The sequence below is a fragment of the Serratia sp. CY29653 genome, assembly GCF_052169255.1.
Lineage (GTDB): Bacteria > Pseudomonadota > Gammaproteobacteria > Enterobacterales > Enterobacteriaceae > Serratia > Serratia sarumanii.
On sequence record NZ_JBJNLC010000003.1, the window covers coordinates 228951 to 342743 of the forward strand.

General features: G+C 61.3%; 98 protein-coding genes (2 of these 98 running past the window's edge). 40 read left to right on the forward strand and 58 right to left on the reverse strand.

The annotated features are described in order from the left end of the window. Positions 1-321, forward strand: partial view of a division/outer membrane stress-associated lipid-binding lipoprotein gene (dolP, locus tag ACJ8HN_RS17365; RefSeq protein WP_033636114.1) — the 3' portion only. It extends 255 nt beyond the left edge of the window; 321 of the gene's 576 nt are visible here — the last part of the coding sequence; its start codon lies beyond the left edge, outside the window; its stop codon occupies positions 319-321. Between the two features lie 39 nt (positions 322-360). Here dolP and mtgA read toward each other — a convergent pair whose 3' ends face one another. The 3 genes from mtgA to arcB form a co-directional block, all read right to left on the reverse strand. Then, entirely contained in the window at positions 361-1092 is a 732-nt protein-coding gene (mtgA, locus tag ACJ8HN_RS17370) for a monofunctional biosynthetic peptidoglycan transglycosylase (protein ID WP_060430954.1), read from the reverse strand. After that, positions 1089-1742 (reverse strand): isoprenoid biosynthesis glyoxalase ElbB, encoded by a 654-nt coding sequence (elbB, locus tag ACJ8HN_RS17375; protein ID WP_039569395.1) that lies wholly within the window; start codon positions 1740-1742, stop codon positions 1089-1091. The genes mtgA and elbB overlap by 4 nt, the downstream gene beginning before the upstream one ends. Positions 1743-1979: 237 nt before the next feature. Further along, positions 1980-4319 carry an aerobic respiration two-component sensor histidine kinase ArcB gene (arcB, locus tag ACJ8HN_RS17380; protein ID WP_033649005.1) on the reverse strand — a complete coding sequence of 780 codons (2340 nt, stop codon included), beginning with the start codon at positions 4317-4319 and terminating at the stop codon, positions 1980-1982. A 411-nt stretch (positions 4320-4730) separates the two neighbouring features. On the opposite strand from arcB, the gene ACJ8HN_RS17385 reads away from it, so the two are divergent. Then, positions 4731-5438 carry an acid phosphatase gene (locus ACJ8HN_RS17385; protein WP_442523748.1) on the forward strand — a complete coding sequence of 236 codons (708 nt, stop codon included), beginning with the start codon at positions 4731-4733 and terminating at the stop codon, positions 5436-5438. Here the strand turns inward: ACJ8HN_RS17385 and ACJ8HN_RS17390 are convergent. After that, complete coding sequence (locus ACJ8HN_RS17390; protein ID WP_442523749.1) at positions 5433-6365, reverse strand: TIGR01212 family radical SAM protein; 933 nt, start codon at positions 6363-6365, stop codon at positions 5433-5435. The two genes, ACJ8HN_RS17385 and ACJ8HN_RS17390, sit on opposite strands and share 6 nt — an antisense overlap. Before the next feature lie 691 nt (positions 6366-7056). Between ACJ8HN_RS17390 and gltB the strand changes: the two genes are divergently transcribed. The 3 genes from gltB to ACJ8HN_RS17405 all read left to right on the forward strand — a co-directional run bounded on the left by gltB (position 7057) and on the right by ACJ8HN_RS17405 (position 13595). Beyond that, entirely contained in the window at positions 7057-11517 is a 4461-nt protein-coding gene (gene gltB / locus ACJ8HN_RS17395; RefSeq protein WP_442523750.1) for a glutamate synthase large subunit, read from the forward strand. A 14-nt stretch (positions 11518-11531) separates the two neighbouring features. Next, positions 11532-12950, forward strand: coding sequence for a glutamate synthase small subunit (locus tag ACJ8HN_RS17400; RefSeq protein ID WP_033649001.1), 1419 nt, complete (start codon positions 11532-11534; stop codon positions 12948-12950). A gap of 165 nt (positions 12951-13115) precedes the next feature. Continuing rightward, complete coding sequence (locus ACJ8HN_RS17405) at positions 13116-13595, forward strand: hypothetical protein (protein ID WP_033649000.1); 480 nt, start codon at positions 13116-13118, stop codon at positions 13593-13595. Between the two features lie 63 nt (positions 13596-13658). Here the strand turns inward: ACJ8HN_RS17405 and sspB are convergent, their stop codons facing one another. The 5 genes from sspB to zapE form a co-directional block, all read right to left on the reverse strand. Continuing rightward, positions 13659-14159, reverse strand: coding sequence for a ClpXP protease specificity-enhancing factor (sspB, locus tag ACJ8HN_RS17410; RefSeq protein WP_004937084.1), 501 nt, complete (start codon positions 14157-14159; stop codon positions 13659-13661). 5 nt (positions 14160-14164) lie between these two features. Next, positions 14165-14806: a stringent starvation protein SspA gene (sspA, locus tag ACJ8HN_RS17415; RefSeq protein ID WP_025304366.1), complete on the reverse strand. Its 642-nt coding sequence runs from the start codon at positions 14804-14806 to the stop codon at positions 14165-14167. Between the two features lie 325 nt (positions 14807-15131). Further along, positions 15132-15524 carry a 30S ribosomal protein S9 gene (gene rpsI / locus ACJ8HN_RS17420; protein ID WP_004937080.1) on the reverse strand — a complete coding sequence of 131 codons (393 nt, stop codon included), beginning with the start codon at positions 15522-15524 and terminating at the stop codon, positions 15132-15134. A 15-nt stretch (positions 15525-15539) separates the two neighbouring features. Further along, on the reverse strand, positions 15540-15968 hold the full coding sequence (rplM, locus tag ACJ8HN_RS17425; RefSeq protein WP_004937079.1) for a 50S ribosomal protein L13: 429 nt from the start codon (positions 15966-15968) through the stop codon (positions 15540-15542). Positions 15969-16232: 264 nt separating this feature from the next. Further along, positions 16233-17360 (reverse strand): cell division protein ZapE, encoded by a 1128-nt coding sequence (zapE, locus tag ACJ8HN_RS17430; protein ID WP_442523751.1) that lies wholly within the window; start codon positions 17358-17360, stop codon positions 16233-16235. A gap of 231 nt (positions 17361-17591) precedes the next feature. Between zapE and zapG the strand changes: the two genes are divergently transcribed. The 3 genes from zapG to degS all read left to right on the forward strand — a co-directional run bounded on the left by zapG (position 17592) and on the right by degS (position 20691). Beyond that, a complete protein-coding gene (gene zapG, locus ACJ8HN_RS17435) occupies positions 17592-17993 on the forward strand; it encodes a Z-ring associated protein ZapG (protein WP_004937074.1) in 402 nt (133 codons plus the stop codon). A gap of 180 nt (positions 17994-18173) precedes the next feature. Further along, the gene (degQ, locus tag ACJ8HN_RS17440; RefSeq protein ID WP_033636125.1) at positions 18174-19544 is read left to right on the forward strand and encodes a serine endoprotease DegQ; all 1371 of its coding nucleotides are present in this window, start codon (positions 18174-18176) and stop codon (positions 19542-19544) included. A gap of 88 nt (positions 19545-19632) precedes the next feature. Then, positions 19633-20691, forward strand: coding sequence for an outer membrane-stress sensor serine endopeptidase DegS (gene degS / locus ACJ8HN_RS17445; RefSeq protein ID WP_033636127.1), 1059 nt, complete (start codon positions 19633-19635; stop codon positions 20689-20691). Positions 20692-20762: 71 nt separating this feature from the next. Here the strand turns inward: degS and murA are convergent, their stop codons facing one another. The 7 genes from murA to mlaF form a co-directional block, all read right to left on the reverse strand. Continuing rightward, a complete protein-coding gene (gene murA / locus ACJ8HN_RS17450) occupies positions 20763-22022 on the reverse strand; it encodes a UDP-N-acetylglucosamine 1-carboxyvinyltransferase (protein WP_004937068.1) in 1260 nt (419 codons plus the stop codon). Between the two features lie 55 nt (positions 22023-22077). Then, positions 22078-22332, reverse strand: coding sequence for a BolA family iron metabolism protein IbaG (gene ibaG / locus ACJ8HN_RS17455; RefSeq protein WP_004937066.1), 255 nt, complete (start codon positions 22330-22332; stop codon positions 22078-22080). A gap of 140 nt (positions 22333-22472) precedes the next feature. Next, the gene (gene mlaB / locus ACJ8HN_RS17460; RefSeq protein WP_016930202.1) at positions 22473-22775 is read right to left on the reverse strand and encodes a lipid asymmetry maintenance protein MlaB; all 303 of its coding nucleotides are present in this window, start codon (positions 22773-22775) and stop codon (positions 22473-22475) included. Continuing rightward, a complete protein-coding gene (gene mlaC / locus ACJ8HN_RS17465) occupies positions 22775-23404 on the reverse strand; it encodes a phospholipid-binding protein MlaC (protein ID WP_442523752.1) in 630 nt (209 codons plus the stop codon). The genes mlaB and mlaC overlap by 1 nt, the downstream gene beginning before the upstream one ends. 14 nt (positions 23405-23418) lie before the next feature. After that, entirely contained in the window at positions 23419-23967 is a 549-nt protein-coding gene (mlaD, locus tag ACJ8HN_RS17470) for an outer membrane lipid asymmetry maintenance protein MlaD (protein WP_033636129.1), read from the reverse strand. 4 nt (positions 23968-23971) lie between these two features. Continuing rightward, positions 23972-24754, reverse strand: a complete 783-nt coding sequence (gene mlaE, locus ACJ8HN_RS17475; protein WP_004937059.1) for a lipid asymmetry maintenance ABC transporter permease subunit MlaE — start codon at positions 24752-24754, stop codon at positions 23972-23974. 4 nt (positions 24755-24758) lie between these two features. Continuing rightward, positions 24759-25574, reverse strand: a complete 816-nt coding sequence (gene mlaF / locus ACJ8HN_RS17480; protein WP_028127533.1) for a phospholipid ABC transporter ATP-binding protein MlaF — start codon at positions 25572-25574, stop codon at positions 24759-24761. Positions 25575-25877: 303 nt separating this feature from the next. Here mlaF and ACJ8HN_RS17485 point away from each other — a divergent pair, with 303 nt between their 5' ends. The 11 genes from ACJ8HN_RS17485 (at position 25878) to npr (ending at position 33912) form a co-directional block, all read left to right on the forward strand. Beyond that, on the forward strand, positions 25878-26855 hold the full coding sequence (locus ACJ8HN_RS17485) for a calcium/sodium antiporter (protein ID WP_025160120.1): 978 nt from the start codon (positions 25878-25880) through the stop codon (positions 26853-26855). Positions 26856-26871: 16 nt separating this feature from the next. After that, on the forward strand, positions 26872-27858 hold the full coding sequence (gene kdsD / locus ACJ8HN_RS17490; RefSeq protein ID WP_033648998.1) for an arabinose-5-phosphate isomerase KdsD: 987 nt from the start codon (positions 26872-26874) through the stop codon (positions 27856-27858). 17 nt (positions 27859-27875) lie between these two features. Further along, positions 27876-28430 carry a 3-deoxy-manno-octulosonate-8-phosphatase KdsC gene (gene kdsC / locus ACJ8HN_RS17495; RefSeq protein ID WP_021505108.1) on the forward strand — a complete coding sequence of 185 codons (555 nt, stop codon included), beginning with the start codon at positions 27876-27878 and terminating at the stop codon, positions 28428-28430. Continuing rightward, positions 28427-29005 (forward strand): LPS export ABC transporter periplasmic protein LptC, encoded by a 579-nt coding sequence (gene lptC / locus ACJ8HN_RS17500; protein WP_033654803.1) that lies wholly within the window; start codon positions 28427-28429, stop codon positions 29003-29005. Before kdsC ends, lptC begins: the two co-directional genes overlap by 4 nt. Further along, positions 28974-29513: a lipopolysaccharide ABC transporter substrate-binding protein LptA gene (lptA, locus tag ACJ8HN_RS17505; RefSeq protein ID WP_004937045.1), complete on the forward strand. Its 540-nt coding sequence runs from the start codon at positions 28974-28976 to the stop codon at positions 29511-29513. The genes lptC and lptA overlap by 32 nt, the downstream gene beginning before the upstream one ends. A gap of 6 nt (positions 29514-29519) precedes the next feature. Beyond that, the gene (gene lptB / locus ACJ8HN_RS17510; protein WP_004937040.1) at positions 29520-30245 is read left to right on the forward strand and encodes an LPS export ABC transporter ATP-binding protein; all 726 of its coding nucleotides are present in this window, start codon (positions 29520-29522) and stop codon (positions 30243-30245) included. A gap of 52 nt (positions 30246-30297) precedes the next feature. Beyond that, a complete protein-coding gene (gene rpoN / locus ACJ8HN_RS17515) occupies positions 30298-31731 on the forward strand; it encodes an RNA polymerase factor sigma-54 (protein ID WP_033648997.1) in 1434 nt (477 codons plus the stop codon). Between the two features lie 23 nt (positions 31732-31754). Then, complete coding sequence (gene hpf, locus ACJ8HN_RS17520) at positions 31755-32042, forward strand: ribosome hibernation promoting factor (protein WP_004937038.1); 288 nt, start codon at positions 31755-31757, stop codon at positions 32040-32042. Between the two features lie 155 nt (positions 32043-32197). Further along, positions 32198-32659, forward strand: coding sequence for a PTS IIA-like nitrogen regulatory protein PtsN (gene ptsN / locus ACJ8HN_RS17525; protein ID WP_016930212.1), 462 nt, complete (start codon positions 32198-32200; stop codon positions 32657-32659). Positions 32660-32788: 129 nt separating this feature from the next. Beyond that, positions 32789-33643 (forward strand): RNase adapter RapZ, encoded by an 855-nt coding sequence (gene rapZ, locus ACJ8HN_RS17530; protein WP_015379177.1) that lies wholly within the window; start codon positions 32789-32791, stop codon positions 33641-33643. Then, positions 33640-33912, forward strand: a complete 273-nt coding sequence (gene npr / locus ACJ8HN_RS17535) for a PTS phosphocarrier protein NPr (RefSeq protein ID WP_033648996.1) — start codon at positions 33640-33642, stop codon at positions 33910-33912. Before rapZ ends, npr begins: the two co-directional genes overlap by 4 nt. A gap of 47 nt (positions 33913-33959) precedes the next feature. Here npr and ACJ8HN_RS17540 read toward each other — a convergent pair whose 3' ends face one another. The 10 genes from ACJ8HN_RS17540 to ACJ8HN_RS17585 form a co-directional block, all read right to left on the reverse strand. Next, the gene (locus ACJ8HN_RS17540; RefSeq protein WP_442523753.1) at positions 33960-35876 is read right to left on the reverse strand and encodes a BglG family transcription antiterminator; all 1917 of its coding nucleotides are present in this window, start codon (positions 35874-35876) and stop codon (positions 33960-33962) included. Positions 35877-35927: 51 nt separating this feature from the next. Next, positions 35928-37142: a lactonase family protein gene (locus ACJ8HN_RS17545; RefSeq protein WP_130042414.1), complete on the reverse strand. Its 1215-nt coding sequence runs from the start codon at positions 37140-37142 to the stop codon at positions 35928-35930. Between the two features lie 214 nt (positions 37143-37356). Beyond that, a complete protein-coding gene (gene dagF, locus ACJ8HN_RS17550; RefSeq protein WP_033648993.1) occupies positions 37357-38097 on the reverse strand; it encodes a 2-dehydro-3-deoxy-phosphogluconate aldolase in 741 nt (246 codons plus the stop codon). After that, entirely contained in the window at positions 38094-39212 is a 1119-nt protein-coding gene (locus tag ACJ8HN_RS17555) for a DgaE family pyridoxal phosphate-dependent ammonia lyase (protein ID WP_049212950.1), read from the reverse strand. Before ACJ8HN_RS17555 ends, dagF begins: the two co-directional genes overlap by 4 nt. Beyond that, positions 39196-40335 (reverse strand): amidohydrolase/deacetylase family metallohydrolase, encoded by a 1140-nt coding sequence (locus ACJ8HN_RS17560; protein WP_442523754.1) that lies wholly within the window; start codon positions 40333-40335, stop codon positions 39196-39198. The genes ACJ8HN_RS17555 and ACJ8HN_RS17560 overlap by 17 nt, the downstream gene beginning before the upstream one ends. A gap of 60 nt (positions 40336-40395) precedes the next feature. Continuing rightward, positions 40396-41046, reverse strand: a complete 651-nt coding sequence (locus ACJ8HN_RS17565) for a DUF4310 family protein (protein WP_442523785.1) — start codon at positions 41044-41046, stop codon at positions 40396-40398. An 11-nt stretch (positions 41047-41057) separates the two neighbouring features. Further along, entirely contained in the window at positions 41058-41834 is a 777-nt protein-coding gene (locus tag ACJ8HN_RS17570) for a DUF4311 domain-containing protein (RefSeq protein ID WP_004937006.1), read from the reverse strand. A gap of 30 nt (positions 41835-41864) precedes the next feature. Further along, entirely contained in the window at positions 41865-42161 is a 297-nt protein-coding gene (locus tag ACJ8HN_RS17575) for a DUF4312 family protein (RefSeq protein WP_442523755.1), read from the reverse strand. Next, the gene (locus ACJ8HN_RS17580; protein ID WP_033636151.1) at positions 42161-42526 is read right to left on the reverse strand and encodes a glycine-rich SFCGS family protein; all 366 of its coding nucleotides are present in this window, start codon (positions 42524-42526) and stop codon (positions 42161-42163) included. The genes ACJ8HN_RS17575 and ACJ8HN_RS17580 overlap by 1 nt, the downstream gene beginning before the upstream one ends. A 36-nt stretch (positions 42527-42562) precedes the next feature. Next, complete coding sequence (locus tag ACJ8HN_RS17585) at positions 42563-42889, reverse strand: glycine dehydrogenase (protein WP_089185451.1); 327 nt, start codon at positions 42887-42889, stop codon at positions 42563-42565. A 444-nt stretch (positions 42890-43333) separates the two neighbouring features. Between ACJ8HN_RS17585 and rnk the strand changes: the two genes are divergently transcribed. Then, positions 43334-43744 (forward strand): nucleoside diphosphate kinase regulator, encoded by a 411-nt coding sequence (gene rnk, locus ACJ8HN_RS17590; protein WP_442523756.1) that lies wholly within the window; start codon positions 43334-43336, stop codon positions 43742-43744. A 37-nt stretch (positions 43745-43781) separates the two neighbouring features. Here rnk and ACJ8HN_RS17595 read toward each other — a convergent pair whose 3' ends face one another. The 3 genes from ACJ8HN_RS17595 to ACJ8HN_RS17605 are packed head-to-tail and all read right to left on the reverse strand — an operon-like array spanning position 43782 to position 46895. Then, positions 43782-44570 carry a sulfite exporter TauE/SafE family protein gene (locus ACJ8HN_RS17595; RefSeq protein WP_442523757.1) on the reverse strand — a complete coding sequence of 263 codons (789 nt, stop codon included), beginning with the start codon at positions 44568-44570 and terminating at the stop codon, positions 43782-43784. Continuing rightward, positions 44563-45444, reverse strand: coding sequence for a formyltransferase family protein (locus ACJ8HN_RS17600; protein ID WP_442523758.1), 882 nt, complete (start codon positions 45442-45444; stop codon positions 44563-44565). The genes ACJ8HN_RS17595 and ACJ8HN_RS17600 overlap by 8 nt, the downstream gene beginning before the upstream one ends. Then, on the reverse strand, positions 45441-46895 hold the full coding sequence (locus ACJ8HN_RS17605; protein ID WP_442523759.1) for an FAD/NAD(P)-binding protein: 1455 nt from the start codon (positions 46893-46895) through the stop codon (positions 45441-45443). The genes ACJ8HN_RS17600 and ACJ8HN_RS17605 overlap by 4 nt, the downstream gene beginning before the upstream one ends. Before the next feature lie 283 nt (positions 46896-47178). Between ACJ8HN_RS17605 and ACJ8HN_RS17610 the strand changes: the two genes are divergently transcribed. Next, positions 47179-47961 carry an AraC family transcriptional regulator gene (locus ACJ8HN_RS17610; RefSeq protein WP_041036839.1) on the forward strand — a complete coding sequence of 261 codons (783 nt, stop codon included), beginning with the start codon at positions 47179-47181 and terminating at the stop codon, positions 47959-47961. Between the two features lie 4 nt (positions 47962-47965). On the opposite strand, the gene cybC is transcribed toward ACJ8HN_RS17610, so the two are convergent. The 4 genes from cybC to ACJ8HN_RS17630 all read right to left on the reverse strand — a co-directional run bounded on the left by cybC (position 47966) and on the right by ACJ8HN_RS17630 (position 50691). Then, entirely contained in the window at positions 47966-48352 is a 387-nt protein-coding gene (gene cybC / locus ACJ8HN_RS17615) for a cytochrome b562 (RefSeq protein WP_060440969.1), read from the reverse strand. A 138-nt stretch (positions 48353-48490) separates the two neighbouring features. Continuing rightward, positions 48491-49831 (reverse strand): metalloprotease PmbA, encoded by a 1341-nt coding sequence (gene pmbA, locus ACJ8HN_RS17620; RefSeq protein ID WP_442523760.1) that lies wholly within the window; start codon positions 49829-49831, stop codon positions 48491-48493. Between the two features lie 175 nt (positions 49832-50006). After that, positions 50007-50345 carry a helix-turn-helix domain-containing protein gene (locus ACJ8HN_RS17625; RefSeq protein ID WP_047570411.1) on the reverse strand — a complete coding sequence of 113 codons (339 nt, stop codon included), beginning with the start codon at positions 50343-50345 and terminating at the stop codon, positions 50007-50009. After that, a complete protein-coding gene (locus tag ACJ8HN_RS17630; protein WP_060422818.1) occupies positions 50329-50691 on the reverse strand; it encodes a type II toxin-antitoxin system RelE/ParE family toxin in 363 nt (120 codons plus the stop codon). Before ACJ8HN_RS17630 ends, ACJ8HN_RS17625 begins: the two co-directional genes overlap by 17 nt. Before the next feature lie 190 nt (positions 50692-50881). Between ACJ8HN_RS17630 and yjgA the strand changes: the two genes are divergently transcribed. Further along, positions 50882-51430: a ribosome biogenesis factor YjgA gene (yjgA, locus tag ACJ8HN_RS17635; protein WP_004936968.1), complete on the forward strand. Its 549-nt coding sequence runs from the start codon at positions 50882-50884 to the stop codon at positions 51428-51430. A 30-nt stretch (positions 51431-51460) separates the two neighbouring features. On the opposite strand, the gene ACJ8HN_RS17640 is transcribed toward yjgA, so the two are convergent. From ACJ8HN_RS17640 to aaeX, 5 genes are all read right to left on the reverse strand, one after another. Continuing rightward, positions 51461-51760, reverse strand: coding sequence for a barstar family protein (locus ACJ8HN_RS17640; protein ID WP_004936963.1), 300 nt, complete (start codon positions 51758-51760; stop codon positions 51461-51463). A 5-nt stretch (positions 51761-51765) separates the two neighbouring features. Continuing rightward, a complete protein-coding gene (locus ACJ8HN_RS17645) occupies positions 51766-52227 on the reverse strand; it encodes a ribonuclease (protein ID WP_442523761.1) in 462 nt (153 codons plus the stop codon). Positions 52228-52507: 280 nt separating this feature from the next. After that, positions 52508-54475 carry a p-hydroxybenzoic acid efflux pump subunit AaeB gene (aaeB, locus tag ACJ8HN_RS17650; RefSeq protein WP_103774251.1) on the reverse strand — a complete coding sequence of 656 codons (1968 nt, stop codon included), beginning with the start codon at positions 54473-54475 and terminating at the stop codon, positions 52508-52510. Beyond that, on the reverse strand, positions 54475-55410 hold the full coding sequence (gene aaeA / locus ACJ8HN_RS17655) for a p-hydroxybenzoic acid efflux pump subunit AaeA (RefSeq protein WP_049196169.1): 936 nt from the start codon (positions 55408-55410) through the stop codon (positions 54475-54477). Before aaeA ends, aaeB begins: the two co-directional genes overlap by 1 nt. Positions 55411-55417: 7 nt before the next feature. Next, a complete protein-coding gene (gene aaeX, locus ACJ8HN_RS17660; RefSeq protein WP_004936952.1) occupies positions 55418-55621 on the reverse strand; it encodes a p-hydroxybenzoic acid efflux pump operon protein AaeX in 204 nt (67 codons plus the stop codon). A 314-nt stretch (positions 55622-55935) separates the two neighbouring features. On the opposite strand from aaeX, the gene aaeR reads away from it, so the two are divergent. Then, positions 55936-56847 carry an HTH-type transcriptional activator AaeR gene (aaeR, locus tag ACJ8HN_RS17665; protein ID WP_033636163.1) on the forward strand — a complete coding sequence of 304 codons (912 nt, stop codon included), beginning with the start codon at positions 55936-55938 and terminating at the stop codon, positions 56845-56847. On the opposite strand, the gene ACJ8HN_RS17670 is transcribed toward aaeR, so the two are convergent. Both ACJ8HN_RS17670 and ACJ8HN_RS17675 read right to left on the reverse strand, forming a co-directional pair. Then, positions 56838-57182: a hypothetical protein gene (locus ACJ8HN_RS17670; protein WP_049234169.1), complete on the reverse strand. Its 345-nt coding sequence runs from the start codon at positions 57180-57182 to the stop codon at positions 56838-56840. The genes aaeR and ACJ8HN_RS17670 overlap by 10 nt on opposite strands. After that, positions 57179-57454, reverse strand: a complete 276-nt coding sequence (locus ACJ8HN_RS17675) for a zinc ribbon domain-containing protein (RefSeq protein WP_049234168.1) — start codon at positions 57452-57454, stop codon at positions 57179-57181. The genes ACJ8HN_RS17670 and ACJ8HN_RS17675 overlap by 4 nt, the downstream gene beginning before the upstream one ends. Positions 57455-57661: 207 nt before the next feature. On the opposite strand from ACJ8HN_RS17675, the gene uriH reads away from it, so the two are divergent. Beyond that, positions 57662-58603, forward strand: a complete 942-nt coding sequence (uriH, locus tag ACJ8HN_RS17680) for a uridine-preferring nucleoside hydrolase UriH (protein ID WP_033636166.1) — start codon at positions 57662-57664, stop codon at positions 58601-58603. A gap of 691 nt (positions 58604-59294) precedes the next feature. Beyond that, positions 59295-60977 (forward strand): Wzy polymerase domain-containing protein, encoded by a 1683-nt coding sequence (locus ACJ8HN_RS17685; protein WP_442523762.1) that lies wholly within the window; start codon positions 59295-59297, stop codon positions 60975-60977. Between the two features lie 45 nt (positions 60978-61022). Here the strand turns inward: ACJ8HN_RS17685 and ACJ8HN_RS17690 are convergent, their stop codons facing one another. The 10 genes from ACJ8HN_RS17690 to csrD all read right to left on the reverse strand — a co-directional run bounded on the left by ACJ8HN_RS17690 (position 61023) and on the right by csrD (position 75211). Beyond that, complete coding sequence (locus ACJ8HN_RS17690; protein WP_060429131.1) at positions 61023-61787, reverse strand: CDP-diacylglycerol diphosphatase; 765 nt, start codon at positions 61785-61787, stop codon at positions 61023-61025. A gap of 123 nt (positions 61788-61910) precedes the next feature. After that, complete coding sequence (tldD, locus tag ACJ8HN_RS17695; protein WP_442523763.1) at positions 61911-63356, reverse strand: metalloprotease TldD; 1446 nt, start codon at positions 63354-63356, stop codon at positions 61911-61913. A gap of 7 nt (positions 63357-63363) precedes the next feature. Further along, the gene (gene nit1, locus ACJ8HN_RS17700; protein WP_033636170.1) at positions 63364-64224 is read right to left on the reverse strand and encodes a deaminated glutathione amidase; all 861 of its coding nucleotides are present in this window, start codon (positions 64222-64224) and stop codon (positions 63364-63366) included. Continuing rightward, positions 64221-68024: an AsmA2 domain-containing protein YhdP gene (gene yhdP, locus ACJ8HN_RS17705; protein WP_442523764.1), complete on the reverse strand. Its 3804-nt coding sequence runs from the start codon at positions 68022-68024 to the stop codon at positions 64221-64223. The genes nit1 and yhdP overlap by 4 nt, the downstream gene beginning before the upstream one ends. Before the next feature lie 87 nt (positions 68025-68111). Further along, positions 68112-69581, reverse strand: a complete 1470-nt coding sequence (gene rng / locus ACJ8HN_RS17710; protein ID WP_016930237.1) for a ribonuclease G — start codon at positions 69579-69581, stop codon at positions 68112-68114. A gap of 38 nt (positions 69582-69619) precedes the next feature. Beyond that, positions 69620-70204: a Maf family protein gene (locus ACJ8HN_RS17715; RefSeq protein ID WP_060422806.1), complete on the reverse strand. Its 585-nt coding sequence runs from the start codon at positions 70202-70204 to the stop codon at positions 69620-69622. A 10-nt stretch (positions 70205-70214) separates the two neighbouring features. Further along, the gene (gene mreD, locus ACJ8HN_RS17720; RefSeq protein ID WP_004936918.1) at positions 70215-70703 is read right to left on the reverse strand and encodes a rod shape-determining protein MreD; all 489 of its coding nucleotides are present in this window, start codon (positions 70701-70703) and stop codon (positions 70215-70217) included. Next, positions 70700-71725, reverse strand: coding sequence for a rod shape-determining protein MreC (mreC, locus tag ACJ8HN_RS17725; protein WP_033636173.1), 1026 nt, complete (start codon positions 71723-71725; stop codon positions 70700-70702). The genes mreD and mreC overlap by 4 nt, the downstream gene beginning before the upstream one ends. A gap of 94 nt (positions 71726-71819) precedes the next feature. Beyond that, the gene (gene mreB, locus ACJ8HN_RS17730; RefSeq protein WP_003855260.1) at positions 71820-72863 is read right to left on the reverse strand and encodes a rod shape-determining protein MreB; all 1044 of its coding nucleotides are present in this window, start codon (positions 72861-72863) and stop codon (positions 71820-71822) included. Positions 72864-73276: 413 nt separating this feature from the next. Then, the gene (csrD, locus tag ACJ8HN_RS17735; protein ID WP_442523765.1) at positions 73277-75211 is read right to left on the reverse strand and encodes an RNase E specificity factor CsrD; all 1935 of its coding nucleotides are present in this window, start codon (positions 75209-75211) and stop codon (positions 73277-73279) included. A gap of 205 nt (positions 75212-75416) precedes the next feature. On the opposite strand from csrD, the gene acuI reads away from it, so the two are divergent. The 11 genes from acuI to fis all read left to right on the forward strand — a co-directional run bounded on the left by acuI (position 75417) and on the right by fis (position 85152). Continuing rightward, entirely contained in the window at positions 75417-76394 is a 978-nt protein-coding gene (acuI, locus tag ACJ8HN_RS17740) for an acrylyl-CoA reductase (NADPH) (protein ID WP_047570383.1), read from the forward strand. A 156-nt stretch (positions 76395-76550) separates the two neighbouring features. Beyond that, positions 76551-77552, forward strand: a complete 1002-nt coding sequence (gene msrP / locus ACJ8HN_RS17745) for a protein-methionine-sulfoxide reductase catalytic subunit MsrP (RefSeq protein WP_442523766.1) — start codon at positions 76551-76553, stop codon at positions 77550-77552. Then, the gene (gene msrQ, locus ACJ8HN_RS17750) at positions 77553-78152 is read left to right on the forward strand and encodes a protein-methionine-sulfoxide reductase heme-binding subunit MsrQ (protein ID WP_041036869.1); all 600 of its coding nucleotides are present in this window, start codon (positions 77553-77555) and stop codon (positions 78150-78152) included. Positions 78153-78439: 287 nt separating this feature from the next. After that, positions 78440-78892 (forward strand): type II 3-dehydroquinate dehydratase, encoded by a 453-nt coding sequence (gene aroQ, locus ACJ8HN_RS17755; protein ID WP_004936891.1) that lies wholly within the window; start codon positions 78440-78442, stop codon positions 78890-78892. Between the two features lie 32 nt (positions 78893-78924). Beyond that, positions 78925-79392: an acetyl-CoA carboxylase biotin carboxyl carrier protein gene (accB, locus tag ACJ8HN_RS17760; RefSeq protein ID WP_033636178.1), complete on the forward strand. Its 468-nt coding sequence runs from the start codon at positions 78925-78927 to the stop codon at positions 79390-79392. A gap of 12 nt (positions 79393-79404) precedes the next feature. Then, positions 79405-80754 (forward strand): acetyl-CoA carboxylase biotin carboxylase subunit, encoded by a 1350-nt coding sequence (gene accC, locus ACJ8HN_RS17765; RefSeq protein WP_004936886.1) that lies wholly within the window; start codon positions 79405-79407, stop codon positions 80752-80754. Positions 80755-80905: 151 nt separating this feature from the next. Next, positions 80906-81148: a YhdT family protein gene (locus ACJ8HN_RS17770; protein WP_033644445.1), complete on the forward strand. Its 243-nt coding sequence runs from the start codon at positions 80906-80908 to the stop codon at positions 81146-81148. Next, positions 81138-82583, forward strand: a complete 1446-nt coding sequence (gene panF, locus ACJ8HN_RS17775; RefSeq protein WP_033636180.1) for a sodium/pantothenate symporter — start codon at positions 81138-81140, stop codon at positions 82581-82583. The genes ACJ8HN_RS17770 and panF overlap by 11 nt, the downstream gene beginning before the upstream one ends. 11 nt (positions 82584-82594) lie before the next feature. After that, entirely contained in the window at positions 82595-83476 is an 882-nt protein-coding gene (prmA, locus tag ACJ8HN_RS17780; RefSeq protein WP_033636181.1) for a 50S ribosomal protein L11 methyltransferase, read from the forward strand. Between the two features lie 393 nt (positions 83477-83869). Then, complete coding sequence (dusB, locus tag ACJ8HN_RS17785) at positions 83870-84874, forward strand: tRNA dihydrouridine synthase DusB (protein WP_033639281.1); 1005 nt, start codon at positions 83870-83872, stop codon at positions 84872-84874. After that, positions 84856-85152: a DNA-binding transcriptional regulator Fis gene (gene fis / locus ACJ8HN_RS17790; RefSeq protein WP_000462905.1), complete on the forward strand. Its 297-nt coding sequence runs from the start codon at positions 84856-84858 to the stop codon at positions 85150-85152. The genes dusB and fis overlap by 19 nt, the downstream gene beginning before the upstream one ends. A gap of 128 nt (positions 85153-85280) precedes the next feature. Here the strand turns inward: fis and ACJ8HN_RS17795 are convergent, their stop codons facing one another. Then, the gene (locus ACJ8HN_RS17795; protein WP_004936850.1) at positions 85281-85622 is read right to left on the reverse strand and encodes a hypothetical protein; all 342 of its coding nucleotides are present in this window, start codon (positions 85620-85622) and stop codon (positions 85281-85283) included. A gap of 257 nt (positions 85623-85879) precedes the next feature. On the opposite strand from ACJ8HN_RS17795, the gene lpxO reads away from it, so the two are divergent. From lpxO to ACJ8HN_RS17810, 3 genes are all read left to right on the forward strand, one after another. Beyond that, positions 85880-86785: a lipid A hydroxylase LpxO gene (gene lpxO / locus ACJ8HN_RS17800; RefSeq protein ID WP_049212963.1), complete on the forward strand. Its 906-nt coding sequence runs from the start codon at positions 85880-85882 to the stop codon at positions 86783-86785. 297 nt (positions 86786-87082) lie between these two features. Then, the gene (gene lpxP / locus ACJ8HN_RS17805; RefSeq protein ID WP_033648968.1) at positions 87083-88003 is read left to right on the forward strand and encodes a kdo(2)-lipid IV(A) palmitoleoyltransferase; all 921 of its coding nucleotides are present in this window, start codon (positions 87083-87085) and stop codon (positions 88001-88003) included. Between the two features lie 115 nt (positions 88004-88118). Then, positions 88119-88817 (forward strand): CTP synthase C-terminal region-related (seleno)protein, encoded by a 699-nt coding sequence (locus tag ACJ8HN_RS17810; RefSeq protein ID WP_223182021.1) that lies wholly within the window; start codon positions 88119-88121, stop codon positions 88815-88817. 48 nt (positions 88818-88865) lie between these two features. Here ACJ8HN_RS17810 and ACJ8HN_RS17815 read toward each other — a convergent pair whose 3' ends face one another. From ACJ8HN_RS17815 to ACJ8HN_RS17825, 3 genes are all read right to left on the reverse strand, one after another. Beyond that, positions 88866-106718, reverse strand: coding sequence for an amino acid adenylation domain-containing protein (locus ACJ8HN_RS17815; protein ID WP_442523767.1), 17853 nt, complete (start codon positions 106716-106718; stop codon positions 88866-88868). 612 nt (positions 106719-107330) lie between these two features. Then, positions 107331-108020, reverse strand: coding sequence for an LrgB family protein (locus ACJ8HN_RS17820; RefSeq protein WP_033649720.1), 690 nt, complete (start codon positions 108018-108020; stop codon positions 107331-107333). After that, on the reverse strand, positions 108013-108435 hold the full coding sequence (locus tag ACJ8HN_RS17825) for a CidA/LrgA family protein (protein ID WP_004936830.1): 423 nt from the start codon (positions 108433-108435) through the stop codon (positions 108013-108015). The genes ACJ8HN_RS17820 and ACJ8HN_RS17825 overlap by 8 nt, the downstream gene beginning before the upstream one ends. 140 nt (positions 108436-108575) lie before the next feature. Between ACJ8HN_RS17825 and ACJ8HN_RS17830 the strand changes: the two genes are divergently transcribed. After that, on the forward strand, positions 108576-109463 hold the full coding sequence (locus ACJ8HN_RS17830) for a LysR family transcriptional regulator (RefSeq protein ID WP_025304429.1): 888 nt from the start codon (positions 108576-108578) through the stop codon (positions 109461-109463). A gap of 76 nt (positions 109464-109539) precedes the next feature. On the opposite strand, the gene ACJ8HN_RS17835 is transcribed toward ACJ8HN_RS17830, so the two are convergent. From ACJ8HN_RS17835 to ACJ8HN_RS17850, 4 genes are all read right to left on the reverse strand, one after another. Beyond that, positions 109540-111189 carry a Na+/H+ antiporter gene (locus tag ACJ8HN_RS17835; RefSeq protein WP_033636184.1) on the reverse strand — a complete coding sequence of 550 codons (1650 nt, stop codon included), beginning with the start codon at positions 111187-111189 and terminating at the stop codon, positions 109540-109542. 196 nt (positions 111190-111385) lie between these two features. Next, positions 111386-112747 (reverse strand): NCS2 family permease, encoded by a 1362-nt coding sequence (locus ACJ8HN_RS17840; RefSeq protein ID WP_033636185.1) that lies wholly within the window; start codon positions 112745-112747, stop codon positions 111386-111388. Positions 112748-113079: 332 nt separating this feature from the next. Next, complete coding sequence (locus ACJ8HN_RS17845) at positions 113080-113487, reverse strand: VOC family protein (protein WP_039569623.1); 408 nt, start codon at positions 113485-113487, stop codon at positions 113080-113082. A gap of 47 nt (positions 113488-113534) precedes the next feature. Beyond that, on the reverse strand, positions 113535-113793 hold the final stretch of the coding sequence (locus ACJ8HN_RS17850) for a glutathione S-transferase family protein (RefSeq protein ID WP_039569625.1). The gene runs 410 nt beyond the window's last position; only the last 259 of its 669 coding nucleotides appear in the window; its start codon lies beyond the right edge, outside the window; the stop codon is at positions 113535-113537.

Here is a 113793-nt window from a genome sequence, read left to right on the forward strand (position 1 = left end):
CCTAACGCCGATCTCACCGCGCGCGCCAAGCAGATCGCCATGGGCGTGGAAGGCACGAGCGAAGTGTATAACGAAATCCGTCAGGGCACGCCGGTCAGCCTGAGCACCGCGTCCTCCGACACCTGGATCACCACCAAAGTGCGTTCGCAGCTGTTGACCAGCGATACGGTGAAATCGTCCAACGTGAAGGTCACTACCGAAAACGGCGAAGTGTTCTTGCTGGGCCTGGTCACGCAGCAGGAAGGGCAGTCGGCGGCGCAGATCGCCAGCCAGGTCAGCGGCGTGAAGCACGTCACCACCGCCTTTACCTATGTGAAATAATCCGCTTGGCGGGAACGGCGCCCTGCCGTTCCCGCCCGTTTAATCCAGCGAGTTCTCGCGTAAAAACGCTTCCCCGCCCAGCTGCCGCATCTGGCGCATGATCCACTGTTGACGCTGCACCACATAGCCGGACGGCGCATCGGCCCTGAAACGATGCGGATTCGGCAATACCGCCGCCAGCAGCGCCGCCTCGGCCGCGCTCAGCCGTTTAGCCGGCTTATGGAAAAAGCGCTGTGAAGCCTCCTCCACGCCGAATACCCCGTCGCCGAACTCGACGATGTTCAGATACACCGTCAGAATGCGCCGTTTGGTCCACACCAGCTCGATGCCCGACGTCAATCCGGCCTCCAGCCCTTTGCGCAGCCAGCTGCGGCCATCCCACAGAAACAGGTTCTTGGCGGTTTGCTGCGACAGCGTGGAGGCGCCGCGGATGCGCGTCGGGCGCTTCTCGTTGTGGCTGAGCGCCTTTTCAATGGCCGCCACGTCGAAGCCCCAATGGTCTGGAAACTTCTGATCCTCCGCCGCCATCACCGCCAGCGCCATTTGCGGCGAGATGTCGTCCATCGACACCCAGTCCGAATGGGCGACGTAGCCGAAGTCGCCGCTCAGCCAGGCGCTGACTTGCCGCTCCGCCATCACGGCGGAAAACGGCACCGGCAGGAAGGCGAAGAGCACAATGCCCAACGCCCACAGGCCGAGGATCGCGATGACGCCGCGCTTCAGCCAATACCACGGGCGCAGCCGCCGCCATCCGCCGAGCGATTTTCTCATTCGGCCAGTTCCAGCACCCGCGCCACCAGCTTATCGATGCCGAGGGCCGCCTGCGCGATCGACGGCGCCAGCATATAGGCCGGCGTGGTCACGATCTTGTGATCGCTGTCCACCACGATGTCGTCCACCGGGCAAATCACCGGTTCGCCGCCCATGGCGTCAATCACTTCCCCCAGGTCCGGATCGTTGCCAATGGTCAGTCGCGCTTGTTGATCCAGCAGTTTCGGCAACAGCGCCGGCGCGATGCACATCAGGCCAATTGGTTTGTTGGCCTTATGCATCTCGCGCGTCAGGCGCGCCAAATCTTCATCGACCCAACATTCCGCGCCAGCTTCGGCGAAATTGCTGAGGTTCTTGGCGGCGCCAAAGCCGCCGGGCACGATCAGCGCATCCAGCTGCGCGGCCTCCGCCTGCGCCAGCGGCTGCACCGCGCCGCGGGCAATGCGCGCCGACTCAATCAGGACATTGCGCGTCTCCGCCATCTCATCACCCGATAAGTGATTAATAACATGGCGTTGTGGTTTATCAGGCGCAAAGCACACCGCCTGCGCGCCGGCACGATCCAACGCCAGCAGCGTCAGCACCGCTTCATGGATCTCCGTACCGTCATAAACGCCGCTGCCGCTGAGGACTACACCCACCTTTTTCATCACTCTTACTCCTGTCGCTGCTGTCAACTGGTTCGTGCTCGGAGTTGACAAACACTAATCTACATCACACATTTTAATGAATCTTCTAACAAGAGCGCTTACATTTGCTATGTTGTTGGCTGTATGATGTTTAGGAATTCGCTACAACCTGCTCGACCAGAACACTGAAACCAATACGCAGGTTCACAATTTCCCTGGTGTTGGCGCAATATTCGCGCACCCCGGCTTAGGTCGGGGTCATTTTTTTTCAGCGTTCTCTACCCAAGCCCGCAGTACCTGCACGTCGTTGCGCCACTCTTGCTTCAACTCATCCACCCAATCCTGCACGTTATCCCACCAGGCCGGCAGCGTCGGCGTTTGAATCTGCTGCGCCAGCTGCTGCAGATGGCGCAGACCGACCGAACCGGCGGCGCCCTTGATCTTGTGCCCTTCCTCGGTGATGCCTTTCTGATCGCGCGCCGTCATGTTGGAGTCCAGCACCGCCAGATAGCCCGGCATCATCTGTTCGAACATCTCCAGGCTTTGGTGGATCAGCTGCGGGCCAACCAGATCCATGTACTGTTCCAGCATCGCGGTATCGAGTAACGACTCATTAATCTGCATCGCCTTGTGCTCCGTTTTCTTTGAAGTGTGAGAAGGTTGATGATCCCAATAGTGTTTGATGACCTGGGTCAGCGCCGGCACCGACAGCGGCTTGCTCAGCACATCGTCCATGCCCGCCTCGAGGTACTCTTTTTTGTCTTTCAGCACGTTGGCGGTCAGCGCAACCAGCGGCGGCAGCGCCTGACCGGCATAGCGCTCACGCAGCGCCCGGGCGATGTCCAGCCCGGTCATGTCCGGTAGTTGAATGTCCAGCAGCACCAGATCGAACTCGTCCGGATCGAACATCGCCAGCGCATCGTGGCCGTTCATCGCCACCTCGACGCTGTTGCCCAGCTTCTCCAGCACCGAGCGCGCCACGATCACGTTCAGTTCGATATCCTCCACCAGCAGGATGTGCAGCGCCGGCAACGGCAGCTCCTCTTCCTCCGGCGCCGCGCTGACGGCTTCCTGCACCGCCGGCGCCTGGATGGTCAGAGTGAAGCAAGAACCGTGCCCCTGTTCGCTGCGCACGGTGATGTCGCCGCCCATGCTCTGCGCCAGCCGCTTGGAGACCGCCAGCCCGATGCCGGTGCCGGTGGCCGGGCGGCCGCCGCGCTGATCTTTCACCTGGTAATACATGGCGAAGATCTTGTCCTGCTCGTCCTGCGGGATGCCCATGCCCGAGTCTTCCACCTCGAACACCAGCTTCTCCTGCGCCTCGCGCCGCACGCGCACCACGATTTGCCCCTGCTGGGTAAATTTCACCGCGTTGCCGATCAGGTTCCACAAAATCTGCCGCAGGCGCGTGCCGTCGGTCACGATCTGCTGTGGCAGCGGCGTTTGCGGCTCCATGATGAACTGCAGCCCTTTCGGCTGCGCCAGCAGGCCGGAGAGATTCTCCAGATCCGCGAGGAAACCGGTGAAGTCCACCGGCTGGTTGTCGAGCTGCACCTTGCGCCGCTCGAGCTTGTCCATTTCGATAATGTCGTTGAAGATATTGCCAAGGGTGATGGCGCTGACGTGAATGGTCTTCAGGTATTTCAGCTGCTCGTCGTTCAGCTCGGTATCGAGCAGGATGCGGCTCAGGCCGACGATGCCGTTAAGCGGCGTACGCAGCTCGTGGCTGATGGTGGAGATAAAGGTGGTCTTCTCCCGGCTAGCGTTCTCCAGCGCGTCCTGGTAGCGCTTACGCTCGGTAATATCGCGGCCGAAGCCCATCAGCCCGTGGCGTTTGCCCACCCGGTCGTAAAACGGCACCTTGCGCAGTTCGAAACAGGCCTTGCGGCCGTCGGGATACACCAGCCATTGTTCGTAGGTCAGCGAGACGTTGTGGCGGAACACCTTCTCGTCGGTCTCAATGACCTTTTCGGCGATCTCCTGGCCGTAGACGTCGAACGGCGTCAGGCCGATCAGCTGCTTCTCGCTCTTGCCGGTCAGCAGCTCCATCGCGCGGTTGCAGCCGGAGAACTCTTTGTCTTCGTTGCGGTAGTAGACCAGGTCCGGCGAGGCGTCGAGGAAGGAACGCAGCAGCGCCGACTGCTGGCCCAGCTCAATCTGCGCCAGCTCGCGCTGTTCCATCTCTTCCGTCAGCTTCTCCATCACCTGCAGGCGCTCTTCTTCCGCCTTGATGCGATCGGCGATCTCCTGATTCAGCTGGCTGATATTGTCTTTGAGCTGCTGATTGAGCTCCAGATCGCGGTGGCGCATCTCTTCCAGCTTGTCCACCAGCCGCGCCAGCCGTTGGCGCGACTCCTCCAGCTGCTCCACCACCACCGAGAGGAAGTAGACCGCCCACGGGGTGATCAACAGGCCGAAGAAGATTGAACGCACCACGTCGATGCTTTCCACTTCGCCGCGCAGCAGCATGGTCACCGCCATCTGCACCACCATCGCCAGCACCACCAGCGCCGAGGCCAGCAGCAGCGAGAAGCGCACCAACCCCAGTTTCACCATTAAATCAACGTAGTACTGGGCTAACACCCGGATTTGCTTCATAGCGGCTCCCATCAGACACAATCTTTTGAATCATACCGTAAATTTTTCCGCCGTGTCTGAGAGTCAAGTCCTGCTAACGGAAAATAGCGGCGTCTGGTGTGCATCGGGCGGTTCATTGCCGTCGACACCGTGGAAAAGCACGTTGATCAATCCGCTCATACTTAGGGATTAATCACTTGTAACTAAAAGACTTTTTATGTGACGCACCCCACACCTCAGCCGCTTGAGAAGGCCTTTCCGTTAATATATTAATGATGCACCGTGCATGACGCATGCTTTAGCAGACACGGATAGCGAAGCCCTGAGGCTTGAAGTAAGGGAAAGGATGTTATCCCGCGGTTTACTTTCACCGGCAGCAGCGTTGTGGCCAGCCCGGCAGGCTTCCTCATTTCCCTGACGTGAGGATTGACCATGTTAACCATCTATCGCACTACCTTGTTCGTCCTGTCTTTGACCGTTATTTTGCCCCTGAAGGCCGCCACTGCCGTGACCGGTTACCTGAATGCAGAGCAACGGCAAATCGCCACGCTGTTGCCGCCGCCGCCTTCAACGGATACGCCGCAGAATCAGGCTGATCTGCAGGCGGTGCTGGCCATTCAGGCTAACCGCACGGCGGAACAAATCGCCAAAGCCAAGCGGGATGACCACCTGGAAGACGCCGCCTTCCCCTTCGCCCACGAGATCTTCGGCCCGACCTTTACCGTCGATCGCCATCCGCTCACCGCCGCCCTGTTCCGCCGGGTCTATCAGGACTTTGAACAAAGCCTGATGCCCGCCAAGGCCTTCTATGGCCGCCCGCGCCCCTATGAGGCCGACAGCCGCGTGAAACCGCTGCTGCCGCCGCCGGAAGGCGATTCCTACCCTAGCGGACACGCGATGGACAGCTACCTGACGGCGCTCCTGTTGGCGCAGATGGTGCCGGAAAAACGCAGAGCGCTGTTTGAGCGGGCGGCAAGCAATGCGCAAAGCCGGGTGATTGCCGGCGTTCACTACCCGAGCGATCTTGAAGGCGGCAAGTTGGCGGCGACGGCGCTCGCCGCACGACTGCTGGCGAATCCGCAGCTGCAGGCCGATCTGCAGCGCGCCCGCGTGGAGGTGCGCGCCAACCTGCAGTTATAACGTCGGTGAATAATGCAGGGCGGCATCCAGCGCGCTGCCCTGCCCGCCGTATTGCTGCAGATAAGCGCCCACCGCCTGCATGCCGCGCCAGCGGTTTTCGCACCACAGCGGCGCCAGCAGCGTAGGCCGACGGGCGCTGGCGGACAGGCGGTGATACACCACCTCGCCCGGCGTGTGGCGGATCATCTCCCCGGCGCTGAAGGCGTAATTTTCCAGCGCCAGTTCGGGCAAGCGCCCGGCGCGCCACGCGCGGGCCAGGGTGCTGCCGGTAACAACGTGCAGCGGATGCAGCTTGATGCCATCCACGCCGCTCTCCACCACCCGCTGCAGCGTGAGCAGATGATCGCGCTGGGTTTCTCCCGGCAGCCCGACGATCAGATGGCAGCACACCTTCAGCCCGCGCTGCCGAGCCCGTTGCGCGGTCTGCTGATAGCAGCGGAAATCATGGCCGCGGTTGATACGTTTGAGCGTTTTATCGTGCGCCGTCTGCAGCCCCAGCTCCAGCCACACTTCATAACCCTCTTCGCGATACTCCGTCAGCAGATCCAATGCGGCGGACGGCACGCAGTCCGGGCGAGTGCCGACGCACAGGCCGACCATGTCGCTCTGCGCCAACGCCTGCCGATACATCGACGCCAGCAGTTCGACCTCCGCATAGGTGCTGGTATAGGCCTGAAAATAGGCCAGATAGCGCCGCGCCCGGTCGACCCGCGCGGCCTGCTGCGCCAGCTGTTCGGCGATACTTTGCCGCTGCATCGCCTCATCGGCGAATGAAGCGACGTTGCAAAACGTACAGCCGCCGCGCCCCAACGTGCCGTCGCGGTTAGGACAGCTGAATCCGCCGTGCAGCGTGAGTTTATGGATCTTTTCGCCATGGCGGCGCTGGAGATCTGCGCCAAACATATTGACTAATTGCGGCAACTGCATAATCTTGGTGATTCTCTGTGTTCAAAGCCGCGATGCTAATAAGAAACGGCTTTTCCCGCGATGACAGAGATCAACGCTTTCCCCGCAAGGCGCCACCAGGCATAACTATTCATCATAAACGCAAATCAATTCACTATAATTCTGATGAATTATTCTAATCGTCACGCAACCGTTAACGGCAATATGACAACACGGTGAAAAATAGTCATAAACATCAACTAAGCAATATCTTATAGAATAAAACTCTGCCATTAACCCCCGCACTAGCATGGTGCAGAGATTAAGGGGTTGCACTATAGTGAGACAGCTCACACTTCTGCGGGGATCGGCGTTGCCCCACGATAGTGCAAAAATGCATTAAACACCTTATTTTTCAAATAAATAAATACCATAAATTCGATAAGAATCTATCTTAAGCCCACATTTGACCTGCGAATTCTTTCTCGCTAAGTTGGAAGTCCGCTGGAAGCTTTCTGGACGGGCAAACGTCTCGTCATATTTATGCAGTAATTGAAGACTCCCTCTTAAAACAAGTCCTATACCACTTGTGAGACCGTCACGAGAGGCCATTGATGGAGGGCGGAAAAGCAGATTGGCGGGGTTAACTTGCTGATTGGACTTCTGCCTGAAATTGGGAAGCCCCCTCGCAGTAGGTTGTGAGAGTCACGCAGAGCCTGGGGAGGTTCACGATATGTTGTACGATAAATCCCAAGAGAGGGACAACTGTGGTTTCGGCCTGATCGCCCACATAGAAGGCGAACCTAGCCACAAGGTGGTGCGCACCGCCATTCACGCGCTGGCCCGCATGCAGCACCGCGGCGCGATCCTGGCCGACGGCAAGACCGGCGACGGCTGCGGCCTGTTGCTGCAAAAACCCGATCGCTTCTTCCGCATGGTGGCGGAAGAGCGCGGCTGGCGTTTGGCCAAGAACTACGCCGTCGGCATGATGTTCCTCAGCCAGAATGAAGAGGAAGCGCGCCTCAGCCGCCGCATCGTGGAAGAAGAGCTGCAAAACGAAACGCTGTCGATCGTCGGCTGGCGCGAAGTGCCGACCAACCCGGACGTGCTGGGTGAAATCGCCCTTTCCTCCCTGCCGCGCATCGAGCAAATCTTCGTTAACGCCCCGGCCGGCTGGCGCCCGCGCGATATGGAGCGCCGCCTGTTCGTGGCGCGCCGCCGCATCGAGAAACGCGTGCAGGACAACAGCTTCTACGTCTGCAGCTTCTCCAATCTGGTGACGATCTATAAAGGCCTGTGCATGCCTGCGGATCTGCCGCGCTTCTATCTCGATCTGGCGGACCTGCGCCTGGAATCGGCCATTTGCCTGTTCCACCAGCGCTTCTCCACCAACACCGTGCCGCGCTGGCCGCTGGCGCAGCCGTTCCGCTACCTGGCGCACAACGGCGAAATCAACACCATCACCGGCAACCGCCAATGGGCGCGTGCCCGTACCTACAAATTCCAAACGCCGCTGATCCCGGATCTGCAGGCCGCCGCGCCGTTCGTCAACGAAACCGGCTCCGACTCCAGCTCGCTGGACAACATGCTGGAGCTGCTGCTGGCGGGCGGGATGGATCTCATCCGCGCCATGCGCCTGCTGGTGCCGCCGGCCTGGCAGAACAACCCGGACATGGACGGCGATCTGCGCGCCTTCTTCGACTTCAACTCGATGCACATGGAGCCGTGGGACGGCCCGGCCGGCATCGTGATGTCCGACGGCCGCTACGCCGCCTGTAACCTCGATCGCAACGGCTTGCGCCCGGCGCGCTATGTGATCACCAAAGACAAGCTGATCACCTGCGCCTCCGAAGTCGGCATCTGGGATTACCAGCCGGATGAAGTGGTGGAAAAAGGCCGCGTCGGCCCCGGCGAGCTGATGGTGATCGACACCCGCAGCGGCCGCATCCTGCACTCGGCGGAAACCGACAACGATCTGAAAAGCCGCCACCCGTATAAAGAGTGGATGGAGAAAAACGTCAAACGTCTGGTGCCGTTCGAAGATCTGCCGGACGATCAGGTCGGCAGCCGCGAACTCGACGACGCGCAGCTCGAAACCTACCAGAAACAGTTCGGCTACAGCAGCGAAGAGCTGGATCAGGTGATCCGCGTGCTGGGCGAGATCGGCCAGGAAGCCACCGGTTCGATGGGCGACGATACCCCGTTCGCCGTGCTCTCCAGCCGGCCGCGCATCGTTTACGACTATTTCCGCCAGCAGTTCGCGCAGGTCACCAACCCGCCGATCGATCCGCTGCGCGAAGCGCACGTCATGTCGCTGGCCACCAGCATCGGCCGTGAAATGAACGTGTTCTGCGAAGCCGAAGGCCAGGCGCACCGCCTGAGCTTCAAATCGCCGATCCTGCTGTACTCCGATTTCAAACAGCTCACCACGCTGGAAGGCGAATACTATCGCGCCGAGACGCTCGATCTGACCTTCGATCCGCAGCAACAGGATCTGGAGCAGACCATTCGCGCCCTGTGCGACGAAGCGGAACGCAAGGTGCGCGAGGGCGTGGTGCTGTTGGTGCTGTCCGACCGCGCCATCGCGCCCGGCCGCCTGCCGGTCCCGGCCCCGATGGCGGTCGGCGCCGTGCAAACCCGCCTGGTGGAGAAAAGTCTGCGCTGCGACGCCAACCTGATTGTTGAAACCGCCAGCGCCCGCGATCCGCACCACTTCGCCGTGCTGCTCGGCTTCGGCGCGACCGCCATCTACCCGTACCTGGCCTATGAAACCCTGGCCAAGCTGGTGGACAGCCAGGCGATCGACAAGAAATACCGCGACGTGATGCTGAACTACCGCAACGGCATCAATAAAGGCCTGTACAAGATCATGTCCAAAATGGGCATCTCGACCATCGCCTCTTACCGCTGCTCCAAGCTGTTCGAAGCGGTCGGCCTGCATCGCGATCTGGCGGATCTGTGCTTCCAGGGCGTGGTCAGCCGCATCGGCGGCGCCAGCTTCAGCGACTTCCAGCAGGATCTGCAGAACCTTTCCAAGCGCGCCTGGCTGAAACGCAAACCGCTGGAGCAAGGCGGCCTGCTGAAATTCGTGCACGGCGGCGAATACCACGCCTACAACCCGGACGTGGTGAACTCGCTGCAAAAAGCGGTGCACAGCGGGGAATATAGCGACTATCAGGCCTACGCCAAGCTGGTGAACGAGCGGCCGGTCGCCATGCTGCGCGATCTGCTGGCCATCACGCCGAAAGGCGAACCGATCCCGGTCGATCAGGTTGAACCGGCGGAGTCGCTGTTCAAACGCTTCGACACCGCGGCGATGTCGATCGGCGCACTGAGCCCGGAAGCGCACGAGTCGCTGGCGATCGCCATGAACGGCCTCGGCGGCTTCTCCAACTCCGGCGAAGGCGGCGAAGATCCGGCGCGCTACCGCACCAACAAGGTGTCGCGCATCAAACAGGTGGCCTCCGGCCGCTTCGGCGTGACGCCGGCCTACCTGGTGAACGCCGACGTGATCCAGATTAAGGTGGCGCAGGGCGCCAAACCGGGCGAAGGCGGCCAGCTGCCGGGCGACAAGGTGACTCCGTACATCGCCAGACTGCGTTACTCGGTGCCGGGCGTAACGCTGATCTCCCCGCCGCCGCACCACGACATCTACTCGATCGAAGATCTGGCGCAGCTGATCTTCGACCTGAAGCAGGTCAACCCGAAAGCGGTGATCTCGGTGAAATTGGTTTCCGAGCCGGGCGTCGGCACCATCGCCACCGGCGTGGCGAAAGCCTATGCCGATCTCATCACCATCGCCGGTTACGACGGCGGCACCGGCGCCAGCCCGCTGTCCTCGGTGAAATACGCCGGCTGTCCGTGGGAACTGGGCCTGGTGGAAACCCAGCAGGCGCTGGTGGCCAACGGCCTGCGCCACAAGATCCGCCTGCAGGTGGACGGCGGCCTGAAAACCGGCGTCGACATCGTCAAGGCGGCGATCCTGGGCGCGGAAAGCTTCGGCTTCGGCACCGGGCCGATGGTGGCGCTGGGCTGTAAATACCTGCGCATCTGTCACCTCAACAACTGCGCGACCGGCGTTGCGACTCAGGACGACAAGCTGCGCCGCGATCACTACCACGGCCTGCCGGAACGCGTGACGAATTACTTCCAGTTTATCGCGCGTGAAACCCGCGAGATCATGGCGCAGCTTGGCGTGAGCCAACTGGTGGATCTGATCGGCCGCACCGAGTTCCTGACCGAGCTGGACGGCATTTCAGCCAAGCAGAACAAGCTGGATCTGTCGCCGCTGCTGAAAACCGCCACGCCACATCCGGGCAAAGCGGTGTACTGCACCGAAAGCAGCAACCCGGCGTTCGACAAGGGCCTGCTGAACAAAGAGCTGCTGGCGCAGGCGCAGCCGCATATCGAAGCGAAGCAGGGTAAAACCTTCTACTTCGACATTCGCAACACCGACCGCTCCGTGGGCGCCATGCTGTCCGGCGCTATCGCCGACGTGCACGGCGATCAGGGCATGGCGGCCGATCCGATCAAGGCGCACTTCTCCGGCACCGCCGGGCAGAGCTTCGGCGTCTGGAACGCCGGCGGCGTCGAGCTGACCCTGACCGGCGACGCCAACGACTATGTCGGCAAAGGCATGGCCGGCGGCAGCATCGCGGTGCGTCCGCCGATCGGCTCCGCCTTCCGCAGCCATGAAGCCAGCATCGTCGGCAACACCTGCCTGTACGGCGCCACCGGCGGCAAACTGTTCGCCGCCGGCCGCGCGGGCGAACGCTTCGCGGTGCGCAACTCCGGCGCCATCACCGTGGTGGAAGGCATCGGCGACAACGGCTGCGAATACATGACCGGCGGCATCGTCTGCGTGCTGGGTAAAACCGGCATCAACTTCGGCGCCGGCATGACCGGCGGCTTCGCCTACGTGCTGGACGAAGACGGCGAGTTCCGCAAGCGCGTGAACCCGGAGCTGGTGGAAGTGCTGGATGTCGATCAGCTGGCGATCCATGAGGAGCACCTGCGCGGCCTGATCACCGAACACGTGCAGGCGACCGGCTCTTCCCGCGCGGAAGAGATCCTGGCCAACTGGCCGGAGTGGGCACCGAAGTTCGCCCTGGTCAAACCGAAGTCCAGCGATGTCAAAGCGCTGTTGGGTCACCGTAGCCGTTCCGCAGCCGAGCTGCGGGTGCAGGCGCAGTAAGAGGTAGGTCATTAATGAGCCAGAACGTTTATCAATTTATCGACCTGCAGCGTGTTGATCCGCCAAAGAAACCGCTGAAGATCCGCAAAATCGAGTTCGTCGAGATCTACGAACCGTTTTCGGAAACCCAGGCCAAGGCCCAGGCGGACCGCTGTCTGTCCTGCGGCAACCCGTATTGCGAGTGGAAGTGCCCGGTGCACAACTACATCCCGAACTGGCTGAAGCTGGCCAACGAAGGCCGCATCATGGAAGCGGCGGACCTGGCGCATCAGACCAACAGCCTGCCGGAGGTGTGCGGCCGCGTGTGCCCGCAGGATCGCCTGTGCGAAGGCTCCTGCACCCTGAACGACGAATTCGGCGCGGTCACCATCGGCAATATCGAGCGCTACATCAGCGATAAGGCCATCGAAATGGGCTGGAAGCCGGACATGTCGCACGTGCAGCCGACCGGCAAGCGCGTGGCGATCGTCGGCGCCGGCCCTGCCGGGCTGGCCTGCGCTGACGTGTTGACCCGCAACGGCGTCAAGGCGGTGGTGTATGACCGTCATCCTGAGATCGGCGGCCTGCTGACCTTCGGTATCCCGGCCTTCAAGCTGGAAAAGGAAGTGATGGTCAAACGCCGCGGCATTTTCAGCGAGATGGGCATCGAGTTCCAGCTGAACACTGAAGTGGGCAAAGACGTCAGTATGGAGACCTTGCTGAGCGAGTACGATGCGGTATTCCTCGGCGTCGGCACCTATCAGTCGATGCGCGGCGGCCTGGAGAACGAGGAAGCGCAGGGCGTGTACGACGCGCTGCCGTTCCTGATCGCCAACACCAAGCAGCTGATGGGGTATGAAGCCGATCAGCACGAGCCTTACGTCAGCATGGAAGGCAAGCGGGTGGTGGTGCTGGGCGGCGGCGATACCGCCATGGACTGCGTGCGCACCTCGGTGCGCCAGGGCGCGACGCAGGTCATCTGCGCCTACCGCCGCGACGAAGCCAACATGCCGGGCTCCAAGCGCGAAGTGAAGAACGCCCGGGAAGAAGGGGTGGACTTCCAGTTCAACCTGCAGCCGCTGAGCATCGAACTGAACAGCGCCGGCCGCGTGGCCGGGGTGAAAATGGTGCGCACCCAGCTGGGCGCGCCGGATGCCAACGGCCGTCAGGCGGCGGAGCAGGTACCGGGTTCCGAACACGTGATCGACGCGGACGCGGTGGTGATGGCGTTCGGCTTCCGCCCGCACCGCATGGACTGGCTGGCGGCGCACGACGTGCAGCTCGATAAACAGGGCCGCATCCTGGCGCCGGAAGGTAGCGACAACGCGTTCCAGACCAGCAACCCGAAAATCTTCGCCGGCGGCGACGCGGTGCGTGGCTCCGACCTGGTGGTGACAGCGATCGCCGAAGGCCGCAAAGCGGCAGATGGCATCATGAACTACCTGGAAGTGTAAACCTTCCGTACCATCGGAGGCCCGGCATATTGCCGGGCCTCCGTTTTTAGCCTGCCACGCTTTGTCACTCCTCCCCCTCTCCTCACCGTCTCAACGCGCTATAGTATTGAGTTGGCACCATTGCGGGGCGCGGCTGCGCCTGACACCGAGATAAGGATAGCGAACATGAAATGCTCCATTTCCCTGTTGGCCGGCGCGCTGCTGGCCGTCAGTTTCAGCGCTTCAGCCATGGCGCTGGATTCGCAGGAGGTTGGTTACAATATCGAAGCGCGCGGCGCGCGGCCGGTCGTGGCTCAGTTAGGCAAGGCCGGGCAGTTCAACGCCGTGGAAAACAGCATCCGGCTGGGGGACGACAATTGGATTGCCCTGGCGCCCAAGCTGGCCGGCGGCGGCAATGCCGGCTTTACCGCCGGCATCAAATCGGCCCTCTCCGCCGCCCTGATCTACAATCCGGCGGCGGTGTTGCAGGCGCTCAACAAAGGCAACGATCTGCCGCTCAATGACATTTGCACCGCGCCGCCGGAAGTGCAAGGCGACACCGCCGTCACCAGTTTCCGCCAGCGCGCAACCCGCGCCTTGTCCACCGTGCGCGTAGGCGATCTCAGCGCGCCGCGCGATGCCTGCATTGCCGCCTTGAAAGGCTGATTCATTTCTGCCGGGCAAAAAAAAAGCACCCCATAGGGTGCTTTTTCGTTTGTTCGCGCGGGCTTATTTCACCACGCGCAGCGCCGGGCGGCCACCGCGCGGCGGCTGCGGCGGTTCGTCGTCCGGGCCGTTGTCTTCCGCGGTGTCCGGGCGATCGCCGTCGATCACCGACATCAGCGTTTCCGAAGGGATCGTCTCATTGTCCAGGCCTTCGAACACGCCTTCGCTCTCGTCGTAGGCGGCTTCCGGTTCGAACATCGTGCCGGCGCCGTTTTCACGCGCATAGATCGCCAACACGGCGGCCATCGGCACCGAAACCTGACGCGGCACGCCGCCGAAGCGCGCGTTGAACTGCACGTCTTCGTTGCCCAACGCCAGGTTGCCTACCGCGCGCGGTGCGATATTCAGCACGATCTGGCCGTCACGCGCGAACTCCATCGGCACCTGCACGTCCGGGCGAGTCACGTCGACCACCAGGTGCGGCGTCAGCTGGTTATCCAGCAGCCAGTCGTAGAACGCCCGCAGCAGATACGGGCGACGCGGCGTCATCTGAGACATGTCCATCGCGCTTAGCCCCGGGTCTGCAGGCGCATTTCACGCTCGGCTTCGGTCAGGGAAGCCAGGAAGGCGTCGCGTTCGAAGACGCGGGTCATGTAGCCTTTCAGCTCTTTGGAGCCGGCACCGCTCAATTCGATACCCAGCTGCGGCAGACGCCACAACAGCGGCGCCAGGTAGCAATCCACCAGGCTGAACTCTTCGCTCATGAAATACGGCGTCTGACCGAAGATCGGCGCGATCGCCAGCAGCTCTTCACGCAGTTGGCGACGGGCGGATTCCGCTTCCTGACCGCTGCTCTTCTCGATCTTGTCCATCAGCGAGTACCAGTTCTTCTCGATGCGCAGCATCATCAGACGGCTCTCGCCACGGGCAACCGGGTAAACCGGCATCAGCGGCGGGTGCGGGAAACGCTCATCCAGGTATTCCATGATGATGCGGGATTCATACAGGGTCAGTTCGCGATCGACCAGCGTAGGCACCGTCTGGTAAGGGTTGAGGTCAATCAGATCTTGCGGCAGGTTATCCATTTCGACCTGCTCGATCTCGACGCTGACACCTTTCTCCGCCAGTACGATGCGTACTTGATGGCTAAAAATGTCGGTCGGGCCAGAGAACAGCGTCATTACCGAACGTTTGTTGGCAGCGACAGCCATGAAAACCTCCAAGTTATCTAGAAAATACTGCGAATAGCCAACTGACAGGCTGCTATCCTGAATAATCTTGCCGCAGGCCGGCAGCACGCAGCGCGACCCGAGCCCATGAAAAACCGGCCCAGGGGGTCAACTGCACGGCGAACAGGCGCAAAAGTGGGTGATAGTTTACCAGATTTTGCTTGTTTTGTGGGGGCGGTGCGGCGAATTCATGTTGAATTGTCTGATATGCCACAGATTTTAGTCGGGGATGGCGGATTTCAGGCATAAAAAAACCCGGTGAAGCACCGGGTTTTTTGCGTAAATCGCACTGCCGAAGCAGCGAAAATTAACGCTTGGAGAACTGCGGACGACGACGTGCTTTACGCAGACCGACTTTCTTACGTTCAACCTGACGAGCGTCACGGGTGACGAAGCCAGCTTTACGCAGTTCAGAACGCAGAGTCTCATCGTATTCCATCAGTGCACGGGTGATACCGTGACGGATAGCGCCAGCTTGACCGGAGATACCACCACCTTTAACGGTGATGTACAGATCCAGTTTGCCAACCATGTCGACCAGTTCCAGCGGCTGACGAACTACCATGCGGGCAGTTTCGCGACCGAAGTACTGTTCCAGGCTGCGCTGGTTGATAACGATGTTACCGTTGCCCGGCTTGATGAAGACGCGAGCGGCGGAGCTTTTGCGGCGACCAGTGCCGTAGTATTGATTTTCAGCCATTGCCATTAATCCCGATTAAATGTCCAGAACTTGCGGTTGCTGTGCCGCGTGATTGTGCTCGGTGCCCGCGTAAACTTTCAGTTTACGGAACATAGCACGACCCAGCGGGCCCTTTGGCAGCATGCCTTTAACCGCGATTTCAATCACGCGCTCAGGACGGCGGGCAATCATCTCTTCAAAGGTCGCTTGCTTGATACCACCGATGTGGCCGGTGTGGTGGTAGTACACTTTGTCTGTACGCTTGTTGCCGGTTACAGCAACTTTGTCAGCGTTCAGAACGATGATGTAATCACCGGTATCCACGTGCGGGGTGTATTCCGCTTTATGCTTGCCGCGCAGGCGACGAGCCAGTTCAGTAGCGAGACGGCCTAAAGTTTTACCATCTGCATCAACAACGTACCAGTCGCGTTTTACGGTTTCTGGTTTAGCTGTAAAAGTTTTCATTAGAAAGCTTACCCAATAATTAGTTACACGTTGGTGAACACCCAAACGCTCGAAAACAGTTGAGGCTCACACGACCATACAAGTCCAGCAAACCTACCCCTTCGAATAGCCATTGCCGGCACTATAAAGTTTTTGGGAAAAAAAACTTTGTTGTAACGTGGGGTCGCAAGATTATAGAGAAGTCGCTCACAAAGATCGAACGGTTTTTGAATGGAAAATAAATTTATCGCCGGCGGCAGGCAACCGGCGATAGGCCCGGCGGACTCAGGGCAGATGCGGCAGCTTGAGGTACTCTTCGCTCTGCATTTCCTGCAGGCGCGACAGGCAGCGCTGGTACTCGAACTTAAGCCGTTCCCCCTGGTAGATCTCGAACATCGACGCCTCGGCGCCGATCACCAGCTTGACGTGCCGCTCGTAGAATTCGTCCACCAGCGCCAGGAAACGGCGCGCGGTATTCTCTTTCAGCGGCCCCATCACCTGCACATTATACAGGATCACGCTGTGATACAGCCGCGACAGCGCAATGTAATCCAGCTGGCTGCGCGCCTCTTCGCACAGCGTGTGGAAATCCACCGCCAGCACGCCGTCCACCGAACGAATGGCCTGCAGCGGCCGATGGTTGATCTGCAGCACCGGCGCCTCCTCCCCCGCCTTGCCCGCCAGTTTGACGAACATCCGATCCAGGGTCGCGCGCGTCTGGTCGTTCAGCGGCGTCAGATAGAGGTGAGCCTGGGTCAGGGTGCGCAGACGATAGTCGATGCCGGCGTCGACGTTCATCACGTCGCAGAACTCGTTGATCAGATCGATAGCCGGCAGGAAACGCGCCCGCTGCAGGCCGTTGCGATACAGATCGTCCGGCGGGATGTTCGACGTGGCCACCAGCGTGATGCCGCGGGCGAACAGCGCCTGCAGCAGCGTGGCCAGCAGCATGGCGTCGGTGATGTCAGAAACGAAGAATTCGTCGAAGCACAATACGTCGGTTTCGGCCTTGAAGCCGTCGGCGACGATGTCCAGTGGGTTTTCCCGCCCTTGCAGTTCGGTCAGCTCTTCATGCACCCGCAGCATGAAGCGGTGGAAGTGCAGACGCATTTTGCGATCGCCCGGCAGGCTGTGGAAGAAGATGTCCATCAACCAGGTTTTGCCGCGCCCGACGCCGCCCCACATATACAGCCCCTGCACCGGGCGCTGCGGCGCCGTTTCGCCGCCTTTGCCCAGCAAACGGCTGAGCTTGCCGCGCAGCCCGCCGGCCGGCGCGCTCACCGCCGGTTTTTGCAGCAAGGCCTGATAAATGCGATCCAGTTGAGTGACGGCCCGGCGTTGAACCTCATCGGCCTGATATTCCCCCGCCTCCAGCGCCTGCTGATAGCGAGATAACGGTGATAGTGCCTGCATCTGTTCGATGTTCCCTAAGAACGCTTAGAAATTATTTAGCCAACGTTGGCGGCAAGTTGATGCCGATTCGCACCGTTATCGCCACAAATGCCCGCTGCGGGCGCCGCTGAAAACCCTGTAAACACTGGGTGGAAGCGCATCAGGATTCCACTCTGACAAGGTTAACGGTTATAGTGGATATTATTAAGTGAAAAATCCCTGCGGAACAACGAAGTCAAAATAGGAGTCATCATGACCTGGGAGTATGCGCTGATTGGTTTGGTCGTCGGTATCGTGATTGGTGCGGTGGCGATGCGTTTTGGCAACCGTAAATTACGTCAACAACAAGTCCTGCAGAACGAGCTGGACAAGAGCAAAACCGAGCTGGAAGAGTACCGTCAGGAGCTGGTCGGTCACTTTGCCCGCAGCGCCGAGCTGCTGGACAACATGGCGCGCGATTATCGTCAGCTGTATCAGCATATGGCGAAAAGCTCCAACAACCTGCTGCCGGATCTGCCGATGCAGGAGAACCCGTTCCGCTATCGCCTGACCGAAGCGGAAGCGGACAACGATCAGGCGCCGGTGGAAATGCCGCGCGACTATTCTGAAGGGGCCTCCGGCCTGCTGCGCGGCCAAAGCGCGCGCCGCGACTGATATCCCTTCTTCACCCGCGGGGCCACCCGCGGGTTTAACCCCGTTTGTACCTTATTGACCTTCCTTCGCATTACCTTTACTGAACTTTGCACGCAAATTCACGGTCTTACCCTTCACTATGACAAGGTGATTGCCTTATCATCAAATTTTCATCGGCAGGTATTGAGAGAGTTATCATCAATGAAGAAAAAGTCGTTAATTCTTAGTGCATTGGCAATGAGCCTCGGCCTGGCGCTCAGCGCCGCACCGGTGGCCAACGCGGCCCTGCCCGTCGCCGTTCAGGGGCAGCCGCTGCCGAGCCTGGCGCCGATGCTGGAAAAAGTCTTGCCCGCCGTCGTGAGCGTGCATGTCGCCGGCACCCAGGTGCAGCGTCAACAGCTGCCGGAAGAGTTCAGACGCTTCTTCGGCCCCAATTTCCCCGGTCAGCAGCAGAGCTCCCGCCCGTTTGAAGGGCTGGGCTCCGGCGTCATCATCGACGCTGCCAAAGGCTACGTGCTGACCAACAACCACGTCATCAACAACGCCGATAAAATCCGCGTGCAGTTGAACGACGGCCGCGAACTGGACGCCAAACTGGTCGGCCGCGATGAGCAATCCGACATCGCCCTGCTGCAGCTCAGCGACACCAAAAACCTGACCGCCATCAAGATGGCCGATTCCGATCAGCTGCGCGTCGGCGACTTCGCCGTGGCGGTCGGCAACCCGTTTGGCCTGGGCCAAACCGCCACCTCCGGCATCATCTCGGCATTGGGCCGCACCGGCCTGAATCTGGAAGGGCTGGAAAACTTCATTCAGACCGACGCCTCGATCAACCGCGGCAACTCCGGCGGCGCGTTGGTTAACCTGAACGGCGAGCTGATCGGCATCAATACCGCCATTCTGGCGCCGAGCGGCGGCAACGTCGGCATCGGCTTCGCCATTCCGAGCAATATGGCGCAGAACCTGAGCCAGCAGCTGATCGAATTCGGCGAAGTGAAACGCGGCCTGCTCGGCATCAAGGGCAGTGAAATGACCCCGGACATGGCTAAAGCCTTCAACACCGACGCGCAGCGCGGCGCCTTCGTCAGCGAAGTGCTGCCGAAATCCGCCGCCGCCAAGGCCGGCATCAAAGCCGGGGATATTCTGGTTTCCGTCGACGGCAAGCCGGTGAACAGCTTCGCCGAACTGCGCGCCAAGGTCGGCACCACCGCGCCGGGCAAAACCCTCAAGGTGGGCCTGCTGCGCGACGGCAAACCGCAGGAAGTCTCGGTCACGCTGGACAACAGCGAGAGCGCCTCGACCAATGCCGAAACGCTGTCGCCGGCGCTGCAGGGGGTTTCCCTCAGCAACGGCGCGCTGCCGAGCGGCGACAAGGGCGTGAAGGTGGAGAACGTGGATAAAGGCTCGACGGCGGCGCAAATCGGCCTGCAAAAAGGCGACGTGATCATCGGCGTCAACCGCCAGCGCGTGGACAGCATCACCGCGCTGCGCAAGGTGCTGGAAGCCAAACCGCCGGTGATGGCGCTCAATATCGTGCGCGGTAACGAAACCATTTATCTGCTGCTGCGTTAATTTGTGCAAAAACCGGGCTCGGTGACATACTGCGCCCGGTTAACTCATGCTATCCTCCGAACATCGTTCACCACACCACGAAAACTCCATGTTTGCTAAGCTCTTGCGTTCTGTCGTTATCGGTCTCATCGTTGCCGGCCTGCTGTTGGCCGCTCTGCCCGTGCTGCGCTCTTCCAACGGCCTGTTTGCAGAGAAAACCGAGAATACCAGCGACGAAACGCCGGTGAGCTACAACAAAGCGGTGCGCCGCGCCGCGCCCGCCGTGGTGAACATCTACAACCGCAACCTGAACGGCGCCGCCAACGTGCTGTCGCTCGGTTCCGGCGTGATCATGAACGAACGCGGCTATATCATCACCAACCGCCACGTGATCAAAGACGCTCAGCAGATCACCGTGGTGTTGCAGGATGGCCGCCGCTACGAAGCGCTGCTGGTCGGCTCCGACGGCCTGACCGATTTGGCGGTGCTGAAGATCGATCCCGGCAACCTGCCGGTGATCCCGACCAATAAAAATCGCGTTGCCCACGTCGGCGACGTGGTGCTGGCAATCGGCAACCCGTACAACCTGGGGCAGACCGTGACTCAGGGCATCCTCAGCGCCACCGGGCGCATCAGTATGAGCACCACCGGCCGGCAGACATTCCTGCAGACCGATGCCTCAATCAACCGCGGCAACTCCGGCGGCGCGCTGGTCAACTCGCTGGGCGAGCTGATCGGCATCAATACCCTGACCTATGACAAAATCACCGACGGCGAAACGCCGGAAGGCCTCGGCTTCGCCATTCCGATCGAACTGGCTACCAAAATCATGGACAAGCTGATCCGCGACGGCCGCGTGATCCGCGGCTATTTCGGCATTCAGGGTAAGGAGATCATTCCGCTGCGTTCCTCCAATTCCGGCATCGATCGCCTGCAGGGCATCATCGTGACCGAAATCACGCCGAACGGCCCGGCGAGCAGCGCCGGTTTCCAGATCAACGACATCATCATCAACGTGGATAACAAACCGGCGGTGTCCGTGCTGGAGACCATGGATCAGGTGGCGGAGATCAGGCCGGGCACCGAGATACCGGTTATCGTGCTGCGCGACGGCAAACGCATTACGTTGAAAATGACGGTGGGCGAATTCCCGGAAGACAATAATTAAAAAAGGGCCGGCATTGATAGCCGGCCCTTTGATTTTCATCCTGCCGACGCAGCCGCGCCGGCGCTAATGACTTACTCGCCTTTCACGCGCTCGATGTTAGCACCCAGCGCGCGCAGCTTGTCTTCAATACGCTCATAGCCGCGATCGATGTGGTAGATGCGATCGACGACGGTCACGCCGTCGGCGATGCAGCCGGCGATCACCAGGCTGGCGGAAGCGCGCAGATCGGTCGCCATCACCTGAGCGCCGGACAGCTGTTCAACGCCGTGGCAGATCACGGTGTTGCTCTCGATTTCCGCGTGCGCACCCATGCGGATCAGTTCCGGCACGTGCATGAAGCGGTTTTCGAAGATGGTCTCGGTGATGACGCCGGTGCCTTCCGCCACCAGGTTCAGCAGGCTGAACTGGGCCTGCATGTCGGTCGGGAAGCCCGGGTGCGGCGCGGTGCGCACGGTAACCGCTTTCGGGCGTTTGCCGTGCATGTCCAGGCTGATCCAGTCCTCGCCCACTTCGATATCGGCACCGGCTTCGCGCAGCTTGGCCAGCACCGCATCCAGCGTGTCCGGACGGGTGTTGCGGCACATCACTTTGCCGCCGGAAACCGCGGCGGCGATCAGGAAGGTGCCGGTCTCGATGCGGTCAGGCAGCACGCGGTACACGCCGCCGCCCAGACGCTCGACGCCCTCGATAGTGATCTTGTCGCTGCCGGCGCCGCTGATCTTCGCGCCCAGCGTATTGAGGAAGTTGGCGGTATCGACAATTTCCGGCTCACGCGCGGCGTTCTCGATAACGGTGGTGCCGGTCGCCAGGGTCGCGGCGCTCATGATGGTCACGGTCGCGCCCACGCTCACCTTGTCCATGACGATGTGCGCGCCCTTCAGGCGGCCCTCGACGGACGCTTTGACGTAGCCTTCTTCCAGCTTGATCTCGGCACCCAACTGCTCGAGGCCGGTGATGTGCAGATCGACCGGACGCGCGCCGATCGCACAGCCGCCCGGCAGGGAAACCTGACCGCGGCCGAAACGCGCCACCAGCGGCCCCAGCGCCCAGATGGAAGCACGCATGGTTTTCACCAGATCATAAGGGGCGCAGAACTCGTTCACGCCGCTGGCGTCCACGAAGACCGAACCGTTGCGCTCAATCTTGGTACCCAACTGGTTGAGTAGTTTAATGGTGGTGTCGATGTCCTTCAGCTTGGGGACATTCTGCAGCTCGACCGGCTCTTCCGCCAACAGGGCGGCGAACAGGATCGGCAGGGCGGCGTTTTTGGCCCCGGAAATAGACACTTCACCGCTCAGGCGGGTCCGACCCTGCACACGAAATTTATCCATCTGACTACTCTCTGTTATCTAATCTGAAGCTGCCCGCCCGGCAGGGCAAACAGCCTTAAAATCCGTTGAGTTTGCGGTCTCGCTGCCACTCTTCAGGGGTGTACGCCTTGATAGACAAGGCATGAATGCGGTTGTCCGCAATGTATTCCATCAGCGGTGCGTAAACCGTCTGCTGTTTTTTGACGCGGCTCATGCCGGCGAACAATTCGCCGACCACGATCGCCTGAAAATGGCTGCCGTCGCCCGTCACATGTACTTCATCCAGTGCCAATGCCTGCATCAGCACGTCTTTAATCTCGTTGGTTTCCATAGTATCCAGTTCTGCCGCTAAAGGATCATAAACAGCCTAGTATCTTAGTGGAATACGATGTTTTCTTAAACTAAAGAAAAAGCCCCTGCATAACAGGGGCTTTGTATCGTTTTACCACGTAAGGGCGGCGTAAAACGCCGCTAACCGGCGGTATCGACAGGCATTATCGCCTGCAGGTTGTAGAGCGCAATCAGCGTTTTCAGGCGCTCGGTGGCGCCGAAAATTTTCAGCGCGACGCCGCGCTCGCGCTGCTCTTCCTGCAGATGCAGCAACAGCGCCAGCCCGGCGGAGTCTACGCGCTGCAGTTGCGCCACGTCGATCGCGGTTTTATCCGCCATCAGCGCGTCGCGCTGCCGCCACAGCGGCTGCAGCGTTTCCCGGTCCAGTTCACCGCGCAGGATCAGCGTCTGCTGCTCTGATTCGAAGCTGAGCGCTGCCGACATCAGTTTTTCTTGTCCAGCGTGATAGGCTGCGCGGCGGTGGCCTGCAGCTGTTTGGTCAGGCCGTCGATGCCCTGAGTACGCAGCGTAGACGCCCACTCGTTCTGCTTGGTGGTGATCATGCTGACGCCTTCGGCGATCATGTCATAGGCCTGCCAGTAGCCGGTTTTGCTGTTCTTGCGCCATTGGAAATCCAGACGCACCGGCGGGCGGCCGCCGTTGTCGATGATGGTGACGCGAATGGCCACGATGTCAGCATTGCCCAGCGGCTGTTCAGGCGCGATCTGGTAAGTCTGGCCGTGGTACATCGCCAGCGCCTGGCCGTAAGCCTGCTCCAGGTAAGCCTGGAAGGCGGTGAAGTAAGCTTCGCGCTGTGCAGGCGTCGCCTCTTTATAGTAACGGCCCAGCACCAGCGCGCCGGCGTATTTCACCTGCACGAACGGCATCAGTTCCTGATGCACGATGGAGCGCAGGTAGTTCGGGTCCTGCTTGATCTTCGGCTGTTCATTCTTCAAACGGCTGAAGGTCTTCTGCGCCGCTTCTTGCATCATGCTGTAAGGATTGGTTTGGTCGGCTGCGCTCGCCAGCGGTGCAACCACCAGCAGAGCCACCATCAGTAAACGTTTAAACATGCAGGTATCCTCTCTTAATGATTTGGAACAGCGGGTTGCGGTGCGGCGCCGGCAGCCGGCTCAGCGGCCGCGTCTCCCGGTTTGGCGCTGTCCTGACCGCCGCTTTTATACAGGAACTGGCCGATCAGGTCTTCCAGAACCATGGCTGATTTGGTGTCCTGAATGGTGCCGCCGTCTTTCAGGATGGCGGTGCCCATATCAGGATCTTCGAAGCCCACGTTAAGCGCCAGATATTGCTCGCCCAGCAGGCCGGAGGTGCGGATCGCCAGCGAGCTGGTATCCGGGATTTGGTCGTACTTTTTCTGGATATCCAGCGCCACGCGCGGCGTGTAGGTTTTCGAATCGAGTTCGATGTCCGCCACGCGGCCGATCACCACGCCGCCAATTTTCACCGGCGAACGCGGCTTCAGGCCGCCGATGTTGTCGAACGTCGCGTAAATGCGGTAGGTCGGCTCGCTGCCGATCGATTTAAGGTTCGCCACCTGCAGGCAGATAAACACGATGGCGCACAGCGCAATCAGCATAAATGCCCCAACCCAGATTTCACTCTTCTTCGTTTGCATCGAATCAATTCCCAAACATCAGTGCTGTCAGCACGAAATCCAATCCCAACACCGCCAGTGACGAATGCACCACGGTACGCGTCGTCGCCCGGCTAATCCCTTCAGAGGTAGGCACGGCGTCGTACCCGTTGAAAATGGCAATCCAGGTTACGGTAATGGCGAATACCACGCTTTTGATCAGGCAGTTGAGCAGATCTTTTTTCCACTCTACGGCGCCCTGCATCGCCGACCAGAAGAAGCCGCTGTCGATGCCCTTCCAGTCCACGCCGACCACCGAGCCGCCCCAGATGCCGATCGCCACGAAAATGATGGTCAACAGCGGCATGCTGATCAGCCCCGCCCAGAAGCGCGGCGCCACGATGCGCCGCAGCGGATCGACCGCCATCATCTCCAGGCTGGAGATCTGCTCCGTCGCCTTCATCAGGCCGATTTCCGCCGTCAGCGCGGAACCGGCGCGGCCGGCGAACAGCAGCGCCGTCACCACCGGCCCCAGCTCGCGCAGCAGCGACAGCGCCACCATCATGCCGAGGCTGGCCTCGGCGCTGTAGGTGGTGAGCACGATATAGCCCTGCAGGCCCAGCACCATGCCGATGAACAGCCCGGAGACCATGATGATCAGCAGCGACTGCACGCCGACGCTGTAGAGCTGTTTCAACAACAGCGGCCACTGCTTGCCGGGTTCCGGCCGGCCAATCAACGCGTTGAACAGCATCAACCCGGCGCGGCCGAAGCTGGCGCTGGTGTTGATGCCACTGCGCCCCAACGACGCTAACGCTCTTAATAACATGAGCTTATTTACTCCCTAAGCCTAGCAGTTCGGTCTGATAATCCCCGGCCGGATAGCGGAACGGCACCGGCCCATCCGCTATACCATCCAGAAACTGGCGCACGCGCGCATCAGGATTGTTCTGCAATTGCTGCGTGGTGCCTTCGGCGATCACCCGGTGATCGGCCACGATATAGGCGTAGTCGGCGATGCTCAGCACCTCCGGCACGTCGTGCGACACCACGATGCAGGTAATGCCCAGCGCATGGTTCAGCTCATCGATCAGCTTGACCAGCACCCCCATGGTGATCGGATCCTGGCCGACGAAAGGTTCGTCGAACATGATCATCTCAGGGTCCAGCGCGATCGCGCGCGCCAACGCCGCCCGGCGCGCCATGCCGCCGGAAAGCTCATTGGGCATCAGCTGGGCCGCGCCGCGCAGCCCCACCGCTTCCAGCTTCATCAGCACCGTGCTGCGCAGCAGGGGTTCAGGCAGGTTGCTGTGCTCGCGCAGCGGGTAGGCCACGTTTTCGAATACGGTCAAATCGGTAAACAGTGCGCCCGACTGGAACAGCATGCTCATCTTTTTGCGCGCGTCGTATAACTGACGGCGGGACAACGCGGGAATGTTGTCGCCGTCGAACCAAATCTCCCCGCTGTCCGGCGCCAACTGGCCGCCGATCAGGCGCAGCAGCGTGGTTTTGCCGATGCCCGATGGCCCCATGATCGCCGTGACCTTACCGCGAGGCACCGTCAGGTTGATGTCTTCAAATATCCGTCGATCGCCGCGCGAGAAGCTCATGTCGCGCACTTCGACCAAATTATCTGCCTTTTGGAGCATGTTAATGGACCCTTTACGACTCATCTTTTGCTGAATCTACCCGTGATGTTAAAGCAATGGGCGCAATCCGTCTCATCTTTACAAAAACTTACTGCCATTTCGCAACCAATGGTGCCATTGGTTTTACTTTTCCGCGCCACCCGGTCAAAATTGGCGCCATAACGAAAAAAAACGAAACTGTTCAACTATTAGCCGGGAAAAACCGTTGCTGCGGCTCACGCGCGCGCAACGGAGGGCAAGCAATACCGCCGCATTGACGGCTTTAACCAACGAACCGGGATAATACCCGACAAAGGACCCTGCATGTTTCTCGCGATAGCATTATTAATCGTTGGTTTATTTCTACTGGTGTATGGTGCAGACCGCTTAGTTTATGGTGCTGCCGTGATTTCCCGCTCGCTCGGCGTCCCGCCGTTGATCATCGGCATGACCATCGTCGGCATCGGCACTTCGCTGCCGGAGCTGATCGTGTCCACCACCGCCGCGCTGAACGGGCAGATAGATATGGCCGTTGGCAACGTATTAGGTTCCAACATCACCAACATCTTATTGATCCTGGGTGTGGCGGCGCTGATTCACCCGCTGGCCGCGCGTTCCGAGATACTGCGGCGCGAACTGCCGTTGATGTTAGCGGTCACAGTATTGTGCGGTTTCGTGTTGATGGACGGCACCCTGAGCAGGCTGGACGGCGTGCTGCTGCTGGCCGCCGCCGCCGGCTTCATCCTGCTGATGCTGAAAATCGCCCGGCTGGCGCAGCGCGAGGGCAGCGACAGCCTGACCATGGAGCAGATCGCCGAGCTGCCGCAGGACAGCAGCAACACCGTGGCGGTGCTGTGGCTGGTGCTGGCGTTTATCATTCTGCCGCTCTCTTCCAGAATGGTGGTCGATAACGCGACGGTGATTGCGCACTATTTCGGCCTGAGCGAACTGGTGGTCGGCTTGACCATTATCGCCATCGGCACCAGCCTGCCCGAATTGGCTACCTCCATCGCCGGGGCGCTGAAGGGCGAGGATGATATGGCGATTGGAAATATCATCGGCTCCAATATTTTCAACACGGTGATCGTGCTGGGCGTCCCCGCCCTGCTGTCGCCGGGCAGCGTAGACGCCGCCGCCTTCCAGCGCGATTACTGGGTGATGCTGGCGGCCAGCGTGCTGCTGAGCGTACTGTGCATCGGCCGCAAGCATCGCATCGGTCACCTGGCGGGCGCTCTGTTATTATGTGGCTTTATTGCGTATCTTGCGGTGCTGTTCTTTAACCCTTTCAGTACTTTCGGCTAAACCGACGGGAATGAGTATGTCGAACATTGAGTTGCAACCGGGCTTCGATTTTCAGCAGGCCGGCAAAGAAGTGCTTCAGATAGAGCGTGAAGGGCTGGCTCAGCTCGACAGCTACATCAACGCAGACTTCACCCGCGCCTGCGAAACGATCGCCGCCTGCGGCGGCAAAGTGGTGGTGATGGGCATGGGCAAATCCGGCCATATCGGCTGCAAGATCGCCGCGACCTTCGCCAGCACCGGCACCCCCTCATTCTTCGTTCACCCGGCGGAGGCCAGCCATGGCGATTTGGGCATGGTCACCCCACAGGACATCGTGCTCGCCATCTCCAACTCCGGCGAGTCCAGCGAGATCCTGGCGCTGATCCCGGTATTGAAACGCCAGCAGATCACCCTCATCTGTATGACCAACAATCCGGAAAGCTCGATGGGCAAGGCGGCGGATATCCACCTGTGCATCAAGGTGCCGCAGGAAGCCTGCCCGCTGGGGCTGGCGCCGACCACCAGCACCACCGCCACGCTGGTGATGGGCGATGCGCTGGCCGTCGCGCTGCTGAAGGCGCGCGGTTTCACGCAGGAAGATTTCGCGCTGTCGCATCCGGGCGGCGCACTCGGCCGCAAACTGCTGCTGCGGGTTAGCGATATCATGCACAGCGGCGACGAAATGCCCCACGTCAGCGCCGACGCCTCGTTGCGCGACGCGCTGCTGGAAATTACCCGCAAAAATCTGGGCCTGACGGTTGTCTGCGACGATTTGATGAAAATCGCCGGCATCTTCACCGACGGCGACCTGCGCCGGGTGTTCGACATGGGCATCAACCTTCACGAGGCGAAGATCGCCGATGTCATGACGCCGGGCGGCGTACGGGTGCGCCCCAACATCCTGGCGGTCGATGCATTGAACCTGATGCAACAACGCCACATCACCGCGCTGCTGGTTGCCGATGGCGACCAGTTGCTGGGTGTGGTACATATGCATGACATGCTGCGCGCCGGCGTCGTTTAATTAAGGAATAGAACGGAATGGGTATGGTAGAAACCTGCTACGGGCCGGTAGAACAAGAGGTTATGGCGCGTGCCGGGAACATCCGCCTGTTGATTTGCGACGTTGACGGCGTGCTGTCGGACGGCCTGATCTTCATGGGCAACAACGGTGAAGAATTGAAAGCGTTCAACGTGCGCGACGGCTACGGCATCCGCTGCTTGAAAACCTCGGACATCGAGGTGGCGATCATCACCGGTCGCTCCGCCAAGCTGCTGGAAGACCGCGCGCAGACGCTCGGTATCACCCATCTGTATCAGGGGCAATCCGATAAGCTTTTGGCCTTCCGCGAACTGTTGGATAAACTGTCGTTAACGGCGGATCAGGTCGCCTATATCGGCGATGACCTGATCGACTGGCCGGTGATGGCGCAGGTCGGCCTGGCGGTCGCGGTGGCGGACGCCCACCCGCTGCTGACGCCGCGCGCCCACTACGTCACCCGCATTGCCGGCGGCCGCGGCGCGGTGCGCGAACTGTGCGACATCATTCTTTTGGCTCAAAATAAGCTGGAGGACGCCAAAGGGCTGTCGATATGAGTAAAACCAAACTGTGGATCACCATCCTGTTGACGGTGATCGTTCTGGCGCTGATCGGCTGGAACATGACGGACTTCAGCGACGACACGGCCCCTGGCCCGGTCAACGATCAGGATCCGACCTACCAGAGCCAGCACACGGTCACCGTGGTGTACAACCCGGCCGGCAAGCTGAATTACAAACTGGTGGCGGAAGACGCGAAGTATTACACCGCCGGCGAGCTGAGCTGGTTCACCCAGCCGGTGATGACGCTGTTCGATGAGAATGCGGTGGCCACCTGGTCAGTTCGCGCCGATCGCGCCAAACTGACTAAAGACCGGATGCTGTATCTGTATGGTCACGTCGAGGTAAACAGCCTGACCACCACCTCGCAGCTGGAAAAAATTAAGACGGACAACGCTCAGGTAAACCTGGTCACCCAGGACGTCACCTCCGATGACGAAGTCACGATTTACGGGACCAATTTTACCTCTAACGGCATGAAAATGCGTGGGAACCTGCGGACCAAAACCGCTGAGCTGATTGATAAGGTTAAGACCAACTATGAAATTCAGAACCAAAAACCAACTCCGTAACCTGTTGCTCGGCAGCTTAGTTTTGGCCGCCAGCGCCCCCGCTCTGGCGCTGAAATCCGACTCCAGCCAGCCGGTCAGCATCGACTCGCTCAAGCAGTCGTTGGACATGCAGAGCAACGTCAGCACCTTCACCGACAACGTGGTGATCAAGCAAGGCACCATCGATATTCGCGCCGACAAGGTGGTGGTCACCCGCCCGGGCGGAGATCAGAATAAGACCTATATTGAAGCGTTCGGCAACCCGGTAACCTTCTACCAGATGCAGGACAGCGGCAAGCCGGTCAAAGGCCACGCGCAGAAAGTGCGTTACGACGTGGCGACCCAGCTGGTGACCCTGACGGGCAACGCCTATCTGGAGCAGCTCGACAGCAACGTGAAAGGCGATCGCATCACCTATCTGGTGCAACAGCAGCAAATGCAGGCGTTTAGCGACAAAGGCAAACGCGTGACAACGGTTCTGGTACCGTCGCAGTTGCAAGACAAAAACGAGCAGAAAAAGAGTAACTAATCACTTATGGCAACACTCATCGCAGAAAACCTGGCGAAAGCCTACAAGGGCCGTAAAGTTGTCGAAGACGTCAGCCTGAAAGTGAAATCCGGCGAGATCGTCGGCCTGCTCGGGCCGAACGGCGCCGGTAAAACCACCACCTTCTACATGGTGGTCGGCATCGTGCCGCGCGACGCCGGGCGCATCGTGATCGACGAAGAAGACATCAGCCTGCTGCCGCTGCACGCCCGCGCGCGCCGCGGCATCGGTTACCTGCCGCAGGAAGCGTCGATCTTCCGCCGCCTGAGCGTGTACGACAACCTGATGGCGGTGCTGGAGATTCGCCCCGACCTCACCAGCGAACAGCGTGAAGACCGCGCCAAGGAGCTGATGGAAGAGTTCCATATCTCCCATCTGCGCGACAGCCTCGGCCAGGCGCTGTCCGGCGGTGAGCGTCGCCGCGTCGAAATCGCCCGCGCGCTGGCGGCCAACCCGAAATTCATACTGCTGGACGAACCCTTCGCCGGGGTGGATCCGATCTCCGTTATCGATATCAAAAAAATCATCGAGCACCTGCGTGACAGCGGCCTGGGCGTGCTGATCACCGACCACAACGTGCGCGAGACGCTGGACGTGTGTGAACGCGCCTACATCGTCAGCCAGGGCAAACTGATTGCCCACGGCACGCCGGATGCTATTCTGGCCGACGAGCAGGTTAAACGCGTTTATCTGGGCGAAGAGTTCCGCCTCTAAGCGCCGGCGCGCCCTGTGGGGCGACACCGTTAACGGAAGTAGACAGAAAACTATGAAGCAAGGTTTGCAACTCAGGCTCAGCCAACAGCTGGCCATGACTCCTCAGCTCCAGCAGGCGATCCGCCTGCTGCAGTTGTCCACGCTTGAGCTTCAGCAAGAGATCCAGCTGGCGCTGGAGAGCAATCCGCTGCTTGAACAGACCGATCTGCACGACGAAATCGACGCCAAAGAAACCCAGGAGACCGAGGGGCTCGATACCCGCGAGGCGCTGGAACAGAAAGACATGCCGGAAGAGCTGCCGCTGGACGCCACCTGGGATGAGATCTACACCGCCGGCACGCCGTCCGGCACCGGCACCGACTACAGCGACGACGAACTGCCGGTCTATCAGGGCGAGACCACCCAAACGCTGCAGGATTACCTGATGTGGCAGGTGGATCTGACGCCGTTCTCCGATACCGACGCCGCCATCGCCACCTCCATCGTCGACGCGGTGGACGACACCGGCTATCTCACCGTGCCGCTGGAAGACATTCTGGAAAGCCTGGGCGACGAGAACGTGACCCTCGAGGAAGTCGAGGCGGTATTGAAGCGCGTGCAGCGTTTCGATCCGATCGGCGTCGCCGCGCGCGATCTGCGCGATTGCCTGCTGGTGCAGCTCTCCCAATACGCCAAAGACACCCCTTACCTGGCCGAAGCGCGGCTGATCATCAGCGACCATCTGGATCTGTTGGCCAACCACGACTTTCGCAGCCTGATGCGATCAACCCGGCTAAAAGAAGATACACTGAAAGAAGCGATGCTGCTGATTCAGTCGCTCGATCCGCGCCCGGGGCAGTCGATCAATACCGGCGAGTCGGAATACGTGATCCCGGACGTGCTGGTGCGCAAGACGCAGAACAAATGGACGGTCGAGCTCAACGGCGACAGCGTGCCGCGTTTGAAGATCAATCAGCAGTACGCCGCGCTGGGCAACAGCGCCCGCAGCGAAGCCGACGGCCAGTTTATCCGCAGCAACCTGCAGGAAGCCAAGTGGCTGATTAAAAGCCTGGAGAGCCGCAACGAGACGCTGCTGAAGGTCACCCGCTGCATCGTCAGCCAACAGCAGGCGTTCTTCGAGCAAGGCGAAGAGTTTATGAAACCCATGGTGCTGGCGGATATCGCCCAGGCCGTGGAGATGCATGAATCGACGATCTCGCGCGTCACCACGCAGAAGTTTCTGCACAGCCCGCGCGGCATTTTTGAATTGAAGTATTTCTTCTCCAGCCACGTGAATACTGACAGCGGCGGCGAAGCCTCCTCGACGGCGATCCGCGCGTTGGTGAAGAAATTGATTGCGGCGGAAAACCCCGCCAAGCCACTCAGCGACAGCAAGCTAGCCACCCTGCTCGCCGATCAGGGGATCATCGTGGCGCGGCGCACCGTCGCCAAGTACCGAGAGTCTTTGTCCATCCCGCCGTCGAACCAGCGTAAACAGTTGGTTTGACCTCTATTGAGAAGGAAGACACTATGCAGCTCAACATTACCGGACACCACATCGAAATCACCGATCCGTTGCGCGAGTTCGTGAACAACAAGTTCGCCAAACTCGAACAGTATTTTGATCGCATCAATCAGGTGTATGTTGTATTAAGTGTGGAAAAAGTGCAGCAAATTGCGGAAGCAACGGTGCACGTGAATGGAGGCGAGTTGCACGCCACCTCGGAAGACGAGAATATGTATGCCGCAATTGATACGCTGATCGACAAATTGGCACGTCAATTGAACAAACATAAAGACAAATTGAAGCAACACTGACACCCTAACCCACTCCATGAGGCGGCATCCGTCGCCGCCTCGCCCTTCGGCGCGTGACCCGCATGGGTGACGCGCCGAACGGTAATCAGGGTTAAAACCGACGAAAAACCGCCTTGCCGGGTGCGCCCGGCGGCGCGGTTTTAAGTGAAGATGAGATGAACAACGAATATATGCAATTAAGCTCGGTGTTAAACATCGAGTGCACCAAAAGCTCGGTACACTGCACCAGCAAGAAGCGGGCTTTGGAAATTATCAGCGAACTGGCCGCCAAACAGCTCAATCTGCCTTCGCAGGTGGTGTTTGACGCGGTTCTCACCCGGGAGCGCATGGGCAGCACCGGTATCGGCAACGGTATCGCCATTCCCCACGGCAAACTGGAAGAGGACACACTGCGGGCCGTTGGCGTGTTTATCCGTCTCGACCAACCCATCGCTTTCGACGCTATCGACAACCAGCCGGTCGACCTGCTGTTCGCGCTGCTGGTGCCTGCCGATCAGTGCAAAACCCATTTGCATACCCTGTCGCTGGTCGCCAAACGCCTGGCCGACAAAACCGTATGCCGCCGCCTGCGCGCCGCGCAAAGCGACGAAGAACTTTACCAAATCATCACCGAGTGATGCCCGGCCGGCGTGACTTCCAGCCCGGATAACGTTACTGTTTCACGATGATGGATCCGGCCTCGGCCGGAATAACAAAGTTTCCACCGGTAGCGATGAACGCCGCCGCGATGCCAGGGGAGTTGCCACATGGTGCTGATGATTGTCAGCGGCCGTTCCGGTTCCGGAAAATCCGTCGCCTTGCGGGCGCTGGAAGACATGGGTTTTTACTGCGTTGACAACCTGCCGGTGGTGCTGCTGCCGCAGCTCGCCAATACGCTGGCGGAACGCAATATCTCCGCGGCGGTCAGCATCGACGTGCGCAACATGCCGGAATCGCCGGAAGTGTTCGAATACGCGATGACTCAGTTGCCGGACAGCTTCTCGCCGCAGCTGCTGTTCCTCGACGCCGATCGCAACACGCTGATCCGCCGTTACAGCGACACCCGCCGCCTGCACCCGCTCTCCAGCAAAAACCTGTCGCTGGAAAGCGCCATCGACGAAGAGAGCGATCTGCTCGAACCACTGCGCTCGCGGGCTGACCTGATTATCGACACCTCGGAAATGTCGGTGCACGAGCTGGCCGAAATGCTGCGCACCCGCCTGCTGGGCAAGCGTGAGCGCGAGCTGACCATGGTGTTCGAATCCTTCGGCTTCAAGCACGGCATCCCGATCGACGCCGACTACGTGTTCGACGTGCGCTTCCTGCCGAACCCGCACTGGGATCCGAAGCTGCGGCCGATGACCGGTCTGGATAAGCCGGTCGCGTCGTTCCTCGATCGCCATACCGAAGTGCACAACTTCATCTACCAGACCCGCAGCTACCTGGAGCAATGGCTGCCGATGCTGGAAACCAACAACCGCAGCTACCTGACGGTCGCCATCGGCTGTACCGGCGGCAAGCACCGCTCGGTGTACGTGGCGGAACAGCTGGCCGATTACTTCCGCTCGCGCGGCAAGAACGTGCAGTCGCGCCACCGCACGCTGGAAAAGCGTAAACAATGACGGTCAAACAGACGGTTGAAATCAAAAACAAGCTGGGCATGCACGCGCGCCCGGCGATGAAACTGTTCGAGCTGGTGCAAAGCTTCGACGCCGAAGTGATGCTGCGCAACGAAAGCGGCACCGAAGCCGAGGCCAGCAGCGTCATCGCGCTGCTGATGCTGGACTCCGCCCAGGGCCGGCATATCGAAGTCGAAGCGACCGGCCCCGACGAAGTCAACGCACTGGAGGCGGTCGTCGAGCTGTTCAACTCCGGGTTTGATGAAGATTAGCCGCTGAGGGCGCACCTTTGCGCCCAATCCCCCATATCCTCTCCCACTCAGCTCCGGCTCAGGCAGTCCAGCGCCACCGCTTTAAAGCTGTCGAAGCTGTCGCTGCTCAGCAGGCGGCTCATTGAGCGTTCACGCACGAAGGTGACAAACAGCTCGTAGATCGCCATCGCCTCTTCATAGTCGCTCTTGCTGATCGCCAGCAGGAAAATCACGTGCGCGACCTCACCTTCTCCCCAGGCGACGCCCTGCGGCGCCAGCAGCGTCACCACCACGGTTTTTTTGGCCAGCAGCCCCAGCGAGTGCGGCAGCGCGATGCCCTCGCCCAGCAAGGTGGAGACGATCGCCTCGCGTTCGACCACCGACGGATAAAAGTCCGCGCCGACGTACCCTTCCCGCTCCAGCTGGCCGCACATCCGGCTGAACAGTTCCGCCTGCGTCAGCGGCTCGTTGAGCACCATGAAATGCTCGGCGTCGAAAAACTTCTCCAGCATGTACGGTCGGGTGCGATCCACCAGCACCAGCTTGCCCAGCTGCTCCAGCTGGTAATCGGTTGGGAACGGCGACATCACCACCACCGGCTTGTTCTTTTCGCCGATGCGGGCGTTGGAAATCACGAAGTCTTCGTCGATATGCGCAAGCATCTCGTAATCGCGCAGCGAGACGATGCGCGTCATCACCAGCTGCGGATACTTACGCGCAATCTGCGCCTGGATCATGCGCACCGTCGAGTTGCCGGTATCGCACACCAGCATCACCTGCGGGTGGCGTTCATAACCGATGTTGTAATGCCGCTCCAGCCCCACGCCGATGTGCAGCACCAGGTAGCCTATCTCATTCTCGCTCAGGGTATAGGGGGTGTATTTGCCCCAGCTGGAGACCGCCGCCAGCGTCACGTCGTAAGCCATCGGATAGTGCTGCTTGATGTTGGCCAACAGCGGATTGGGGATATTGATCTGGTATTTCACCCGCGTAATCATGGTCTTGATATGGGTGAGCAGATCGGCCCGCAGCTGCTCGTCGCCCTGCAGGTTGTAGTTATAGTGTGCGTTGATGTAGGACAGGATGTAGTCCACCAGCGCTTCTTCATCGTCGGCGTTGATCTCGGTCGGCTGCACGTCCTGCACGCGCCGCGCGGCGATATTGACCCGCAGATAGGCCTCTTCGGCCATCGAGATCTCTTTGCCGGAGGCAGAACGCAGTTCCGCCGCCAGGCGGGTCGATACCTGGCGCACCGCATCGTCGCCGTCTTCCACCTCGAAGTCCGGCAGCGGATAGCCGTCGTTGATGCGCCGCAGCGCCACCGCGCAGTAGAAGATCAGGTACTGCTCGCCCTCGTCGGTCAGGCGAATGGCGTATTGCGACAGCAGCGGGTGCAGCAATCCGGCGAACGCCGCTACCTGCGGCTGCAGCAGGATCTCGTTATTGAGCAGCGGGTTCTCGGCGTCGGCCAGCTGCAGTTGGAACAGCAGATCGGTCAGGCAGGCGCGGATCGCCATCTCCGTGCCGAACAGCTTCATGCCGTAACGCGGCTTGGTTTCAATCGTCAATTGATAGTGCGCCAGACGCTCTCTCACCTCAGCCATGTCGTTTTGCAACGTACCGCGGCTGACGAACCACTCGTCGGCCAGATCTTCCAGTTTAAGGGAGAAGGCTGAGGTCAAAAAACGCACCAGCAGATAATGCACACGCTCCTGCGCGCTGCGCGGGGTGGCATGCTTGCGGCGCTCCTGATGCTGCAGGGCGCTGAACAGCGCGGCGTTATCGACCTGCAGGCGATAGCCGGCACCGCGGTTATGCACGAAACGCGCGCCGTATTTGTCCAGAATCTCGTTCAGCGCGGTGATGTCCGCCCGCACCGTGCGGGTGGACACGGCGAAACGCTTCGCCAGCTCATCCTGCGGCAAAGTCTCGGTTTGCAAAGCATCGAACAAGTAAGCCAAACGCGGGTAAGGAAATCGCACCATTCTGTGTCCGTCAATCAGGCGACCCGCCCGGCGAACCGGGCGGGCCACGGGTTACTTCGGCGGCGGCAGAAACGCCATTTGCGAGGGGCTGCCGATCGGCAGATAGCCGCCCACAACGCTGAGTTTGCCGTCCGTCGGGTTTACGCTGAAGCGGGTAACGTTATCGCTGCGCTGGTTCAACGCATACAGATAGCGGCCATCCGGGCTCAGCGCCAGCGAACGCGGGTAATCGCCGCGCGTCCAGGTTTCCGCCACCGGCTTCAACTCACCGCCGGCGCCCACGCTGAACTGGGCAATGCTGTTATGCAGCCGGTTGGCGACGTACAGCGTGTCGCCGTTCTTGCTGAGCGCCAGCCCCGAAGCGAAGCTGGTGCCCTGATAGTCGGCGGGCAGCGCGGAAACCGCATGCAGTTGTTTCAGAGTACCTTTTTGGCGATCAAAACGGTAGCTGGTCAACGTCGAGGCCTCTTCGTTCACCAGCAGCACGGTTTCGCCGTCCGGATGGAACACAAAGTGACGCGGACCCGCGCCGGCGGAAGAGGCGGCGATCCACGGCGGATCGTTCGGCGTCAGCCGGCCGCTCGCGGCGTCAAAGCGCCATTGGTAGATGCGATCCAACCCCAGATCGGTGGAGAACACGAACTTGCCGCTCGGATCGCTGGCGATCATATGGGCATGTGGGCCGTTGTGATCGCTGATGGCGAAGCTGCCGTTCACCGCCGCCGCCGGTTTGGCTGCGCCCGCCGGGCCCTGCTGTTGCTGCACCGAGCTGGCGGCGCCCAGGCTGCCGTCCGCTTCGATCGGGAAAGCCGCCACGCTGCCGCTGACGTAATTGGCCACCAGCAGATGGCGCCCGTCCGGCGTCGATGAGAGATACACCGGCCCCGCTCCCTGCGAATCCACCTGGTTGAGCTGCGTCAGGCCGCCGTCGGCCGGATTGACCCGGTAAGCGGTGATGCCGCCGTGCTTGCCGCCGTTGAAATCGGCCACTTCGCTGGCGACATACAGCGTCTTGCCATCGGCGCCCAGCGTCAGTTGCGCCGGATTCGGCACTTTGCTGACCAGCGTAGTGTGGCTCAGCGCGCCGCTGGCCGGATCGACCTGCACCCGGTAAACGCCTTCGCCGTTGGGATTGTAGGTGCCGATATAGGCGAAATGAGATGACGTGGAATTCATTGCATCCTCAGCATGCAGCGCCGGGCCGGTCACGGCCAGCAGCGCCAGGAACAACGCGGTGCGTCGGGTTGGAGCCTGCCAGTTTCGCATAGTTATCCTCAGTATATATCCGTCATCTTTCAAGCCGCAGCGTTGTTGGCTGCCCGCACTCACCCCAGTCACTTACTTAAGTAAGCTCCTGGGGCTCCTGCGCTTGCCGCCTAGCTGCAACTTGAAAGCTATAGGCTATAGCTAACGGCGGCGCGGCATGCCGCGCCAGGGGAAAACCTTCGCCTCCCAGCCTTTACCTCATCCCATTGCGCGTTCAGCCCACCAGCTTTTTGGTCATCGCCAGCAGGGTTTTAACGTCCTGTGGGCGCGTGTCGCCGCTGGCGGCGTCGATGATCGAACTGTAGATATGCGGGATCACGCGTTTCACGCCGGCCGCCAGCGCGATCTCGACGATCGGCTCGTAGTTCTCCAGATCGATGCCGCCGGTCGGCTCCAGCATAAAGTCATGCTCGGCGCAGGCCTTGGCTACGTACTGATATTCGTCCTTGCACTTCAGGCCGCCCATCGGGAAATACTTGATGGAGCTGCCGCCCATGTCTTTCAGCAGGGCGATGGCGGTTTCCACCGGCACGATGCCGTCCGGCGCCGCGGCGCTCAATGGGCCGGTAGAGATCTTCACCCAACCGACGCGGCCGGTTGGCGACACCAGGCCGTTGACCACGCTGTCGTTCTGGCCCAGCAGCGCGCGGCTGGCGCCAACGCCGGTAAACACCTGGTTGACGTGCTGCGGCTGCACCTGCTGAGCGATCAGGCTGACCATCGCCGACTGCTTCGGATCGCCGGCGCCCAGGCCGACCGAGAGCGCGTTTTCGATCAGGCGCGCATAGCGCAGCATGTCGGTCACCGCGCTGTCGACGTCCGGGTAGTTCTTGGAGAGCACGCCCACCAGCACATGGCCTTCCGCCGCGGCGTAGATGTCCTGCGCATTGGCTTTGGAGCCGGCCAGCACGTTCAGGCAGACGCGGTCGCGATAGTAGTTAGGCTGCAGCTTCATGCTTGTTTCTCCGTAAACAGGTTTTTGATACAGGTAAAGACGGTCATCAGCTGTTGCTCATCGACGCTGCGCACGTCGACCTCAATCTTGCCCTCGTTGGCCTTGTAGCCGCGGAAGTAGATGGCGATGTCGCCGGTTTTCAGCGCCTGGACGATGTCATAGGTCGACCGCCCCAGCACCGCCTCGTCGAAGGCGATCTCGGCGCGGGCGATATCGCGGCCGGCGCTGTCCCAGACGGTTCTGGCGCTGACGCCGGTCAGGGTGTTGAGGCTGTCGAGGAACGGCGTCATCCGCGCCACCATCTGTTGCCCGGTGGTTTTCTCAAGCGTCAGATAGCTTTCGATCGCCTGCGTCAGGCCGAGGATGCCCTCTTTGCCGACCTTCATCGCCCGGCCGATGCCGCCGGACTGCAGCTTCACCCACTCGACGTACTGTTTCTTGCCGATAACCAGGCCGCTGGTCGGCCCCTCGATGGCTTTGGCGCCGCTGTAGATCACCAGATCGGCTCCCATCTGGTAGTAACACATCAGATCTTCTTCCGCCGCGGCGTCGACGATCAGCGGCAGGTTATGCTTGCGCGCCACCACCGCCGCCTGTTCGACGGACAGAATGCTTTTCTGCACGCAGTGGTGCGATTTGACGTACAGGATCGCCGCCGTCTGCGGCGTGATGCAGGCTTCAATCTGCTCCGGCGAACATTCGTTGGCGTAGCCCGCTTCCACCACCTTGCCGCCGCCCAGCGCCACCATGGTGTCCACCGGCGCGCCGAAGTTGACGTTGTGGCCGCGCGGCAACACGATCTCACGCGGCACGGCGATCGGCGCCGAGTGCAGGTTCACCAGCAGATTGGCGTTATCTTTGACGATCGCTGCCGCCACCGACTGGGCGATGCCCGCCGAGGCGCAGGAAACGATCACCGCGTCCTCCACGTTAAGCAGATCGGCGATGTAGGCGCCGGTCTTGTTGACCAGATCCTTGATTTCGAAATAGTGATTCAGGCCGTAGTCAACGGCGTCGATCACATCCTGGCGCGGCGTGGAAACGCCGAGAATGGTCATGCGGCCGGAGGTGTTGATCACCTGCTTCAAACCGTATTTTTCATAAATCGAAGACATGGCTTGCCTCCCCTTGTTCGGTTAATAGGATTTCCCCGGCCACCACCGCGGCCAGCGGCACCAACAGCTGTTCGCCCTCGGCGGTTTGCCCTTCGGCGTCGGCGAACACCTGCGGTTCGCGGCGCAGTTCAAACAGCGTGAAATCGGCGTCATAGCCCGGCTCCAGCCGCCCTTTGCCGCTGAGCTGCAGCGCCGACGCGGCGTTCTCCGTCACGCAGGCGATCACCTGCGGCAGCGTCAGGCCGACGCTGAAAAATTTGGACATCACCGTCGCCAGGCTGTGCACCGGCCCGTTCATGCGGTTGCGGCAGTATATATCGGAGCTGATGGTGTGCGGCAAAATGCCCAGCTTGATCGCCTGGCGCGCCACCTCGAAGCTGAAGCTGGCGGTGCCGTGCCCCACGTCGAGCAACACGCCGCGCCGCAGCGCGCGCTGGATCGACTCGCGCAGCGTGCCCGCCGGCGTCAGAATGCGGTTCGGTTTGCCGTTGTAGCAGTGGGTGATGATGTCGCCACAGGTCAGCAGATCGGCGATCTCGTCCAGATCCGGCGGGTTGTTGCCGATATGCACCATCAGCGGCAGTTGGCGGTTTTCCCGCTGGATCTCTTTGGCCAACACCAGCGGCCGGGTGCCGTTCTTGCCCACCACGCTGCTGCTCATGCGCGCCTTGATGCCGATGATAAAGCCGGGATGGTTGGCGATAGCCTGGCCGGCCTCGCGCTTGTCGATGTCCGTCAACTCCGCCAGCTCGTTCTGCCGCAGCAGGCCGATGCGCGAGATGTTGAGGAAGGCGAACACGTTGGTTTTGGCGCTGCGCGTCAGCTGATAAAAGGCGTCGATATCGTCGGCGCCGGTGCTGCCGGCATCGACCACGCTGGTGACGCCGCTGGCGACGCCGACCCGATCCGGCTCGTCATGGTAAATCGGCGAGTCGGGATAGCAGTGCACGTGCGCATCGATCCAACCGGCGCTCAGGCGGCAGTTGCCCGCCAGATCCAGTTGGCGAACGGCGCTGACGTCCGCCGCCAGCCGCCCGACCGAGGCGATTTTGCCGTCTTTCACCGCCAGATCGATCAGCGTGTCGTCCGCCAGTCTGGCGCCTCTGATTACTAAGTCATACATACCGCATTGCTCCTGTTAGCCCGGGCGCCGCCGCATCGGGCGGCACCTGGCGCAGGCCTCTCAAGAAATGGCTACCGGGAAGATCGCCCCCAGGCTCATCGCGCCGAGGATCGCTCCGCCGGTGATCGGTTTACCCCAGATATAGAACAGCAGCGCGCCGAGCAGCGAACCGATGCCGATCGGGATCGAGGCGGTCATCGCCGACAGGATGATCAACGGCCCGAGGAAACGGCCCGACGAGTTGCCCGCGCCCATCATCACGTCCGCCCCGTAGGTGGAGTTGCTCTGATTGATGGTGAATTTGCGCGCCAGAATGATCACGTAACCGATCGCCAGGCCGATGACCAGGCCGGTCACCAGCGAAGCGGCGAAGTTGGCGACCGGGAACACGATGCCGGCCCCCAGCAGCAGCGCCGGCACGCCCAGCCCGACGCCGGTCTGGATCGCGCCACCGATGTCCAGGATCCCCACCAGCGAGCCTTCGATGATGCGCGCGAACAGGAAGCTGGCGCCGAACGCCGCCACCGCGCCGTATACGCCGGTATCCATCCCCGCCCGCAGCATGGAGACGAACGCCACTTCGTTAAAGGCGCCGATGCCGTACAGGTAGTACATGTGCGTCCCGGCGAACACGCCGGAGGACAACAGGCCAACAAAAATCGGGAATGACCAGTCGGCGTACCAGAAGCCTTTTTGGGTTTGCTCTTCCATCATCCCGCTCCTTATTTACCGCTCAGGGTGTTGTGAATGGCGTCCAGCCAGCCCGGCACGCCGAGGCTGAAGGACTCGAGAACTTTCATGTCGAAGCCGCGGAAGAAGCCGCTCAGCACGAACAGCAGCACGATCACCGCCATCATGATCTTGGTGATCTTGTTCCAGCCGCTCTCTTCCACGCCCTTGCCGATCAGAATGCCCAGCACCAGGCCCGGCACGGCGTTGCCCATGATCAGCTGCGCCAGGCCGCCGAAGATGGTGCCCCAGAAGCCGGAACGGCGCCCGGCGTCGATCGCCGCCAGCCAGAAGATCACCGGCATAACGGTGTTCACCAGCAGGTTGGCCGCCGGTACCAACACCTTGATCGCGGTGACCTGCAGCGCGGCAGGCACGGCGGAAGCGGTGGTATTGAGGAACGCCACCACCAGCATGCCGATGATGCCGCAGGCAATGGCCATTTTTTTCGGATCGTGCAGCGTTTGCGCCAGATTGCGGTTCTTGACCATCAGGGCCGCCGCGCCCCAGTGCGGGATGATGCGGTGGTCGACGTCCTGCGTGAAGGAACCCGCCGCCACGGAAGACGCCCAGGCGTTGAAGAAGAAGCCCAGACCGAATGAGAAGTGGGAAGCCGGATCGCCCTCGCAGGAATTCAGCTCGCCCAGGGTGCGAAACGCCCCCATGCCCTGTGTTGTCGGCGCGTGGAACATGCGTGCGGCGCCGGCCCCTACGCCGACCCCCACCAACCCACCGATAATAATCGATTTAAATAAGATGATTAAAAACATCAGTATACCCTTTCATTTATGCTAACGTTTTTATTTCGTGACGAAGACAACCTTCTCGGTATTGATAATGGTTACGCTCACGGTTATTTCCAGAGAAACGGCATAGCTCTTTCTTTCACGCGGAAAAAAGAAGAAAAGAAATTTCTCTTTAGTTATTTTCTCTTCCGCTCTCACGACGCTGACGTCCTGCGGCTCGATACGCAGCAGAATATTGTTGGTGGACTTTAATACCGCACCCTGCACATTAGCCAAGGCGGAAGCAAAAGCTTTCGCTTTGCTGTCGCCTTTACCCTCCACCTTTACCGATGTGGTATATTGCTCTTTCATTATGGATTGCCATGTTTTTTGATGTAGGCTTCCACCAATTTCTGGCCCAACTCTTCTTTATCCATAAAGCCGAAGCCCAGCACGTTGCAGCCTTCGTTAATTGCCGTCACGCCCTCTTCCACCGAACGCATGCCGTATTTGGCTTTGTAGCCGTGTTTGGTTTGCGCAGTAATCGCGCCAGCGCCGCCGCTGCCGCAAAAAGAGATGCCCAGCTGCGCGTTTTCCGCTTTCATGACGTCACCCAGCTTCATATCCGCCGCCACGCCGGGGATAACCACCGCTTTTCCGCCTGCGTTTTCAACGCCCTGGCCGACTTTTTGCCCTTTACCCAAACGATCGCCGATCACTACGGTAATTTGACCCATGGTATATTCTCCTGATTGAAATCGATGCGTTAACCGCTATGCGTTATTATCTTTCGCCACTTCGAAGTGCACTGACAATAAATAGGCTTCTTCGATAGGCAATGTGCCAAACTGATTCACCACGCGCTCCGCCATTTGCATGGATTCGGCGGAGATTTCGTCGAACAACGATTTATCCACCTCCGGCAACGGCTCGCCGGTTATTGAACGCAGCACCATGGCGCGAATATGCGATTCCAGCATCTGTTGCTGCACCGCATTGGTATAAATATTTTCAGCATTCAGCATCGCGGCAATATCCGCCAACACCCGAGCGGTGATCTCACCGGCTGCGCTGACATCGGACTGTTCAATTTCTTTTATCGGAGCAGATCCATCATTCACTTTTCAGTACCCCTAGATCCCACATTAATCAGTAAGCCGTAAAGCGCATCACCTGAATAACCCGCTTTCTGTGATGTCTTTACCCTACCCCCGGTAGGATTTTCTGTGTAGACCGGTTTTTTCCAGTTCGAAGTGGAAATCGCATGACGCGCGGGGATCCATTTCGCAAAACGGCGCTGCGGTGAAAAAGTTAATGAGATAACAAATAGATAACCGGGCTAACCGTTTCTTTCACCACAATTGACGATAAAAGCCTTCGTGATCGGGATCTCTTTCTTTTCTCGTCCCAACCGCCTACTATCAATGGGACAAATCGACATTACCCACACCCCCGCTCCTCTGGCGCGGGGGTGTTGCTTTGTGTTGTTTTTCCGAATTTATGGGTGCACAGACTGGCACCCTTTGATTTGACTGGAGAGTGGAATGACCAAACCCATCATTACTATTAATGAGCTGGATGCGGAACGCCTGGATGCGCTATTGGAACAACCGACCTTTGCCAACACCGACGTCGCCGCCGCGCTGAACGACGAGTTGGATCGCGCGGAAATCCTGCCGCCGGAGAAAATGCCGGCCAACGTGGTGACCATGAACAGCCGCGTGCGTTTTCGCGATCTGCACACCGATGAAGAGCACGTGCGCACGCTGGTTTACCCGGCATCGCTGAAAGACAGCCACGATCAGCTGTCGGTGATGGCGCCGCTGGGCGCAGCGCTGCTCGGCATGCACGTCGGCAAGCAGATTTCCTGGCAATTGCCGAACGGTGAAGAAGCGCGGATTGAAGTGCTGGAGTTGCTGTACCAGCCGGAAGCGGCGGGCGAATACCACCGTTAAGCGGTTCTCAGGGCGGCATCCGGCCGCCCTTTCTGTTTCAGACGCAGATAGCGATCAACACGGCGATCAGCAGCAGCACGTAGATTTTGGCATGCAGCGCATCGCTCACCTTAGGCAAACAGCGCCTGGCAAATACGATCCCCGCAATCCCCGCCACCACCAGCAGCCCCAGAACGTTCAGATTGACGTAGCCCAGATACTGCGGCCCGCTCATCTCGCGCCACCCCAACACGATATACATCAGCGCGCCGATCACCGCCACCGGGATCGACAGCGGGTTGGCGGCGCTGACGCAATACTTCATGTCGTAGCCATGGCGGCGCAGCAGCGGCACCGTCATCACGCTGCCGCCCACCCCCAGCAGGGTCGCGATGCCGCCGATCAGCGGTCCGCCGCCCCACAGCGTGGCGGGGGAAAGTTCGGCGCGCGCCGGTTTGACCAGGAAACCCCGGCGGAACAGACAGTCGGCGATGGTCACCGCCATATAGGCCACGAACAGCCCGCGGATCACGCCGTCCGCCAGCAGCGAGGCGGCGAACGCGCCCAGCGCCGCGCCGATGCCGATGAAAAAGATCAACGGCACGATGGTTTCGCGCAGCAGGTTGCCGCTGCGCCAGTTGGTCAGCGTGGCGTAACTCGCGTTGAGGATCATCACCGCCGTCGAGGTCGCCACCGCGATATGCATCGCCTGGCCGGGCTGCTCGCCCGATGCGGAGATCAGGTGATAGACGAAGGGCACCACCACAAAGCCGCCGCCGAAGCCGAACAGAATGGTGGTGATGCCGGTCAGAAAACCGGCACCCAGTACAATCAAGGTTTCAATCATGGCCGTGCGCCCGCAGGAAGTCGTCGAACCCGGCGCAGAACTGCCCCGCCAGCGGGTGGAAACGATCGCCGACGAACAGCCCCAGATACTGCTCGCGCACGGCGTCATGGTCCACCAGCTCAATGCCCGCCTGTTCCGCCTGCGCCAGCGTCTGCGCGTCCGGGAAGCCCCAATAGCGCGAATCGCCCTGCTTTTCCGCCGTTATCGCTTCGCTGTGCTCCGCCCGCATCAGCTGGCGCGCCAGGAAAGAGCCACTCTGCACGCCCAACAGCATCATGTTTTCCAGGAACGACAGATCGTGACGCAGCTCGGCGGGCAGGCGGGCGATAACCGGGCCGGCGTCCCAGTGCTCATCCATTTCATGCAGCGTTACCGCACAGTCCCTGTCACCGTTCATCAACGCGCGGAACAGCGTCATCACCCCGCGATAACGCGGCAAGTCCCCCGGATGCAGGTTCCACAGCAGCTTGCCGCGTCGGCTGAAGGCGCGCACATAGTCGGCGGAGAATTTCTGATAACAGCGCAGGGAGATCACCCCATCCATATGCCCCAGGCTGCTGATAAACGCGGCGTCATTGATGTCGAGAACGCGATGCGCTTTGACCCCGGCGGCGGCCAGGAACAGGGCCGGCGGCTGATAGGCCCCCTCGCAGGCGGCGGCGTTGCGGCCAACGAACGGGAACACGAAATCGTTCAGCACTTCGCGCTCATACAGCCCCAGGCGGCGAACCGCCGGCTCCTGCGTGCGCCCGGCGCTTTTCGCCAGGGGGAAATACACCGTAAAGGCACACTCGCCCTTCAGGGTGGCGATCAGATCCTGACACACCAGCCAGGAGAAAATGTCGTTGCCGACAAAGAGCGCTACGTTTTTCATGCTTCAGCCTTCTTTGCGTTGAAAATAGGGTTGTTGAACACGATCTTGCTGATATCTCGCGTGATGGACTCCATCGCCGAGGTGTAAAAAAGATCGCCCTTGGCAGGCGCGCCGAGCGAGTAGAGATGCTGCTCGCGGCCGCGCCGGTCGGCGATTTTCAGCGTGTGCGGGTTGCACTTCACGCCGCCGAACAGGTTCTCTTGCACCAGCCCGTCTTGCAGCAGTTGCTGGCTCAGCCGGTTGGGCGGCAGTTGATAGGACGGCGTGGTGCAGTTGAACAGATACTGCGCATGCACCCGCGCCTCATGGCAACGAAGGATAAACCCGTCCGTTCCCTTGCTGATATCCGCCAGGCCGCCGCAGGCGCGCAGGCGTTGGCTCTCCAGCGCCGCCACGATCTTGTTGGCGTTCTTGATCGGCATGGCGTGCCGATTACGCATCCAGGAGGAGTTGTAAAAGCGCATGAAAACCTGCCGGTTGTTGGCATCCATCTTGACCCAGGCAGCGCACACCGCCGGGTGGATCGCCGCCAGATAGCTGCAGATATGCTCCCGGGCAAAACGCGCGCGATCGAGGCTGTCCGCCAGATCGCGGTAGCAATCGCGTCTTTCCCCCAGCGCCGAGAACACCGTCAGCCGCTCCGGCCCTGGATAGTGGCGCGCCAGCGCGGCGTTGATCGCATGCACCAGCTGTTGCGCGTCAATAACATCGCTGCCGGCGACAAAGCGCCGCAGCGCCTCAACAAACGCCTCCGGCGGCGGACGCATCAGCGCCGGCTGCACGCTGGGGAACAGGCCCGAGCGCGACAGGGCGCAGATGTCGGTCGCCCCCAGGCGCTCCATCAGCTCAACGATGGCGTCAATCGCCGTCAGGCTGCAGCCGATCACGCCGATGCTCGAATAAGGGTTGATCGGCGGCAGATCCTGGTGGGCCTGATAAGCGATCACCCCATCCACCGGATAGAGACATTCCGGCGGGTTGTGCCCCGAACACAGCACCAGCGCGTTCATCTGTTCGGTGCCGCCACAGGTGGTGGTCAGCCGGTAGCCGGCCTCCAGCGGCGCGATGGCATTCACTTCGGCGGTCATGAAATTCAGCGCTACGTTGCTGTCCGCCGCCATATAAATCGTCATGTCGCGAATAAAATCGAGATATTCCCGATACAGCCAGCGCGGCGGATAACGATCCTGGCAAAATTGCGGGAAATGCATGGCGATCCAATCGACGAAGTGCGCATCGTCGAAAATATCCGCCGACATATTTTCCGGCGTCATATTTAATATATGGCTGTCAAAATCGCTGCTGTATGCCATACCGCCCTTGAAGCCCTGCTTGTCGAACACCGTCAGGGAAAGCGGCCTTTTGCAATGATTAACCGACTTATTTTTTATAAAGTTATACGCAAAAGCGATCCCGGCGGCTCCGCCGCCAACCACACCGAACTTATACATGAAATATCACCTTATAGTCATTGAACTGCGCTAAGAACTATTGCTTCAGGTGTTGGAATAAAAAGATGCTTTATTCCTTATTAACTTCTTGTATTGCGAGAACGAAAATCTTCGTCCCACCCCGGTGTGAAAACTTGCACGGGCTATATGGCCGATAAAATAGCGGCGCCCCGAACAAGCGTTATTTTTCTGCTCCGATAGTAGGGCGACGGCCGTTGGCTTGCTTTATATGAAGGGCCAACTATCATTGCGTTTCGGCCAATCTGCCCGCCAAAGGGAACACATGCGCAACGTCCGCATTGATGACATCGACCACGTAACGCGCGCGGTGATCGCCATCGGCACCGATTATCCGCCGGGGCACCTGCTGCCGATGCACAGCCACCGGCGCGCGCAGTTGTTGTACGGCGCCACCGGCGTCATGCACGTTTTCACGCAGCAAGGCAATTGGGTCGTCCCGCCGCAGCACGCAGTGTGGCTGCCGCCGCAGATGCCGCACGCGGTGAGGATGGTCGGCGTCACCACCCGCAGCCTTTATCTCGAACCCGGCGCGTTGCCCGCCGAACGGCCGCAGGTCTGTCAGGTGGTCAGCGTCACCCCGCTGATGCGCCAGCTGTTGATGGCCGCGGTGGATATGCCGCTGGAGTATGCACAAGAGGGGCGCGACGGAGCGCTGGCGACGCTGTTGCTGCATGAGCTGGCTCGGCTGCAGCCCTTGCCCCTGCACATCCCGCTGCCCGCCGATCCCCGGCTGGGCGAGCTGTGCCGCGCCTTTTTGCAGCACCCCGACGCCCACGACTCCGCGCAGCGGTGGGCCCCTCGTCTGTACATGAGCATTCGCACCTTCAGCCGCTTCTTTCGCGCGCAGACCGGCCTGCCGTTTTCGCAATGGCGCCAGCGCGCCTGCGTGGTGCTGGCGTTGGCGCTGCTGGCCGAAGGGCGCAGCGTAACGCAGGTGGCGATGGAGATGGGATATGACAGCAGCGCGGCGTTTTCAACCATGTTTCGCCGCGTGCTGGGGCAGGCGCCCTCCTCCTATCTGACGGAAGACGGGCGCGACGGTTGACGGTTTAGCGGAATTTCTTGTGGTTGGCGTCGCGGGTCTGTTTGAACCCCTGCGCCAGCTGCTTCGCTTCGGCGACTTTGCCCTGATTGGCCAGCGCCAGCGCCTGATCGATCTGGCCGATCAGGGTATCCAGCCCGTGACGAAAATCTTTCATCTCCGGGCTGTCGGCGGCTTTGTCTTCCAGCTTCGGCGGGGTGCCCTGTTTGGCGTCCTGCGCGGCGGCGCGCATGTTTTGCAGGCTCTGTTTGAGGGTGGCGGCGGAATCGGTATTCAGCACCGTTTTGTAGTTTTCCGCCAGGGTGTCCATATCGTCGCCCAGATCGGCGGCGGCCGCCAGCGAGCTGGCCGCCAGCAGCGTCAACGCCGCCAGCGCTTTCAGGGTATTCTGCATGTTTGCTCACCTTCCAGTTATTGTTTTAATTAACCCACCGTTACCATAGGCAAGGCCGGGCAAAACCGAAACCGGAGATTTGTAAGCAAGGTTGAGGCGGGATAACGCGTGACCGGCGGGCGCCGGCCGCGCAGAGGATCACTGGCCGGCGATCTTCATTTCCGGCAGCAACACCGAACCGCACTGGATATTGCTGCGGGTTTCGATATCGCTGCCGACGCTGACGATGTTGCGCAGCATGTCTTTCAGGTTGCCGGCGATGGTGATCTCGCTGACCGGATATTGGATCTCGCCGTTTTCCACCCAGAAACCGGCGGCGCCGCGCGAGTAATCGCCGGTGACGCCGCTGACGCCCTGGCCCATCAGCTCGGTGACCACCAGGCCGGTGCCAAGCTGTTTCAGCATGCCGGCGAAGTCGGCGCCCTGCCCGGCAATGCGCCAGTTATGGATGCCGCCGGCATGGCCGGTGCTGCGCAGGCCCAGCTTGCGCGCCGAGTAGCTGGTCATCAGCCAGGTTTGCAGCACGCCGTCCTTGACGATATCGCGCCGCTGGGTGCGCACGCCCTCGCTGTCGAACGGCGTCGACGCCAGCCCTTTCAGCAGGTGCGGATGCTCTTCGACGGTCAGCCACGCCGGCAGGATCTGCTTGCCGAGCGAGTCCAGCAGGAAGGTCGATTTGCGGTAAACGCTGCTGCCGCTGATGGCGCCCACCAGATGACCGAACAGCCCGGTGGCCACCTCGGAGGCGAACAGCACCGGCGCCTTCATGGTCGACAGTTTGCGCGGCGCGAGACGCGCCAGCGTGCGGCGGGCGCACTCCTGCCCCACCCACTCGGGGCTTTGCAGATCGCCCATCGCACGGCCGATGGTGTAAGCGTAATCCCGCTCCATATCGCCGTCCTGCTCAGCAATGACGCAGTTGGACAGCGAGTGGCGGCTGGAACAGTAGCTTTGCAGCATGCCGTGGCTGTTGCCGAACACCTTGATGCCGTAGTGGCTGTTGAAGCTGCCGCCTTCGGTGTTGGTGATGCGCTTATCCGCCGCCAGCGAAGCCTGCTCGGCGCGCGCCGCCAGCTCGATGCCGCGCTCGGCTTCCAGCTCGATCGGGTGGAATAGATCGAGATCCGGCGCCTCGAACGCCAGCAGATCTTTCTCCGCCGGGCCGGCGCAAGGATCCTCAGAGGTGTAGCGCGCGATATCCAGCGCCGCCTGTACGGTGCGGGCGATGGCGTCCGGGCTGAGATCGGTGGAAGAGGCGCTGCCTTTGCGCTGGCGGTGATACACGGTGATGCCCAGCGCGCCATCGCTGTTGAACTCGACGTTTTCCACCTCGCCGAAGCGGGTACTGACGCTGATACCGGTCGATTTGGTGACCGCGACTTCCGCCGCGTCGGAACCGGCGCGGGCCAGCTCCAGCGCCTGAGAAACGGCCTGTTCCAGCGCCTTGCGCTGTTCTGCAACTTGAGTGACTACTTTCATCAATCTGCCATAATTAATCAGAAAATCGTTGAGAAAAGTGCCGGAGCGGCGTAGTTGTGCACGCGGAGCGGCGCGCAAAAATCCTGAGATCTCTGCCGTTGAGTCTAACAGGAACCGCGTTGAATTTCGCATAAAGCCGAACGGCAAAGCCGGGATAACATGCAAAAGCCGTGCATCACTCGACGATCAGTTTTACCGACTTGCCAATATTCGCCATCATGTTGACCAACGCATCCAGCGTGAACTTCTCGGTTTTCTGATTCACCACGTCGGACACGCGCGGCCGGGAAGTGTGCAGATAACGCGCCGCCTCCTCCTGGCGATAACCTTCTTCCTCAATCCACGCGCTGATCTCACCCATCAGCTGTTTTTTCAGTGCGATAAGCTGCGCAATTTCCGCATTGGACTGCGCTTGCAATTGCCGAGCCTCGTCGGCGGAAAATCCCAGATCCGCAAACACATTGCCGCCTGCGGGCGTAACGTGGCGCGAATCGATATCAATCGGCTTGGTCATGACCTTTACTCCGCTCATTAATGACCGCGTCATAACGCGCTTTGATTATCTGAATATCGTGGCGGCTGGTTTTCTCCGCCTTCTTCTGAAAGCTGTGCAAGACATAGATCGCTTCGCTGAACTTTGCCACATAGACCACCCTGAATGCCCCACCGATGGCATATAAACGGATTTCGATAACGCCGCTTCCGCAGTTGGCCATCGGTTTCCAATTACCGGGTTCCAGACCTCTTTGCACTTTACTCAGTTCAAATCCTGCCGCTTTTCGCGCATCGATTGGGAAGGCCAGCAAATTCTCTAGCGATGAGCCACGCCAATCAATGGCTTTCTCGATGCCATCATCCATGAATATCACCTCCTTTTGTATAAAATTTTATACAGACAGGGTGATAAAAACAACCGTGCAAATTCCCAAGACGGGCAGCCAGGCGCGATAATCCCCCAACGTGGCAGCTATACTCAGTTTGCTCAAGGCACGCAATTGGCGGGTTGCCGGACAACCTGTTAGGATTAGCCTCTTTTTAACGGAGCCTACCATGAACAAACAGCCTGAAGACTGGCTCGACGATGTCCCGGAGAATGAAAACGAGGACGATGACGAGATTATCTGGGTCAGTAAAAGTGAGATTAAACGTGATGCCGAAGCGCTGAAAGACCTGGGGGCCGAAATGGTCGATCTGGGCAAAAACGCGCTGGATCGCATCCCGTTGGACGAAGATTTGCGCGCCGCCATCGAGCTGGCGCAGAAGATCAAGAAAGAGGGCCGTCGCCGTCAGCTGCAGCTGATCGGCAAGATGCTGCGCGCCCGCGATATCGAGCCGATCCAGACCGCGCTCGACAAGCTGAAAAACCGCCACAACCAGCAGGTTTCGCTGTTCCACAAGCTGGAAGCGCTGCGCGACCGTCTGGTGGAAGAAGGCGATGACGTGATTCCGTCGATCCTGGATCTGTATCCGGCCGCCGATCGCCAACAGCTGCGTTCACTGGTGCGCAACGCGCAGAAAGAGAAGGCCGCCAACAAGCCGCCTAAGGCTTACCGCCAGATCTTCCAATACCTGCGCGAGCTGGCCGAAGCGGCCGACTAAGCGCCGCCGCCATCCCGGGATGAACCCGTTTCATCCCCGGTGATGGGCCGGTTCGCCGCTGCTTTCGCGGATATTGAAACGCAGGCTGCCTTCCAGCTCTTCTTCCGCCTCTTCAAACAGCAGAATGATCGCGCCGAAACGACGCTTGCTGCGGGCATTCAGGTGAGTGAACTCGATTTCCACCGGCAGGCCGATATCGCCGGTCACCACGTCCCACAGCGCGTCGAGGTTGGCGCCGAACCCCTCGTCCAGCGCAAACTTGTGCGCGAAATCGCGGTAGAAGGTCGGCACATCCTGGATCTGTTCGAAATCAAACTCTACTTTTGCCATCAAACTCACTCCACACGAATGAAGTTTTTGTAATGGTCGCGCGTGACGAAGATCAGACCGTCGCTCGAATACAGCAGGCGATCGGCGCCGCGCCGGCCACACTGATAATTGATGTCCGCTTCGCGCCAGACCCGGCCGCCGGCGCTCGGCAGTTGCCCTTCACGGTTAGAGAAACGATCGCCGCCGATCGCCTTGCCCGGCAATACCGCACACAGGTTGCCTGAACGCGGATCCCAGCCCTGCTCGCGCGCCTGCTTCTTGGTGACGTAATAGCCCGGCAGCCGCTGATGCTGCTGCAGGTAACTCACCACCGTTTGCTGCTGCGTGAGCCGATCGATGCTCTGCTGCTGCCCCGCCGGCGCCACCACTGCGTTGCCGTCGATCGCACGGTGCTCGTTGCCGCGCAGCGCGCTGAAGACGGCGATGACCACGGCGATGACAATCGCCAACAGAATCCGCTTGTTCATGACATTCCCTGAAATTATGCCGCCGAAGGCACCGCAGCGCCCCCAGGCTAGTTAGCTATATAGTCGACCTGGATGAAACTAAGATGACCGGCACGTCACATTTTCGCGGCGGTAAGAGTTTCATCCATTCATGACAATGATGCCACTTTCCAGCCGTTCTGGCACTCGGAGTCGCTCTGAAAACGGGCCGCCCCACATGAGACGGCCCGCCGTGCCAAGCGCTGCTTTCAGTATAGTCGGGGAAGGCGCCGCACAACGCGGCGCAACAGGCGGGAACGCATCAATCGATCAAGGCGTGGCGATAGCGATGCAGCATGTCGGCCAGGCGCTTCACCGGCCCGGTGACGCTGAGCGGCGCCTGATTGTCCACCAATTTTTGCTGGTACTCGTTCATTTCACCCAGCAAGCGATCGTAGTAATAGGCGCGCTTGACGTCGTTTTTGGCCGAGACCACCCGATCGGCGGTGCTGCGGATCTGGCGGTGGAAGGCCGACAGCTCTTCGCTGACCGGAATCTCCGCCCGCTGCATGCGCTGGTGGGCGATGATCAGGTTCAGCGCCAGACGATACTTGGCGATGTCGTTCGGGAACATCATCAGCAGCTGGTTAAGCTGTTGATACAGCGCAGGCAGGTGGTTCTGCCGACGGCGCGCCGCCTTGGTGGTCAGCGCCGACACCGCGCTGCTGACGAACTGGTTGAGCAACGTGCGGCCGGTGCGTTCGCGCGAATTGTCGCGGATCAGCAGCAGCACCATCAGCCCGACGCAGCTGCCGAGGAACTGGCCGAGCGCTCCGTCGAGAAACTGGGTGACGTTGAACTCCATCGGGTTGCTCAGCACCAGAATGTTGATGGTCCCTGCCAGCAGCCCCAGCGAACCGAGCCGCCGCTTCTGCACCTCGATGCCGATGAAGAACGCCAGCAGGCCGAGGCTGAGGCACAGCAGCAAAATGCTCTGCTGCGTCGCCGGCAGGATCACCATGAAGAACAGGGAGCCGACCGGGATCGCCGCCAGCATGCCCAGCACGAAATCCATCGCCACCATGCGCGGCGCCGGGGTGCGCATCGCCAGCGAGGTGATTACCGCAATGATCACCATAAAGCCGCTGCCGGACGTCCAGCCGGTCCACAGCCACAGCAGGCAGCCGAACGCCGTGGCCACAAAGGTGCGCAGGCCGTTAATCATCGCATGATGCCCTTCCGCCGAGGTCGGCTTGACCACGGTTTCATTGCTCAACACGTCCTCTTCCACCGCGCTGATGCTGCCGTTGGTGTGTACGCCCTTCGACAGCAGCAGGTAGCGCGTTGCCGCGCCGACCCAGCCGGTGAGGGTCGGCAGTGTTTCTTCGGAGCGATGCGTGGTCAGCACCTGGCGCAACAGCTTCATGCGCCTGTGGATCTCCTGCGGGGTTTCCGCCGGCACCATCAGTTGCTCCCGCAGGCTCGCTTGCAGCATGTCCGGATGATTCACCAGGATCAGGTAGGTTTCGCAAGCCTGGGTAATCAGCGTCAGCGACAGGGTATGCAGCGCCTTCACCCGGCGATTGACCTTCTGCCAGCGCGAAGACTCCATCATCAGGTTGTTGCGCATGCCGTCCAGCGCCGTGGTGCTCTTCACCAGATTGCTCCAGGCGCGGTCGATGTCTTCTTTGTCGGCGTTGCTGATGCACATCTGCATCAGGCGATATTGATCCACCAGCAGCTGATCCACCGCCCGATCGATATCCTGCTTGATCGAACGCGGCGAGAACAGCAGATCCGCCAATACGGCGCTGACGATCCCCAGCACGATCTCGCTGCAACGCTCGATGGCGAACTGCGGCGCTTCCAGCAGATGGGCCTCGCTGGTGGCGACCGTCACGATGATGATCAGCGCGGTATAGCCGGCCAGGCCCCAGGCGTAGGAGTTCTCGACCTTGATCAGTGAAGAGAGCCAGGTGCAGAAACCGGCCCAGATGCAGCACAACAGCAGCATCACCACCGGCGCGCGGGCGGTGGTGATGATAATGAGCAGGCCGACGAAGCAGCCGATAAAGGTGCCGATAATGCGCAGCCAGCCGCGGTGGCGGATGGCGCCGGAGAAGGGTTCACCGCCGGCGGCAAAGGCCGGGCCGGCGGCGACGATGGCGGCGGTCATCGCCGACCAGCGCGGGGTTTCCAGATTGAGATGGAAGCCGACGAACAGCGCAAACACAATCGCGAAGCTGAGCTTGAAGGCGAATCTCAGCCGGATAAAGGTTGGGCTGTTCATTAGCCGAACTCACGCAGCCGGTGCATCAGGCGCACAAAAGGCGAGCCGCTGTCGGCATTGCGATCGTTCTTGCCGACGATCACCACGGTGGCGGTGGTGCCGGCCGGGTACGGATGCTGTTGGTCCTTGGCGTCCAGCAGGATCTTCACCGGCACGCGCTGCGCCAGGCGCACCCACTCCAGGTTGCTGTCGATCGAGGCCAATCCTTTGTTGTTCACCGTGCTGCTGCTGTTGTTCACCGCCGCCGCCACGCTGTCGACGGTGCCGTGCATGATGCGGTTGCTGCCGAGCGGGGTGATCTCCGCGCGATTGCCCTTATTCAGGCCGTTCAGTTTGGTTTCTTCCAGGTACGCCAGGATGTAGAAGGAGTCTTTCTTCACCAGCGCCACCGCCACCGAACCGCGGGTGATGTATTCGCCGGCGTGTACGTTGAGGTTGGTGATCCAGCCATCGGCCGGAGCGCGCACCGTGGTGCGTTCCAGATCCAGCTGCGCCAGCTCACGCGTCGCCACGGCCTTCGCCAGCTGGTGTTGCACGGTCTGCAGCGAGTTGTTCGACTGGTCGATTTCTTCCTGCGACATCGCCTGCACGCCCAGCTTCACGCGGCGGCCGGCCTCGCGCCGCTTTTCCGCCGCCAGCGTCTGATAGTAGGCGACGTCGGCACTGGCTTGCGCCAGCGCCTGCTCATAGCGCGGCCGATCGACCACGAACAGCACCTGGCCTTTCTTCACCAGCTGGTTGTCCACCACCGGCACGTCGGTCAGCAGGCCGCTGACGTCCGGCGCGATCGCCACCACGTCGGCGGTAAACTTGGCGTCACGCGTCCACGGCGACTCGGTGTAAAACACCCAGGCCTTGAATACCGCGACGATGCCCAGCAGCACAAGAATCAAAGTGATCGCGATTCGGGTTATTTTTATCGAAAAATTTTTCACAGCGACCTCAAACAAAAAGACATGAAATCAGATAAAACAAGCAGCAATACAGCGCGGTGTTAAACAGCGCCGGATGCCAGACAAAATCGTAAATCCCCGTCGGCTGCAGCAGGCGGCGCAAGAGGAAAAACAGCGCCAGCGACACCAGCAGCTCGAAAAACACCGGCGGAAACGACAGTCCGAAGATGACCATAACCGGAAGCAAACTCATCACTTTTTCCTTATTGTTCACTGCGCCGGGGAAAGACAGGTCTCGCCATTCACATTCTCTTTACATTTTAGCGTGCGCGCGCCACAAATCTTGACCAGGCAGCTTGTCCAGGTCACGAACCCGAAAAAAGGTTAAACTTTGGGGCAGACATCCACGACAGGGATTGCGAGGGTGCCGGAGGAGCGGCAGGATTGCGTTGCCGATCGCTCTCGCACGTTGGTAAGGTCTATTCACCCGACCACGTTATATTAGCCTGCTTACTATCAAGGCATCAACAATCTGTGATCTAAATCACTTTTAAGCCAGAGTGAATAATGGAAAGATTAAAACGGATGTCGGTATTCGCCAAAGTGGTTGAGTTCGGGTCGTTTACCGCGGCCGCGCGCCAACTCGGCATGAGCGTTTCATCGATCAGCCAAACCGTCTCGAAACTGGAAAATGAGCTGCAGGTCAAGCTGTTGAACCGCAGCACGCGCAGCATCGGCCTGACCGAGGCCGGCAAAATCTACTATCAGGGCTGCCGACGCATGCTGCAGGAAGTCAGCGAAGTGCATGAGCAGCTGTATGCGTTTAACAATACCCCCGCCGGCACGCTGCGCATCGGCAGCTCATCCACCATGGCGCAAAACGTGCTGGCGAACATGACCGCCGAGATGATGAAAGAGTACCCTGGCCTGACGGTCAACCTGGTGACCGGCATTCCGGCGCCGGATCTGATCACCGACGGGCTGGATCTGGTGATCCGCACCGGTGAGCTGCAGGACTCCAGCCTGTTCTCCCGCCGCCTGGGGCAGATGCCGATGGTGGTGTGCGCCGCCAAAAGCTACCTCAGCCAGCACGGCACGCCGCAAAAGCCGAGCGACATGGTCAACTTTTCCTGGCTCGAGTACAGCGTGCGGCCCGACAGCGAATTTGAACTGATGTCGCCGGAGGGCATCACCACGCGCATTTCCCCGCAGGGGCGCTTCGTCACCAACGACTCCTCCACCATGATCCGTTGGCTGAAAAACGGCGCCGGCATCGCCTACGCCCCGCTGATGTGGGTGATCGAAGAGATCAAGCGCGGCGAGATCGAGATCCTGTTCAAAAGCTACCATTCGGATCCGCGGCCGATCTACGCGCTCTATACCGAGAAGGACAAACTGCCGCTGAAGGTGCAGGTGTGCATCAACTACCTAACCGACTATTTCGAACGCGTGGCGGCGGTCTATCAGGGCTATCGTTGAGCGGCGCTCAAATAGCGGTGCGCCAGCGCGCCCAGCAGTATCAACGCCAGCATGCCGAGGCCCCACAGCAGCCAGACGGCGTAGCCGGCCCAGTTCAGCAGCAGAGGAAAATAGCTCGCCAGCCCGCTGCCCAGCTGTTTCAGCCACGGCAGCCAGGCGTCCAGCACCGCCTGCGGCACCAGGCTCAGCGCGCCGTTCACCGGCAGCGATGCGCCGCCGGCTGCTTCCGCCAACGCCGGGAGCCAGGCCAGCACGCCGGCTACGCCCCAGGCCAGCAGCGTCCATAGCGCCATGGCGCCCAGCAGCAGCGCTAGCGTCCAACCGCCCCGGTTCACGGCACACCGCCGCCGCACTGCGGGCAAAAGCGGCTGCCCGACGGCAGCGGCGCGGCGCACTGGCCGCAGGTGGCGCTCAGCGCGGCAAACGGCTGACCGCAGCGGTGACAATAACGCGCGCCAGATTTATTCACCGCCCGGCATTCCGGACACTGCGGCCCCGGCTCGCCATGCTGGTTATAGCGGTTGCCATGATGCCCGCCGCCGTGGCCCGCGCGCTGATGACCGCGGTTAATACCGCCTTGCCCCAACAACCTTTTCAGTAAGCTCATCCCGCCTCTCCTCTGTGCATTGACGCTGAAGCTCACTGTAAACCCTGGAGTAACCTCCAGGGTAAAGCCCGGCGAGCAGGCTTTACGTTTCATTACATCGTAAAAGTGGCAAGGCTTTGATGCCGTTAACAAAAGCACCATCGGCATTATCCCACGCCGCCGCGCTGCGTTATGCTGCGGGAACCTCTCCCTGCATCAGGAATAACCATGAAAAAAATCATACTGGACTGTGACCCGGGGCATGACGACGCCATCGCTCTGTTGCTGGCCTGGGGCAATCCGCAGATCGACCTGCTGGCGGTCACCACCGTGGTGGGTAATCAGACGCTGGACAAAGTGACGCGCAACGCGCTGGCGGTGGCGCGCATCGCCAATATCACCGGCGTGCCCTTCGCCGCCGGCTGCCCGCGCCCGCTGGTGCGCAATATCGAAGTGGCGCCCGATATCCACGGCGATTCCGGCCTCGATGGCCCGGTGCTGCCGGAACCTCACCTGCAGTTGGACTCGCGCCACGCGGTGGATCTGATCATCGATACGGTGATGGCCCACCCGCCCGGCAGCGTGACGCTGGTGCCGACCGGCGGCCTGACCAATATCGCTATGGCGGTGCGCAAAGAGCCGCGCATTGCCGAGCGGGTCAAGGAAGTGGTGCTGATGGGCGGCGGCTACCATGTGGGCAACTGGAGCGCGGTGGCGGAGTTCAATATCAAAATCGATCCCGAGGCGGCGCACATCGTGTTTAACGAAAAATGGCCGCTGACCATGGTCGGGCTGGATCTTACCCACCAGGCTTTGGCCACGCCGGCAGTCTGCGCGCGTATCGCCGCCCTCGGCACCCGGCCGGCCGCCTTCGTCGGCGAACTGCTGGCATTCTTTGGCCGTATGTACCAACAGGCGCAGGGCTTCAGCGCCCCGCCGGTACACGATCCTTGCGCCGTCGCCTACGTGATCGATCCGAGCGTGATGACGGTGCGCAAAGCGCCGGTGGATATCGAACTCACCGGCACCCTGACGTTGGGCATGACGGTCGCGGATTTCCGCGCGCCGCCGCCGCCGGACTGCCACACTCAGGTGGCGGTCAAACTGGATCAGGATAAATTCTGGGATCTGGTGGTGGATGCGCTGGAACGGATTGGCGAAGTGGAGTGAGGTCTGTGAAGCGTGGATTAACGCGCTTTTACAGGCGCGTTAATCCGTCTTGCGGCACAGCAACAGGGATAGGGGGATCATCACCCCTTTATTTCCACAGTAACAGAACAATCTTAATAAAATGGATTTAAATAAAATTTAAAAACAACCAATAAAAAACAAGAAGAATCTTAATGAAAATAAATACAGGCTCAATAAAGAAAATATAAAATAAAAATAAAAAACAGCGGTAAATAAAACCACGATCGCCGTGCCGTCATTGGCAACAACGATTTAACAAGAAAATGCTTATCTCATTGGCTACATCGCCTGTCGGCCCAGGCGTTCGTTGTCGTACACACGGCGTTTTACTACATACAAAAAATCCCAATGTTTTGATTTTAATGCAAAAATAAAATAAAAGATTAAAAATTGACTGGAGCAAGATGAATTTGAGAAAATGACAACCCTGTTTTTTCAAACAAATAAAACACCCTTTGCAGGCAACTGAAATACGGCTTACCCCTTTTTATATAAACCGTCCCCTCGCTCACAGGGGAAAAACTTATTTATCGCTTCAACAGGAAGTCTTTTCAATTTCCATAAAAAATTTTAGGTATTGAAGCTTCAGCGAATTTAAACACCAGGATAAGGATAGGGAATCCTAATAATATGCATTCAATGATCGATATCGAAACATGGCAGGTTCACCATGACCGATAAAACCGCCATTAACGCGCCGGCTATCGCCGTGCTGCCCCTGCTGCTGATCTGGATGGCGGCGATCCTGCCGTTTTATCACCCCAACATGGGCGGCGGCGGCCTGGCGCTGCCGCAAAACATTCTGGCCTGGAGCGCCATGGCGCTGACCACGCTGCTCGTGACCGCCAGCGTTTGCCTTGGCCGTACCCGTCTTTCGCTTACCCCCACGGCACGCCTGTTGCTGCTCGGCATCGCCGTATTGGCGCTGCCGCTGCTGTATACCCGCGCCGAGTGGCGCGAAGACGCCCTGTGGCGCAGCGCCGGTTTGCTCGGTGGCTGGCTGTTCTATGTCGCCTGCCTGCAGCTACGCCTCACCACCCGGCAACGCGATCTGTTGCTGTACGGCCTGCTGTTCGCCGTAAGCGTTCAGGCATTGCTGGCGGCGCTGCAACTGTTCGCCCCCGCGCTGGCCTGGGTGGCCCCCAACGGCCGCCGGGTCTATGGCGTCTTCCAACAGCCGAACGTGCTGGGCAGCTTTATCGCCACCGGGCTGGCTTTGGCGCTCTGGCTGCTGCTTGCCCCCCTCTCCACGCCGACGCGGCGGCGGCAGCTCCCGCTGCTCGCCCTACTGGCCGCTTTCTCCGCCCTGCTGGTGCTGATCCAGTCACGCGCCGCCTGGCTGGGCGGCGCCCTGGCGGCGGCGCTGCTGCTGTGGCGTTTTGCCCGTCAGCGCCCGGCCGCAAGCCGCTGGGCCGGCGGCGCGCTGCTGTTGGGCGTGGCGGCCGGTCTCACGGTGCTGTTCACCGGTCTTGGCCTGGATAGCCGCGCCGGCCTGATCGGGCGGGAGCTTTCCAACAGCGCGCGCCTGACCATGCTGCATGACGTCGGCGCCATGATCCTGGCCAAACCGCTGCTGGGCTGGGGCTACGGCGGCTTTGAATACAGCTTCGCGCACTTCCGTCTGCAGGAAATGCCCTGGCGAGAAGTGTTGGAAGTCGCCGGGCATCCGCACAATGAAATCCTGCTGTGGTGGGTTGAGGGCGGCCTGCCGGCGCTGGCGGGGATCGTTATCGTCCTCGTCGCCGGCGCGCTGCTGCTGAAACGCGCCTGGCAACGGGATCGCGAACAGCCGGGCGGTGCGCGCGTCGGGCTGTTTCTGGTGCTGTTGCCAATGCTGGTGCACACCCAGCTGGAATACCCTTTCTATCTGTCTGCACCGCATTGGCTGGCGTTTCTGCTGCTGCTGGCGCTGCTGGACGGCCAAACCGGCGAGCCCCGCCCACTGCCGTTCGCCAAAGCCCTGAGCCTGCCGGTGGCGATGGCGGCCATCGGCGTGTTGGTGATGGCGATCTTCGCCTGGCAAGGGCGCATGGCGCTCACCCAATCGGAACGCACCATGCTGGCCTCCATCGACAGCATCGAGCAGATGCCGCCGCCGGCCGCCTGGATCTACCGGGAGCGCAAAACCTTCGACGAGCAATCTCACGCGCTGCTGGTCTATAACCAAACGCGCGATGATGCCCTGCTGACCGGCTATCGGCAGTGGGCCAATGCCTATCTGCAGCGCCGTATCGACGCCAACGTCTATGCCACGCTGATCATGATTTTGCGTTATCAGGGCGCTCAGGCGGAAGCAGACACCCGCCAGCGGGAAGCCGCTTTCCTGTTTGCGCGGGATGCGCGGTTTAGGTAGGAAGAATAAGGTGAGAGCGCGTCGCTCTCACCTGCCGTCTTAAGATTAACGCGGCAAAATAGCGCACGTTTTATCCAGCAGCGATTCTACCGAGGCGCGGTTGCCGACGTCCCAGCCGCGCTTCGAGGCCAGCAAGATAAAACCCCGTTGGCCGGCAAACGTGGTCGGGACGACGGCCACGCCATACTCCGCCAGCTGCGGCGGCGACAGATGAAAATAATCCGCAAGATCCTTAATCGGGTAGATGCCCATCGCGGTCGGCTGCATCACGCGGCGGGCATAGTAGGTGTGGCGCAACAGCTTATCCGGCAAGGGGCGCCATTGTTCCTGTATGTAGGGGCGTTCCGCCTGCAGCTGGCGCCGCACATCCTCGCGCAGACAGGTCAGGTGAATGTGCAATTGGTTCTGGCTGCGGCCGTAAGCGGAGTTGATCGCCATGCCCAGCCTGTCGTCCGGCACCGGCCCGCCATACTCGGCGGCCAGCCGGTAACGCATCAGCCATGCATAGCCAAAATAGTCCGTTCGTTCTCCGGCCAGCAGCAGCGGGCTTTCAATGCCGGAAAGCGGTGCCGTCGGCACCAGAATGAAATGATAGGGATAACGCGGGTTTTGCAGCACGCTAAAGCCCTGCGCTTTCCCCTGCGGCATATAGATCTGCTCACACGGGGCCGGATCGCGCTTTTGCTGATAGTTGGCCATGCAGAGCTTATCGACCACGCCCCACAGCGCATCGGAACGGGCGCAGCCCGTCAGGGACAGAACGCCCAGCAACAACAGCCAACGCAGGGCGGAGAAAGCCCAACGCGCCATCCTCGTATTGTTCCGTTTTTTCGCCACGTCAATTTCATTCCATCACTGGGCGCAGGCACGCCTGCAAGGGCCGCAACATGGGGAATGGATAAAGGAGCCAGCGCGTGGCTCCTTGAGGAAAGATTACGCCGTGCCGCCGACGGTCAGCGTATCCAGTTTCAGCGTCGGTTGGCCGACGCCCACCGGCACGCTCTGGCCTTCCTTGCCGCACACGCCCACGCCTTTATCGAGCGCCAGATCGTTGCCGACCATCGAGATCTGCTGCATCGCCTCGATGCCGGAGCCGATCAGCGTCGCCCCCTTCACCGGTTTGGTGATGCGGCCCTTCTCGATCAGGTAGGCTTCGGTGGTGGAGAACACGAACTTGCCGGAGGTGATGTCCACCTGGCCGCCGCCAAAGTTCGGCGCGTACAGGCCGTATTCGACGCTGGCGATGATCCCTTCCGGCGTCGATTGGCCCGCCAGCATGTAGGTATTGGTCATGCGCGGCATCGGCAGATGCGCGTAAGACTCGCGGCGGCCGTTGCCGGTCGGCGCGACACCCATCAACCGCGCGTTGAGTTTGTCCTGCATGTAGCCTTTCAGCACACCGTTTTCGATCAGCACGTTGTACTGGCCCGGTACGCCTTCGTCGTCGATCGCCAGCGAGCCGCGGCGCCCTTGCAGGGTGCCGTCATCCACCACGGTGCACAGCTCGGAAGCCACCAGCTCGCCCATATGGCCGCTGAACACCGAGGTGCCGCGCCGGTTGAAATCGCCTTCCAGGCCGTGCCCCACCGCCTCGTGCAGCAGCACCCCAGGCCAGCCGGCTCCCAACACTACCGGCATATTGCCGGCCGGCGCCGCCACCGCGCCGAGATTGACCAGCGCCATGCGCACCGCTTCTTTGGCATAGGCATCGGCGCGCACGTCGCCGTCGACGGTTTCCAGGAAATAGTCGTAACCGAAACGGCCGCCGCCGCCGCTGGAGCCGCGCTCACGCTTGCCGTCCTGCTCCACCAGCACGCTGACGGAGAGCCGCACCAGCGGGCGAACGTCCGCCGCCAGCGTGCCGTCGGTGGCGGCCACCAACACCTGCTCGTAAACGCCGGTGATGCTGGCGTTCACTTCCTGCACCCGCGCATCGGCGGCGCGCGCCACTTTATCGACGCGGTGCAACAGGGCGATTTTCTCTTCGCGCGGCAGGCTTTGCAGCGGATCGAGCAGCGGGTACAGCGCCCGGTAACCGATTTCGCCCAGGGTGTGCGCCCGCCCGTCGCCCTGCTCGCGCACGATGCTGCGCGCCGCCTGGGCGCTCTGCTGCAGCGCATTCAGGGTGATCTGATCGGCATAGGCGAAACCGGTTTTCTCGCCGCTGACGGCGCGCACGCCGACGCCCTGGTCGATATTGTAAGAGCCATCCTTGATGATGCCGTCCTCGATCACCCAGGCTTCGTGATAGCTGGACTGGAAATAGAGATCGGCGTAGTCGATACGGCGTTCTGCCAGTTGACCCAGTACCGAGTACAGGTCTTGATGACTCAGCTTGTTGGTAGCGAGTAACTGCTCACTGACAAACGTCAGGCTCATAATGGTTTCACTCTTGATTGGAGGATAACGTGTCAGACGGCGCCGTCAGCGACGTCTGGAATCGGTTGTGCTGCAGCACCGGCATCTGTTGCCGCAGGGGCTGCAGGCTTGTGGTGTCCACGCGCACCTTCAGCGCCGCCACGGCGTCCGGGTTCTCGGCCAGCACCTTGCCCCAGCCGTCGACAGCCAGCGTGTGGCCCCAGGTGCGGCGGGTCGGCCCGTGGCGCCCCACCTGCGCCGGCGCCAGGATCATGCACTGGTTTTCGATCGCCCGGGCGCGCAGCAGGATTTCCCAATGCGCCTCGCCGGTGACCCGGGTAAAGGCCGCCGGCACCGAAATCAGTTCAGCGCCCTGCGCCCGCAGCGCCTGGAACAGCGCGGGGAAGCGCAGATCGTAGCATATGGTCATGCCCAAACGCCCGACCGGCGTATCCACCACCGTCAGATGCTGCCCGTGTTGGTAGGTATCCGACTCGCGGTAGTGGGCGTGCGCGTCGTTGATGTCCACATCGAACATGTGCAGCTTGTCGTAGCGGGCGCGGATCTCGCCCTGATCGTCGAACAACAGGCTGCTGGTGGTGATAAGCTCCGGGTTTTCGCGGCTGATCAAGGGCATCGAGCCCACCAGCAACCACACGCCATAGCGGCGCGCCAGTTCGCGCACCGCGTTCTGCAGCGGGCCATCGCCCTGTTTTTCCGCCTGTTGGCGATAGGCTGCGGAGTTGGCGAACAGCAGCGCGTTCTCCGGCGTCATGACCAGTTTTACCCCGGCATTGAGCTGCTTGATCTGCTGTTCAATCTGGGCCAGGTTATCGCGCACCTGATCGCCACTGCACAACTGCAACAACGCAACGTTAGCATTCCTCATGACGCCTTATCCTCCTTTGCCTTACGAAGTACCTCATTGATCTTCGGCTGGTCGAGATCGCCGCTGATATGGTAACGAATCAGCGAAATCTTGCTCCACAGCGGCCCCAGCACCTGCGAGGCGGCGAACACCGCCGCGCCGACGATCGGGTTAACGACAAACGCCGTGGCCACGCCGACCGTCGCCGAAATCGCCGGCGCCACCACCGCTTCCATATCGATGCGGCGGCGCGCCAGATCGATCTGGCCACTCATGGCGATATCCGCCGCCAGGCCGTCGATCAATAGATTATCAGTATGCATTATGCCATCTTTCAGCCAGGCGGTGCTGCGGATGGAATCAAAGTAGAAGCCTTTGCCGAAGGTATCGCTGAAATCGAACTGCAGCTTGCGCAGCAAGGCGTCGAAGCTGACCAGTCGCAGCAGCTGGCCGGCGCGGCCGCCGCCCATGCTGTCGATCTCGCCCTTGCCCATTTTGACCTGCAGCGCGCCGCTCAGCGTATTGACCTGCGGCTGCCACGGCGCGCCGCGCCAGTACAAATCGAAGTCCACGTCGTAAGGCGCGCCTTTCAGCGGGATGGTGATGCCGAAGAAGGCGGCGGTTTCATCGATCTTGCCGCCGAGCAGCTTGCCTTTCAGCGAGCTGCGCTCTTCCTGCGCGTTCTGCTTCCACAGGCCGGTGGCGCTCATGCGCCCTTTGCCGGTATCGACCAGGCCGTGATCCAGCGTCAGGGTATCGCCCCGATTGCTCAGATCCGCCTCGACCTTGCCGAGGTTCTGCCCCAGCACCCAGCACGACTTGCAGCGCAGCATCAGCGAAGGCCAGTCGCGGAAGCTGACTTTCTCCGGCGGCGGTGGCGGCGAACCCGCCGCGCTTTTCGTCTCGGCGAACTGCGGGTTGTAGTACAGGTAGTTGATATCGGCGCGCCACGGCCCGCGATCGGCCACCCGCAGGCTGCCGTCCACTTCATCGCTCTTGGCGCTCACCACGGTGGCGCCCAGCTGTCTTTCGGCCGACAGCGTCAGCTTATGCCAAGCCTGGCCGCCCAACAGCAGCTGCGGCGTGGTCAGCGCCACGGTGGTGGGGAAGCTGAAACCGCCCACCTGACCGCTGCCGCCGCCCTGTTTCAGCGCCGGCGCCAGCAGCGCCAGCCATTGCTCGCCGTCCAGCGCCGGCAGGTTCAGCGTCATCGACTTGCCGGCCGGCAGCGGCGGCGTGCCGCCACCGTTGGTTCGCCAGGCGGCGCGCGCCAGATTCACCTGTTTTTTGTCGAAGCTCCATTCACTGTTGAAGCGGTTCTGCTTGCCCGCACTGCCGGTCAACATGAAGCCGTTCAGACCGCCTTTGACCTTGACGTTCACCGGCAAGGCTTCGCCCGGCGCCTTGTCCAGCGGCGAAGGTAAGTGACTGCTCACTTTCCTTAGGTCTGCGTCAAGGCCGATATCGTAGCTGGCCGAGCCCTGATGCGGCAACGTGATGGCCACCTGACTCTGCCAGGGCGCGCTGCCGCTGAGCGCATCGGCGGCCTCTTTCGGCAGGCCGGGGAACTTGCCCGGCTGCCAGTCGCCCTTCAGGCCGACGTTGACCTTGTAGTCACGCTCGCCTTCCTGGGTGGTGAAGTTGAGCGCCACCGGCTGCCCGAACCAGGTGGCCGACAGCGGGTCGCTCTGCAGGTTGCCGTTGTCGAAGCGGAACTTGCCGCTGAGCTTTTGCAGTTCGCTGTCCAGCGGCTTGATCAGCAACGAATTGTTGTTCAGCGCCACTTCACCGGTGGCTCTGACCTGCTCGCCGTCCAGGGGAATATCGAGATGTAAGCGCCCACTGACATCACCGCCAATCTGCAGCTGATCCAGCGCCGCCCCCAGCGAATCGTGCAGCGGCGTCTGCATGAAGTAGTCGTGCACATCGCTGCCCGCACCCGCGACTTCGGCGTCGATCAGCAGCCGCTCTTTCAGGTAATCCGGGATCACCGCGCTGATATTTTTGCCCGCCACCTTGCCCAGCCGGGTTTGCGGCGCATGCATCCACAATCCCTCGTTGGCGAAGTCGAGGTCGATCGCCAAATCGGTCAGCGCCGGCCAGCCCGGTTGGAACTGGAAGGTGGCGTGGCGCAGCGGCACGAAGACTTCGAACTGCCCTTCGTTCTTACGGTACGGGAAGTGCTGCGGATCGCCGGAATAAATCAGCGTGGCGTTATCCACCCGGCCGCCCTGAATGGCGCCGCTCAGGTAGTCCACCAGATGCTTGCCCATCAGCGGTTCCGGGAAATAGCGCCAGGCCTCGGCGCCGTCATACAGGCGGATGCCCGCCAGGATATTCAGCCACGGATCGCCCTTGGCCGGCTGCTGATAACGGAAATCGCCGTTGACCCACAGCGACTTCGCCTTGACGTCCAGCCCCTGGCTCGCCAGCTCCCAGCCTTGATCGTTGTAACGCCAGGTCAGCGCGCCGCGCGCGCTGCTGATTTCAAGCGGCGCACGGAACATATCGCCGTAAGGCAAGGTGCTGCCTGCCAGCCCCAGCGTCAGGCGGCCGTTCTCCACCCCGCCGCTCAACGCGCCGGAGAAGTGGTTGACGCCGGGCAGCAGCTCCCAACGCTGCCAGCTAACATCGCGCCACAGCGCCTGGAAACGGCTCTTTTCCGGCTGCTTCAGCGGGATGTCCAGCGCCAAGGCCTCCATCTTCCCCTGCGGCTGCAGATCGTTCCAGCGATCGAGCACGTCCGGGCTGAGGAACGAGAAGGTCGGCAGCAGCGCCGACAGGCGCTCCAGCTGAAGGTTAGTCGCGCGCACCCGCAGCTCTTCATTCTGCGCCGGCCCCATGAATTCGGTGTTTTCCGGCAGCCACAGCGCGGATAGCGCGCCCTGCGGCCAGGCCTGGCCGTCGGTGCTCAACCGCAGCTGCGGCACGTCGAGCTGCCAACCGGTGCCCTGGCGGCGCAGCGACAACGCCAGATTGTCCACGTCCAGCCGGTGCTGCGCGGCGCCGGTATCCCAGTTGGCCGCCCCCTGCTTGAGCAACGCATGGCCGCCGGCAATCTCGCCGTTCTGCACCTGCAGCCAGGCCGCCAGGCTGAAGTCGGCGCTTTCCAGCCCGGTGTTGACGCGCAGCCAGCGGGTAAACCAGGGTTTCATGTCGATGTTATCGGCCTGCAGATAGACCGTGCCGGTGTCCAGCAGGCCCTGATTATCGCGCAGGTCCATGCGCAGCTGCACCACGCCGTGCTGGCCGTTCAGCGTCGACAGGCTGATCTGCCCCTCGGCGCGGTGGCGCTCGCGGCCGTTAAGCCAGGTCAGTTGGGGAATGTCGAATTCGGCGCGCGCGCCGGCGGGCGTCAGGAACGAGATACGGCTGTCTCGCAGATCGAAATGGTCGAGCTGGCGCAGCATCAGATCGCCGATTTTGCCCGGCTCAAGGCCTTCGCCCTGCCGATCGCCGCCCAGCGTGGCGTTCAGATCGAGGCGGAATTGATAGAAGGTCAGATCGCGGAACTGCCAGCGCCAGTGCAGCAGCGATTGCCACACGTCCAGCGCCAGCGTCACGCGTTCGATATGCACATCGCTTTTGGGCAGCGTGGCGCTCAGGTTGCGCATTTCAAGCTGTGGGCCGAACGTTTCCCAGCTGCCCTGCAGGAAATCCATCTGCACGGGCACGCCGGACAGCTTCTCCACCTGCGCCAGCAGTTGGGGACGGTAGTCGTTCAGCTTCGGCAGCATCAGGCGCAGCCCGCTGATCAGCAGCGCCACAATCACGATTAGGGTGGCGCCTGTTGCTAACAGAATCCCAGGCAGTCGCCTCACGCAGTTCTCCTTGCTCCGCTGCCTGGCAACGGGAATATCTATGCACTGACGGGCCCGGCATGCCGGGCCCTTACGATGTCGGACGGGCTACATCATGACGACGTCGAACTGCTCCTGGCTGTACAACGGTTCGATCTGCACCTTCACCTGTTTGCCGACGAAGATCTCCACTTCGGCCAGCGCATGCGACTCTTCGCTCTTCAACGCTTCGCCGACCGCCGCGGAGGCGTACACCAGGAAGCGATCGGAATCGTAAGCATGGTGCACGCGCACAATCTCGCGCAAGATCTCGTAGCACACGGTTTCCACCGTTTTCACGGTGCCGCGCCCATTGCAAGTAGGACAATCGTGACAGAGCACATGTTCAATGCTTTCACGCGTGCGTTTACGCGTCATTTCAACTAAGCCTAGCTGAGAGAAGCCGTTGATCGTGGTTTTTACCCGATCTTTACTCAACGCCTGCTCCAGCGAGTGCAGCACCCGGCGGCGATGCTCTTCGTTGTTCATATCGATAAAGTCGATGATGATGATGCCGCCCAGGTTACGCAGCCGCAGCTGGCGCGCGATGGCCTGCGTCGCCTCGATGTTGGTATTGAAGATGGTTTCGTCGAGGTTGCGGTGGCCGACGAAGGCGCCGGTGTTGATGTCAACGGTGGTCATCGCCTCGGTCTGATCGATGATCAGATAGCCGCCGGACTTCAGCTCCACCTTGCGCTCCAGCGCGCGCTGGATCTCGTTTTCCACATCGTACAGATCGAAAATCGGCTGGCTGCCGGTATAGAGTTCGAGCTTGTTGGTGATGTCCGGAATGTACTCGCCGGTAAACTCCACCAGCAGATCGTGCGTCAGCCGCGAATCGACGCGGATGCGATCCAACGCCGCGCCGGCGAAATCGCGCAGGATGCGCTGCGCCAGCGCCAGCTCGCCGTACAGCTTGTATTTGGTCTGGTTGCGCTTCTTGCGCTCCATCACCTTGGTCCACAGGCGTTTGAGGAACGCGGCGTCCTGCGCCAGCTCTTCCTCGCCGATGCCTTCCGCCGCGGTGCGGATGATAAAACCGCCCAGCTCGTCGCAGTGCGGCGCAACGATGGCTTTCAGGCGCTCGCGCTCGGCTTCGCTTTCAATGCGCTGCGAAACGCCGACGTGCGCCGCGCCCGGCATGAAGACCAGATAGCGCGAAGGCAGCGTGATGTCGGTGGTCAGGCGCGCGCCCTTGGTGCCGAGCGGATCTTTCACCACCTGCACCATCAGGTCTTGCCCCTGGCGCACCAGCTCGGCGATGTCGCGCACGTGGAAGTTTTTCCGCTCGTCGCCGGCGACGCATTCGGTATGCGGCATGATGTCGGAGGCGTGCAGGAAGGCGGCCTTGTCCAGGCCGATGTCGACGAACGCCGCCTGCATCCCCGGCAGGACGCGGCTGACGCGCCCTTTATAGATGTTGCCGACGATGCCGCGTTTGGATTCGCGCTCGATATGGATCTCTTGCAGAATGCCGCCATCGATATAGGCGACCCGCGTTTCAGACGGTGTGATATTAACCAGTAGCTCAGCTGTCATGCCTTCTCCTCAGAGCCGGTCGATAATGGCAGCGCCCATCAACCGGTTCTTACATCACGTAATGCGACAAAATTACTGAGCAGCTCATGTGTTTCGACCAGCGGCAGACCAACCACCGCGTGATAACTCCCGGTTATCGTTCTGACGAAACAACCACCCTTTCCTTGAATTCCATAGGCGCCCGCCTTATCCATCGGTTCGCCCGTAGCAATATAGTCGCGGATATCCTGTTGTGACAGGCTGCGGAACGTCACGTCGGTCACCACCAGCTGGCAGCGCACGTCGTCGCGATCGGCGATAGCCACCGCCGTCATCACCTGATGCTGCTTGCCGGACAGCGCCGCCAGCATGTCCGCCGCATGGGCTTCGTCGCGCGGCTTCTCCAGCACCCGGCCGTTGAGCACCACGATGGTGTCGGCGCCCAGCACCGGCCGATCTTCCTGCGCCAGCGCTACGCCGGCTTTGGCCTTGTCCTGCGCCAGGCGGCGCACATAGGCTTCGGCGGCTTCGCCTTCCCGGCGCTGCTCTTCGGTATGCGTCAGCAAAATGTCGAACGACACGCCGAGCAGGGTCAGCAGTTCACGTCGACGTGGGGAGCCGGAGGCCAGATAAAGCGAAGTCATTGAGATACCCTTACTGTACGGCGAACTGACGGCGGATTTTGCGCATCAACAGGAATAACCACGGCCACAAAATGCCGTTTACCACACTACTCCAGAACACCTCTGGGCGGAAAGAGACGTTGATCACTAAAAACTCAGCCCAGAACACCACCACGTCCATCGACAGCGACAGCAGCACGACGATCAGCGCCTGTTGCCACAGCGCCATATTGCGGAACAGTTGGAATTTGAACGCCACCAGATAGGCGATGATGCCCAGCGCCAGCGCGCGCACGCCCAGCGTGGAGCCGAGGATAAGATCCATGATCAGCCCCAGCACGAAGCCGGTGCCGACGTTGACCCGGTGCGGCAAGGCCATCACCCAGTAGATCAGGATCAGCACCAGCCAGGAGGGCCGGAACATGTAGATCTGCTCCGGCCACGGCATGATTTGCAGCACCAACGCCACCAGGAACGACAGCCAGATTATCCAGCGCCCGTGGCTGCGGTAGCTGTTCATGGCACCACTCCCGCCGCGGCAGGCTGAGCTTGGGGCTGGACAGAGGCCGGAGCCGCGGTTTGCGGCGCCACCCCGGTGGCCGGAGCCGGCAGCTGCGGCCCGACGGAGCCGGCAGGCGGCAGCACCTGCGGCATCATCTGCATCAGGCGTTCATTGGCCACGCGGTGCACTTCGTCCGGCGGCAGCGGCATGTCGCCGTTGCGATCGGCGCCCCACAGCAGCAGCAGGTAGCGCAAGCGCTGCAGACCGGCGGTCGGCCGCGCCTGAATCACGGTGTAAGCGCGCTGGTTATCGACCTTGACCGAGGAAACCACCGCCACCGGATAGCCTTCCGGGAAGCGGCCGCCGAGGCCGGAGGTGACCAGCACGTCGCCAACGCGGATATCGGTGTTGTTCGGCAGGTGCTCCAGTTGCAGATCGTCGGCGCAGCCGCTGCCCGCGGCGATCACCCGAATATCGTTGCGCAGCACCTGGATCGGCAGCGCGTGCGAGGCGTCGCAGATCAGCAGCACGCGGCTGGTGACTTTCGCCACCGCCACCACCTGGCCGACCACGCCCTTGTCGCTGATCACCGGCTGGCCTTCATAGACGCCGTTATCCGACCCTTTGTCGATCACCACCTGATCGCTGTAAGGATCGGAGCCGGTGGAGATCACCTGGGTGACCATCTTGTGTTCGTCCTGGCGCAGCGGAGAACCCAGCAGCTCGCGCAAGCGGGCGTTTTCCTGCTTGAATTGGCCAAGAAGAAGAATATCGCTGTTTTTCAGCAGCAGTTCCTGCCGCAGAGCACGGTTTTCCAGCTCCAGCTGTTGGCGGGTGGCCAGCGTTTCTGACACGCTGTCCAAAACTTTACGCGGCCCGTTGGCCAGAAAATAGAAAGGGCTGACTGCGGTGTCCATGTAGTTGCGTATCTTCACGAACGTGCCGAGCCGGCTGTCGGCAACGATCAGGCCAATGGCCGCGATCACCGCCAAAAAAAGTCGCAGTTGCAGGGAAGGCCCCCTGCTAAAAATCGGCTTCATAAATTATGCGAGTTCCTCGACAACAGAAAGAGGAACCGTACCCGATTCTCGCTGTGCGCATTCATCCGATACGATTCCTCCTTCCAGGGGCTGACTATTCTTCGCTGAACAAATCGCCGCCGTGCATGTCGATCATTTCCAACGCCTTGCCGCCGCCGCGCGCCACGCAGGTCAGCGGATCTTCCGCCACCACGACCGGGATGCCGGTTTCTTCCATCAGCAGGCGATCGAGGTTGCGCAGCAGCGCGCCGCCGCCGGTCAATACCATGCCGCGTTCGGAAATGTCGGAGGCCAATTCTGGCGGGCACTGCTCCAGCGCAACCATCACCGCGCTGACGATGCCGGTCAGCGGCTCTTGCAGGGCTTCGAGGATTTCATTGGAGTTCAGGGTAAAGCCGCGCGGTACGCCTTCGGCCAGGTTACGGCCGCGGACTTCGATTTCGCGCACTTCGTCGCCCGGATAGGCAGAACCGATTTCGTGCTTGATGCGCTCGGCGGTCGCTTCGCCGATCAGCGAGCCGTAGTTGCGGCGCACATAATTGATGATGGCTTCATCGAAACGGTCGCCGCCGATGCGTACGGAAGAGGAGTACACCACGCCGTTCAGCGAGATCACCGCCACTTCAGTGGTACCGCCACCGATATCCACCACCATGGAACCGGTCGCTTCGGAGACCGGCAGACCAGCGCCGATCGCCGCCGCCATCGGCTCTTCAATCAGGAACACTTCACGCGCGCCGGCCCCTTGGGCGGACTCGCGGATAGCGCGGCGTTCAACCTGGGTCGCGCCGACCGGCACACAGACCAGCACGCGCGGGCTTGGGCGCATGAAACTGTTGCTGTGAACCTGTTTGATAAAGTGCTGCAGCATTTTTTCGGTCACGAAGAAATCGGCGATCACGCCGTCTTTCATCGGGCGAATAGCCGCGATGTTGCCGGGGGTGCGGCCCAGCATCTGTTTGGCGTCATGACCGACGGCCGCGACGCTCTTTGGGGAGCCGGCACGATCCTGACGAATGGCAACCACCGAAGGTTCATTCAGTACGATGCCTTGCCCTTTAACATAAATCAGGGTATTGGCGGTACCCAAGTCGATGGACAAGTCGTTGGAAAACATGCCACGAAATTTCTTAAACATAACGAAAGGATAATCCTGCAAGCTGGGGGCGGAAAATAAAATCCGCCTACTTTACCAACCACACGAAGCAGCGACAAGGCGCAAAAACGTTCTACTTCGGTGAAAAATAGTCTGTATTGTTTCTGCTCGAATGCACGGAAATTGGATGAGGCCTGAATTCCCTGAACAAAGGCTCAGTTTACCACCCTGTCAACGCACGAAACGGCGTAACACAGCTCATAAAATCTAACATATTCCCTGATTGCCGCCGATGGTAAGCACCTACCAACGCCAACCAGATAAAAGCTGACAAGAGCCTATCTCAAATAGGCGTCGTTGTCGCAGGCAGATTGGAGAAAACTCCAAAATGACGGGTGACATGGCCCAGATGGATCCGGCGCTCATTCTACGTCAATTTTTGTCCGGCAATCAGCTTAAACGCGATAACGACGTGAATATTTTTTACGCCCCGCGTCGATCGGTTCCGGCGGCGCGAAAAAGTCGCCCTGCCCGCCGTGGATCCCACGCTCTTTCAGCGTCTGCCACTCGTTGCGCGTGCGTACGCCGGCGGCGAACACCTGCGCGCGCGTGCCCGCGCAGGCGCCGGTCAGGCTCTGCACGAACAGCTGGTTTTCGTCCCGCTTATCGATGCTCCGCACCAATCCCGGGTGGAGCTTGACGATCTCCACCTGCAGCGACTTGATATAGGACGTACTGACCACGGTTAAACCCGCTTTGGACACCGCGAGGCGGCAGCCCAGCCCTGACAACAGCCTCAGCACCGGACGCAAACGGTCGATATGTTGACACACATCTGCCTCCGCAAGTTCAATCAGAATTCGCCGACGTTGACTTTTTTCGCACTGCAGCAATGTATCGCGCAGCCAGCGCTGGAAAGAGCGCTGCAAAATCGAGTCCACGCACAGCGGAAACGCCAGCGTTTCCTCGGGCCACTGCGTCAACAAGGGAATGATGCGGCTCACCTGTTGGCGATCGTAACTTTCCGCCAGCCCGAGCTGCTGCACCAGCGGCATATATTCCGCCGGCAGCAATTCCTGGGTGCCGTCATAGATCCGGCTCATGATCTCGCGATGGTGCACCTCGCCCCCCACGGTCACCGCCGGTTTCTGATACAGCCGCGGGCCGCCGCGCGCCAGCACCTGTTCCAGCAGCGTGCGCCATTTGACGCTGCCGCGCCCCTTTTCCGGCACCTGACTGTCGTACACATACCACCCGTTTTCGCCCTGCAGCGTAGCGTGGCGCGTCGCCTGCTCCGCATAATCGATCACCTGCTCGGTGGTTTGACCGCTGCGGTACGCCACGATGCCGATGTGCAGGAAGGCCTCGCGGTCGATCAGCGCCGTGGAAGGCAAGGCATCGATGGCGTTGACCAGCTGTGAGGCGATGCCGTCGGCCTCCTTCAGGGTTCGATGCGGCAACAACACGGTAAAATCGCTGTGGAAGTAGCGCGCCAGCAGCGCCGACGGATAGCGCATCACGAAGGTAGACAGCAGATTGACCAGCGAATACATCAGTTCCTGCACCGCCACGCTGCCGTGCGTCTCGCGCAGGGTCTCGAAATCGGGCAGCCGCACCATCATCACGATGCCGTGCGAGCCTTCGTCTTCCAGCTGAGTGGTCAACTGGTTATCGAAGAACAGGCGATTATTGAGCCCGGTTTTGGCGTCCTGCGCGGCGAAGGCGCGGATCAGCGTATCGACCCGGCTGCGCTCTTCCCGCGCTTCCGCCAGATCGGCCAGCAGGCGGTCGAGCGCGCCGCTGACATTGGCCGGCCACTCACGCACGTCGCCCTGCATGACGTTTTCGCGTTCGCCGTTCAGAATGCGCCGTGCGCGGCGTTCCAGACGATCTTCGCCGTCGGCCTGCTCACGCAGCCAGCGCAGGCTGAACAGCAAAACCACCACCATCACGACGATCGACAGCGTGACGGCGGCGGTGGATTGCAGCGTGCGCACGTCGCTGGCGAAGGGGTCGCGGTAGGTGATGTGCAGCGTGCTGCCCGGATGCTGCAACAGGGGACGCGAGACCTGACGATAGCCGTTCAGCGCATCCCAGCGCTCTTTTTCCTGCGTCGGCAATTGATAGTCGAGCAGTTGGCTGCTACCGGCCTCTATGCGGATCGACACGATGCCGAGCGTGCGCATGACGATCGGCAACCATTTTTCCTGCTCCTGCGGCGGCTCGCTCAGCATGGCTTGATCGAGAGTGGTGACCAGCGAATCCAAACGGCGCTCCTGGCGATCCTGGGTAACGTAAAAGAAGCTGTATGAGCATCCCATCAGCATCAAAAACATCGCCAGCGCGACCAACAGAGTGATCAATGCAGAGAGTTTGGTGGTAAATCGCATCCCTGTGCCTTGTCCGCTATGGTTAAGTGAGTGTTCACCCTTTAGCTAAAAGGGGCCGTCCAACCCTAACAAGCCTTGCCGAGGAATTAAACCTGCAAGCGCCATTTTTGTCCTTTATCAGGACTTGGGCCGCTTATTATGCATATAGTCAAATAACTGTGATTCAGCCATTGAATAGAAAAGTGTAAACGAGAGGAAGAGTGACATGCGTGCACTGTTATTGGAACAACAAGACGACCAAACTCTGGCTCATATCAAAGATATCGACAGCGATCGGTTGCCGGAAGGCGATGTCACCGTCGACATCAACTGGTCCAGCCTGAACTACAAGGACGCGCTGGCGATCACCGGCAAAGGCAAGATCGTGCGCAACTTCCCGATGGTGCCGGGCATCGACTTCGCCGGCACCGTGCGCCACAGCCGCGACGATCGCTTCAAAGAGGGGCAAAGCGTGGTGCTCACCGGCTGGGGCGTGGGCGAACACCACTGGGGCGGGTTGGCCGAGCAGGCGCGCGTCTCCGGTGAGTGGCTGGTGCCGCTGCCGAACGGCCTGGATGAGCGCAAGGCGATGATCATCGGCACCGCCGGCTTTACCGCCATGCTGTGCGTGATGGCGCTGGAGGAAGGCGGCGTGCACCCGGACGACGGCGATATCCTGGTCACCGGCGCCAGCGGCGGCGTGGGCAGCACCGCCATCGCCCTGCTGGCGGCGCTGGGTTACCGGGTGACCGCCATCAGCGGCCGCGACAGCAATACCGACTACCTGAAAGCGCTCGGCGCCAAAGAGGTGATGCCGCGCGATGGCTATATCGACATGCCGCGTCCGCTGGAGAAACAGCTGTGGGCCGGCGCGGTGGACACCGTCGGCGACAAACTGCTGGCGCGGGTGCTGGCGCAGATGAACTATAACGGCACCGTCGCCGCCTGCGGCCTGGCGGGCGGTTATCAGCTGCCGACCACCGTGATGCCGTTCATTCTGCGCAACGTGCGCCTGCAGGGCGTGGATTCGGTGCATACGCCGCTGCATCGCCGCCAAACCGCCTGGGAACGGCTGGCCGGCATTCTGCCGGACAGCTTCTATCAGCAGGCCACGCACGAAATCTCCCTCGAGCAGGCGCCGGCCACCGCCGCCGCGCTGTTGAACAACCAAATCACCGGCCGCACCCTGGTGAAAATCCGCTGACCCGATCCCCCCGGCGACGGGGGGATCGCCCGCTTCTGCGAAATTTCATATTTTCCCGCGTCCCCTCGCTTCCGGCCGCCTTTAGCGCCATGCTTATTTCATGAAGACCCGTCAGCCGCTCGCGAACGGCGGGAATCAGTCGCGGAGAACATAAGCATGAACAAACACCCCAAATTGACCGAGGCCGACGTCACGCCGGAGAGCGTATTCCACCAGCGGCGCAAGGTGCTGCAGGCGCTCGGCATCACCGCCGCTTCGCTGGCGCTGCCCACCGGCGCACAGGCGGACCTGCTGTCGTGGTTCAAGGGCAACGATCGCCCCAAGGCACCACCGGGCAAAGCGCTGGAATTCAACAAACCGGCCGCCTGGCAGGCGCAGCTGGCGATGACGCCGGAAGACAAGGTCACCGGCTACAACAACTTCTATGAGTTCGGCCTCGACAAGGCCGATCCGGCCGCCAACGCCGGCGGGCTGAAAACCGAAGGCTGGAAAGTGCGCATCGACGGCGAAGTGGCGAAGCCGATAACGCTGGATATCGACGATCTGATGAAGCGTTTCCCGCTGGAACAGCGCATTTACCGCATGCGCTGCGTCGAGGCCTGGTCGATGGTGGTGCCGTGGATCGGTTTCGAACTGGGCAAGCTTATCAAGCTGGCCGAACCGAACGGCAACGCGCGCTACGTGGCCTTCCAGACGCTGTACGATCCGGAGCAGATGCCCGGCCAGAAAGATCGCTTTATCGGCGGCGGCCTGAAATACCCCTACGTCGAAGGGCTGCGGCTGGACGAGGCGATGCATCCGCTGGCGCTGCTGACCGTCGGCGTGTACGGCAAAACCCTGCCGCCGCAAAACGGCGCGCCGCTGCGGCTGATCACGCCGTGGAAATACGGCTTCAAAGGCATCAAATCGATCGTGCATATCCGTTTGGTGCGCGATCGGCCGCCGACCACCTGGAACCAATCCGCGCCGAACGAGTACGGTTTTTACGCCAACGTGAATCCGCACGTCGATCATCCGCGCTGGTCGCAGGCTACCGAGCGTTTCATCGGCTCCGGCGGCATTCTCGACGTCAAACGCCAACCGACGCTGCTGTTCAACGGCTATGCCGACCAGGTGGCGTCGCTGTATCGCGGCATGGATCTGCGGGAGAATTTCTAAGTGCGCCTGACGCCTGTTCATATTAAATGGCTGAAAGCCGCCCTGCATCTGGCGGCGTTTCTGCCCTTTCTCTGGCTGGTGCTGGCGGTGGATCAAGGCTGGTTCAGCGCCGATCCGTCCAAGGACATCCAGCATTTTACCGGCAGGATGACGCTGAAACTGCTGCTGGCCACGCTGGCTATCGCCCCGCTGGCGCGCTACGCCCGCCAGCCGCTGCTGATCCGCTGCCGCCGCCTGGTGGGGCTGTGGTGCTTTGCCTGGGGCACGCTGCACCTGATAAGCTACTCCACGCTGGAACTGGGGCTAAGCAACCTCGGCCTGCTGGGCAGCGAGCTGGTGAACCGCCCTTATCTGACGCTCGGCATCCTCACCTGGCTGATCCTGTTGGCGCTGGCGGCCACCTCGACGCTGTGGGCGATGCGCAAACTGGGCGCCAAATGGCAACTGTTGCACAACTTCGTCTATCTGGCGGCGATCCTCGCCCCCATCCACTACCTGTGGTCGGTCAAAACGTTTTCCCCCCAGCCGTTCATCTACGCGCTGCTGGCGGTGGCGCTGTTGGGCCTGCGCTACAAGAAATTCCGCGCCTGGTGGCGCTGAACTACGCGGCGGCGCGCGTTATTGGTACGGAAAAACGTGCGCCGCCGGCGGGAACTTTTTCTGTGTTCCAGCGCTCATATTCCTGTCACGGATCCCCGAGCTCGTCGATTTGGGGTTGAATATCTTCGCTGATAAGACCAGTATTTAGCTGCGAATTGCTACGATATCGTTATAATGCCCGACCTTGTTTCTGTTCTCAGGGTGAATTTGCCCCTTAACAGGTGACAAATCGATAACATCGGGTTATTTTCTACGATGATGGTTTTATTGCCGGAGATACCAGCACAATGGCGGATAAGTTTCACATTTTGCTTCTGAACGGCCCCAATCTCAATCTGCTGGGGACGCGTGAGCCGGAGAAGTACGGCAGCACGACGCTGACAGAGATTGTTAACGGATTGGAAAACCAGGCATCCGCATTGGATATTACCCTGAGCCATCTGCAGTCCAACGCCGAGCATCAGTTGATCGATCGCATCCATCAGGCGCGCGGCAACACCGATTTCATTCTGATAAATCCGGCGGCGTTCACGCACACCAGCGTGGCGCTGCGCGATGCGTTGCTGGCGGTGCAGATCCCGTTCATCGAGATCCACCTGTCCAACGTGCACGCCCGCGAACCTTTCCGCCATCACTCTTATCTCTCGGACGTAGCGGTAGGCGTGATTTGCGGCCTCGGCGCGGATGGCTACGCTTTCGCTTTACAGGCAGCGGTTAACCGTCTGTCGAAAACCCACTAATTGCTCCACAAAAAGAGTACGGAATCACACTCATGGATATTCGTAAAATCAAGAAACTGATCGAACTGGTTGAAGAATCAGGCATTTCTGAACTGGAAATCTCTGAAGGCGAAGAATCGGTTCGCATCAGCCGTGCCGCACCGGCGCAGGCTTATCCCGTCATGCAGCAGGCCTACGCGATGCCGGCACAGCAGCAGCCAGCCCTGGCTAACGCCGTTGCCACCGCGCCTGCGGCAGAAACCCCTGCAGCACCGGCGGCCGTGAGTGGCCACGTCGTTCGTTCCCCAATGGTAGGCACCTTCTACCGCACCCCAAGCCCGGACGCGAAAGCCTTCGTTGAAGTGGGCCAGAAAGTGAACGCCGGCGATACCCTGTGCATCGTTGAAGCCATGAAAATGATGAACCAGATCGAAGCGGACAAGTCCGGCGTCGTGAAAGCCATCCTGGTGGAAAACGGCCAGCCGGTCGAATATGACGAGCCGCTGGTCGTCATCGAATAACGAGGCGCCCCCATGCTTGATAAAATTGTTATCGCCAACCGCGGCGAGATCGCGCTTCGCATCCTGCGTGCCTGTAAAGAACTGGGCATCAAGACCGTTGCGGTTCACTCCGCGGCCGACCGCGATCTGAAACACGTGCTGCTGGCCGACGAGACCGTCTGCATCGGTCCTGCGCCATCGGTAAAAAGCTACCTGAACATCCCGGCCATCATCTCGGCGGCGGAAATCACCGGCGCGGTGGCAATCCACCCGGGCTACGGCTTCCTGTCCGAGAACGCCGACTTCGCCGAGCAGGTTGAACGCTCCGGCTTCATCTTTATCGGCCCGAAAGCCGAGACCATCCGCCTGATGGGCGACAAGGTTTCCGCGATCAACGCCATGAAGAAAGCCGGCGTGCCGTGCGTACCTGGCTCCGACGGCCCGCTGACCGACGACATGGATAAAAACCGTGCCTTCGCCAAGCGCATCGGTTATCCGGTGATCATCAAGGCCTCCGGCGGCGGCGGCGGTCGCGGCATGCGCGTGGTGCGCAGCGACAAAGACCTTGAGCAGTCCATCAACATGACGAAAGCGGAAGCCAAAGCGGCTTTCAACAACGACATGGTGTACATGGAAAAATACCTGGAGAATCCGCGCCACATCGAGATTCAGGTATTGGCCGACGGCCAGGGCAACGCCATCTATCTGGCCGAGCGCGACTGCTCCATGCAGCGCCGCCACCAGAAAGTGGTCGAAGAAGCGCCGGCGCCGGGCATCACCAGCGAAATGCGCCGTTACATCGGCGAGCGCTGCTCGAAAGCCTGCGTGGAAATCGGCTACCGCGGCGCGGGTACCTTCGAGTTCCTGTATGAAAACGGCGAGTTCTATTTCATCGAAATGAACACCCGTATTCAGGTAGAGCACCCGGTTACCGAAATGATCACCGGCGTGGATCTGATCAAAGAGCAGCTGCGCATCGCTGCCGGTCAGCCGCTGTCGATCAAACAGGAAGAAGTGAAGATCCACGGCCACGCGGTAGAATGCCGCATCAACGCCGAAGATCCGAACACCTTCCTGCCGAGCCCGGGCAAGATCACCCGCTTCCACGCGCCAGGCGGTTTCGGCGTGCGTTGGGAATCTCATATCTACGCCGGTTATACCGTACCGCCGTACTATGACTCCATGATCGGCAAACTGATCACCTTCGGCGAAAACCGTGACGTGGCGATTGCCCGCATGAAAAACGCCCTGGCTGAACTGATCATCGACGGCATCAAAACCAACGTTGAGCTGCAGCAGAAGATCATGAACGACGAAAACTTCCAGCACGGTGGCACCAACATCCACTATCTGGAGAAGAAGCTGGGTCTGCAGGAAACCTAAGGCAGCACGCAGCATCGTCTGACGAAAGGCCGGTTAATCACCGGCCTTTTTCTTTGGCGTTGCCGCCAGTAACGGCTTGGCAAAACGCCGTCATGCCGTAAAATTCCCTACCTTTGATGAATCCATCACCGTAAACCTATGGGAGACACGGATGGACAAACGCTTTATTCAGGCGCACCGCGAAGCGCGCTGGGCGCTGGGGCTGACGCTGCTCTACCTGCTGGCCTGGGGGCTGGCGGCCTATCTGCCGGACAGCGCTATCGGCGTCACCGGCCTGCCGCACTGGTTCGAAATGGCCTGCCTGCTGGTGCCGCTGCTGTTCATCGGCCTGTGCTGGCTGATGGTGCGCACGGTGTTCCGCGACATTTCGCTGGAGGACAGCGATGCAAACTGAAGTGATCCTGCCGCTGGTCGCCTACCTGCTGCTGGTATTCGGCCTGTCGGTATACGCCTATCGCCGCCGTCAGAATGGAAATTTCCTCAGCGAATATTTCCTCGGCAACCGCTCGATGGGCGGCTTTGTGCTGGCGATGACCCTGACCGCCACCTACATCAGCGCCAGTTCGTTTATCGGCGGCCCCGGCGCCGCCTACAAATACGGCCTGGGCTGGGTGCTGCTGGCGATGATCCAGCTGCCGGCGGTGTGGCTGTCGCTCGGCGTGCTGGGCAAGAAATTCGCCATCCTGGCGCGGCGCTACAACGCTATCACCCTCAATGACATGCTGTATGGCCGCTACCAAAGCCGCCTGCTGGTGTGGCTGGCCAGCCTCAGCCTGCTGGTGGCGTTCCTCGGTGCCATGACGGTGCAGTTTATCGGCGGCGCACGCCTGCTGGAAACCGCCGCCGGCATTCCTTACGACACCGGCCTGCTGATCTTCGGCATCAGCATCGCGCTGTACACCGCCTTCGGCGGCTTCCGCGCCAGCGTGCTGAACGACGCCATGCAGGGGCTGGTGATGCTGCTCGGCACCGTGCTGCTGCTGGTGGCGGTGATCCATGCCGCCGGCGGACTGGACAGCGCAGTCAGCAAACTGCAGCAAATTGATCCGGCGCTGGTGTCGCCGCAGGGCGGCGATCAGATCCTCAGCCTGCCGTTTATGGCGTCGTTCTGGATCCTGGTGTGCTTCGGGGTGATCGGCCTGCCGCACACCGCCGTGCGCTGTATCTCCTACAAGGACAGCAAGGCGGTGCACCGCGGCATTCTGCTCGGCACCGTGGTGGTGGCGGTGCTGATGTTCGGCATGCACCTGGCCGGCGCGCTCGGCCGCGCGGTGTTGCCGGATCTCAAGATCCCCGATCAGGTGATCCCGACGCTGATGATCACCGTGCTGCCGCCGTACGCCGCCGGGATTTTCTTGGCGGCGCCGATGGCGGCGATCATGTCGACCATCAACGCCCAACTGCTGCAATCCTCCGCCACCATCATCAAGGATCTCTACCTTGGCGTACGCCCACAGCAGATCCACAACGAGCGGCTGATCAAGCGCTTCTCCAGCCTGACCACGCTGATCCTCGGCCTGTTGGTGCTGCTGGCGGCCTGGCGGCCGCCGGAGATGATCATCTGGCTCAACCTGCTGGCTTTCGGCGGGCTGGAGGCGGTGTTCCTGTGGCCGCTGGTGCTGGGCCTGTACTGGGAACGCGCCAATGCTCAGGGAGCGCTTAGCTCAATGGTGTCGGGTGCGGTATGCTATACGCTATTGGCCAGCTTCAACCTGCAGCCGGCGGGGCTGCACCCTATCGTGCCTTCGCTGTTGCTCAGCCTGTTGGCGTTTTATCTCGGTAACGTCGTCGGCGAAAAGCGCCGGACGGCGTCATCATTACCCTCTTGAAGAGAATTGCTATGCCTTGGATCCAACTCAAACTGAACACCACCGGCAGCCAGGCGGAAGACCTGAGCGACGCGCTGGTGGAAAGCGGCGCCGTGTCGGTGACCTTCCAGGACACCCACGACAACCCGGTGTTCGAACCCTTGCCGGGTGAAACCCTGCTGTGGGGCGATACCGACGTGATCGGCCTGTACGACGCGGAAACCGATATGGCCGAGGTGGTGGCGATGCTGGAACAGCACCCGCTGCTGGGCGCCGGTTTCCGCCACAAGATAGAGCAGCTGGAAGATAAGGACTGGGAGCGCGAATGGATGGATAACTTCCACCCGATGCGCTTCGGCGAGCGTTTGTGGATCTGCCCGAGCTGGCGCGACGTGCCGGATCCCGATGCGGTCAACGTGATGCTCGATCCGGGCCTGGCGTTCGGCACCGGCACCCACCCGACCACCGCGCTGTGCCTGCAGTGGCTGGACGGCCTCGATTTGGCCGGCAAAACCGTCATCGACTTCGGTTGCGGTTCCGGCATCCTGGCAATCGCCGCGCTGAAGCTGGGTGCGGCGCGCGCTATCGGCATCGACATCGATCCCCAGGCCATTCAGGCCAGCCGCGACAACGCGCAGCGTAACGGCGTTTCAGAGCGTCTGGAGCTGTATCTGCCGAAAGACCAGCCGGCGGACCTGCTGGCGGACGTGGTGGTCGCCAACATCCTCGCCGGCCCGCTGCGCGAGCTGGCGCCGCTGATCGGTTGCCTGCCGAAGGCCGGCGGCCATCTTGGGCTGTCCGGCGTGCTGGCCAGCCAGGCGAGCAGCGTTGCGCAAGCCTACGAAGAGAAGTTCACGCTCGACCCGGTCGCCGAGCGTGAAGAGTGGTGCCGCATCACCGGCCGCCGCAAGTAAGCGTCACGGTCTATTGCTCCCTCATCCACCGGCCCTGCGCCGGTGGATTTTTTTTGCCTGGCGATCGGCCCGCGGGCGAGACAAAATTTTATGCAATTTTTCGCCGTTCAACGACGGATCGCCCTGACAATGCGCCTTCCAGGCAGGCTATCCCGGCAAAAAACGCGGGTGAATGCAGATAATATTCTGCGCAAAGGCGAATATTTTACCGCACACAAAATAAGCACTTTTCGTCAACTCATTGTAAAATATATACAATATTTTTATGAATCACTGCGCAGCGCATTTTTTGCCCTAATATCGCGCCAATTGGTTAAAGTTTGGCCTTTCATCTCGGCGCAAAAATGCGTAATATACGCGCCCTTGCGGACACAGTATGGTCACTCTTTGTCTATGCGCATTGGACACCACCAGCTTACTAATTGCCTGATTGCGGCCCCGATGGCCGGTATTACAGATCGCCCGTTCAGAACCCTCTGTCATGCAATGGGTGCTGGGATGGCTGTATCCGAGATGCTCTCCTCCAACCCGGAGGTGTGGCGGACGGATAAGTCGCGTCTGCGTATGGTGCATAGCGATGAACCAGGGATCCGCTCCGTGCAGATTGCCGGATGCGATCCTGATGATATGGCCGCCGCCGCGCGTATCAACGTGGCCAGCGGCGCGCAAATCATCGACATCAATATGGGATGCCCGGCCAAAAAAGTGAACCGGAAGCTTGCCGGGTCCGCCTTGTTGCAGTACCCGGATCTGGTTAAACGGATCCTCCACGCGGTGGTTGACGCGGTGGATGTGCCGGTAACGCTGAAGATTCGCACCGGCTGGGCGCCAGAGCATCGTAACTGTGTAGAGATTGCCCAACTGGCCGAAAACTGTGGTATTCAGGCCCTGACGATTCACGGCCGAACCCGCGCCTGTCTGTTTAACGGCGACGCGGAATACGACAGCATTCGGGCAGTTAAGCAGAGTGTTTCCATTCCGATTATCGCGAATGGGGATATTACTGACCCGCATAAAGCCAGAGCAGTGCTCGACTACACCGGGGCCGATGCCCTGATGATAGGCCGCGCTGCTCAGGGGAGACCCTGGATCTTCCGGGAAATCCAGCATTATCTGGACACTGGGGAGTTGCTGCCGCCGCTGCCGCTTGGCGAGGTGAAGCGCTTGTTGATTGGGCACATTCGGGAATTGCACGGCTTCTATGGCCAAGGCAAGGGATTCCGGATTGCTCGTAAGCACGTGTCCTGGTATCTCCAGGAACACGCTCCGAATGACCAGTTTCGGCGCACATTCAACGCCATAGAGGATGCCAGCGAACAGCTGGAGGCGTTGGAGGCATATTTCGAAAATCTTAGCGTAAAAAAAGAGCTGACAGAACTATGTTCGAACAACGCGTAAATTCTGACGTACTGACCGTTTCTACCGTTAACTCACAAGATCAGGTGACTCAAAAGCCTCTGCGTGACTCGGTTAAACAAGCACTGAAGAACTATTTTGCTCAACTGAACGGTCAAGACGTAAATGACCTGTATGAGCTGGTACTGGCTGAAGTTGAACAGCCACTGTTGGACATGGTGATGCAATACACCCGTGGCAACCAGACCCGCGCAGCCCTGATGATGGGCATCAACCGCGGCACGCTGCGCAAGAAGCTGAAAAAATACGGCATGAACTGATACTAGTCAGTTAACGTGTTGAAAAGGCGCTTTATCTCATTTGATAAGCGCCTTTTTCTTTTGGGGCGCCCCCGGTTTGCGGGCAATAAAAAAGGCCGCAGCGCGGCCCTTGTGGCAAAGCGGCGACCTTATTCGGTCACTTTGTTCTTGAGGCTTTCCGCCCCTTGCTTGGTCTTGTCCCAAGCCTTCTCTGAACCTTGCTTGGTGGAGTGCCAGGCCTTTTGCGAGCCTTCGCTCACTTTGCTGCCGACGCTGTCGCTCTTGCCTTCGGCGGCGTGCTTGGCTTTCAGCTTCAGCTCTTCACCCTTGTCCTGAGACTGGTGCAGCTTTTCTTTGGCGGTATCCGCTCCTTTGTGCGCTTCGGCAACGACCTCGTTGCTGGCGTGAGCGGCGGTGTCGGTCGCGGTCTCAGCGGCGAACACCGGGGAAGCGAGCAGCAGTGCAGACAAGGCAATGATTGATTTCTTCATAAGTCCCTCTTTTCTCAGATACGTGCCATTCGTCATGAAATAAGATGGCACACAATCCCGTTAAAGAAACCTAAGAATAGTACGAAAACCAAAAATACCAACATAAAATATCAACACTCACATCTTTATTAACTTTTCATGCCATCTACGTTCAACAATGGCGAAATGGCACGAAAAAGTTAAATTTTATCTGTCACAAAACTATAATTTTTACGTTTTTTACCTCGTAATAATCAGTAATGACAGGGATGGATTCTATGGTTGCCGTCATCATCATAGGCGTTTTTATCGTCAGCTTCCTTTACGCACACTCCCGCGGCAAGGAGAAACAAAAGCTTACCCGCCAACTGTTCGATCACTCCACCTTTATGGGGCCGATCAATATGTTTATGACCGGTTTCTCCCGTTTGCCCGCCAGGCAGCCCTATTTCGACGAAAAAGTTTTCCCGGAGCTGCAGACGCTGACCGACAACTGGCAGGTGATCCGCGAGGAAGCGGTGCGCTTGCAGCATCACATCAAAAAGGCGCAGTCGCACAACGATGCGGGGTTCAACACCTTCTTCAAACGCGGCTGGAAACGTTTCTATCTGAAGTGGTACAGCGACAGCCACCCTTCGGCGCAGACGCTGTGCCCAAAAACCGTCGAGCTGCTCAACCGCATCCCGTCGGTCAAGGCCGCGATGTTCGCCGAGCTGCCGCCCGGCAGCCATTTGGGTAAACACCGCGATCCTTACGCCGGCTCGGTGCGCTATCACCTGGGGTTGATGACGCCCAACGACGATCGCTGCTTCATCGAGGTGGACGGCGAGCAGCACAGCTGGCGCGACGGCGAGGCGGTGATCTTCGACGAAACCTACGTGCACTGGGCGCAGAACGCCACCGATCAGACGCGCATCATTCTGTTTTGCGACGTCGAGCGGCCGATGAAATGGCGCTGGGCGCAGGCGGTCAACCACTGGGTCGGCGCCACGCTGATGTCGGCGGCCAGCTCGCCAAACGACGATCAGGACCGCACCGGCGGCATCAACCGCATCTTCAAATACGTCAACGCGGTGCGCGATGCCGGCCAGCGCCTGAAGGCGCGCAACCGCCGCGGTTACTACCTGCTGAAATGGCTGGTAATCGCTGCGATCTTCGCCGCGATTATCATTCCCAGCCTATAAAACGCGCCAATCTTCAACTCGGGGGCAACGCGAATGAGAATATTCGCATGCCCCTCTTCCTCTGTACCCCGTACCCTGTGTTAACATACACGTTCCTAGAGCCGCCTCCGCTGGCCAACAGCTATCCCTCCGAAGCCTGATAGCAGCGCAAACCGCCCTTCGAATGTAAATGTTTAGTCAATTATGGAATTCCGACTAAACCCTGGCCGTACTTGGGTGTCTGAGTAGTCGTATCGCTATCGAGTGGATCCTTTATGCGTTACAGGTTGCTACCCCCTAACGCATAAACGAGCTGCTATGAAACGCCAAAAGAGATTTCAACTTTCCTTGCTGCACCCGCGCTACTGGCTGACCTGGTTCGGCCTGGCCCTGCTGTTCCTGCTGGTACAGCTCCCTTACCCGTTGCTCAATCGGCTGGGGGTGTGGATGGGGCGCACCTCGATGCGTTTTCTTAAGCGTCGCGTCACCATTACCCGCCGCAACCTCGAACTGTGCTTCCCCGAGATGGACGAAGCGCAGCGTGAGCGCAAAGTGGTGGGCAACTTCGAATCGCTCGGCATGGGCCTGCTGGAAACCGGCATGGCCTGGTTCTGGTCGGATAAACGCGTCAAGCGCTGGTTCAACGTCTCCGGCATCAACCACCTCAAAATGGCGCAGCGCGACGATCGCGGCGTGCTGGTGATCGGCGTGCACTTTATGTCGCTGGAGCTGGGCGGCCGGGCGATGGGCCTGTGCCAACCGATGATGGCGATGTACCGCCCGCACAACAACAAGGCGATGGAGTGGGCGCAGACCAAGGGTCGCATGCGCTCCAACAAGGCGATGATCGATCGCAAGGATCTGCGCGGCATGGTGCACGCGCTCAAGCGCGGCGAGGCGGTATGGTTCGCGCCGGATCAGGACTACGGCCCGCGCGGCAGCGTATTCGCGCCGCTGTTCGCCGTCGATCAGGCCGCCACCACCAGCGGCACCTTCATGCTGGCGCGCATGGCCAACCCGGCATTGGTGCCGGTGGTGCTGATCCGCCGCGAAGGCGGCCGCGGCTACGACCTGCTGATTCAACCGGCCCTGGAAGACTACCCGCTCAGCGACGAACAGGCGGCGGCGGCTTACATGAACAAAGTGATCGAGAAAGAGATCATGCGGGCGCCGGAGCAATACATGTGGCTGCACCGCCGCTTCAAAACCCGACCGGCCGGCGCGCCCTCGCTGTACTGACCCTCTTTTTTCCAGCCCGGCCAACGCCGGGCTTTTTTGTGCGCCACGTTTAAAAAGCGGCGGCTCGACACTCTACTTTCCTGTAATCTCCTTTTTTACCCGCACAGGAAAGGAAATGATGAAAGCTCAAGTTCGCATTGCTCTGGTCGGTGATTACAACCCGCAAGCCGTGGCCCATCAGGCTATCCCCGTGGCGCTCCAGCTCACCGCCGCCCATCTCGACATCGACGTGCAGCCCCAATGGCTACCGACAGAAACCCTGACCTCCCCCGACGTCCTGCAAAATTTCGACGCCATCTGGGTGGTGCCGGGCAGCCCGTATCGTTACGACGACGGCGCCTTTATGGCGATCCGCCATGCGCGGGAAAACGACGTGCCGTTCCTCGGCTCCTGCGGCGGTTTTCAATACGCCATCGTCGAGTACGCCCGCAACGTGATGGGCTGGCACGACGCCGGCCATGCGGAAACCGACAGCGGCGGCCGATTGGTGATCGCCCCGCTGAGCTGCTCGCTGGTGGAAAAAACCGGCGACATCGTTTTTCAGCCTGACACCCGCGTCGCGCAGGCCTACGGCAGCCTGAACACCCATGAAGGCTACCACTGCAACTTCGGCGTAAATCCGGAGTTCGTCGCCGATCTTGAGCGCTTCCCGCTGATCGTCAGCGGCCACGACACCGAAGGCGACGTGCGCGCCATCGAACTGCCGGGCCGGCGTTTTTACGTCGCCACGCTGTTCCAGTCGGAACGCGCCGCGCTGCGCGGCGAGCTTTCACCGCTGGTGGTGGAACTCGTCAAAACCGCCGCCAACGGGTAAAAAAAAGCCCTCTTGCGAGGGCTTTCTCATCGGATACATCCCGCCGGCTTACGCCTGTCCGAGCTCGCGCAACGCCAGATTGAAGTGTTGCCCCAGCTCACGCCGATGAACCGGATGCTCCATCATCGACACATGGTCGCCGTTGACCTGGCTGACGCGGACGGTCGCCGGCGGCAGCAGCTTATCCCATCCCAACGCGGAAGCGTCTTCGCGGCAATATCCCGCCTGCTTGATCCTCTGCCAATACGCCTGGAACTGTGCGTTCTGCGAATTGACGGAAACCTGCTCCTGCTTCGCCTTGAACAGATGGATTTTCAGCGATGCGGGCTGCACCAGGGTCGCTTCCACCAGTTTGGCGTAGTGGTGCCGCTGCTGCCAGAGCGCCGCCTCGTCGGCCACTTCCTCACGCTGAGTCTTGATCCCGGCGCGTTGCACGGCCGCGATCGCCTCCGGCAACGGCAGCTCGGCCAACTGCTGACAGAACTGCGGATCCGGCCTTTCCTGCGTTGACTCCACCCAGTTCAGCAACAGCTGGACCGGGCTGTGCATCGCCTCCACCGGCCGCAACGTGTCGATCAACCCCAGGAAGGCGACCGCTTCCCCGGCCGATTGCAGCTGCTCGGCGATGGCATAGGCCAACACCCCGCCGGAAGAGTACCCCGCCAGATGGTATGGCCCCTGCGGCTGCACTTCGCGAATCAACGCCACGGCGCTGGCGGCCATATCGGACATGGTGGCCGGCTTCTCCTCCACCGCCGGCCACGGCACAGCGTAGACCGGGAAGGTCTCGTCGATCTCCTTGGCCAATTCAAACACGTAGGAGTGGTCGCCAAAGCCGGTCGGAACGAAGAATAGCGGCGGCCGGCTGCCGCTGCTGCGAGCCGGCACCGCTTTGCGCAGCGGAGCCTCTGCGGTGCGACGATCTATCCGCTCGGCCAGCTCGGCCAATATCGGATGGTTGAAGATCGCCTGTACCGGCAAGGTGATGCCTTGCTGACGCAGCTGGCTGGAAAGACGTACCGCCAGCAGCGAATGGCCACCGAGCTCGAAGAAATTGTCGTGGCGCCCTATCTGGCCAATCTCGAGCAGCGCGCACCATACCCGCGCCAGCGTCGTTTCGGTCTCCCCCTGAGGCGCCGCATACTCCCGAGTGCCGACTGCCGCGCGCTCCGGCTCCGGCAAGGCACGCCGATCCAGTTTGCCGTTGGCGGTCAACGGCAGCGCATCCAGCCAGACATAAGCCGACGGCACCATGTACTCCGGCAAACGTTCGCTCAGATAGGCCCGTAGCTGTCCCTGCAACGCGCTGCGGTCAACGTCGGCCGTCGGTACGATCCAGGCGACCAGGCGCGGATGATGTTCCGTCGAACAAACCTGCACCACCGCTTCCCGCACCCACGGGCTCGCCGCCAGCTGCACCTCAATCTCGCCCGGTTCGATGCGGAACCCGCGCAGCTTGATCTGCTGATCGCATCGCCCCTGGTATTCAAGACTGCCGTCCGGTAAATAACGCGCCAGATCGCCGGTGCGATACATGCGGCGGCCGCCGACCGGATTGAACGGATCGCTCAGGAAGCGCTGTGCCGTCAGCTCCGGTCGGTTCAGGTAGCCCAACGCCACCCCCACGCCGCCGATATGCAATTCCCCCACCGCCCCCATCGGCACCGGGCGCCCGCGAGCGTCCAGCAAGTAAGCGCGGGTATTGCCGATCGGTTTCCCAATCGGCAAGCGCGCCTCCCCTTCAGCCCGCTCGATACGTGCCGTTGTCGCAAAGGTGGTGGTCTCCGTCGGCCCATAGGCATGGATCAGGTGCACCGGCCCCCGCTCTTGCAACAACCGCGCATAAGCGCCCGGATCCTCTTTCTCCCCTCCGCTAATCAGATATTTCAACTGCGCCAGTGCGCCGCTGATGCTGTGCACATACTGATTGAACAGCGCAGTGGTCAAGAACAGCGTGGTGATGCGATGGCGTTGCAGTTCGGCCGCCAGACGCTCGGCCTCCATCATCACCTCCGGCGCGATCACCACCAGCGCACCGCCATTCAACAGGGCGGCCCAAACCTCCATCGTGCTGGCATCAAATGCCGGGTTGGCGGCAAAGGCGATGCGGTCGTCGGCGTCAAAGGCGGCGTAGCGGTTGTTGCGCACCAGACGCGTGATACCCTGGTGCGGCGTCATGACGCCTTTCGGCGTACCGGTCGAGCCGGAGGTATACATGATGTAAGCCGTCGCGCCGCTCGACACGCGCAACGCCGGGTTACCGTTATGATCTTCAGCTTCGCGATCCTCGACCGTCAGCTGCGGGATCTCCTCGTCGCCGATGGCGTCCGTCAACATCAGGCAGGCGCCGCTGTCGTCGGCGATCCACGCCTGACGCGCGGCCGGCAGTTGCGGATCGATGGGCACATACGCCGCCCCGGCCTTGATTACCGCCAATTGGGCGCAGACCAGTTCGATGCTGCGCGCCAGCCGCACCGCGACCCGGTCGCCCGGTTGTACGCCGCGCTCAATCAGCCGATGCGCCAACCGGTTGGCGCGCGCATTCAACTGTGCGTAGCTGAGCCGTTGCGCATCCTGGATCAAAGCGATGGCCTGCGGCGTCTGCCGCGCCTGCTGTTCAAACAGTTCGTGCACGCAGGTATCCGCCGGGTAAGCTTCCGCCGTATGATTCCAGCGGCACAGCTGCAGCGCATACTCTTCATCCGGCATCACCTCCAGTTCACAGACCGGTGTCTGAGGCGCCTGCTCCAATGCCTGCGCCAATGCGCTCAACGCCTGCGCCATATAGCCACACACGCGCTGCGCTTCAATCGGCTGCCTGACCTGCGCCGTCAGGCCCAGCGAATCACCGCCGTCCTCGACCGACAGCACGAACGGATAGTTGGTGCGTTCCTGGCTATCGAGCAGCGTCACGCCGGTCGGCAATGCGGTATCCTCGCCGCTGTTATGCCGGTAGTTCAGCAGGGCACTGAACAGCGGCGTGCCCGCGGCGACGCCGCTGCAGCGCTGCGCCAACGCCAGCGGCGCATGCTCATGGGCCAGCAGCCCGCTCAGCCGGATGTGCGCCTGCAACACCGCCGATTCCGCGCCGACCTCGTTGACATCCAGCCGCAGCGGCAACGTATTGATAAACAATCCGAGCGCCCGTTCCGCCCCGTCTCCGGCCTGCATGCGGCCCAACAATACGGTGCCGAATACCACCTCATCGCGGCCGGTAGCGCGCGCCAACACCTGCGCCCAGGCCAGGTGGCACAGGCTGGCCAGGCTGACGCCCAGCCGCCGCGCCTGCCGCCGCAACTGTTGGTTGAGCGCAGGCGGTAAGGCCAGGTGCGCCGTCGAGATATCCCGCCCTTCGCCATGCACGTCGCTCAGGCCGAACGGCAGCGACGGTTCATCGATATCCGCCAGCATAGTGCGGAAGAACCGTTCGTGTTCTGCCTTGCTGACGCCGAGCCTTGCCTGCGCCACCGCGTTGCGGAACGGCGGTGCCTTGGCCAGTTCGTCCCCGCGCCCGGCCAGGATCAGGTTGATCTCCTCCTGCATCACCGCCAGGGTCGAGTGGTCGCCGATCAGGTGATGCCATTGCTGGAGCACGCACCAACTGCCTTCTTCCCCCTGTGCGGCGACAAAGCTCAGCAACGGTGCGCGCGTCAGATCAGGCCGCACGCGGCGCGGATCAAACAACGCCGTCAGCCGCGAACCGATCTCGCCCTCTGCCGGATTGAGCCGCAGTTCTCGCAGCGACAACTCGGCTTTGCGCCACACCACCTGCACCGGTGATGACACGCCCTGCGTGATGAACGCGGTGCGCAGAATGTCATGGCGATCGATCACCTGCTGCATCGCCGCCAGCCAGGCGTCCAGGCGCGCACGGCTGTCGAAACGCAGCACCGCGGACAGCTGGTACGGGTCGCCCCGTTCCGCCAGCAGATGGTGGAACAAAATCCCCTCCTGCAGCGGCGACAAGGCGTAGATATCCTGTACGTTGGCCACGCCGCCCGGCACCTGCGCCACCACCGCGTCGATCTCCGGCTGGCTCAGCGTCGCCAGCGGCAACATCTCCGGCGTAATGGCTACGCAGCCCGGTAGGATACCGTTGGCCGGCACGCTCACTTCCTGCTGCGTGACCAACGTCTGCGCCAGCGTTGACAGCGTCGGCGCGGTGAACAGCGTTTGCACCCCGGCGCTCAGCCCGACACGGCGCAGCTGCGCCATCAACTTCACCGCCAGCAGCGAGTGGCCGCCCAATTCGAAGAAGTTATCGTGGCGCCCGACCCGCTCAATGCCCAGCAGCTCGCGCCAGATCCCCGCCAGCAGCGTTTCCAGTTCGCCTTCAGGTTCGGCGTAAACCTCACGCACGTAGGCGTCCTCCTGCGGCTCAGGCAGCGCGCGCCGATCCAGTTTGCCGTTCGGCGTCAGCGGTAGCGTATCCAGCGCCACCCAGGCCGCCGGCAGCATAAACTCCGGCAACATCCCCGCCAGATACTGTCGCAGCGTCACCGCCAACGTCTGGCGATCCGCGTCAGCCTCCGGCACCACCCAAGCTACCAGTCGCTTATTGTCCGCTTCGCCGAGGACATCCACCACCGCTTCGCGCACCGCCGAATGACCGGCCACTCGCGCCTCGATCTCACCGCATTCGATGCGGAAGCCGCGAATTTTCACCTGCCGATCGTTGCGTCCCAGGTAGTCGATATTGCCGTCCGGCAGATAGCGTGCCAGATCGCCGGTGCGATACATCCGCTCGCCTGGGTTAAACGGATCCGCCAGGAATCGCTCTGCCGTTAACTCTGCGCGGTTGAGATAACCCAGCGCCACCCCGGGGCCGGCGATGTAGATCTCGCCGGTCGCGCCGAGCGGCACCGGTTGCCCGTGCTCATCCAGCAGATAAATCCGGGTATTGCCGATCGGCCGCCCGATAGGCAAACGCTGCCATGGATCCACTCGCTCGATCGTGGCCGTCGTGGCGAACACCGTACACTCGGTCGGCCCATAAGCGTTGATCAGCCGTACCGGCCCAGCCTCTTTCAGCATGCGGGCAAAGGCGTGCGGATCCGCCGCTTCACCGCCGCTCAGCAGATATTTCAACTGCGCCAGCGTCGCGGCGATGCTATGGGCATATTGGTTAAACAACGAGGTGGTCAGGAACAAGACGTTAATCCCTTGCCGCACCAGCGCCGCCGCCAACGCCTCGGCTTCCGTCAACACTTCCGGCGCAATGATCGCCAGACTGGCGCCATTCAACAGGGCTCCCCACATTTCCAGCGTGCTGGCGTCAAACGCCGGATTGGCGGCGAAAGCGAAGCGATCGCCGCGTTCAAACGACGCAAAACGATTGTTGATCGCCAGCCGGAGGATGCCTTGGTGCGTCACCATGACGCCTTTAGGCGTACCGGTCGAGCCCGAGGTATACATGATGTAGGCCGGCGCGTCGCCGGCGCGAGGCACCGCCGGATCGTGGGTCGGATTCTGCCGCAGCCGATCGATACGCAGGCAGGCGATCTCGCCGGCTATCTCGCGGTCGATATCGCGATCGCACAGGATCAACGACGCCCCGCTGTCGCCGATGATCCACGCCTGCCGCGCTACGGGCAGGTGCGGATCGAGCGGCACATAAGCGGCCCCCGCCTTGAGGATCGCCAGCTGGGCGATGACCAGAGAAACGCTGCGTTCAAGCGACGTGGCCACGCGATCGCCCGGGCGCACGCCCTGTGCGATGAGTTGGTGCGCCAGTTGGTTGGCGTGGGCGTTCAATTGAGCGTAGCTCAGGCTGTCCCGATCGTTCACCACCGCAACGGCGTCCGGCGTGCGCTGCGCCCACTGTTCGAACAGGACGTGGGCACTGCTCTGCGCCGGATAAACTTCCGCGGTTCGGTTCCAGCCGTACAACAACAGTTCACGCTCGGCAGCCGGCAGCAGGTCGAGATGTGACGCAGGCTGCGTAGCATTTGTCGCCATCGCCCGCAGCACCTGCACCAGGTAAACGCCGTAACGTTCGGCGGTAGCGCGGTCGAACAGCGCCGTGGCGAAGTTCAGCGTCCCGCTGATTTGCTCGTCGCGCTCCGCCAGATCGAGCGTCAAATCATACTTGGCGATCTGATAGCCCAACTCGGCACTCTCGGCCTGCAGCCCAGGCAGCGAGATATCGCGCACCGAGCCGTCCTGCCAGGCCAACATCACCTGGAACAGCGGGGTATAACCCAGGTGGCGCGGCGGATTGACCAGCTCCACCACCTGCTCGAACGGCAGATCGCGATTTTCCTGCGCCGTCAGCACCGCGTGGCGGATCCGCGCGATCAGCGTCGGCAGATCCGGATCGTCGCGAAGATCGATGCGCAGCGCCAGCGTGCTGACGAAGAAGCCGACCAGCGATTCGGTTTCCAGCCGGCCACGGTTGGCCTCCGGCGTGCCGATCACCAGCTCCTGCTGCCCGGCCATGCGCGCCAGCACCAGGCTCCAGGCCGCCAGCACCGTCATGAACAGCGTGCCGCCATGCTGCCGGCTGAACTGCCGCAGCGCCTGCGTCAACTCGGCGTCGATCGCGATCGGCACCTCACCGCCGCTGAAAGACTGCACCGTCGGACGCGGCCGGTCGGTCGGCAGCGTCAGCAGCGCCGGCGCACCGCTCAGCGTTTCGCGCCAGTATTGCGCCTGCGCCGCCAACCGCTCCGGCGTCAGATAGCGACGCTGCCAGGCGGCGTAATCCGCGTATTGCAGCGTCAGCGGCGGCAGCGGATCGGCATCGCCGCGACGGAAAGCGCCGTACAACGCCCCCAGTTCACGCAGCAGAATGCCGGTCGACCAACCGTCGGAAATGATGTGATGACAGGTGAGCAGGAACAGATGCTCCTCATCCGCCAGGCGGATCAGCGCGGCGCGCACCAGCGGCCCCTGCGTCAAATCGAAAGGCGCCTCCGTCAGGCGCTGCGCCAGTTGCCGCGCCTGGCTCTGAGCATCCTGCCGCCCACGCAGATCGTGAACCGTCAACGGCAGCGCGTCTGCCGGCAGAATGTGCGCCTGCGGCTGCCCCTCGACGGTGACAAACCGGCTGCGCAACGCTTCGTGGCGGGCATAGAGCGCATCCAGGCTCTGCCGCCAGGCGGGCAGATCCAGCTCGCCGCGCAGGCTCAGCGCCAGGGGAATATGGTAAGTTTCACTCAGGCCTTCCAACTGCGTCAGGAACCACAACCGCTGCTGAGCAAACGACAGCGGCAACGCGGCGCCGCGTGGCATAGCCTCGATCGGCGGCAGCGCCTCATCGGTTCTCCGAAGTTGCTGCGCTAATGCCAGCAGCGTCGGGTTGGCGAACAGGACCTGCAACGGCAGCTGCCATTCCATCTGCTGCAGACGGTTGGTCAGACGCACCGCCAGCAGCGAGTGGCCCCCCAGCTCGAAGAAGTTATCGTGGCGCCCGACCCGCTCCACGTTCAGCAGCTCGCGCCAGATCGCCGCCAGCAGCGTTTCGTGTTCACCCTGCGGCGCTTCGTACGCTGCCTGGCTCTGCGCCCCCTGCGGCTCCGGCAACGCCCGCCGATCCAGTTTGCCGTTCGGCGACAGCGGCAACGCCGCGACCACCACCCAGGCCGACGGCACCATATAGTCCGGCAGCGCCGCGCTCACATGCTGCCGCAGCGCGCCCGCCAACGTTTCTTCCGCCACGTCCGCGGCCGGCACCACCCACGCCACCAGCCGTTTGTCGTCGCCCACCGCCCGCGCATCCACCACCGCTTCGCGCACCGCCGGGTGCGTCGCCAGCGCCGCCTCTATCTCCCCGCATTCGATGCGGAAGCCGCGGATTTTTACCTGCTGATCGTTGCGCCCCAGGTACTCGATGTCGCCGTTCGCCAGATAACGCGCCACGTCGCCGGTGCGGTACATCCGCCCGCCCGGCGCGAACGGATCGCTCAAGAAGCGCTCCGCCGTCAGTTCAGGCCGGTTCAGGTAGCCCCGCGCCACCTGCACCCCGCCGATATACAGCTCGCCCACCGCCCCCAGCGGCACCGGCTGCCCGCGCTCGTCCAGCAGGTAGATGCGCGTGTTGGCGATCGGCCGCCCGATCGGCACCGACGCCCGCTCCGCCTCCCGCGAACAGTGCCAGGCGGTGACGTCCACCGCCGCCTCCGTCGGCCCATACAGGTTATGCAACTCCGCCTGCGGCAGCCGGCGGTAAAACTCCGCCACCAGCGCCGCCGGCAGCGCTTCCCCGCTGCACATCACCCGCACCACCTGGCCGCAGCGCGTTGCCGCATGCCCGTCCGCCAGGAAGCTTTGCAGCATCGACGGCACGAAGTGCAGCGTGGTGACGCCATACTGTTCGATCGCGCGGCTCAGGTAGTCCGGATCCTTGTGCCCTTCCGGCTTCGCCATCACCAGGCGCGCGCCGACCATCAACGGCCAGAAGAACTCCCACACCGAGACGTCGAAGCCGAACGGTGTTTTTTGCAGCACCGTGTCCGCCGCCGTCAGGCCGTAGGCCTCCTGCATCCACACCAGCCGGTTGACCACCCCGCGGTGTTCGTTCATCGCGCCCTTCGGTTTACCGGTCGAGCCCGAGGTATAAATCACGTACGCCAGGTGCGACGCCTGCGCGCGCGGTGCCGGGTTCTCGGCGCTCAGCGTCTCCGGCAACGCGGCCTCCAGCGCCAGCTGCGGCGTCACGGGTTCGCCCAGCGCCGCCCGGCCGGCGGCGTCCGCCAGCAGCAGCACCGGGTCGGCATCCTGCAGGATGTACTGCAGGCGTTCGCCCGGATAGGCCGGATCGAGCGGCACATAGGCGCCGCCGGCCTTGAGGATACCGAACAGCGCCGTCACCATGTTCAGGCCGCGTTCGGCGCACACCGCCACCCGGCTGTCAGGGCCGACGCCGCGCGCTATCAGCGCGTGCGCCAGCCGGTTGGCGCGGGCGTTCAGCTGGGCGTAGCTCAGGCTTTCCGCGCCGCTCACCAGCGCGGTGGCGTGCGGCGTGCGGCGCACCTGCTGCTCGAACAGCGCCGCCAGCGTCTGATCCAGCGGGTAGTCACGCTCGGTGCGGTTCCAGCCATGCAGCAGCAGTTCGCGTTCCGCCTCCGGCACCACCGCCAGTGAACACACCGGCGTCTCCGGCGCCTGCTCCAGCGCTTGCGCCAGTGAGCTCAGCGCCTGCACCATATAGTCACACACCCGCTGGGCATCGACCGTCTCGGTCACCTGCGCCGTCACGCCCAGCGAATCGCCGCCGTCCTCCACCGATAACACGAACGGATAGTTGGTGCGCTCTTCGGCGCTCAGCAAGCTGACGCCTTCCGGCAACGCCACTGCTTCGCCGTTGTTGTGGCGATAGTTGAGCAAGGCGCTGAACAGCGGCGCCCCAGGGCTGACGCCGCTGCAGCGCTGCGCCAATGCCAGCGGCGCATGTTCATGCGCCAGTAGCCCGCTCAGCCGCACGTGCGCCTCTCTTGCCGCCGTCTCCACGCCTCGCCGATCGATGTCCAGACGCAGCGGCAACGTGTTGATAAACAACCCCAATGCCCGTTCCGCGCCTTCGCCGCCCTGCAGACGCCCCAGCAATACGGTGCCGAACACGACCGCGTCTCGCCCGCTGACGCTCGCCAGCACCTGCGCCCAGGCCAGGTGGCACAGGCTGGCCAGGCTGACGCCCAGCCGCCGCGCCTGTCGCCGCAACCGCAGGTTCAGCGCCGAAGAGAGTGCCTGGTAGCGGCAGGCGATTTGCCGCCCTTCGCCGTGCACGTCGCTCAGGCCGAACGGCAGCACCGGCTCGCTGATATCCGCCAGCATGTCGCGGAAGAAGCTTTCGTGCTCCGCCTCGCTGAGAGCCAGGCGCGCCTGCGCCACCGCATTGCGGAACGGCTGGGCGACGCCCAACTGTGCCCCACGGCCGGCGAGGATCTCGCCGATCTCTTGCTCCATGAAGGCCAGCGTGGAGTGATCGCCAATCAGATGATGCCACTTCTGCAAGGCGCACCAGCTGCCGTCCTCCTCCTGCGTGACGGTAAAGTTGAGCAGCGGCGCGCGGGTCAGATCCTGCCGCTGCTGCAACGGATCAAAGCTGGCCGCCAGCTGTCGCCAAATCGGGCCGTCAGCCGGATCGAAACGCCGCTCGCTCAGCGCCAGCTCAGCCTTGCGCCACACCACCTGCACCGGCGAGGACATGCCCTGCGTGATGAACGCGGTGCGCAGAATGTCATGGCGATCGATCACCTGCTGCACCGCCGCCAGCCAGGCGTCCAGGCGCGCACGGCTGTCGAAACGCAGCACCGCGGACAGCTGGTACGGGTCACCCCGTTCCGCCAGCAGATGGTGGAACAAAATCCCCTCCTGCAGCGGCGACAAGGCGTAGATGTCCTGTACGTTGGCCACGCCGCCCGGCACCTGCGCCACCACCGCGTCGATCTCCGGCTGGCTCAGCGTCGCCAGCGGCAACATCTCCGGCGTAATGGAAGCCCCGCCCGGTAAAATCCGGTTTTCCGGTATGTCGACCTCACCTTGCGCGCTCATCGCCTGCGCCAGCGCCGACAGCGTCGGCGTTGAGAACAGCGTCTGCACGTTCGCTCCCCAACCGGCGCGCCGCAGCTGAGCCATCAACTTCACCGCCAGCAGCGAGTGGCCCCCCAGTTCGAAGAAGTTATCGTGGCGGCCCACCTGCTCCACGTTCAGCAGCTCGCGCCAGATCCCCGCCAGCAGCGTTTCGTGTTCACCCTGCGGCGCTTCATACGCCGCCTGGCTCTGCGCCCCCTGCGGCTCCGGCAACGCCCGACGATCCAGTTTGCCGTTCGGCGACAGCGGCAACGCCGCCACCACCACCCAGGCCGACGGCACCATATAGTCCGGCAGCGCCGCGCTCACATGCTGCCGCAGCGCGCCCGCCAGCGTCTCTTCCGCCACGTCCGCGGCCGGCACCACCCACGCCACCAGCCGTTTGTCGTCGCCTACCGCCCGTGCATCCACCACCGCTTCGCGCACCGCCGGGTGCGTCGCCAGCGCCGCCTCTATCTCCCCGCATTCGATGCGGAAGCCGCGGATTTTTACCTGCTGATCGTTGCGCCCCAGGTACTCGATGTCGCCGTTCGCCAGATAACGCGCCACGTCGCCGGTGCGGTACATGCGGCCGCCCGGCGCGAACGGATCGGCAAGGAAACGTTCTGCCGTCAGTTCAGGCCGATTCAGGTAGCCCCGCGCCACCTGCACCCCGCCGATATACAGCTCGCCCACCGCCCCCAGCGGCACCGGCTGCCCGCGCTCGTCCAGCAGGTAGATGCGCGTGTTGGCGATCGGCCGCCCGATCGGCACCGACACCCGCTCCGCCTCCCGCGAACAGTGCCAGGCGGTGACGTCCACCGCCGCCTCCGTCGGCCCATACAGGTTATGCAACTCCGCCTGCGGCAGCCGGCGGTAAAACTCCGCCACCAGCGCCGCCGGCAGCGCTTCCCCGCTGCACATCACCCGCACCACCTGGCCGCAGCGCGTTGCCGCCTGCCCGTCCGCCAGGAAGCTTTGCAGCATCGACGGCACGAAGTGCAGCGTGGTGACGCCGTACTGTTCGATCGCGCGGCTCAGGTAGTCCGGATCCTTGTGCCCTTCCGGCTTCGCCATCACCAGGCGCGCGCCGACCATCAACGGCCAGAAGAACTCCCACACCGAGACGTCGAAGCCGAACGGTGTTTTTTGCAGCACCGTGTCCGCCGCCGTCAGGCCGTAGGCCTCCTGCATCCACACCAGCCGGTTGACCACCCCGCGGTGTTCGTTCATCGCGCCCTTCGGTTTACCGGTCGAGCCCGAGGTGTAAATCACGTACGCCAGGTGCGACGCCTGCGCGCGCGGTGCCGGGTTCTCGGCGCTCAGCGTCTCCGGCAACGCCGCCTCCAGCGCCAGCTGCGGCGTCACGGGTTCGCCCAGCGCCGCCCGGCCGGCGGCGTCCGCCAGCAGCAGCACCGGGTCGGCATCCTGCAGGATGTACTGCAGGCGTTCGCCCGGATAGGCTGGATCGAGCGGCACATAGGCGCCGCCGGCCTTGAGGATACCGAACAGCGCCGTCACCATGTTCAGGCCGCGTTCGGCGCACACCGCCACCCGGCTGTCCGGGCCGACGCCGCGCGCTATCAGCGCGTGCGCCAGCCGGTTGGCGCGGGCGTTCAGCTGGGCGTAGCTCAGGCTTTCCGCGCCGCTCACCAGCGCGGTGGCGTGCGGCGTGCGGCGCACCTGCTGCTCGAACAGCGCCGCCAGCGTCTGATCCAGCGGGTAGTCACGCTCGGTGCGGTTCCAGCCATGCAGCAGATGCTCCCGTTCGGCGGGCGGCAACAAATCGATATGGGATACTGACCGTGGGCTATTCAGCGTCATCGCCCGCAGCGCCTGTACTAGGTAAACGCCGTAGCGTTCGGCGGTGGCGCGATCGAACAATGCCGTGGCGAAGTTCAGCGTACCGCTGATGCCTTCGCCGGTATCGGCCAGATCGAGCGTCAGATCAAACTTCGCCGCGCTGTATTCCAGCCCGGCCAGCTCGGCCTGCAGCCCAGGCAGCGGAATATCGCGTACCGAGCCGTCCTGCCAGGCCAGCATCACCTGGAACAGCGGGGTATAACCCAGGTGGCGCGGCGGATTGACCAGCTCCACCACCTGCTCGAACGGCAGATCGCGATTTTCCTGCGCCGTCAGCACCGAGTGACGGATCCGCGCGATCAGCGTCGGCAGATCCGGATCGTCGCGAAGATCGATGCGCAGCGCCAGCGTGCTGACGAAGAAGCCGACCAACGATTCGGTTTCCAGCCGGCCACGGTTGGCCTCCGGCGTGCCGATCACCAGCTCCTGCTGCCCGGCCATGCGCGCCAGCACCAGGCTCCAGGCCGCCAGCACCGTCATGAACAGCGTGCCGCCATGCTGCCGGCTGAACTGCCGCAGCGCCTGCGTCAGCTCGGCGTCGATCGCGATCGGCACCTCCCCGCCGCTGAAAGACTGCACCGTCGGACGCGGCCGGTCAGTCGGCAGCGTCAGCAGCGCCGGCGCACCGATCAGCGTTTCGCGCCAGTATTGCGCCTGCGCCGCCAGCCGCTCCGGCGTCAGATAGCGACGCTGCCAGGCGGCATAATCCGGGTATTGCAGCGTCAGCGGCGGCAGCGGATCGGCATCGCCGCGACGCAAAGCGCCGTACAACGCCCCCAGTTCACGCAGCAGAATGCCGGTCGACCAACCGTCGGAAATGATGTGATGACAGGTGAGCAGGAACAGGTGCTCCTCATCCGCCAGGCGGATCAGCGCGGCGCGCACCAGCGGCCCCTGCGTCAAATCAAACGGTTGAGTGGCCGCCTGACGGCACAGCGTGTCGGCTTGCGCGGGGTGACGTCGCAGATCGTGGAACGCAAGCGGCAGCCCGTTTGCCGGCAAAATCTGCACCTGTGGCCGATCTTCCCGGGTGATGAACCGGCTACGCAGCGATTCGTGACGCGCATAGAGCGCATCCAGACTATGTTGCAGCGCCTGCCGGTCCAACCGGCCGTGCAGCCGCAGCGCCAGAGGGATATGGTAGGTTTCGCTCATCCCCTCCAACTGGGTCAGGAACCACAGACGTTGCTGAGCGAACGACAGGGGCAATTCGCCGTCGCGCGCCACCGGCAGTATCGGCTGCGGTTCCTGAGCCGGCGCAACTTTCAGCGCCTGCGCCAGCACGTGCAGTACCGGGCTGGCGAACAGCGCCTGCAACGGTAACTGCCATCCGGCCTGTTGCACGCGGTTAGCCAAGCGCACCGCCATCAGCGAATGCCCGCCCAGTTCGAAGAAGTGGTCATAGCGACCGACGCGCTCTACGCCCAGCAGCTCGCGCCAGATAGCCGCCAGCAGGTTTTCTGCCTCGCCCTGCGGCGGCGCATAGGCTTCACGCACATAGGCGTCGACCTGCGGCACCGGCAGAGCCCGCTTGTCCAATTTGCCGTTGCCGGTCAGCGGCAACGCCTCCAGCCAAACGTAAGCCACCGGCACCATATAATCCGGCAGCCGCGCCTGCAGATGCTGACGCAGCCCGGTCGCCAGCGTAGCGCGTTCGGCTTCCGGTGCCGGAACCACCCACGCCACCAGTCGCTTGCCCCCGTCGCCATCGTCAATCGCGTCCACGGCTACGCTGCGCACGCGCGGATCGGTACTCAGCTGAGCCTCCACCTCGCCGCATTCGATACGGAAACCGCGGATTTTTACCTGCTGGTCATTGCGCCCCAGGTATTCGATATCGCCACCCGGCAGATAGCGCGCCAGATCGCCGGTACGATACATGCGCGCACCCGGCGCCCGGTTGAAAGGATCATCGAGAAAACGTTCCGCCGTCAATTCGGGCCGGTTCAGGTAACCCCGCGCCACCCCTTCGCCGCCGACGTACAGTTCGCCGATCGCCCCCATCGGCACCGGTTCGCCGTCGGCGCCCAGCAGATACAAGCGCAAATCCGGGATGCGGCTGCCGATCGGACTGGTGGTGATCGCCGTATCCTGCGCCGACAGCGGTCGATAAGTCACATGCACCGTGGTCTCGGTGATACCGTACATGTTGATCAACCGTGTCTGCCGGTTCTCTGGACGAGCAAACCACGGCGCAAGATCGCAAGGCTTCAGCATTTCGCCACCGAACACGATCTCGCGTAGCTGCTGGCGCGCTTCGCTGTGCGCCTGAGCCTGGATAAAGGCTTTGAAGGCGCTCGGCGTCTGGTTCAATACCGTGATGCCGCTGCGGCAGACGAAATGATAAAAATCCGGCGCCGAGCGGGCGATCGCCTGCGGTACGATGAACAGCTGGCCGCCATACAGCCAGGCGCCCCAGATCTCCCAGACCGAGAAGTCGAAGGCGAATGAGTGGAACAGGCACCACCTGTCGGCGGCGCTGAAGTTGAACCAGGCGTTCGTCGCGCTGAACAACCGCGCGACCTGCCGGTGCTCCACCATCACCCCTTTGGGTTTGCCGGTCGAGCCGGAGGTATAAATCACATATGCCAGGTGCGCCGGGCGCACCCCGACGTCCTGCAGATCGTCGCTTTCTCCCCTCAGTGGCTGTTCCAGCGCCAGCACCGGCACCTCGCAGCCACCCAGCGCTTGTCGGCCGAGCTCATCCGCCAACAGCAGCACCGGCGCTGAGTCCGCCAGGATGTACTGTAGCCGCTCGCCGCTATAGGCGGGATCCAGCGGCACGTAGGCGCCGCCGGCTTTGAGGATCCCCAGCAGCCCGACCAGCATCGGCAGCCCGCGCCCGGCACACAGCGCCACCAGGCTGTCCGGCTGCACGCCAAGCTGTACCAGCCGATGGGCCCAACGGTTCGCCTGGGTATTCAATTCCGCGTAGGTCAGGCTGTCATCGCCATACGTCACCGCGATCGCCTCCGGCGTCCGTTTAACCTGTGCTTCGAACAACCGGTGCAGACAGGCCGTCGGCGAATGTGAAGCGACGGTGTGGTTGAGGCCCTGCAGCAACTGCGCGCGTTCTTCCTCGGAAACCAGACTGAGTTCGCCGACGGTGCGACGATGAGAACCCGCCCTCACCGCGTCGTTGAGCAGCATCAGCAGATGTTGCGTCGCCCGCAACATCTGCTCGTCAGCCACGGAGGCGGCGTCGTAGACCCAACGGAAAGCGCCGTCAGCCTTGCAGATTTGCAATACCGCGCGCGAGCCGGAAGCCATGATGGCGGCAACCCCCTCGTCTTCAGGCTGCAACCCCTGCGCCGAGCGCCGGCTGACGATCGATACCGCCGTCGGCCAAGTCTGAGACGCTCGCAGGTCCGCATCGCGCGTCAGCAACGCGGGATGATAATCGGCATGAGCGCGCAGCTGGCTATATTCCTGTTCCAGCGCGGCCAACGCCTGCTGGAAATTGCCGGTGTGATCAACAGAGACCTGCAGCGGCAGCACGCGCGCGCTCAGGTGAGCCCAACGCCCCCAATTCCGATCGTCCGGGGTGATCCACCCCAGCTGAAAATCGGTTTCATTGCACATGCGCGCCAAATAAAGGGTTGCTGCCGCCAGCACCTGCTCGCCGGCAATTTTTTCCAGGCGCTGCCAGGCCGTCGCCTGCCAGCGTGCGGGAAGATCCGCCTGGCGGCCAGGCCCCGGCGGGAACGGCGCCGGATAATAACGCGTCAGGCGCGGTTGCCAAAAAGCGGCGCTATCGGCGCTGGCGCCATACGCCGCGCCTAACAGCGAGGCTTCGGCAGCGTTAATCGTCGGCAAGACCGAGCCGACAGACAGGCCGCAGGCCTGCGCCAGCGCATCGCCTGGCTGAGCCGAGCCGTCGGCGCGCAAGAACGACCCGACGCGCACCACGCCGGGGTTCGCGGCAATTACCCAGCCGTCGGCCTCGACGTGCAGCAGGGTACCGGGTTCGGCCTGCCGCTCATCGCTCACCGCCTGCAGCGCCGTCACGCCCAACACGCGCTCCGCCAACAGCACCTTCGCCGCGCATCCCGCGCCATGGCTCAGCGAACTCACCAGGCGCTGCAGCGCCTCAGCCGGGCGATCCCAACGAATGATGCCGCCAGCAGGCGGTTGCCGACGGTTGGTGTAAAAGCTGCCGCCGGCCTCGGCATCCGCCAGCGCCGCCACTTGCCGATCCAACGCCTCGATCGTCCCCGCCGTTGATGCGTTCAGCGCCCGTAAAATAAACTGGAAACGGCGCTGCAAAACATCCAGATCGCCTAATGAATTTGCATAATCGGCGTCAGAAAAAGTGACGTCCAGCTCATTCGCCTGCTGGTCTTCATACAGCATAATCTGTAGATCGCCGGACGGAATATTCCCGCCATAATACCAACGGGTGCGGCATCCCCAGAAAGGATCTCCGTGGTCGAAAGAAACAATGTTAATTGAAGGGCCAAACCAGGCGGAATCCGTCGCGCCATTGTCACGCCGAATGTCCTCCCCACGATATAATTGATGACGAACCACTTTTGCTATTTCGGCTGCGACCTTTTGGATAAATTCGGCCAGACTCAGCTGGGGTTCAACCTTGATAATCAAAGGGACAACGTTAGAGGTCATACCAATACTGTTTCGTTCTCTCGTTCCGGTCACCGGCATGCTGAAATTAAGATATTCACTGCCGGTCAGGCTGTAGAAACATAATGCTACGGCGGCGGCCAATATATGTGCGCGGTGTACGCCGATATTGTCAGCTTGTTGCTGCAGCTGATCCAATGCCTCTTTTTCCAGCAGCTGCGTGTTGCGGTTCATCGCGGCGTCCGGGGTCAATATGGCTCTACGCGACAAACTCTGCGGCGCAGCGGCAGTATATTCCCGCCAAAAAGCCTGATCGGAAGAAAAGCGTGAGGAGTCGCGGTATTTGATGTCGTTTTCATAAAGCAGAGAGAAATTGCAGTTGGCGAATTCAGGGATGACGCCGCCGGACGCCAGCGCGTTATAGTAAGCCGCGATGCGCCGCATCACTTCCTCGGCACTGCGGCCGTCGGTGATCATATGGTGGAAACGCCGATAGAGGACATAGCGCTGCGGAGCGAGCGTAATCACATAAAAACTAAAAGGTTCCTCTCCCGTGGCGCGGCGCGGCAGCGCCGCATCCGCCACCATCCAGCGTCTGGCCGCCTGCAGGGGATCGGGTTCCTTACTGAGATCGAGTGTGAACAGCGGCTCATGTGTGCGTGGCGCGCGGTATTGATAAAGCTCACCGTCTTTTTCCACAAAATGCGCTTGCAGAGCCGGCGTTTCTTCGACGATAGCATCGATGGCTTGCCGCAGCAGCTTAACGTCGAGAGGCCCGTCAACCTGCCCATAGCCCCAGATATTGAACGACAACTCTTTGGAAATATTTTCCCCCAGCCAGAGTTCACGCTGGGCGATAGTCATTTCATGCAGTTCGACTTTCTCCGCCGCGGCCTGAGCACCCGTACGGAGTTCCCCACTCTTCACATCAGTTTGTTTGTTCATAATATTCTCTAGCACGTTTTCATTACGTTAATGAAAGGGACCGTCCGGATTTAGGCAAAGCCTGGCCGTCCGACAGTTCAGGTCAGAATAAAAAAACCGTAGAAAAGTTGGGTCTCCCCCCAACTAAGAAAGGATGAAATGGTTAATCCAGAGGTTCCCCCTGTGCCTCAATTTGTTGAGCTGTGAAGTATAGGAGAGGATATTTTTTTTGGCGAAATGTGCGAAAGGGAATAAATGACCATTTTATTTCCCCGATATTACTCAGGAATGACGAGCGTATTCCGCTTGTATTAATCTGAGATAATTAGAGAGGAACTCATATTCTTTTGTATTATTCACCTCAGTTAATGTGCAGCAATGCTTACGATAAGAGGCTCTCGATATCAATAAGTTATACTTTATTGTTTTTATGATAATAATTTATTATTTAATTAATTCATTAGCATTTAAAATGAACGGCAATTTTGCTCGCGGCGCATCTATCGTTTTTTGTTATAACGATGGGAAAAATTATGCTGAAAAATTTCTTCGTTTTTTCGGGCGTCAATCAACGGCATCGTTCCCAATGCCAGACAACGTAAAACGGGGCGGCAGAGCCCGCCCCGAGAGGTCTTACCACATCAGCCGACCGATCAGCGGCGCGGCCACCACCGTGATAATGCCGGCCAACATCATCACCAGACTCGACACCACGCCCTCCTGCGGCCCCAGTTCATAAGCGCGGGCGGTGCCGGCACCGTGCGACGAGGCGCCAAATCCGGCCCCCTTCGCCAGGCGGCTGCGCACCGCCAGCCGCAGAAACAGAATGTCGCCCACCGCCATGCCGAACACCCCGGTGATCACCACGAACAGCGCCACCAGATCCGGCTGCCCGCCCATTTGTTTGGCGGCCTCCAGCGCGAACGGCGTGGTGATCGAACGCACCGCCAGGCTGCGCTGCACCTCTTCCGGCAGCGTCAGCAGGCGCGCCAGCCACACCGAGCTATACACCGCCACCAGCACCGCCGTCGTTACGCCGGCGGCCAGCGACAGCCAGTGGCGGCGGATGATATGCAGGTTCTCGTACACCGGCACCGCGAAGGCGATGGTCGCCGGCCCCAGCAGCCACAGCAGCCAGTGGGTTTCGCCGATATAGTCCTGATAGGAGATGTGGGTGACCACCAGCAGCAGCACCAGGATCATCGGCGTCAGCACCAGCGGCATCAGCAGTAACGTGCGGCGGCGGCGGTACAGTTTCTTGTTGGCGAAGTAAAGCGCCAGCGTCGCCAGAAAGCAGGCCAGGCTGAGGATAAAATCATTCATGACGCTGCTTCCGCCGCTGTAGCCAAATCTCCAGCCGATACACCCTGTCCACCACCAGCCCGGTAGCGCCCAGCGTCAGCATGGTGCTGACCGCGATCACCAGAAAGATCTTCCAGCCCTCGACCATCAGCAGTTGGGCGTAGTTGACCACCGCCACCACCGCCGGCACGAAGAACAGCAGCATTTCCGCCAGCAGCCAGCGGGAACCGGCCTTGACCCAGCTCAGCGGCAGAATGCGCAGCAGGATCAGCGCCAGCAGCATCAGCATGCCGACGATATTGGCGGGGAGCGGCAGGTGGAATTGTTGCACCAGGCGATCGGCGATCAGGAACAGCGCCGCATACAACGCCACCTGAATCGGCACCTGCAAACGGGTCAGCAGGGAGGGGGCAACGCGGCGTAACGCCAGAGACATGAAAGATGACCTCAAACAATAAATTGACGGCCTACAGTATACGCAGCCGGGAAACCCCGCCTGAAATGAATTAAAATTATCGACATCATGCCGGCCGGGAATAGTTTCCCGCCGGTAGCGCCCTCAAGGAGGCCCCTAACGTGGATGTCCGCACCCTGCGCTACTTCGTTGAAGTGGTGCGCCAGCAAAGCTTCACCCGCGCCGCAGAAAAACTGTTCGTCACCCAGCCCACCATCAGCAAGATGCTGCGGCATCTGGAAGAGGAGCTGGAATGCACGCTGCTGATCCGCGAAGGCCGCAAGCTGCGCCTGACCGACAGCGGCCAGGCGGTGTATCAGCGCGGCCTGACGATCCTCGACGAATTCCGCCAGTTGGAGGCGGAGCTGGAAGACATCAGCTCGGTGAAAAAAGGCGTGCTGCGGCTGGGCATTCCGCCGATGGTGGGCAGGCAGATCGCCGATCTGATCCGCCGCTTTCGCCAGACCTATCCCGGCATCGAATTGAAAATTTCCGAGCTGGGCGGGCTGTCGGTCGAACAGGCGGTGATGTCCGGCGAACTGGATCTGGCGATGACGGTGCTGCCCTTCGATTCGGAACAGCCGCTGACCTTTCTGCCGCTGCTGGGCCACCCGATGTGCGTGGTGGCGCCGCGCACGCCGCAGTGGCTCAACCGCACCCGCATCAATATCGCCGAATTGGCCGACAGCCCGATCCTGATTTATAACGAAGACTTTGCGCTGTACAAGATGCTGATGAAGGCGTTTCGCCAGGCCGGTTTTGAACCGCAAATCGCGGTGCGCAGCGGCCAATGGGACTTTCTCGCCTCGATGGTGCAGGCCGGCGTGGGCATCGCCATGCTGCCGGAGCCGGTCTGCCGCTGGCTGGACAAGGAAAACCTGGTCTGGCTGCCGCTGGAACCACGCATGGAGTGGAAAATCGGCCTGATCTGGCGCCAGGGCAGCTACCTGTCGCACAGCGCGCAGGCCTGGATCGCCTGCTGCCGCGACTACTGGCCGCCGCTCAAGTAGCCAAAAAACAAGGGCCGCACAGGCGGCCCTTCAGGACAGAAATAAAGAGGAAAAACGCTAATTCCTCGTCTGAAGCTTACCCTTCTCGTTCGATCAGCAGCGCTTCGAGCAAGTCGAGATCGTGCAGCAGTTTTTGCAGCGTCTCGTTGCTGATTTTCTGCGTGGCGCGCAGGTGGTACAGCTCGCCGCGCTCGGCGCGCAGCGCCGTCAGGCGGAAACGCCGCTCGAGGTTTTCCATCGCCAGCGCATTCTCGATGTCGTCTTTCGAGGCGATACGCCGCCGCAGCATGCCCGTCACCCGCGAGCTGACCTCTTTCAACACCTGCGGATCGAGGTTCTCTTCGGTATCGGCAACCAGGCGCTCTTCCATTTTATTCACGCTCTCGATCGCCACTTCGGCCGCCATGGCGATCGCCATGCGTTCTTCCTGCTTGCTGGCGCTCTTGTCGGCCACCTGCACGCCGCGCAGCAGCAGCGGCAACGCCAGCACGCCGACGATCAACGACAGCAGGATCACCCCGGCGGCGATAAACACCAGCTGATAGCGCGCCGGGAAGGCGGTGCCGTCGCTCAGCAACAGCGGTATCGACAGCACACCGGCCAGGGTAATCGCCCCGCGCACCCCGGCGAACGACGCCACCCACAGCTCACGCGTGCTGTAGTCGCCGAACTGCAGCGGGCGCTTTTTCATAAAGCGGTTGCTGGCCTTCTTCATTACCCACAGCCAGGTGAAACGCAGCACCAGCAGCGCGGCGTAGATGGTGGCCACGTCGGCGAACAGGTACCAGGTCTGGATGGTCGGATCCAGCTCCGCCTGCAGGATGGAGGTCTCAAGAATGCCCGGCAGCTGCAGGCCCAACATGATGAATACCATGCCGTTGAACACGAATTCCAGCATCGCCCACACGCTGTTGGCGCGCAGGCGCATCGCCAGCGGCGCGTTGCGGATCACGCCGGACTGGCTGATGGTCATCCCCGCCGCTACCGCCGCCAGGATGCCGGAAACGCCGATATGTTCGGCGATCAGATAAGAAGCGAACGGCAGCAGCAGCAGGAACACGATCTGGGTCGCCGGATCGTCGCCGCTCCAGCGGCTCATCACCCGCAGCGATTTACTGTAGGTCCAGGTGACCGCCACGCCGGCCAGCAGGCCGCCGATCGCCACTTTGAGGAACTCGAGGGTTGCGCCGCCCACGGTGAACACCATGGTGCCCATCGCCACCGCGATGGCGAACTTGAGCGACACCAGGCCGGACGCGTCGTTCATCAGCGCCTCGCCCTCGAGCACGCCCATGATCGGCTTGGGAATGCGCCCTTTGCCGACGATGCCGGACAATGCCACGGCATCGGTCGGCGACAGCACCGCCGCCAGCGCGAAGGCCGCCACCAGCGGAATGCCCGGCACCATGGCGTAGATCAGATAACCGACACCGACCACGGTGATCAGCACCAGCACCAGCGCCAGGCCGAGAATTTCACGCCCGTGGTGCAGGAATTCGCGCGTTGGCGTTTTCCAGCCGTCGGCGAACAGCAGCGGCGGAATGAACAGCACCAGGAACAGTTCGGGATCAAAGTCGACGTGCAGCCCGAAATGCGGCCAGGCCAACAGGGCCCCAATGGCGATTTGCATCAGCGGCAGCGGCACCTGGAACGGCAACATGCGCGTCACCACCCCGGACAGGGAGACCACCAGGATCAAAATGAGGATTGTAAAAAAGATTTCCATGCTTTCCTTAGACTCTACGATTCAGACGACATCGGCTCAGGGCCTGCGTTGGTCCCGATAGTAGATCACTTTTTTTACAGCCGTTAAAGCTTGTTGTGCCTTTCAAAACGCGGTGCAGAGCAGAAGAAGACTTATCTTAAGAAGGGAATTGCCGTGACAGCTTCCCTCGCCCGCCGGGCGAGGGAAACCCGAGGGCTTAGATCGCCCAGCCGCCGGCGTAGAACGCCACCAGCGCCACGGCGATCAGCACGGTGCCGATGTTCAGCTTGCGCCATTCGCCGGAGAAGATGCGGCCGATGACCAGCGAGCTGAAGCCCAGCATGATGCCGGTAACGATGTTGCAGGTCAGCACGATGAACACCGCGCACAGCAGGCCGGCCATCGCGTCGACGAAGTCGTTGAAGTCCAGCTTGGTGACGTTGCTCAGCATCAGCAGGCCGACGTACATCAGCGCCGGTGCGGTGGCATAGACCGGCACCAGATAGGCCAGCGGCGACAGGAACAGGATCAGCAGGAACAGAATGCCGACCACGGTGGCGGTCAGGCCGGTCTTGCCGCCCGCGGCGGTGCCGGCGGCGGATTCGATGTAGACCGCGGCGGGCGCGGCGCCCACCAGGCCGGAGAAGATGCTGCTCAGGGAATCCGAGGTCAGCGCCTTGCCGCCGTTGATGATCTGCCCGTCTTTATCCAGCAGGTTGGCCTGCCCGGCCACCGCGCGGATGGTGCCGGTGGCGTCGAACACCGCGGTCATCACCAGCGCCAGCACGCTCGGCAACACCACCGGCTGCAACGCGCCCATGATATCCAGGCTGAAGATCAACGATTTGCCGTCCGCGTCCGCCAGGCTCGGCATGGCGAACAGCCCCTGGTATTTCACCGCCGGGTCGAAGATCAGGCCGATGATGGAAATGGCGATGATCACCAGCAAAATGCCGCCGGGCACGCGCAGTTTTTCCAGGCCGAAGATCACCGCCAGGCCGACCAGCGTCATTACCACCGGGAAGGAGGTGAACGCGCCGAGCGCCACCGGCAGGCCATCCAGCGGATTCTTCACCACCAGGCCGACGCCGTTGGCGGCGATCAGCAGCAGGAACAGACCGATACCGATGCCGGTGCCGTGCGCCACGCCCATCGGCAGGTTGCGCAGGATCCAGGCGCGGATACCGGTGACCGAGATGACGGTAAACAGTACGCCCATCAGGAACACCGCGCCCAGCGCCACCGGAATGCTGATGTGCTGGCCCAGCACCAGGCTGAAGGCGGTGAAGGCGGTCAACGAGATCGCACAGCCGATCGCCATCGGCAGGTTAGCCCACAGCCCCATCAGCAGCGAGCCCAGACCGGCCACCAGGCAAGTGGAGACAAACACCGCCGCCGGCGGGAAGCCCGCTTTGCCCAGCATGCTCGGCACCACGATCACCGAGTACACCATCGCCAGGAAGGTGGTCAGCCCTGCCACCACCTCCTGGCGCACGCTGCTGCCACGCGCGGAAATTTTAAAATAGCCATCAAGCCCGCCGGTTGGTTTTGCGGCGTGGTTCGCTTGAGAGTTCGACATAGGTTACTTCCCCTGTGTTTCATGAATCGGCCCGTCGCAGCAGGCCTGTAATCTCGCCCGCGCCCGATCGTCACGTAATCGTTTACGTCACGTTCCGCATCCGTGCCCTTCCTTCGCAGCGCCAACGGCGATGCGCACCAAGGCAAACGTTTAACTCGCAGCGCGCGGTACGGGTGATTTATGGTGGTTTATTCAAGGCAAACGATTATCCTGCCTTCCCTAGCGTCTAATCAACTAAAGATCGCGGCAATTTATGCAGAAAGCGGCGGAAATGGCGCCTGCATGATAAAACCGGGGCGACGAGCGCCCCGGCGAATTCCGTCACGGCGGGGTTATTGCGCCTGCGCCGCCGCGGGATCCATATACATCAATTCCCAGATATGGCCGTCCAGATCCTGAAAACCGTGGCCGTACATCACGCCGTAGTCCCGCGGCGGGTGGTAGGTGTTGCCGCCGCCGGCGACCGCCTTGCGCACCAGTTCGTCCACCGCCGCCCGGCTGGGCTGCGACAGGCACACCAGCACTTCGGTGGCCTGTTTGGCGTCGCCGATCGGGTTCGGGGTAAACACCCTGAATTTGTCATGGGTCAGCAGCATCACGTAAATCGTGTCGCTGACCACCATGCACGCGGCGGTGTCATCAGTAAATTGCGGGTTGAAAGTGAAACCCAGGCGGGTGAAAAACGCCATCGAGGCGGGCAGATCGCGTACGGGCAGGTTAACGAAGATTTGCGTAGCCATGGGCTACCTCCGATGAAGAATGACCCCATCGAGTATAGCCCATCCGGTTAACTCAGCAGGTCGTAAGGGCCGCCCTGCTCCAACGCCCGCTGGTAGGCGGGCCGGGCGTGAATGCGCTGCAGAAAGCCGCGCAGTTTCGGGCAATCATCCAACGCGCCGCGCGCCGCCATCGCCTCCAGCGGGAAGCTCATCTGTATGTCCGCCGCGCTGAAGTCGTTGCCGACGAACCAGCTGCCCTTGTTCAGGTGCTGCTCGAGATACTCGCAGTGCGGCGCGATCTGCTTGTCGAGATATTCGCGCTGCACG

What these genes read in the sequence shown, in the direction of transcription:
- aroQ (WP_004936891.1), top strand. Translation starts at nt 78,440, where the DNA reads ATGGCGGATAAGTTTCACATTTTGCTTCTGAACGGCCCCAATCTCAAT.
- ACJ8HN_RS17600 (WP_442523758.1), bottom strand. Translation starts at nt 45,444, where the DNA reads ATGAAAAACGTAGCGCTCTTTGTCGGCAACGACATTTTCTCCTGGCTG.
- ACJ8HN_RS17770 (WP_033644445.1), top strand. Translation starts at nt 80,906, where the DNA reads ATGGACAAACGCTTTATTCAGGCGCACCGCGAAGCGCGCTGGGCGCTG.
- lptC (WP_033654803.1), top strand. Translation starts at nt 28,427, where the DNA reads ATGAGTAAAACCAAACTGTGGATCACCATCCTGTTGACGGTGATCGTT.
- ACJ8HN_RS17840 (WP_033636185.1), bottom strand. Translation starts at nt 112,747, where the DNA reads ATGTCGAACTCTCAAGCGAACCACGCCGCAAAACCAACCGGCGGGCTT.
- ACJ8HN_RS17810 (WP_223182021.1), top strand. Translation starts at nt 88,119, where the DNA reads ATGATGAAAGCTCAAGTTCGCATTGCTCTGGTCGGTGATTACAACCCG.
- fis (WP_000462905.1), top strand. Translation starts at nt 84,856, where the DNA reads ATGTTCGAACAACGCGTAAATTCTGACGTACTGACCGTTTCTACCGTT.
- nit1 (WP_033636170.1), bottom strand. Translation starts at nt 64,224, where the DNA reads ATGAGGAATGCTAACGTTGCGTTGTTGCAGTTGTGCAGTGGCGATCAG.
- ACJ8HN_RS17825 (WP_004936830.1), bottom strand. Translation starts at nt 108,435, where the DNA reads ATGTCTCTGGCGTTACGCCGCGTTGCCCCCTCCCTGCTGACCCGTTTG.
- rapZ (WP_015379177.1), top strand. Translation starts at nt 32,789, where the DNA reads ATGGTGCTGATGATTGTCAGCGGCCGTTCCGGTTCCGGAAAATCCGTC.
- acuI (WP_047570383.1), top strand. Translation starts at nt 75,417, where the DNA reads ATGCGTGCACTGTTATTGGAACAACAAGACGACCAAACTCTGGCTCAT.
- mreD (WP_004936918.1), bottom strand. Translation starts at nt 70,703, where the DNA reads ATGAACAGCTACCGCAGCCACGGGCGCTGGATAATCTGGCTGTCGTTC.
- kdsD (WP_033648998.1), top strand. Translation starts at nt 26,872, where the DNA reads ATGTCGAACATTGAGTTGCAACCGGGCTTCGATTTTCAGCAGGCCGGC.
- mlaD (WP_033636129.1), bottom strand. Translation starts at nt 23,967, where the DNA reads ATGCAAACGAAGAAGAGTGAAATCTGGGTTGGGGCATTTATGCTGATT.
- lpxP (WP_033648968.1), top strand. Translation starts at nt 87,083, where the DNA reads ATGAAACGCCAAAAGAGATTTCAACTTTCCTTGCTGCACCCGCGCTAC.
- ACJ8HN_RS17675 (WP_049234168.1), bottom strand. Translation starts at nt 57,454, where the DNA reads ATGAGCTTACTGAAAAGGTTGTTGGGGCAAGGCGGTATTAACCGCGGT.
- aaeX (WP_004936952.1), bottom strand. Translation starts at nt 55,621, where the DNA reads ATGAGTTTGCTTCCGGTTATGGTCATCTTCGGACTGTCGTTTCCGCCG.
- rnk (WP_442523756.1), top strand. Translation starts at nt 43,334, where the DNA reads ATGACCAAACCCATCATTACTATTAATGAGCTGGATGCGGAACGCCTG.
- mlaE (WP_004937059.1), bottom strand. Translation starts at nt 24,754, where the DNA reads ATGTTATTAAGAGCGTTAGCGTCGTTGGGGCGCAGTGGCATCAACACC.
- accB (WP_033636178.1), top strand. Translation starts at nt 78,925, where the DNA reads ATGGATATTCGTAAAATCAAGAAACTGATCGAACTGGTTGAAGAATCA.
- cybC (WP_060440969.1), bottom strand. Translation starts at nt 48,352, where the DNA reads ATGCAGAATACCCTGAAAGCGCTGGCGGCGTTGACGCTGCTGGCGGCC.
- ACJ8HN_RS17715 (WP_060422806.1), bottom strand. Translation starts at nt 70,204, where the DNA reads ATGACTTCGCTTTATCTGGCCTCCGGCTCCCCACGTCGACGTGAACTG.
- sspB (WP_004937084.1), bottom strand. Translation starts at nt 14,159, where the DNA reads ATGGACATGTCTCAGATGACGCCGCGTCGCCCGTATCTGCTGCGGGCG.
- arcB (WP_033649005.1), bottom strand. Translation starts at nt 4,319, where the DNA reads ATGAAGCAAATCCGGGTGTTAGCCCAGTACTACGTTGATTTAATGGTG.
- ACJ8HN_RS17545 (WP_130042414.1), bottom strand. Translation starts at nt 37,142, where the DNA reads ATGCGAAACTGGCAGGCTCCAACCCGACGCACCGCGTTGTTCCTGGCG.
- ACJ8HN_RS17575 (WP_442523755.1), bottom strand. Translation starts at nt 42,161, where the DNA reads ATGAAAGAGCAATATACCACATCGGTAAAGGTGGAGGGTAAAGGCGAC.
- npr (WP_033648996.1), top strand. Translation starts at nt 33,640, where the DNA reads ATGACGGTCAAACAGACGGTTGAAATCAAAAACAAGCTGGGCATGCAC.
- accC (WP_004936886.1), top strand. Translation starts at nt 79,405, where the DNA reads ATGCTTGATAAAATTGTTATCGCCAACCGCGGCGAGATCGCGCTTCGC.
- prmA (WP_033636181.1), top strand. Translation starts at nt 82,595, where the DNA reads ATGCCTTGGATCCAACTCAAACTGAACACCACCGGCAGCCAGGCGGAA.
- uriH (WP_033636166.1), top strand. Translation starts at nt 57,662, where the DNA reads ATGAAAAAAATCATACTGGACTGTGACCCGGGGCATGACGACGCCATC.
- rplM (WP_004937079.1), bottom strand. Translation starts at nt 15,968, where the DNA reads ATGAAAACTTTTACAGCTAAACCAGAAACCGTAAAACGCGACTGGTAC.
- pmbA (WP_442523760.1), bottom strand. Translation starts at nt 49,831, where the DNA reads ATGAAAGTAGTCACTCAAGTTGCAGAACAGCGCAAGGCGCTGGAACAG.
- ACJ8HN_RS17820 (WP_033649720.1), bottom strand. Translation starts at nt 108,020, where the DNA reads ATGAATGATTTTATCCTCAGCCTGGCCTGCTTTCTGGCGACGCTGGCG.
- hpf (WP_004937038.1), top strand. Translation starts at nt 31,755, where the DNA reads ATGCAGCTCAACATTACCGGACACCACATCGAAATCACCGATCCGTTG.
- murA (WP_004937068.1), bottom strand. Translation starts at nt 22,022, where the DNA reads ATGGATAAATTTCGTGTGCAGGGTCGGACCCGCCTGAGCGGTGAAGTG.
- ACJ8HN_RS17795 (WP_004936850.1), bottom strand. Translation starts at nt 85,622, where the DNA reads ATGAAGAAATCAATCATTGCCTTGTCTGCACTGCTGCTCGCTTCCCCG.
- ACJ8HN_RS17645 (WP_442523761.1), bottom strand. Translation starts at nt 52,227, where the DNA reads ATGAACAAGCGGATTCTGTTGGCGATTGTCATCGCCGTGGTCATCGCC.
- ACJ8HN_RS17835 (WP_033636184.1), bottom strand. Translation starts at nt 111,189, where the DNA reads ATGGAAATCTTTTTTACAATCCTCATTTTGATCCTGGTGGTCTCCCTG.
- ACJ8HN_RS17400 (WP_033649001.1), top strand. Translation starts at nt 11,532, where the DNA reads ATGAGCCAGAACGTTTATCAATTTATCGACCTGCAGCGTGTTGATCCG.
- mlaC (WP_442523752.1), bottom strand. Translation starts at nt 23,404, where the DNA reads ATGTTTAAACGTTTACTGATGGTGGCTCTGCTGGTGGTTGCACCGCTG.
- ACJ8HN_RS17610 (WP_041036839.1), top strand. Translation starts at nt 47,179, where the DNA reads ATGCGCAACGTCCGCATTGATGACATCGACCACGTAACGCGCGCGGTG.
- ACJ8HN_RS17630 (WP_060422818.1), bottom strand. Translation starts at nt 50,691, where the DNA reads ATGGATGATGGCATCGAGAAAGCCATTGATTGGCGTGGCTCATCGCTA.
- ACJ8HN_RS17690 (WP_060429131.1), bottom strand. Translation starts at nt 61,787, where the DNA reads ATGGCGCGTTGGGCTTTCTCCGCCCTGCGTTGGCTGTTGTTGCTGGGC.
- dusB (WP_033639281.1), top strand. Translation starts at nt 83,870, where the DNA reads ATGCGCATTGGACACCACCAGCTTACTAATTGCCTGATTGCGGCCCCG.
- ACJ8HN_RS17595 (WP_442523757.1), bottom strand. Translation starts at nt 44,570, where the DNA reads ATGATTGAAACCTTGATTGTACTGGGTGCCGGTTTTCTGACCGGCATC.
- rpoN (WP_033648997.1), top strand. Translation starts at nt 30,298, where the DNA reads ATGAAGCAAGGTTTGCAACTCAGGCTCAGCCAACAGCTGGCCATGACT.
- degQ (WP_033636125.1), top strand. Translation starts at nt 18,174, where the DNA reads ATGAAGAAAAAGTCGTTAATTCTTAGTGCATTGGCAATGAGCCTCGGC.
- rng (WP_016930237.1), bottom strand. Translation starts at nt 69,581, where the DNA reads ATGACAGCTGAGCTACTGGTTAATATCACACCGTCTGAAACGCGGGTC.
- mlaF (WP_028127533.1), bottom strand. Translation starts at nt 25,574, where the DNA reads ATGCTCCAAAAGGCAGATAATTTGGTCGAAGTGCGCGACATGAGCTTC.
- ACJ8HN_RS17570 (WP_004937006.1), bottom strand. Translation starts at nt 41,834, where the DNA reads ATGTTTTTAATCATCTTATTTAAATCGATTATTATCGGTGGGTTGGTG.
- ACJ8HN_RS17685 (WP_442523762.1), top strand. Translation starts at nt 59,295, where the DNA reads ATGACCGATAAAACCGCCATTAACGCGCCGGCTATCGCCGTGCTGCCC.
- ptsN (WP_016930212.1), top strand. Translation starts at nt 32,198, where the DNA reads ATGAACAACGAATATATGCAATTAAGCTCGGTGTTAAACATCGAGTGC.
- gltB (WP_442523750.1), top strand. Translation starts at nt 7,057, where the DNA reads ATGTTGTACGATAAATCCCAAGAGAGGGACAACTGTGGTTTCGGCCTG.
- ACJ8HN_RS17605 (WP_442523759.1), bottom strand. Translation starts at nt 46,895, where the DNA reads ATGTATAAGTTCGGTGTGGTTGGCGGCGGAGCCGCCGGGATCGCTTTT.
- tldD (WP_442523763.1), bottom strand. Translation starts at nt 63,356, where the DNA reads ATGAGCCTGACGTTTGTCAGTGAGCAGTTACTCGCTACCAACAAGCTG.
- mtgA (WP_060430954.1), bottom strand. Translation starts at nt 1,092, where the DNA reads ATGAGAAAATCGCTCGGCGGATGGCGGCGGCTGCGCCCGTGGTATTGG.
- ACJ8HN_RS17640 (WP_004936963.1), bottom strand. Translation starts at nt 51,760, where the DNA reads ATGGCAAAAGTAGAGTTTGATTTCGAACAGATCCAGGATGTGCCGACC.
- rpsI (WP_004937080.1), bottom strand. Translation starts at nt 15,524, where the DNA reads ATGGCTGAAAATCAATACTACGGCACTGGTCGCCGCAAAAGCTCCGCC.
- ACJ8HN_RS17815 (WP_442523767.1), bottom strand. Translation starts at nt 106,718, where the DNA reads ATGAACAAACAAACTGATGTGAAGAGTGGGGAACTCCGTACGGGTGCT.
- panF (WP_033636180.1), top strand. Translation starts at nt 81,138, where the DNA reads ATGCAAACTGAAGTGATCCTGCCGCTGGTCGCCTACCTGCTGCTGGTA.
- yjgA (WP_004936968.1), top strand. Translation starts at nt 50,882, where the DNA reads ATGAACAAACAGCCTGAAGACTGGCTCGACGATGTCCCGGAGAATGAA.
- ACJ8HN_RS17625 (WP_047570411.1), bottom strand. Translation starts at nt 50,345, where the DNA reads ATGACCAAGCCGATTGATATCGATTCGCGCCACGTTACGCCCGCAGGC.
- msrP (WP_442523766.1), top strand. Translation starts at nt 76,551, where the DNA reads ATGAACAAACACCCCAAATTGACCGAGGCCGACGTCACGCCGGAGAGC.
- lpxO (WP_049212963.1), top strand. Translation starts at nt 85,880, where the DNA reads ATGGTTGCCGTCATCATCATAGGCGTTTTTATCGTCAGCTTCCTTTAC.
- mreC (WP_033636173.1), bottom strand. Translation starts at nt 71,725, where the DNA reads ATGAAGCCGATTTTTAGCAGGGGGCCTTCCCTGCAACTGCGACTTTTT.
- ACJ8HN_RS17485 (WP_025160120.1), top strand. Translation starts at nt 25,878, where the DNA reads ATGTTTCTCGCGATAGCATTATTAATCGTTGGTTTATTTCTACTGGTG.
- lptA (WP_004937045.1), top strand. Translation starts at nt 28,974, where the DNA reads ATGAAATTCAGAACCAAAAACCAACTCCGTAACCTGTTGCTCGGCAGC.
- zapG (WP_004937074.1), top strand. Translation starts at nt 17,592, where the DNA reads ATGACCTGGGAGTATGCGCTGATTGGTTTGGTCGTCGGTATCGTGATT.
- zapE (WP_442523751.1), bottom strand. Translation starts at nt 17,360, where the DNA reads ATGCAGGCACTATCACCGTTATCTCGCTATCAGCAGGCGCTGGAGGCG.
- ACJ8HN_RS17385 (WP_442523748.1), top strand. Translation starts at nt 4,731, where the DNA reads ATGTTAACCATCTATCGCACTACCTTGTTCGTCCTGTCTTTGACCGTT.
- aaeR (WP_033636163.1), top strand. Translation starts at nt 55,936, where the DNA reads ATGGAAAGATTAAAACGGATGTCGGTATTCGCCAAAGTGGTTGAGTTC.
- ACJ8HN_RS17580 (WP_033636151.1), bottom strand. Translation starts at nt 42,526, where the DNA reads ATGGGTCAAATTACCGTAGTGATCGGCGATCGTTTGGGTAAAGGGCAA.
- elbB (WP_039569395.1), bottom strand. Translation starts at nt 1,742, where the DNA reads ATGAAAAAGGTGGGTGTAGTCCTCAGCGGCAGCGGCGTTTATGACGGT.
- ACJ8HN_RS17405 (WP_033649000.1), top strand. Translation starts at nt 13,116, where the DNA reads ATGAAATGCTCCATTTCCCTGTTGGCCGGCGCGCTGCTGGCCGTCAGT.
- ACJ8HN_RS17560 (WP_442523754.1), bottom strand. Translation starts at nt 40,335, where the DNA reads ATGTATGACTTAGTAATCAGAGGCGCCAGACTGGCGGACGACACGCTG.
- ACJ8HN_RS17540 (WP_442523753.1), bottom strand. Translation starts at nt 35,876, where the DNA reads ATGGTGCGATTTCCTTACCCGCGTTTGGCTTACTTGTTCGATGCTTTG.
- ACJ8HN_RS17555 (WP_049212950.1), bottom strand. Translation starts at nt 39,212, where the DNA reads ATGTCTTCGATTTATGAAAAATACGGTTTGAAGCAGGTGATCAACACC.
- lptB (WP_004937040.1), top strand. Translation starts at nt 29,520, where the DNA reads ATGGCAACACTCATCGCAGAAAACCTGGCGAAAGCCTACAAGGGCCGT.
- sspA (WP_025304366.1), bottom strand. Translation starts at nt 14,806, where the DNA reads ATGGCTGTCGCTGCCAACAAACGTTCGGTAATGACGCTGTTCTCTGGC.
- mlaB (WP_016930202.1), bottom strand. Translation starts at nt 22,775, where the DNA reads ATGTCGGCAGCGCTCAGCTTCGAATCAGAGCAGCAGACGCTGATCCTG.
- degS (WP_033636127.1), top strand. Translation starts at nt 19,633, where the DNA reads ATGTTTGCTAAGCTCTTGCGTTCTGTCGTTATCGGTCTCATCGTTGCC.
- kdsC (WP_021505108.1), top strand. Translation starts at nt 27,876, where the DNA reads ATGGGTATGGTAGAAACCTGCTACGGGCCGGTAGAACAAGAGGTTATG.
- ACJ8HN_RS17390 (WP_442523749.1), bottom strand. Translation starts at nt 6,365, where the DNA reads ATGCAGTTGCCGCAATTAGTCAATATGTTTGGCGCAGATCTCCAGCGC.
- mreB (WP_003855260.1), bottom strand. Translation starts at nt 72,863, where the DNA reads ATGTTTAAGAAATTTCGTGGCATGTTTTCCAACGACTTGTCCATCGAC.
- ibaG (WP_004937066.1), bottom strand. Translation starts at nt 22,332, where the DNA reads ATGGAAACCAACGAGATTAAAGACGTGCTGATGCAGGCATTGGCACTG.
- aaeB (WP_103774251.1), bottom strand. Translation starts at nt 54,475, where the DNA reads ATGAACAGCCCAACCTTTATCCGGCTGAGATTCGCCTTCAAGCTCAGC.
- ACJ8HN_RS17845 (WP_039569623.1), bottom strand. Translation starts at nt 113,487, where the DNA reads ATGGCTACGCAAATCTTCGTTAACCTGCCCGTACGCGATCTGCCCGCC.
- csrD (WP_442523765.1), bottom strand. Translation starts at nt 75,211, where the DNA reads ATGCGATTTACCACCAAACTCTCTGCATTGATCACTCTGTTGGTCGCG.
- dagF (WP_033648993.1), bottom strand. Translation starts at nt 38,097, where the DNA reads ATGAAGCTGCAGCCTAACTACTATCGCGACCGCGTCTGCCTGAACGTG.
- ACJ8HN_RS17565 (WP_442523785.1), bottom strand. Translation starts at nt 41,046, where the DNA reads ATGGAAGAGCAAACCCAAAAAGGCTTCTGGTACGCCGACTGGTCATTC.